The sequence below is a fragment of the Microbacterium sp. B35-04 genome, from assembly GCF_010634885.1.
In the GTDB taxonomy this organism is placed as follows: Bacteria; Actinomycetota; Actinomycetes; order Actinomycetales; family Microbacteriaceae; genus Microbacterium.
In genome coordinates this window covers 1-96,478 of sequence record NZ_MWLP01000039.1, presented here as the reverse complement: position 1 = coordinate 96,478, position 96,478 = coordinate 1, and the positions used below count along the sequence as shown (strand labels likewise).

Here is a 96,478-nt window from a genome sequence, read left to right as displayed (position 1 = left end):
GAACGACGGATGCCGCGGCCCCGAGGGGCGCGGCATCCGTCATCTCTGCCGTCGATCACACGCGCGACGCGCTCATCGACCCAGGCGGGGTCAGGAGAGACCGGGGTAGTTCCGCTCCTCGGCGCCGATGTACAGCTGCTGCGGGCGGCCGATCTTGGTCTGCGGGTCGCCCGCAGCCTCGCGCCACTGCGCCAGCCAGCCGGGCAGGCGGCCGATCGCGAAGAGCACGGTGAACATCCGCGTCGGGAAGCCCATCGCCTTGTAGATCACGCCGGTGTAGAAGTCGACGTTCGGGTACAGGCGCCGATCCTGGAAGTACGCGTCGTTGAGCGCGATCTCTTCGAGCTCCTTCGCGAGATCGAGCAGGGGGTCGCTGACGCCGAGCGCGGTCAGCACCTCGTCGGCCGATTCCTTCACCAGCTTGGCGCGCGGGTCGTAGTTCTTGTAGACGCGATGCCCGAAGCCCATGAGCTTCACGCCGTCTTCCTTGTTCTTCACGCGCTCGACGAAGCGCTGCACGCTCTCACCCGAGTCGCGGATGCGCGCCAGCATGTCGAGCACGGCTTCGTTCGCGCCGCCGTGGAGCGGTCCGTAGAGCGCGTTGATGCCGGCCGAGATGGACGAGAACTGGTTGGCGCCGGTGGATCCCACCAGTCGCACGGTCGAGGTGGAGGCGTTCTGCTCGTGATCCTCGTGCAGGATCAGCAGGCGCTCCAGCGCGCGTGACATCACCGGGTCGACCTGGTACACCTCGGACAGCACGCCGAAGTTCAGCTTGAGGAAGTTGTCGACGAAGCCGAGCGAGTTGTCGGGGTACAGGAACGCCTGGCCGATGCTCTTCTTGTGCGCGTAGGCCGCGATGACCGGCAGCTTCGCCAGCATGCGGATCGTGTTCAGTTCGACGTGCTCGGGATTGTTGGGGTCGGACTGGCGCTCGTAGTACGTCGACAGCGCCGAGACGGCCGAGGAGAGCACCGACATCGGGTGCGCGGTGTGCGGCAGCGCCGAGAAGAACCGCTTGAGGTCTTCGTGCAGGAGCGTGTGGCGACGGATCTTCTCGTCGAACTCCCCCAGCTGGTCGGCCGTGGGCAGCTCGCCGTAGATGAGCAGCCACGCGACCTCGAGATACGTGCTGTTCTTCGCCAGCTGCTCGATCGGATAGCCGCGGTAGCGCAGCACGCCCTGGTCACCGTCGATGTAGGTGATCGCGGACTTGGTCGCCGCGGTGTTCACGAAGCCGTAGTCGAGAGCCGTGTAGCCGGTCTGGCGGGTGAGGGTGGAGAGGTCCACGCTCGGCGAGCCGTCGGTGCCCCGCAACAGCGGGAACTCGGCGGACGTATCACCGATCGTGAGGGTGGCCTTCTCCTGGTGGGTGCCCGCGTCGCTCACGGCGCCTCCTCGCGATTTCTGGTCGTACCGGGGGTGTCGTCCGGTCCTGAGCGTCACCGTGGGGCGGTCTGCGTCAGAACGGAGGGGCGGGACGGGCATGCCGCGCCGCCGCGTTCTTACAGCCTAGTGCGCCGCCGCGCCTACTGTTGACACGGCCAAAGGGACCCGGCATCCGATGGAGGAATCCTCAGCGAGGGAGAACGGATGCCGCCCGCAGGCGCTCTGCGGCCGCCGCGATGCGGTCGTCGGTCGCGGTGAGCGACAGCCGGACGTGCTGCGGGAAGTGCACGCCGTAGAAGTGACCGGGGCCGGCGAGGATGCCGAGGTCGGCCAGCCGGCCGAGGCTCTCCCACGCGTCGCGGCCCTCCGTCGCCCACAGGTACAGCCCGGCCTCGCTCGCGTCGATGCGGAAGCCCGCCGCTTCGACCGCGGGCCGCAGCGCCTCGCGCCGGCGACGGTAGAGCTCCTTCTGCGCGGCGACATGCGCGTCGTCCTCGAGGGCGGCCACCATCGCCGCCTGCACCGGCAGCGGCAGCATCAGGCCGAGATGCTTGCGCGCCGTGAGCAGGCGGGCCACCACGGCCCGATCACCGGCGAGGAATGCGGCGCGGTAGCCGGCGAGATTCGACTGCTTGCTCAGCGAGTACACCGACAGGATGCCGCGCAGGTCGCCGTCCGTCACCCGGGGATCCAGCACCGAGGGCACCGGGTCCCGGTCCCAGGGTGCGTCCCACCCGAGTTCGGCGTAGCACTCGTCGGACGCGAGCACCGCGCCAAGCTCCCTGGCCCGGTCGACCACGGCACGCAGCGCGCCCACGTCGAGCACGCGTCCGTCGGGATTGCCGGGCGAGTTCACCCACGCCAGGCGGGTGCCCACCGGCCATTCCGCCGGGTCGTCGGACGCGACCGGCGTGGCGCCGACGAGTCGCGCACCGACCTCGTACGTGGGGTAGGCCGCGCGGGGATGGACGACGATGTCGCCCGGTCCGAGGCCCAGCAGCAGCGGGAGCAGGGCGACGAGCTCCTTCGAGCCGACGGTGGGGAGCACGTCGTCGGACGTCAGTCCTGGCACCCCGCGGCGCCGGTCGAACCAGGCTGCGATCGCACTGCGCAGCGACGGCGTGCCGACGGTCTGCGGATAGGCGTGGGCGTCGGTCGCCGCGCGCAGCGCGTCGGCGACGACCTCAGGCGTCGGGTCGACCGGGGAGCCGATGGACAGGTCCACGATGCCGTCGGGGTGCGAGCGGGCGCGCGCCGCGTAGGGTGCGACGGCGTCCCAGGGGTAGTCCGCGAGGTCGGCGACCCCCACGTCAGTGTTCCTGGGGCGGGAGCGCCTCGATGATCGGGTGGTCCTTGTGGATGACACCCACCTTGGCCGCGCCGCCCGGGGAGCCGATGTCGTCGAAGAACTCGACGTTGGCCTTGTAGTAGTCCTGCCACTCGTCGGGCAGGTCGTCTTCGTAGTAGATCGCCTCGACCGGGCAGACCGGTTCGCAGGCGCCGCAGTCGACGCATTCGTCGGGGTGGATGTACAGCGATCGGTCGCCCTCGTAGATGCAGTCCACGGGACACTCATCGATGCAGGCGCGGTCCTTGACGTCCACACAGGGAAGGGCGATCACGTACGTCACGCGATCAGTCTACCGGCGCACCGTCGTCGCTCGTCGCTCGTCGTCCGCTCAGTCGGCGGCGAGCGTCCGATCCGGCCAGGCGACGGCGAGTGCCACGAGAATCGGCACGGCGAAGGTCCAGAACACCGCCAGACCGGTCTGCGGTACGACCACCGAGCCGCCGGGGCCGCTCCCCGAGAACACCAGCGTCGAGATCATCATGCCGCCGCCGGTCGCGAGGGTCGCCCAGCGGTCTGAGGTGAGGAGACGGACCGCCAGCAGCAGCGCTCCCGATCCGATCACCGCGAGGACGAGGCCGAGCGGGAACCAGCCGAGCTCGTATGAGTGCGCGACGGTGCCGGCGACGCCGTACACCAGCCCGACGACCAGCGCGACGATCCAGCTGCCGATGCGGGCGGGGACGGAGGAACGCATGACTCGATGCTACCGACCAGGTCGGCGTGCCCGGACGGCATGCCCGGCGGCGCCCGGGCTCATGTGGCTTACGCGGCCCAGCCCCAGAGCCGCAGCAGCGCCGCCACGAGCGCCGCGGCCATCACCACGACCAGGAACGGCGCGCGCAGGAGCAGCAGGCCGGCCGCCACGAGCACCGCCGGGACGCGGGCGTCGACCACCACGGCCTGACCGGCGCCCAGGGTCTGCACCGCGACCAGAGCGGCGAGCAGCGCCACCGTCAGCAGATCGGCGATCCGCAGCGGCGTCGGCGCCTCGACCCAGCGGGCGGGGATGAGGTAGCCGACGGTCTTGAGAGCCACGCACACGATCGAGGCCACGAGCACAGCAGTCCACATGGTCACGGCAGACCCTCCCGCTCCGCCACGTCGTCGGGCTCGGCATCCACTCCGTCGTCCTTGCCGAGCCAGTTCGTCCAGCCGACGAGGATCGCGACGGCCGCCGCGACGATCACCGGGATCCCGGGCATCAGCACCGGCGTCAGCACCGTCGCCACCACGGCCGCCGCGATGCCCACCACAATGGGCTGGCGTGCCCGCAGCCGCGGCCACAGCAGGGCGAGGAACGCGGCCGCAGCGGCGGCGTCCAGCCCGTACGCCCGCGGGTCGCCCAGCACGTCGCCGAGCAGCGCGCCCGCGAGGGTCGACAGGTTCCAGCCGATGTAGATGCCGATGCCCGTGACCCAGAATCCGAGCGTGCGCGCGCGCGACGTGCGCTGCGCGAGCGAGACGGCGGTCGACTCGTCGATCGTGAACTGCGCGGCGGCGGTGCGGCGCCAGAAACCCGCGCCGATCACGGGCGACATGCGGATGCCGTACGCGACGTTGCGGATCCCGAGGAGCGCCGCCGAGGCGATCGCCGCCGGCGCCGCGGCCAGTCCCCCGGCGCCGACGATCCCGACGAACGCGAACTGCGAACCCCCGGTGAACATCACGAGGCTCAGAACGCACGTCTGCCAGACGTCGAGGCCGGACGCGACGGCGAGCGCCCCGAACGAGATGCCGTAAGCGCTGGTCGCGATGGCGACCCCGAGGCCCTCTCGCACCGCCCGTCTGGCTTCGCCGGCGCCGTGCGCGTCGTCGAAACGAGGATCGAGAGTCACGTCGCCATGCTAGCGACGAGTCCGGACGAGGATCGGATGTGCACAGGTCGAGGATTGCGCTTTCCGGGCCACGCGAGCATGCTGGGGACACACGCAGAAAACGCTTCCTCGCTTGTGGGTGCCACCACCCGTTCTCATCACGGATTCTGCCGCGGACGAAGGAGTCCCATGAGAACGACGCTGCCCACGCCCACCGACACGCCCGCGCGGCGCATCCGAACACCTCGGCGATCGCTGGCCGCCGGCATCGGCGTGGCGACCGCGCTGGCCCTGGCCGCAGCGCCCGTGGTGGCGCTGCCTGCAGCCGCATCGGCAGCCGACCCCGCGCCCGCCCCCGCCGTGGATCTCGGGCACGAGGTGATCGCGCCGGGCGACGGGTGGGCTTCGTGGTCGGGGCCGACCTATCCGGAGCGCGTCCAGCGCCTCGCCGAGCCCGTCACCGGCGGCACAGCCGCCGGTCCGGCCGAGGTGTACGTCGTCGACGACTGGCAGGAGCTGCGCGACGCCCTCGCGGGAGTACCCGGCGGCTCGCAGAACGATGCGCGCTACAACCAGGTGCCGAGGATCGTTTACGTGACGGGCACGCTCGATCCCTGGCTGCGCGCCGACGGCACTCGTGTCACCTGCGACGACATCGCCTCCCAGGTGACGGTCGCGGGCTCCGGCGCGCAATTCGACATGGACGACTACATCGCGGCGTTCGGCCCGGGCGTCGACCCGTCCGGCCCGCTCGAGCAGGCCCGTGTCGAGGCCGCCGCGCTGCAGGCCCGGCTCACGCTGCAGCACATCGGCTCGAACGTGACCCTCGTCGGCGTCGGCGACGACGCGCGCGTGGTCGGGGCATCCCTGCGCATCCGCGATGCCCGCAACGTGATCGTCCGCAACCTGACGCTGTCGGACGCCTACGACTGCTTCCCGCAATGGGATGCCGGCGACTCCGGCGGCAACTGGAACTCGGCGTACGACAACCTCTCGGTGTGGACGTCCACGAGCGTCTGGGTCGATCACAACACGTTCGACGACGGCGACCACCCCGCGTCGAGCCTCGACACGGTGTACGGCCGGCCGTTCGAGGTGCACGACGGTCTGCTCGACGTGACGCACGGGTCGGACCTCGTCACGATGTCGTGGAACTGGTTCCAGCATCACGACAAGACCGACATCATCGGCTCGTCCGACTCGCGCACGCAGGACCGCGGCCAGCACCGCGTCACGCAGCACCACAACCGCTGGACCGACATCGGTCAGCGCGCTCCGCGGGTGCGGTTCGGCGATGTGCACGTCTACAACAACCTCTACGAGCAGACGGATGTCACCACCGCCGCCTCGTCGCCGGATCACCCGTTCTTCCAGTACTTCTGGGGCGCGGGCAGAGAGAGCAGCATCGTCGCCGAGTCCAACGCGGTCGAGCTCGTCGATCCGTCGAGCGTCTCGCGCATCATCGCCGGATGGGGCGGAACGGAGCTCCGCGCGAGCGACACGCTCGTGAACGGCGAGCCGACCGACGTGCTGACGGCGTACAACGCGACGGCCGCGACCCCGCTCTCCCCCGACGTCCGGTGGGACCCCGCCGACGCCTACCCCTACGCACTGGACGCCGTCGCCGACGTGGCGGCGATCGTCCGCGCGGGCGCGGGTGCCGGCATCCTGTCGTCCGGATCGCCTGTCGCAACCGCCGCACCCGCGGCCTTCGCCGTCTCGGACGACAACGGCCGCGACACCGGGCTGCGCGACGGCGACTACCGGATACTGGCCGACCTCTGGTGGGGGCAGAACGCGACCGTCGTGAAGCTGTACGAGAACGGCGCACTCGTCGACGCGCAGTGGATCGACGGCGCCTCACCCGCCGCGCAGCACGCCGCGTTCGACATCGCGGGGCGCGTCGACGGCACCTACGAGTACACGGTCGTCGCACTCAATCCCCACGGCGAGGCCTCGTCACGGACGCATACCGTGACGGTGACGGATGCCGCTCCCGGCCGAGCGGTGCTCACCGCCTCGGGCGCACGCACGGGCGTCGTGTCGATCACAGCCGATCTGTGGTGGGGCACCAACGCGACCGAGTACGTGCTGTTCCAGGACGGCGTGGAGATCGACCGGCAGCCGCTCGTCGCGGCGACGCCGGGCGCCCAGCACGCGGTCACCACCGTCGGCGAGCTGCCCTCCGGCACGTACGAGTTCACCGCGGTCCTGTCCAACGCCGCCGGAGCCACCGCCGCGAAGCCGGTGACGGTGACCGTCCGGGCGCGCTGAGAATCGCGAAAGGGTACATCTCCGCCACACACGTGGGGAGATGTACCCTTTCGGCGTTCCTGGACGGACGCGGGGCGCGCGTCAGGCGTTGGCGTCCTGGCGCTTCAGGCGCGCCGTCGCACGGGCGCGCTCGGTCGCGTCGAGATTCACCTTGCGGATGCGCACCATCTCGGGCGTGACCTCGACGCATTCGTCGTCGCGCGCGAACTCGAGGCTCTCTTCGAGCGACAGCTGACGCGGCGGCGTCATCGACTCGAACGAGTCCGAGGTCGAGGAGCGCATGTTGGTGAGCTTCTTCTCCTTGGTGATGTTGACGTCCATGTCGTCGGCGCGCGAGTTCTCGCCGATGACCATGCCCTCGTAGACCTCCTGCGTGGGCTGGACGAAGAACGACATGCGCTCCTGCAGCGCGATGATCGCGAACGGGGTGACGACACCCGAGCGGTCGGCGACGATCGAGCCGTTCTGGCGCGTGACGATGTGGCCCGCCCACGGCTCGTAGCCGTGCGAGATCGCATTAGCGATGCCCGTGCCGCGCGTCGTGGTGAGGAACTCGGTGCGGAAGCCGATGAGACCGCGCGACGGCACGATGAACTCCATGCGAACCCAGCCGGTGCCGTGGTTCGTCATGTTGTCCATGCGGCCCTTGCGCGCGGCGAGCAGCTGCGTGATCGCGCCGAGGTACTCCTCGGGGGCATCGATCGTCAGGTGCTCGAACGGCTCGTACGTCTTGCCGTCGATCTTCTTCGTGACCACCTGCGGCTTGCCGACGGTCAGCTCGAAGCCCTCGCGGCGCATGTTCTCGACGAGGATCGCCAGCGCCAGCTCACCGCGGCCCTGCACCTCCCACGCGTCGGGGCGGCCGATGTCGAGCACCTTCAGCGACACATTGCCGATGAGCTCGCGGTAGAGGCGGTCCTTCACCATGCGAGCCGTCAGCTTGTGGCCCTTGACCTTGCCGACCAGCGGCGAGGTGTTGGTGCCGATCGTCATCGAGATGGCAGGGTCGTCGACCGTGATGGCCGGCAGCGGACGCACGTCGTCGGGGTCGGCGATCGTCTCGCCGATCGTGATGTCTTCGAATCCGGCGATGGCGACGATGTCACCGGGGCCGGCGCTCTCCGCCGGGTAGCGGTCGAGTGCGCGCGTCTTGAGCAGCTCGGTGATGCGGGCGTTGCTGGTGCTGCCGTCCGAGCGCACCCAGGCGACGGTCTGGCCCTTCTTGAGCGTGCCGTTGAAGACGCGCAGGAGCGCCAGGCGACCGAGGAACGGGCTCGAGTCGAGGTTTGTGACCCACGCCTGCAGGGGCGCGTCGTCGTCATAGGACGGGGCCGGGACGTGCTGGAGGATGGCCTCGAACAGCGGCTCGAGGTCGTCGTTGTCGGGCAGCGTGCCGTTGTCGGGGCGGTTGCGCGAGGCGGCGCCGGCGCGGCCCGAGGCGTAGACGACGGGAACGTCCAGCAGCGCGTCGACGTCGAGGTCGGGCACGTCGTCGACGAGGTCCGATGCCAGGCCGAGCAGCAGGTCGTGCGCCTCCTCTTCGACCTCGGGGATGCGCGCGTCGGGGCGGTCGGTCTTGTTGACCAGCAGGATGACGGGCAGCTTCGCCTCGAGCGCCTTGCGCAGCACGAAGCGGGTCTGCGGCAGCGGACCCTCGCTCGCGTCGACCAGCAGCACGACGCCGTCGACCATCGACAGTCCGCGCTCGACCTCGCCGCCGAAGTCGGCGTGACCCGGGGTGTCGATCACGTTGATCGTCACGGGCACTTCGGTGTGGACGCCCTTGTAGGTGATCGCGGTGTTCTTCGCGAGGATCGTGATGCCCTTTTCGCGCTCGAGGTCGTTCGAGTCCATCGCGCGCTCTTCCATGTGCTCGTGAGAGCCGAACGAGCCGGTCTGGCGCAGCATCGCGTCGACGAGGGTGGTCTTGCCGTGGTCGACGTGAGCGACGATAGCCACGTTGCGGAGGTCCGGACGGAGGGCGCGCGCCATGAGGGAATCCTTGAAAGAGAATGGGGATGCCGGAGTGCCGGCATCCCCATTCTATTGGGCGCTCCTGTGTGTCGCCTTTCGGCGCTCTCGTCAGCCCTCCAGGCCCGCGGCCAGGAGCGCCGCACGCGCTTCGCGGCGCACCCGCTGCTCTTCGGGATCCGGCACCGGAACCGCAGCGATGAGGCGCTGCGTGTACGGGTCCTTCGCGCCGCGGAGGATCTCGTCCCGGGTGCCGGCCTCCACCAGCTTCCCGTGGTGCATCACCGCGATGCGATGGGCCAGGATGTCGACCACGGCGAGGTCGTGGCTGATGAAGAGGCAGGCGAACTGCAGCTCCTGCTGCAGCTCCTGGAGCAGGTCGAGGAACCGCGCCTGCACTGACACGTCGAGCGCCGAGGTCGGCTCGTCGGCGACGAGCAGCTCGGGAGCGAGTGCCAGGGCACGGGCGATGCCGACGCGCTGCCGCTGACCGCCGGACAGCTCGTGCGGGAAGCGGTTGCGGTACGACCGAGGCAGCTCGACTTGCGCCAGCAGCTCCTCGACGCGCTTGTCGAGCGCCTTCCCCTTGGCGAGGCCGGCCAGCAGGATCGGCTCGCCGATCGACTGGCCGATGGGCATGCGCGGGTTGAGCGAGGACGCCGGGTCCTGGAAGACGATGCCGGTGCGGCGGCGGATCGCGAACAGATCCTTCTGCGAAGCGTCGGAGATGTCTGCGCCGACCGTGGTGAGCTTGCCCTCCGCGATCGGCAGCAGGCCGATCGCCGCGCGCCCGAGCGTGGTCTTGCCCGAACCCGACTCGCCGACGAGACCGACGATCTCCCCCGGGTAGATCGCCAGGTCGATGTGCTCGGCCGCGCGGAACGCGGGGATGCGGCCGCGCTTGGGATAGTCGATCGCGACGTCCTCGAACGCGAGCACCGGCGTGCGCGTCTCGATGATCTCCGCAGCCTCGCTGGCCCGCTCACGGATCAACGAGACGGACGTGAGGGCCTCCGCTGCGACCACGACCTCGGGGATGGCGGGCGACGTCTCGAGCACGCCGAGACCGAGGTGCGGGACCGATGCCAGCAGCTGCTGGGTGTATTCGTGCTTCGGCGCGTGGAAGATCTGATCCACCGTGCCGGACTCGACGACGACGCCCTCCTTCATCACCATGATGCGGTCCGCGAGGTCGGCCACCACGCCCATGTCGTGCGTGATGAGGATGATCGCCGAGTCCAGTCGCTTGTGGAGGTTGCGCAGCAGATCCAGGACCTCTGCCTGCACCGTCACGTCGAGCGCCGTGGTGGGCTCGTCGGCGATGAGCAGGAGCGGGTCGCCCGAGATGGACTGCGCGATCATCGCGCGCTGCCGCTGACCGCCGGACAGCTGGTGCGGGTACTTGTTGAAGGACTGCGCCGGGTTCGGCATCTCGACCATGGTCAGCAGCTCGATCGCTTGCGCCTTGGCCTCGGAGGGGGTCATCGAGCGATCGTGGGAGCGGAGCGCCTCCATGATCTGGAACCCGATCGTGTAGACCGGGTTCAGCGCCGTCATCGGCTCCTGGAAGATGACCGCGATCTCTCTTCCGCGCAGCGAGCGGAGCGTCGCGTCATCCACCCCGCGCAGTTCGCGGCCGAGCAGCTTGATCGATCCGGTGACGCGCGAGTTCTCGGGAAGGAGGCCGAGCAGCGACATCGAGCTCGTGCTCTTGCCGGAGCCCGACTCACCGACGATGGCGAGGACCTCGCCGCGGCGCACCTCGTAGTTCATGTCGATCGCGGCCGGGTAGAACTGGCCCTCGACCCAGAACTCGACGCCGAGGTTGTTGACCTCGAGGATCGTCTCCGGAACGGCGTCCCGCGACGCCGCGATACCGGCGTCCGTGCCCGTCGTGTCAGTCATTCGTGATGTCCCATCTGCAAAGCTTGAGGTCATGTCGTTCCAGGAGGTCGTCTACCGGCCCGTCTTCAGCCGTGTCCTCGCTGTCGTGACCATCGTCATGTGCGGCCTCGGAATCGCCGCGCTGTTCTGGTCGGATCCCGCCTCGGCGGTGCGGTACATGTGGCCGCTCGTCTTCGTGGCCGCCCTGGCGTGGGCGCTGTTCTGGCGCCCGGGTCTGCGGGTCGAGGAGCACGGGATCACGGTCGAGAACGTGCTGCGCACGCATTTCGTGCCGTGGCCCTCGATCGAGTCGATCGACACGCGCTTCTCGCTCACCCTCCACACCGCTGCGGGGCGGATCGGAGTGTGGGCGGCGCCGGCGCCTGGCCGTCACCGCACATTGGGCCTCGCGCCCGGCGATTTCGAAGGAATCGGCGAAACCGCCCGCGGCGGCGCCGGCGAGCTGCGGCCCGCCGATGCCGTCACGACGATGAGCGGCAACCTCGCCCAGCTGATCCGTGGCCGCTGGGAGCAGCTGCGCGGCGCGGGAGCCTTCGCCAGCGGCGTCGACCCCGAGGCGTCGACCACGACGTGGCACTGGGCGACCATCGTCCTGATCGCGGCGCTGGGCGTAGCCGCCGCGATCAGTCTGCTGGTCTGACAGCAGCACCGTCACCGCTCCGGGTCGAACGGCTTGTGCTGCACGTCGCCCGGCTCTTCGGGGCGGGGGTCGTGATAGTTCACGACGTCGCCGGTGTACACCGCTTCGCCGGCCACGGTCACCGACGGCGCGTCGGTGGAGGCGGTGGTGTCGACGAGGACCGGCACCGGGCCCTTGCCGCGAGCGGCACGGGCCATGGCACGCTCGCTCGGCTTCTTCTTCTGGCGCGGGTCGAACGCGTCGCGCAGGCCGTCGCCGATGAAGTTGACGCAGAGCGCGATCATGATGATGAAGACGCCAGGCCACCAGAACAGCCACGGGCGGGTGGAGAACGCCGCCTGGTTGTCCGACACGATCTTGCCGAGCGACGTGTCGGGCGACTGCACGCCGAACCCGAGGTAGCTCAGCGCCGACTCGAGGAGGATCGCCGCCGCCATCAGCAGCGTCGCGTTCACGACGATGACGCCGACGGCGTTCGGGAGGATGTGCCGGAAGATGATGCGGCGGTCACGCGCGCCTGAGACGCGCGCGGCGTCGACGAACTCCCGCTCGCGCAGCGTCAGGAACTCGCCACGCACGAGGCGGGCCATCGTCGTCCAGGCGAACATGCCGATCACCACACCGAGCACCGCGGCGCCCAGGCTTCCGAACGCGTTGCCGAGCACCGAGCCGATGACGATGAGCGGGATCGTGATGATGACATCGGTGAAGCGCATCAGCACGCTGTCACGCCACTTGCCGAAGTAACCCGCGGCCGCGCCGATGACCACACCGATGGTCGTCGCGAGCACGCCCGCGATCACCATCACCATGATCGACTGCTGCGCACCGCGCATGACGACCGCGAAGATGTCGCGGCCCACCTCGTCCTGACCGAACGGGTGCTCGCCGATCTGGAACGGCCACAGCGACAGCGTCGGAACACCGTTGTTGATCTTGGGGGCGATCTCGTCCCACGAGTACGGCCACCACCCGGGGATCCGAAGACCCCACAGGTTGACGCCCACCGACGTGAAGGCGAGCAGGATGATGAGGATCAGCACAGCACCCGAGACCATCGCACCGCGGTGCCGGAAGAACCGGCGGCGGACGATCTGACCCTGGCTGAGGCCCTCGGTCTCCTTCTGCTCGATGGAGATCTCGGCGACAGCCTGGGTTTCGGTCCCGGGCTGCTCGGTGATGGAGGTGTTCATGTCAGCCCACCTTGATTCTGGGGTCGAGCGCCGCGTAGACGAGGTCCGCGATGAGGTTGAAGAGGACGGCGATCGTGCCGGTCACGACGAAGAACGCCATGACGGGGTTCGGGTCGTGCGCACCGAGTCCGGCGACGAACAGGCGGCCCATGCCGGTCCAGCCGAAGACCGTCTCGGTGACCACCGCCCCGCCGATGATCGCGCCGACGTCGAAGGCGATAATCGTCGTGATCGGGATCAGCGCGTTGCGGAACGCGTGGCGAACCACGACCGTGCGCTGGGTGAGGCCCTTCGCGCGCGCCGTGCGGATGTAGTCCTGGTTCATGACCTCGAGCAGGCTGGCCCGCGAGTAGCGGGTGTAGCTGGCGAACGAGATGAGGATGATCGCGATCGTCGGGAGCAGCAGGTGGGTGAACAGGTCGATTCCCTGCACCCAGAAGTTTCCGCCGAGTCCCGGGGTCGACGCCCCGACGGTGGCGATCGGCCGCCCGCGGATCTTGCTGGAGTTCGAGTAGACCTCCCAGTACGACATGTACTTGTCGAGAGCGATCAACGCAGCGACGAGCAGGCCGACGATCGCCGTCGTGCGGACCACGGGTGCGCGATCAGGTGCACCCATGAACCAGCCGACGGCACCGCTGACGACGACCGCCAGCACGGCCAGCCCGAGGAAGACCGGGAGCGTCATGTTGTTGAGGATGTAGTTCTGCATCGGCATGTACAGCGCGATGCCGATGACGGCCACGATGAGCGAGGCGTACACCGCATTGCGGTTGCGCAGGCCCGTGGAGATGGCGGTGACGCCCAACGCGATGCCCACGGCGAGGAAGCCGAAGACGAAGATGCCGATGTTCGGGTCGGCGAACCACTGCGTCGCAGACAGCACCGCGAGTACCGCGCCCGTGGCGACGGCCGAGAGGCCGAAGACGATCAGGCGGCGACGCCATCTGCCGCCGATGAGCGACATCCAGATGAGACCCGCGCCGAGCGATATGCCGATGATCACGGGTATGGAGATCGTCGGCTCGCCGAGCCAGTCATTGAGCCGGATCGCGCCGTACTGCTTCAGCAGCACCGCGACCCAGAACACGGGGAGCGAGAAGAACAGGAAGGCGATGAGCGTCACGCCGTAGTCGAAGCCGGTGTACTGGCGCAGCGCCGAGAGGATGCCGACCGAGATACCGAGGATGATGGCGACGACCGTGGCGGTGGTGACAAGCGTCAGCGTCGACGCGAGCGCATTGCCCAGGAGCGCATTGACCTGCTGGTTCTGGATGCTGACCCCGAAGTCGCCGCGGAAGAGGGCGCCGAGCCACAGGAAGTAGCGCAGCGGCGGCGGGACGTCGAGGTTGAGGAGCTTGGTGCGAGCTTCGATGAGCTCGGCCTTGTTGGGAGCGCTGCTCTCCTTGATGTCCTGCAGCGGATCGCCCGAGAGCGCCGTGAGGATGTACATCAGGAAAGTGGCGGCGAAGAGCACCAGCACGGATGCGATCAATCGCCGGAAGATGAATGAAGCCATGGATTGGCCGCCTACCTATCGATGAATCAGCGCCGGATGCGCGGACCGGATTTTGTCCGTCACCGCGCACCGCGCTGGGAGGAGTTTACGCGGGTGAGGTGCAGGTCTCCTGAGGAGACCTGCACCCCACCTGAGGAATCAACCGGATCGCGACCCGGAGGAACCTCTACGTCGGATTACTCCTCCGAACCGGCGTCCGTCACTGCCCAGTCCCACGTGTTCCAGAAGATCGTGGGAGCGAGGATCGACGCGTCGATGCCCTCCACACGGTCGCTGATGCCCGTGACTGCCGGGAACTGGAAGATCGTGACCCCGTAGAAGTCGCTCCACAGGATCTTGTCGGCCTCCTGCTTGATCTCGATCTGCTTCTCCGCGTCGAACTCCGACGAGATCTCAGCCGACAGCGCGTCGATCTCAGGGTTCGAGTAGAAGTTCATGTTGTTGATGCCGCCGGTCTTGAACGTCGCCGACCAGTCGGTCACGGCGAGGCTCGTCGACTGCCACCCGAAGAACACGGCGTCGTACGCACCGGGCGTGCCGAGGAGGCCGCCCCACTTGTCCGAGCCGCAGTCCGTGACGTTGAAGCCGGCCTGGTTGGCCGAAGCCTGGATCAGGGCGAACTCGTTGACACGACGCGGGTTGTTCGACGCATACAGGATGCAGACCTCGGGGTTGGTGATGCCCGACTCTGCGAGGAGCGCCTTGGCACCCTCGATGTCGACCTCGGCGAACGCGTCGGAGCCGTTGTTCGCGACCGAGTCGTCGTAGCCCTCGGAGCCCGGCACGAAGTTCTGCGAGCTGCGCAGGAGCGCGTCCTCGCCGACGATCGGCTTGATGAGCTTGTCGACGATCTCCTGGCGGGGAACCGTCTTGAGGAACGCCTCGCGGACCTTCGGGTCCTTGAAGATGTTCTCCGGGTTCTTGCCGTTCTCGAACTGCAGGTCGAGGTGCTCGTACGTGCCCTCGACGCCGGTCTGCACCGTGATGCCGTCGATCGCGTCGAGCGCGGTCTTCAGGTCAGCGGTCGCCTGGGGCGAGATGACGTCGACCTCACCGTTCTCGAGCGCCTGAGCGGCCGCGAGCGGGTCGGGGATGAAGCGGACGGTGATGTCCTCGATGTTCGGGGTGTTCTCACCCTTGTACTCGGGGTTCGCCGTCAGAGTGATGTACTGGTCGGCGACGAAGTCCTTGATCATGTAAGGACCGCTCGCGAGGTACAGCTCCGGGTCATCCGGCAGCTCGGTGAAGTTGAAGCCCGAGTTCCAGAAGGCCGAGATCGGCGCGAGCGCCGCAGCGTCCTCGCTCTCGATGGCGTCGAGGACGGCCTGCTTGGCCTCTTCGTTGTCATCGAGGCCGAGGGCGTTCTTCGCCACCACGTGCGCAGGCAGGATCGTGCCGAGGGTTCCGAACGCGACCTCCCAGTCGACGTAGGGAGCCGAGTAGACCATCGTGATCGACTTGCCGTCTTCGCTGACCTCGGGCGTGTCGTGCACGAGACCGAACTGGGCGTCCGGGCTGGCACCGCTGTCGAAGTAGATGACGTCGGTCGGGAAGGCGTCGGTGAACTCGCCGGTCTCGGCGTCGGTGAAGTCCGACGGGTCGAAGTCAGGCGTGTCGAGCGAACGCGACAGAGCGGCCCAGTTGAGCATCAGGTCGGCGGCGTCGATCGGGGTGCCGTCGGACCAGGTGACGTCGTCGGCAAGCGTGTACTTGACCGTCAGCGGGTCTTCCTCGACGAGCTCGTACGTGCCGAACGAGGTGTTCTGCACCAGCTCGGGCGTGTTGTTGTAGTACGAGAACCCGTCATAGGTCAGGTAGTTGATGTTGTTGTTCGCCGTGGCGTTGCCGAACGAGGTGTTGCCGTTGGCCGAGTAGAACGCCTGGTTCCACGCCGCGGTGATCGACGAGCCTTCGACGAGACCGGAGTCGTCGCCTGTCTCTTCGCCGCCACCGGCGGCGCAGCCCGAGATCGCCAGTGCGCCGGCTGCGGTGAGCGCCACCGCGGCCGAGATGCGCTTAATTCTCACTGTTCCTCCTGTGCAGGGTAGGTGCGCACACGTAGGACGGGGGCCATACGGGGGCGCGGATGGGAAAACCTTATGCACGGGTGATGAGATGGTCAAAACGATGGACGAAAACGTTACAGAGCCTTAACTCAACTGAAGCCAAGTGTGACAATCTGACAAGATGACCGCGCCGAACCGCCCCTCGGACGTGAGAAACCCGACGATGTCGGACCGTGCCCCCGCCTTCGAGCGCCGGCGCCTCACGTGGGAGATCTGGATCGTCCTCGCCGTGACGGTGGGCCAATCGGCACTCTATTCGGTTCTGTCCCTCACTCGGGCCCTGCTCCGCCCCACACCGATCGGCAATCAGCAGACCCAGCTCAACCCCTCGCGGGATGCCGCGGCCTTCTGGGACGTGCTGTACCAGCTGCTGTCCGTCTTCTTCGCGCTCGCGCTGGTGGCGCTCGTCGTCTACCTGCTCTGGGAGCCCGGAGGCAACGCACTGCGGCGCATGGGCCTCGACTTCACCCGGTTCGGCGGCGACCTCGGCCGCGGCATCCTGCTCACCGCCGTCATCGGCCTGCCGGGTCTCGCGCTCTACGCGGCGGGCCGCGCGCTGGGCATCACGGTCGCCGTCGTCGCCTCGCCCCTGGACGCGGCCTGGTGGACGGTGCCCCTGCTGCTGCTGTCGGCGCTGCGGGCGGGGCTCACCGAAGAGGTCATCTTCATCGGGTACCTGTTCGACAGGCTCCGCCGGCTGGGCTGGAACGACTGGTCGATCATCCTGACGACGGCGGCCCTGCGCGGCGCCTACCACGCCTACCAGGGCTTCGGCGCGATCGTCGGCAACTTCGCGATGGGCGTGGTCTTCGGCTGGTGCTACCGCCGATGGGGGCGCATCATGCCCCTCGTCATCGCGCACACCCTCCTGGACATCGTCGCGTTCGTCGGCTACCCCCTCGCGGCCGCGCTGTGGCCCGAGGTCTTCGCCCCGATACCTCAGCCGACCCCGACGCCCGCACCGACGCCGGCACCGACTCCCGCGACGTGAAGGCGATGGGATGCCGGGGGCACCGGCATCCCATCGCTCACGGACAGCTGCAGGACGAGTTCTTCAGGCGAAGGCCTCGATGGGCGGGCAGGCGCAGACGAGGTTGCGGTCGCCGTATGCCTGGTCGATCCGGCGGACCGGGGGCCAGTACTTGGTGCGGATCTGCGCGTGAACGGGGTACACCGCGATCTCGCGAGAGTACGGATGCGTCCACTCGCCCACCACGACGGCCTCGGCCGTGTGCGGGGCGTTCGCGAGGGGGTTGTCGCCGGCGGGCCACTCCCCCGCCGCGACGGCGTCGGCTTCGGCCTTGATCGCGATCATGGCCTCGATGAAGCGCTCGATCTCGGCGAGGTCCTCGGACTCGGTCGGCTCGACCATGAGGGTGCCCGCAACAGGGAACGACATCGTCGGGGCGTGGAAGCCGTAGTCGATGAGTCGCTTGGCGACGTCGTCGACCGTGACCCCGGTGGCCTCGCGCAGCGGCCGCAGGTCGAGGATGCACTCGTGCGCGACGAGGCCGTCCTCGCCGGTGTAGAGCACTGGGTAGTGCTCCCGGAGGCGCACGGCGATGTAGTTGGCCGCGAGCACCGCGGCGGCGGTCGCGTCGCGCAGGCCCTCGGCGCCCATCATGCGCACATACGCCCACGAGATCGGCAGGATGCCGGCCGACCCGTGCGGTGCGGCCGAGATCGGTCCGCCGTCGAAGACGCCGCCGGCGTGGTCCCTGCGCTGCGAGAACGGGTGGCTCGGCAGGTACGGCGCGAGGTGCGCCTTCGCCGCGACCGGGCCCACGCCCGGGCCGCCGCCGCCGTGCGGGATCGCGAACGTCTTGTGCAGGTTGAGGTGCGAGACGTCGCCGCCCAGATCGCCGAAGCGGGCGTACCCGAGGAGCGCATTGAGGTTGGCGCCGTCGATGTACACCTGTCCGCCCGCGTCGTGCACGGCCTGGGTGATCTCGAGCACGTCGTGCTCGTAGACGCCGTGCGTCGACGGGTACGTGATCATGAGCGCCGCCAGCTCGTCGGCGTGCGCCGCGATCTTCGCGCGCAGGTCGTCGAGGTCGACGTTGCCGGCGTCGTCGCAGGCGACCACCACGACGCGCATGCCGGCGAGCACGGCGGACGCGGCGTTGGTGCCGTGCGCGGACGACGGGATGAGGCACACCGTGCGCGCCCGGTCGCCGTTGGCGCGGTGGTAGCCCCGGATCGCCATGAGTCCCGCGAGCTCGCCCTGCGAGCCCGCATTCGGCTGCAGCGACACCGCGTCGTAGCCGGTCACCTCGGCGAGCCACACCTCGAGCTGCTCGATCAGCGCGAGATAGCCGTGGACGTCGGCCTCCGGCGCGAACGGGTGCACGCGTGAGAACTCCGGCCACGACACGGCGGCCATCTCGGTCGCCGCGTTCAGCTTCATGGTGCACGAGCCCAGCGGGATCATGCCGCGATCGAGTGCGTAGTCCCGGTCGGAGAGCTGCTTGAGGTAGCGCATCATCGCCGTCTCGGAGCGGTGGGTGTTGAACACCGGGTGCGTGAGGAACTCCTCGACGCGGCGCAGCCCCGAAGGCACGCCGGCGAGGGGCTCGGCATCCGTGAACGGGACCGCGCGCTCGCCCTGCGCGCCCGACCCCAGGAACTCGTCCTCGGGAAGCCCGAAGGCCCAGGCGACCGCGGCGAGATCGTCGGCGGTCGTCGTCTCGTCGACCGAGACGCCGACCGTCGCGTCGTCCGCCCAGAACAGCTGGTAGCCGCGTTCGCGGGCGCGCTCGATCACGCGGCGCGAGGCGCCCGGCGTCGCCACGCGGATGGTGTCGAAGAACGCGTCCGAGCGCAGCGACAGTCCATACGACCGCAGCCGGGCGGCGAGCGCCTCCGCCTTCTTGGCGACATCCGTGGCGATCGCGCGGAGCCCTTCCGGCCCGTGGTACACCGCGTACATCGAGGCCATCACGGCCAGCAGCACCTGCGACGTGCAGATGTTCGACGTGGCCTTCTCGCGGCGGATGTGCTGCTCACGCGTCTGCAGGGCAAGCCGGTACGCGGGGTGGCCCGCGGCATCCTGCGAGACGCCCACGAGGCGTCCCGGCAGCTGCCGCTCGAGCCCCTGGCGCACCGCCATGTAACCCGCGTGCGGTCCGCCGAAGCCGAGGGGCACGCCGAAGCGCTGCGTCGTCCCCACCGCCACGTCGGCGCCGAACGACCCCGGCGAGCGCAGCAGGGTCAAGGCGAGGAGGTCGGCGGCCGCGACCACGAGCGCGCCCGCGACATGCGCCGCGTCGACGACGCCGGACGGGTCCCACACGTGCCCCGAGGCGCCCGGATACTGCACCAGCACGCCGAAGTGCTCGTCGGGAAGCATCGCACCGTGGGCGAGGTCGAGCTCGACGAGCTCGATGCCCACAGCGGCCGCCCGATGGGCCAGCAGCGCCTTCGTCTGCGGCAGCGCGTCGGCGTCGACGACGAACACGTCGGATGCCGACTTCGAGGCGCGCCGCGCCACGAGCATGCCTTCGACCACGGCGGTCGACTCGTCCAGCATCGAGGCGTTCGCCGTCGCGAGCCCGGTGAGGTCGGTCACCATGGTCTGGAAGTTGATGAGCGCCTCGAGGCGCCCCTGCGAGATCTCGGGCTGGTACGGCGTGTAGGCGGTGTACCAGGAGGGGTTCTCGAGCACGTTGCGCGAGATCACGGACGGCGTGAGCGTGTCGTAGTAGCCGAGGCCGATCATCGGGCGAGCCGTGCGGTTCTGCGAGGCCAGCTCGCGCAGCTCGGCGAGCGCCTCGGCCTCGGTCGCGGCAGGCGGGATGTCGCTCGTCGGGCGCGGCTTCGCATGGATGGATGCCGGCACCGCCGCCTGCACGAGGCCATCGACGCCGTCGTAGCCCAGGGCGTCGAGCATCGTGCGCTGGGCTGCGGCATCCGTTCCGATGTGACGATCGGCGAACAGGCCCGTCATTCGGCGCCGCCCGTGAGCGAGATGTAGGCGTCGCGGTCGAGCAGCTCGGCCACGGCGGCGGGGTCGACCGTGAGCTTGACGAGCCAGCCGGCGCCGAACGGGTCGGCGTTGACGAGCGACGGGTCGTCGACCACGGCGTCGTTGACCTCGACGACCTCGCCCGTCAGCGGCGCGTAGAGCTCGCCGACCGACTTGGTGGACTCGATCTCGCCCACGACGGTTGCGGCAGTGACCGTGCTGCCCACCGCGGGGAGCTCGACGAACACGACGTCGCCGAGCTTGTCGGCCGCGTACGAAGTGATGCCGACGGTCGCGGTGTCGCCGTCGAGGGCGACCCACTCGTGCTCGGCGGTGTACTTGAGGGCGGTGAGGTCGGTCATGAGTTCCTCCGGTAGAAAGGCAGGGCGGTCACGGTCGCGGGGATGCGGGTCCCCCGCACGTCGATGAAGAGCTGGGTGCCGGTCGCGGCGGCCGCCGGCGAGACGAACGCCATCGCGATGGGGTGCCCCAGTGTCGGGCTGAGCGCGCCGCTCGTGATCTCGCCGACCGGGGGCGCGGCGTCGGCGGCGTCGAACACGGCGTAGCCGGCGCGGCCCGCGCGACGGCCCTCGGAGGCGAGGCCGACGAGCACCGGGGCGTCGGGCGTCATGACCGCCGCGAGTCCGGACTTGCCGACGAAGTCGTCCTTGTCGACCGCGACCACGCGGCCGAGGCCGGCCTGTGCCGGGACGATGTCGCGCGAGAGCTCGTGGCCGTAGAGCGGCATCCCGGCCTCCAGGCGCAGCGTGTCGCGCGCGGCGAGGCCGGCGGGGACCAGTCCGAGCGGTGCGCCGGCGGCCAGCAGCTCGTCCCACAGGGCCGGCGCGGCCGCGTTCGGGATCAGCAGCTCGAAGCCGTCCTCGCCGGTGTACCCGGTGCGGGCCACGAACAGGGGGGCGTCGTCGAACGACCCGGACGACCACGCGTAGTAGCCGAGGTCGGCGAAGGACGGCGTGACATCGACAATGCCGGGGGTGGCCTCCACCACGGCACGGGCGATGGGGCCCTGCACGGCGATCAGCGACATGTCGTCGGTGTGGTCGTCGAGCTCTGCGTCGAACCCCTCGACGCGCGCGGCGAACGCGCGGCCGACGGCATCGCGGTTGCCCGCGTTCGCGATCACGAGGAAGCGATGCTCCGCGATGCGGTAGACGATGACGTCGTCGACGATGCCGCCCGAGTCGTCGAGCACCAGCGAGTACTTCGCCTTGCCCACGCGCATCGAGGAGATCGCGCCGGCCAGCGCGTAGTCGAGGAACGCCCCGGCGCCGGCCCCGTCGACGCCGAACTCGGCCATGTGCGAGATGTCGAAGAGTCCGGCCGCCGTGCGCACCGCGTGGTGCTCCGCGAGATCGGACGTGTAGCGCACGGGCATGAGCCAGCCGCCGAAGTCGGTGAACGAGGCGCCCAGCGCCTCGTGGCGGTCATGGAGCACGGTCGTCCGCGAGTCCGAAGGGCGGTGGTCTGTCATGAGTTCTCCCGGTCGCTGACGGGCAGGCGCCGCTCGACGCCTGTGAACTCCCCCTCTGTCATGGGCCTGAGAGTTTCGCCGGGTGCGAGGCATCCGACTTTCTCCTTCGGCGGACGCATCAGCGTCACTCTCCAGAGTCGGCCTGCCCGAACGGTACGCGTACCTGAGAGATTGGCGGGGAGGCTTGCTCCTTCGGTGCTCGACGATCGCGCTGCCGAGGCTCTCCCGCCCGGGTGATGGGCCGTATTGACTTGCGCAGCAAGCATAGCGGTCGACCGGGCTCAGCCGACGCAGGATCCCGTCGACACGGTGTTCGACAGCGACGGCGCACGCTCCGCCACCGGCGTGAGCTCGGCCATCGTCATCGCGTAGCCCAGGTTCTCGTCGTTCTCGGCACGGGCGAAGACGACACCCGCGACGGCGCCGCCGTCGGTGAGCAGCGGGCCGCCCGAGTTGCCGGGCCGCACCACGGCGTTCAGGGCGTAGATCTCGCGCGGGTTCCATGACTCGTCGTACACGTCGGGCACGCTGGCCGTTCCCACGGACTCCACTCCGGCCGCCACCATCGTGAACGGCCCCCCGTAGGGGAATCCCTGCACGGCCGCCGCGTCGCCGGCGGCCAGCGTCCCCGAGAACGGCAGGACCTCGGCGCCCAGGTCGTCGACGGCGATCACGGCGAGGTCGTCGATCGGGTCGAAGTACACGATGCGACCCTCGCGCGCCGACACGCCCGGCAGCTCCACGATGGGGGTGTCGACGCCGGCGACGACGTGGGCGTTCGTGACGACGCGGTCCTCCGCGATGACGAACCCGCTCCCCGCCGATCCCCGCCCGCAGGCGTACGCGGTGCCCGAGATCCGGGCGACGGATGCCGCAGCCCGCTGCAGCTCGGGATCGTCCAGAGCGACCGGGGGCGCCGGGTCGACGGTCCCGGGCCCGAGCAGCTGACCGAGGCCCGGGAGGCTGTCCTCGAGCACCGCCCCGCGCAGCTGTGCCAGCGCCGCGGCGACCGGGTCGGGGGTGGCCGCCTCGATGCCGCGCAGGATGCTCGACGAGGCGACGGCGGACGAGATGATGGGGATGCCGGCGACGGCGATCGCCGGAGCCACGAAGGCGAGCGCGAGGACGGCGGCGAGCACCGACGCGATGCCGCCGAGGAACCGCTCGACGCCGCGGAGCTTGAGCCGGTCCGCGCCGGAGCGCAGCGCCGCGCCGATCGCTGCGCCGATGGCCGCGCCGGCGAAGACGAGGCCGATCGCGGCGAGGATCACGGCCGGTCCTCGCCAGACGGGCGACGGCACCCAGGAGCTCACGAGCGGCGTGAGCCAGTACGCCGCGAAGGCGCCGGCGGCGATGCCCGCGAACGTGCCGATGCTGGCGAAGAAGCCGCGTTGCACTCCGGAGATGCAGGCCCCGATGAGGAGAAGGACGATCACCACGTCGACGACGACCATCCCACCCCTTCCGACCGTCAGGATCCGTCTCGACAGGCTACGCATCCAGCCTGGGAGACGACCCCCACGGGCACTCCGGGCGTGTCGCGTCGTGATCGCGCGCGAGCGGTGGCTCAGTGCTGCGGCGCGGCCAGCTCCCTGCGCACCTCGTCGCGCAGCCTCCCCTGATTCTCGGGATCGGGCGCGGCTCCCAGCAGCGTGCGCGTGTAGTCGTGCTGCGGGTCGAGTATGACGGTGTCGGCCGGGCCGCGCTCGACGATGTCGCCGCGGTACATCACCAGGATCTCGTCCGAGAAGTGGCGCGCGGTCGCGAGGTCGTGGGTGATGTAGAGGACTCCCAGGTGGTCCTCGCGCTGCAGCTGGGCGAGGAGGTTCAGCACGCCCAGGCGGATCGACACGTCGAGCATCGAGACGGGTTCGTCGGCGATGATGAACTGCGCCCCGGGCGCGAGCGCCCGCGCGATCGCGACGCGCTGGCGCTGACCGCCCGACAGCTCGTGCGGTCGGCGCTCCGCCATCTTGTCGGTCGGGGTGAGTCGCACGCGGTCGAGCAGCTCGAGCACGCGCCGGCGCACTTCGGCCTTACCCATGCCCGGGTTGTGGATGCGCAGCGGGCGCTCGAGGTGATGCTCGATCGAGTGGAACGGGTTCAGCGACGCGAACGGGTCCTGGAACACCATCTGCACGTCGCCGCGGTACGCCGCGACCTCCCGGCTGCGGTTGCCGGCCGGCTTGCCGTCGAGCAGGATCTGCCCCTTCGTCGGGGTCTCGAGCCGTGCCAGCATCTTCGCGATGGTGGACTTGCCCGAGCCGGACTCCCCCACCAGCGCGATCGTGCGGCCCGCCTCGAGCGTGAACGACACATCCTTCACGGCGTGGAGGGTGGAGAAGCTCAGCCCGCTGCGGAGCCGGAAGTCCTTGACCAGGTTGCGCGCTTCGAGCGTGCGCGGTCCGTCAGCGGTCGGTGGCTGGGCGGTCATGCGGCTCCTCCTTCGAGCGGGACGTTCGCGGCCGAGCCCAGCGTCGCCGAGACCGGCTGCGTGCCGGTGCGCACGAAGTCGCCGCGATCGCCGCGCAGGCTCGGGAAGCTCGACAGCAGCTTCTTGGTGTACTCGTGCTGCGGATCGCGGTAGATCTCGGTCGCGGTGCCGAGCTCGACGATCTCGCCCTGCAGCATGACCGCGATGCGGTCGCTGATCTCGATCAGCATGGGCAGGTCGTGCGTGATGAAGATCACGGCGAACCCCAGCCGCTCGCGCAGTCGCATGATCTCGCGGATGATGCCGCGCTGCACCACGACGTCGAGGGCGGTCGTCGGCTCGTCCATGATCATGACCTGCGGATCGAGCGCGAGCGCCATCGCGATCATGACGCGCTGCCGCATCCCGCCCGACAGCTCGTGCGGGAAGCTCGACAGCCGCTTCGGGTCGACGCCCACGAGCTCGAGAAGCTCTTCGCTGCGCCGCTGCTTGTCGCGTTTGGACATCTCGGGGCGGTGGGTGGTGAACACGTCGAACAGCTGCGCGCGGACGTTGATGACCGGGTTCAGCGAATTCATCGCCCCCTGGAACACCATCGACACCTTGTCCCAGCGGAAGCGGCGCAGCTCCTCGTCGGCGAGCCCGACGACGTCGATGTCCTCTCCGGAGCGGTCGTGGAACACGATCTCACCCGACGTCATCAGCGCCGGCGGCTTCAGCAGGCGGTTGACCCCGTACGCGAGGGTCGACTTGCCGCAGCCCGATTCCCCGGCCAGGCCGAGGATCTCTCCGCGGTGGAGCGTCAGCGACACATCGCGCACCGCCTTGACGGGCGGATCGACCTCATACTCGATCGAGACGTTGCGCGCCGTGAGGACGGCATCCCGGTTCATGCGGCGGCTCCGTTCGTGCTGCGGACGGCCTCGACACCACGGCCCGCGCGCTTCGCCTTGCGCACGCGGCGCGCGTTCTCGGGGGCGAGGCGCAGCTTCGGGTTGATGATCTCGTCGATCGAGAAGTTGATGAGCGACAGGCCGGCGCCGAGCAGCGCGATCATGAGGCCGGGCGGCACGAACCACCACCAGGCGCCTGTGCCGAGCGCCTGACCGGTCTGCGCGTCGTTGAGCATCGTGCCCCACGTGATCGATCCGGTCGGCCCGAGCCCGAGATACGACAGACCCGCTTCGCCGAGGATCGCGAAGATGATCGCGAAGAGGAACTGCGCCGCGAGCAGCGGGAGCAGGTTCGGCAGGATCTCGACGCGGATGATGCGCGTCGTCTTCTCGCCCGCCACCCGGCTGGCGGCGACATAGTCGCGCGACCGCAGCGAGCGCGCCTGCGCCCGGAGCACGACCGCGGAGCCCGCCCAGCCGGTGATGCCGAGCACCACGGCCACCAGCATCCAACTTCGCCCGGGGATGTAGGTGGCGATCACCATCACGAGCGGCAGCCCCGGGATGACGAGCATGATGTTCGTGAAGAGCGAGAGGATCTCGTCCCACCAGCCGCCCTTGTAGCCCGCGATGATGCCGAACACGATCGACAGCACCAGCGCGATGAGACCGGCGGTGATGCCGACCATGAGCGATCCGCGCGTGCCCCACGCGAGCTGGGCGAGGACGTCGTAGCCCAGCTTGGTCGTGCCGAGGAGATGCTCCGGGCTCGGCGGCGACAGCGCCGGGTTGTCGGAGTCCATCGGATCCTGGGCGAACAGCGGCCCGAGGATGCCGAACAGCACGATGCCGATGACGATGGTGAGACCGAGCGCCAGCTTGAGCGACATCCGCGGCAGCAGCTGCCGGATGCCGCGGCGGGCGGCGGATGCCTCGTCCCGTGCCGCGATGACCTCGGCGTCGACGGGCGGCGTCATGAGGGCGCCGGGCGCGACGATGACGGAGTCGATGGTGCGGTCGGAGAGCGTCTCGGGGACGCTCTCGACTCGGCCGGTCGACGGTTCGGTCACTTCGACCCTCTCAGACATTGTGACGCGCTCTCGGGTCGATGAATCCGTAGACGATGTCCATGATGAAGTTCGCCGCGAGCACCGCGACGGTGATCACGAGGAAGACGCCCTGCATGAGCGCGTAGTCGCTGTTCTGCACGGACTGGATCATGAGCTTGCCGATGCCGGGGTAGGTGAACACCTGCTCCATCACGATGGAGCCGGCCACGACGAAGCCGAGCGAGATGCTGAAGCCGGCGATCGACGGGATCGCGGCGTTGCGCGTCGCGTAGGTGCGGAGGATGCGCATCGGCTTCAGCCCCTTGGCCTCCGCCGTGACGATGTAGTCCTCGGACACCGTCGAGACCATCATGTTGCGCATCCCGAGCAGCCAGCCGCCGACCGAGCTCAGCACGATCGTCAGCGCCGGCAGGAAGCCGTGGTAGATCGCGCTGCCGATGAAGTCCCAGCTCCACTCCGGGCCGTTGGGGAACTCCCAGACGTCGTAGCCGCCGAAGATCGGGAAGATCCCGAGTGCGACGGAGAAGATCGCCACCAGCACGAGCGCCAGCCAGAAGTACGGGATCGACTGCAGCACCGTGGTGAACGGCACCAGGTGATCGACCCAGGTGCCCCGCCGCCACCCCACCCAGGCGCCGATGCCGACGCCGAGCACGAACGAGATGACGGTGGCGATCCCCACGAGGATGACCGTCCACGGCAGCGCCGCCGCGATCAGCTCGGTGACCGGCGTCGGGTACTTCGTGACCGAGACGCCCAGGTCGCCCTGGAGCATCCGGCCCCAGTACGCGACGTACTGCTCCCACATCGACGACGTGTCGCCGCCGAGGAGGGCCTTGATGTTTCGGACGGTCGTCTCATTGAGCTCGCCGCCCGCCCGCTGCATCTTCGCGAGGAGGATGTCGGCGGGGTCACCGGGCAGAAGCCTCGGCAGGAGGAAGTTGAGGGAGATCGTCGCCCACAGTGTCACCACGTAGAACGCGATCCGCCGCGCATAGAACTTCATTGCGGCCTGCTCCTCCGTGCCACGGCCTCTGCCCGGTTCTGCATTACTTCACCGGCTCCAGGTGCTGGAGGACGTAGCCGGACGCGACCGAACCCCAGGCGGGCGGGAACGCGTACAGGTCCTCCTCGGTCGGCCAGCCCGTGAAGTCCTTCGTGTTGAAGAACGTCTGGGTGGCGTTGATGACCAGCGGGATGTAGGGCAGGTCGCGCACGATCTCGGCCTGGAGGGCGGCGTACGCCTCCTGCTTCAGTGCCTCGTCGTCGGTGGCGGCCGCCGCGGCGACGGCCTCGTTGACGACGGGGTTGTCGTAGCGGCTGAAGTTCCAGCGACCCGACGGGACCTCCTGGCCGACCTGCGACGTCGACTCACCCGCGAACCAGTCCTTGTAGATCTGGAACGGGTCGGCGACCGAGGTGCCGATGACGCCGCCCATGATCAGCTGGTACTGACCGGTCTGGCGGGCGTCCGAGAACTCCTGCCACTGCACCGTCGAGGCGTTGACCTTGATGCCGGCCTCGGCGGCCTGCTCGCTGATGAGCTTCGCTGCGTCGTTGTAGTCGGTCCAGCCGTCGACCGAGAGGAGGCTGAGCTCGAGCGGGGCGCCGTCCTTCGCGTAGAAGCCGTCGCCGCCCTTCGCGTAACCGGCGGCCTCGAGGATCTCACCGGCGGCCGCGGCGTCGGGCGACTGAGGGCTGATCTCGTTGGCCGGGTCGCCGACCCACTTCTGGTCGCGAGGCAGCAGCGCGAAGGTCGGCGAGATGTCGCCGGTCAGGCCGACGAAGGCCTTCTCCTTGATGGTGCCGCGGTCGATCGCGACGTTGAGCGCCTGGCGCACGGCGACGTCGGTCTGCGGGCCGGCGCAGCCGAGGTCGGCGTTGGCACACGTGTAGAGGACGGTGGGGTCCTGCGGCGTGTTCAGCATGCTGATCACACCGTTGGAGGTGACCGAGTCCGGGTTGGGCACGAACATGCCGGTCCAGTCCAGCTCGCCCGCGGTCAGCAGATCCTGGGCCGACTGGTTGGCGTCGATGCCGATGTACTGCAGCTTCTTGATCGCGGGCACGCCCTCGTCGCGGAACTCCTCGTTGGCGACGACGGTGTAGGAGGCATCCGTCACGCTGTCGACCACGTACGGGCCGGTGCCGACCGGCTCCTCGTCGGTGAACGTCGTGTAGTCGTCGACCTCCGACCAGATGTGCTCGGGCAGCATCCAGGTGGTGCCGAGGATCTGGAACTCGTTGGTGAACTGCGGCGTCTCGTAGGTGAGCACGACGGTGCTCTCGTCCGTGGCCTCGGCCGAGATGAGGCCGTCGCGGTGGTTCGGCTCGTAGTTGAAGGTGAACGCGGCGTCGTCGGCGGTGAAGTCCTCACCGTCGTTCCACTTCACGCCCTCCTTGAGCTTCACCGTGATGACGGTGCCGTCCTCGTTGTACTCGAAGCTCTCGCCGAGCATGGGCGCGGGAGCGTCGTCGGCCGTCTTGTTGTAGAAGAACAGCGGCTCGTAGATCGGGCCGAGTGCGGCGTGCAGCACGCTCGGCGAGAACGGGTTGAAGTTGGCCTCGATCGGTGTCTGACTGCCGGCCCAGACCCGGAGGGTGCGCCCTTCGGACTCGCCGTTGTCGTCGCCGCCACCACCGGCGCAGCCCGACAGGCCGATGCCCAGGATCGCTGTCCCGGCCACGGCGATGAGCGCCGCTCGGCGCTTCGCGTTTCGAATCATCGTTGGTTCTTTCTCTCGTGCGGCATTGCAGGAAGGGAAGGTGCGCGGGCACCGGCATTCATTAAGTACTGAGCCCTAACAAATGTTTGGACGTAAACCTAACAAACATTCCCTCCCGTTCGCACCCCTCAGCAGCCGCACGTACGTCACGTCTTGGCAACGGTTCCTTCGCGCGCGCCGCAGCCGAGGTGCGTTACGGCCGCGGTTTGGCTTCTGGTCGCAGTGACACTATGATCGATTCCGACAGTTAGAGTCATCATGACCAGAACAGCTTCCGAAGTCCCCGCCCCCGGCTCAGCCACCGGCGCCGATGCGACGCGCGTCGCGGTGTCGACCGTGATCTTCACGCTCCGGCGCCTGCCCGGCAGCGACGCCGTCCGGGTGGTGCTTCCGCTCGTGCGGCGCACCCGGGATCCGCACGAGGGCCAGTGGGCGCTCCCCGGCGGCTGGCTCGATGCAGCCGAAGGCCTCGCCGCCGCGGCATCCCGCACCCTCGCTGAGACGACCGGCCTCGCGCCGAGCTATCTGGAGCAGCTGTACGCCTTCGGCGCCGTCGACCGCTCCCCCACGCGTGTCGTCTCGATCGTGTACTGGGCGCTCCTGCGGGCCGACGAGATCACCGACGCCTCGGTCGAGAATGTCGCCTGGTTCGATGCGGCGACGCTCCCCCGCCTCGCCTTCGACCACAACGAGATCGTCGAGTACGCACTGTGGCGCCTGCGGAACAAGGTCGGCTACAGCCGCATCGCCCACGGCCTCCTCGCCGATGAGTTCACCCTCGCCGAACTGCGCGAGGTGTACGAGGCGATCCTCGACAGACGACTCGACCCGGCGAACTTCCGCCGCCAGGTCGAGAACTCCGGCACCCTCATCCCCACCGAGGGATTCCGCACCGGCAGCCACCGCCCGGCGCGCCTGTACCGCTACAACAAGGACGTCGAGCTGGCCGACCGCGGCCCGCTCGACACCCGCGACTGACCCATCCGAACGGAGCGCCCGACATGCCTGCCGTCAACATCACCCTCCAGCCGCAGCCCGCCACCACGGAGCGGACACCGACCGATGCGTCGGTGGATCACGCGATCCAGGCGATCATCGCGGGAGCGTCGACCGACGAGACCTGCAACACCGACCTGGCCGCCGGCCCGTGGGACTTCGACACGCGCCCCGGCTACGGGCCGGGCTCGTCGATGGGCGACGTCATCCCCACCGGCTCCCCGCGCCAGGGAGAGCTGCCCCGCGAGTACCGCGAGGCGTCCGAGGCCGAGCTCGCCGACCGCGTCCGCGCCGCCAAGGCGACGCTCGGCGACCGGGTCGTGGTGCTCGGCCACTTCTACCAGCGCGAAGAGGTCGTCGTCCACGCCGACTACGTGGGCGACTCGTTCCAGCTCGCGAACGCGGCCCTCGAGCACCCCGATGCCGAAGCCATCGTGTTCTGCGGCGTGCACTTCATGGCCGAGACCGCCGATCTGCTGTCGCGCCCCGAGCAGGCCGTGATCCTGCCCAACCTCGCCGCCGGCTGCTCGATGGCCGACATGGCCGACATCGACCAGGTCGAGGACTGCTGGGAGCAGCTCGCCGAGGTCTACGGCGACATGGATGCCACGGATGCCGACGGCCTGGTGCCCGTCATCCCCGTCACGTACATGAACTCCTCGGCCGCGATCAAGGGCTTCGTCGGTCGCCACGGCGGCATCGTGTGCACGTCGTCGAACGCGCGGACCGTCCTCGAATGGGCATTCCAGCGCGGCCGCCGCGTGCTCTTCTTCCCCGACCAGCACCTCGGCCGCAACACGGCGAAGGCGATGGGCGTCCCCCTCGAGCAGATGCCCATGTGGAATCCGCGCAAGCACCTGGGCGGGGCATCCGTCGACGCGATCGAGAGCGCCCGCGTCATCCTCTGGCACGGGTTCTGCTCGGTGCACCGGCGCTTCTCGGTCGAGCAGATCGAGAAGGCGCGCGCCGAGCACCCCGGTGTGCGGGTCATCGTGCACCCCGAGTGCCCGATGGAGGTCGTGGACGCCGCCGACGAGGCCGGCTCGACCGACTACATCCGCAAGGCCATCGCCGGCGCGGCCGAGCCCACGACGTTCGCCATCGGCACCGAGGTGAACCTCGTGCAGCGCCTCGCCGCCCAGTACCCGCAGCACGAGATCTTCTGCCTCGACCCCGTCGTGTGCCCCTGCTCGACGATGTACCGCATCCACCCGGGATACCTCGCGTGGGTGCTCGAGGGGCTCGTGGCGGGCGAGGTGCGCAATCGCATCGAGGTGCCGCAGGACGTCGCCGATCCCGCCCGCCTGGCACTGGAGCGGATGCTGGCTGCCAAGCCGCCGGCAGCCCCCGCCGCCGCTTGGGAGAACGCGTCATGACCGTGCCTGCGGCACAGCCGCGCGCGATCGTCGTCGGCTCGGGGATCGCCGGACTGCTGACCGCGCTGCACGCCGTCGAACACGGCTGCCGAGTGACGCTCGTCACCAAGGACGTGCTCGAGCACGCCAACACCCGCTACGCGCAGGGCGGGATCGCCGGCGTCATGTTCGACGACGATCGGGCCCAGGACCACGTGCGCGACACGCTCGTCGCGGGCGCCGGGCACAGCGATCCCGACGCGGTGCGGGTGCTCGTCGACGAGGGCCCGGCCCGCATCCGCGAGCTCATCGCCCTCGGCGTCGCCTTCGACCGCGACGCCGCCGGCGGGCTCGTGAAGGGTCTCGAGGCCGCGCACTCGTATCCGCGGATCCTGCACGCGGGCGGCGACGCCACCGGCACGGCGATCGAGAAGGCGCTGGTCGCCGGGCTGCGCGCGAGCGACGTCACCGTGATCGAGCATGCCTTCCTGGTCGGCCTGGTGCTCGACGAGGTCGCCGCGCCCACCGCGGGCGCGCGACGGGTCACCGGGGTGGAGCTGCTGATCGGTGAGACGGGTGCCGGCCCCGGCCGCCGCGACACCCTCGAGGCCGACGCGGTCGTGCTTGCCACGGGCGGCGCCGGCGAGCTGTACGCCCACTCGACCAATCCCCAGGTGGCCACGGGCGACGGCATCGCCGCGGCGATCCGCGCCGGAGCCGACGTCGCCGACCTCGAGTTCTTCCAGTTCCACCCGACGGTACTGGAAGGCAAGGCCGACGCCGCCGGGCTGGAAGGCAAGGCTGACGCCGCCGGGCTGGAAGGCAAGGCTGACGCCGCCGGGCTGGCGGTGGGCGGTTCCTTCCTGGTGTCGGAGGCGGTGCGCGGCGAGGGCGCGACGCTGGTCGACGAGCACGGGCGACGGTTCGTCTTCGACGCCCACCCCGACGGCGAGCTGGCGCCCCGCGACGTCGTCGCCCGGGCGATCGCGGCGCAGATGGAGGCTCAGGGCGGACGCCCGGTGCTCCTCGACGCGACGCGCATCCACTCCTCAGACGCCGACGAGCGCGCGGCGTTCCTCGCGCGGCGCTTCCCGACGATCGACCGCGCCGTGCGCGAACGGGGTCTCGATTGGGCGCGCGAGCCGATCCCGGTGACGCCGGCCGCCCACTACCTGATGGGCGGTGTCGCCACCGACCTGTTCGGCCGCACCTCCCTGCCGGGCCTCTACGCCGTGGGTGAGGTCGCCCGCACCGGCGTGCACGGAGCGAACCGACTCGCGTCGAACTCGCTGCTCGAGGGCGCCGTGTTCGGCGCGCGTGCCGGCGATGCGATCGCCGCCGACGCGGCATCCGGTTCCTGGCCCGCCTTCGCGGGCCAGGGCGCGTCCATCTCCGCGGGCATCCGCTCCGCCGGCTCCGCGGCATTCGCGCACGACGCGCTCGCACCGACCACGCGCGCGTTCTCGCGGCGAGCGCTGCAGGAGCTCATGTGGGAGCACGCGGGACTCGTGCGCGACGAGGAGGGACTCGGGCACGCGGCATCCGTGATCGCCCAGTGGCGCGAGCAGCTGCGGACTCCGGTCACCGAGCACGGGTACGAGGATGAGAATCTGCTGCTCGTCGCGGCGGAGGTCGTCGCCGCGGCCCGCGCCCGCCGAGAGTCCGTCGGCGCGCACTTCCGGGCCGACGCACCGGTCGAGGATTCCGCTCTCGCCCCCGCCCGCAGAACTCCACGGATCGACGCGCCAGCCCGCCTCCGGGCCGCGGGCGCTGCCGATCGGGGCCAGGATCTGTGGAGTTCTGCAGATACACCGGCGCCCGCCGTCGAGGAGGCGGTCGCATGCTGACCCGGGCCGTGATCGACCGCGCGGTCGCCGCCGCCCTCGAAGAGGACGCACCCTGGGGCGACCTCACGAGCGAGACGCTGATCGCCGAGAACGCCGTCGCGCGCGCCGATCTGGTGGCCCGGGAGCGCGGCGTCTTCTCGGGCGGCGAGGTGTTCGCGGCCGCGTTCCGGCTCACCGATCCGGCGATCGACGTCGAGCTCCTCGTCGAGGACGGCGAGTGGTTCGAACCCGGCGCCGTGCTGGCCGTCGTGACCGGGTCGGCGCGAGGCGTGCTGACGGCCGAGCGCATCGGACTCAACTTCGTGCAGCGGATGTCGGGCATCGCGACGCTCACCGGCGCCTACGTCGCCGAGGTCGCCCACACCCGCGCTCGCATCGCCGACACGCGCAAGACGACGCCGGGGCTGCGCGCCTTCGAGCGCAAGGCGGTGCGCGACGGCGGAGGCCGCAACCACCGCCACTCGCTGTCGGACGCCGTCATGGCGAAGGACAACCACCTCGCGGTGCTCGCGCACAAGGGCGTCTCCCCCACGGCAGCGCTCCTCGCCGCGAAGGACCTCCTCCCCCACACCACGCACATCGAGGTCGAGGTCGACCGGCTGGAGCAGATCGAGCCCGTGCTGGCCGCCGGCATCGGCACGATCATGCTCGACAACTTCTCGCTCGACGAGCTGCGCGCGGGCGTCGACCAGATCGCCGGCAGGGCGACGGTCGAGGCATCCGGCGGCGTGTCCCTCGACACGGTGCGCGCGATCGCTGAGACCGGCGTGGACGTCATCTCGGTCGGCGCCCTCACCCACTCCGCACGCGCGCTCGATCTGGGGCTCGATGTGCGGATCGACGCCCCCTGAACCAAGGGAGCCGCAGCCGATGAGCATGCTCTACCTCGACAACGCCGCGACCACGCCGGTGCGCCCGGAGGTGCTCGAGGCGATGATGCCGTACCTGACCCGCTGGTACGGCAACCCGTCGAGCCATCACACGGTCGGCGAGGCGGCTGCCGACGCACTGGCCGATGCCCGCGCGCGCGTCGCCCGGGTGCTCGCGCTGCGCGCCGGCGACATCGTCTTCACCTCCGGCGGGACCGAGGCCGACAACCTCGCGATCAAGGGCATCGCCATCGCCACGGCCCTGCGCCGCGCGGAAGCCGACGGTCACCCGGGCAGGGTGCACGTCGTCACGACGCCGATCGAGCACGAGTCGGTGCTCGAGTCGGTCGCGTACCTCGAGCGGGTGCACGGGTTCGCGGCAACGCGGGTGCCGGTCGACGCGCACGCACGCGTGTCGACGGATGCCGTCGCCGGAAGCCTCCGCGATGACACCGCGCTGGTGAGCATCGGGTACGCCAACAACGAGGTGGGCACGGTCCAGGATGTCGCCGCCATCGCCGCCGCCGCACGTGAGCATGGCGTGCCGCTGCACCTCGACGCCGTGCAGGCCGCCGGCTGGCTGTCGCTGTCGGCGGTGGAGCTCGGCTACGACGCGATCTCGCTCGCCGGGCACAAGCTCGGGGCGCCCAAGGGCACCGGGGTGCTCGGCATCCGCGGCCGGATCCCGCTCGAGCCGCTGCTGCACGGCGGCGGGCAGGAGCGCGGCCGCCGCAGCGGGACCGAAGACGTGGCCGGCGCCGTCGGCTTCGCCACCGCCCTGGAGCTCGCCGAGGCGGAGCGGGTCGAGGCATCCGCTCGCATCAGCGCGATCCGCGACCGCTTCATCGCCCGCGTGCTCGAGCGCGTGCCGTCCGCACGGCTCACGGGCCACCCCGTGCACCGGCTCGCCGGCACCGCGAGCTTCACCTTCGCCGGCACCGGCGGCGAGGCCGTCCTGCTCGAGCTCGAGCGCCGCGGTGTCGTCTCGTCCAGCGGCTCGGCCTGCGCCGCGGGCAGCGACGAGCCGTCGCACGTGCTCGTCGCGATGGGCATCGCGCCCGAGCTGGCGCAGACGGCGGTGCGGTTCACATTCCCCCGCTGGCTGAACGCTCCGCTGGATGCCGTCGCCGACGCGGTCGAGGCATCCGTCGCCGCGGTTTCGGCACCCGATCGCTGACCGTCGCACTGCGCCGCAGCGCGGTTGCCGCCGACGGATCCCGATGCCCTCGGGCGACCGTAGGATCGGGACGTGACCTCCGCCGTGACCGTGATCGTGCCCGGCTACGACGTTGCGGCCTACGCCGGCGAGGCGCTGGACTCGCTCCGTGCCCAGACGCGGACCGACTGGACCGCAATCCTCGTCGACGACGCGTCGACCGATGAGACCGGCGCCCTGTTCGACGCCGCGGCCGCCGACGACGACCGCTTCCAGGTGGTCCACCACCCCGCGCAGCGGGGCCTCGGCGCAGCGCGCAACAGCGGGCTGGACCTGGTGCGCACGCCGTTCGTCGGCTTCCTCGACGCCGACGACCGCCTGACCCCCCATGCGCTCGAGCGGCTCGTCGGCACGCTCACGGCCAGCGGCAGCGACTTCGCGCTCGGCGCGTACGTGCGGCTGCGCCCCGACACCGCCGGCGGCTACACCGCGGGCATCGTGCAGCCGTGGGTCGCGGCCGCCACCGACCCGACGCGCCTCGGCACGACGCTCGACCAGCACCCCGAGGCATCCGGCAACATCGTCGCGTGGTCGAAGGTGAGCCGGACCGACCTCTGGCACCGCGCCGGCCTGCGGTTCCCCGTCGGCAAGGCCTACGAGGACCAGATCGTCGCCCAGCAGATGTACACGCGCGCCCAGGCGTTCGACGTCATCCCCGATGTGGTGGTCGAGTGGCGCGAACGGGCAGACGGCTCGTCGATCACCCAGCACAAGGGGGAACTGCCGGTGCTCCGCGACTACCTCGATGCGCTGAGGGGTGGCATCGCGGTGCTGGATGCCGCCGGCCAGGCGCGCGCAGCGGCATCCCGAGTGCGTCTCATCCTCGCCATGGACCTGCCGCCGCTCGTGGATCTCGCCCGCGACCACGCCGACGTGAACTACCGGCGGGAGCTCGGGGAGTTCGCACGAGCGCTCTGGTCGCGGTTCGACGGTCCGGAGCTTCCCGAGCCCGCCGCGACCGCCGTCGCCGCAGCCCGCGTGTGGTGACCTGGGCCTGACGACCGACCTCAGTCCTCGCGCCAGTCCGCCTCGACGGCGCCCCTGCCTGACGCCAGCACCTCGTCCACCGGAATCACCGGAACGTCCGGAGCGATGTCCGCCCGGCGGCCCGGGTGGTCGGCCGGCGGCTCGGCATCCTCGGCCTCGAGGATCTTCGTCGTAGCGAGCTGCTGGGCCGCGAGCTCGGTGTAGAGGCCACCCGCCGCCAGCAACGACGCGTGCGTGCCCGACTCGACGATGCGTCCCGCCTCGACCACGTGGATCACGTCGGCGGCGATCACCGTCGAGAGCCGGTGGGCGATCGACAGGGTGGTGCGGCCGCGGGCCGCGGCATCCAGCGCCTCCTGCACCACGCGCTCCGACACGGTGTCGAGCGCCGACGTGGCCTCGTCGAGCAGCAGCACCGGCGGGTCCTTCAGCAGCACGCGGGCGATGGCGATGCGCTGCTTCTCGCCGCCCGAGAGCCGGTAGCCGCGCTCGCCGACGACCGTGTCGTAGCCCTGCTCGAAGCGCTCGATGACGTGGTGGATGTTGGCCGCACGGCACGCGGCCTCGAGCTCGGCATCCGTCGCCGCCGGCTTCGCGTAGCGGAGGTTCTCGCGAATGGTGGCGTGGAAGAGGTAGGTCTCCTGCGAGACGATGCCGACGTGGTCGACGATCGACTCCTGGCTGAGGCGGCGCACGTCTTCACCGGCGAAGAGCACGGAACCGCCGGATGCCTCGTAGAGCCGCGGCGTCAGGTAGAGCACGGTGGTCTTGCCTGCGCCCGACGGCCCGACGAACGCGACGTGCTGCCCCGGCTCGGCCACGAACGAGACGCCGCGCAGGGTCGCCCGGCTGTCGCCGGCGGCGTCGGGGTAGCGGAACACGACATCACGGAACTCGATGCGCCCGATGGGACCGGGCGCGTCGGCCACATCGATCGCGGCGGGATCGTCGCGGATGGCCGGCACGAGGTCGAGGTACTCGAAGATGCGCGCGAACAGCGCCGACGACGTCTGCAGGTCGAGCGAGACGCGCATCAGACCCATGAGCGGCATGAGCAGCCGGGCCTGCACGGTCGTGAACGCCACGATGGTGCCCGCGGTGATGGCACCGCTGCCGCCCCCGATCAGGTAGCCCGAGACCAGGTAGATGATCGCGGGCACGCTCGCCATGATGACCTGCACGACGGCGAAGAAGCCCTGGCCGCTCATCGCCCGGCGCACTTGCAGGCGCACCTGGTTGAGGTTCTCGTCGGCATATCGGCTCGCCTCGGTGCGCTGCCGGTTGAAGGACTTCGAAAGGAGGATGCCCGAGACGCTCAGCGTCTCCTGGGTGATGGCCGTGAGCTCCGAGAGCGACTCCTGCGTCTCGCCGGCGATGCGGGCCCGCACCTGGCCCACACGTCGCTGGACCAGCACCAGGAAGGGCATGAGCACGACGGCGATGATCGTGAGCCGCCAGTCGATGAGGATCATCGCCACGAGCGAGGCCACGACGGTCACGGTGTTGCCGAGGATGCTCGTCACCGTGTTGGTGAGCACCCCCGAGACGCCGCCCACATCGTTCTGGAGGCGCGATTGGATGACGCCGGTCTTGGTGCGCGTGAAGAAGCCGAGCTCCATCGACTGCAGGTGGTCGAATAGCTTCACCCGCAGATCGCCCGTGACCCGGTTGCCGACGGTGGAGGTTAGCCAGGTCTGCACCACGCCGAGCGCCGCCGACAGCAGGAACAGCACGATCATGGCGACCACGAGCCGCCAGAGCAGCCCCAGGTCGGGCGGCGATCCGTCGAGCGGGAACAGCGCATCGTCGAAGACCCGCTGCACGAGGAGCGGCGGGATGACCGCGATGCCCGCTCCGACGACGACGAGCAGGCCCGTGATGAGGATGGACCACTTGTACGGACGGAAGAGTCCGACGACCCGCTTGCCCAGGCCCGGGATCTCGGGCGCCTCCGCGTTGGCGCGGCGCTGCGCCTCGGTGTCGACGGGCCGGAAGCCGGGGTGTCCGCCGCCTCCCCCGCCCCCACCGCCGCGCATGCTCACACGGCCAGCCTAATGAGCCCTGCCGACCCGGGGCTCCGACGCTAGGCTCGAGCCATGACCTCGACTCCCGACGCCCCCGAACACGACGGCAGCGACCTCGCCGAGCTGCGCGAGGAGATCGACGCACTCAAGGCGATCCCGCACGAGGAGATCGTCAACCCCCTCCCGAAGAACCTCGAGGACCGCGAGCCCGACGCCGAGCCGACCGATGCGATCGGATCGGAGAAGTGGGACGACACCGAACCCCGGCGCTCCGGCAGCTGACCCCGGCGGGTCGTCCGCCCGGCGGCTGACCTTCCCCGAATCGGGAATGGGATGTCGGAACCTGTGGTTATGGTGAGAGCTTGCCATCCTCGGGTGGCACTTCGCTGTCCATCCGAGCCTCGAGGAGACGACCTATGGCCGCCATCGATACGACCCCCGGAACCGGCAGCATCGCCGTCCCCCGCACCGCCGTCACCGCCACCGCCAAGCTCGGCCCGCGAGAGAGCCGCGTCATCTGGCTGCTCCTCGCCGCCGCGTTCGTCGCGATCCTCAACGAGACCACGATGGGCGTCGCGATCCCGCACCTCATCACCGACCTCGGCATCACCGCCCTGGCCGCACAGTGGCTGACCACCGCGTTCATGTTGACCATGGCCGTGGTCATCCCGATCACCGGCTTCCTGCTGCGCCGCTTCACCACGCGGACGATGTTCGTCGCCGCGATGTCGCTGTTCTCGGCGGGAACGCTCGTCGCGTTCCTCGCGCCCGGGTTCCCGATGCTCCTCGTCGCGCGCGTGGTGCAGGCCTCGGGCACCGCCATCATGATGCCGCTGCTCATGACGACGCTGATGACCGTCGTGCCCGCAGCCATCCGCGGCCGCATGATGGGCCGCGTCAGCATCGTGATCTCGCTCGCTCCCGCGATCGGCCCGACGCTCGCCGGTGCCATCCTCAACAACTTCGAGTGGCGCTGGATCTTCGGCATGGTGCTGCCCATCGCCATCGTGGCGCTCGTCGTCGGCGCCCGCTGGATCCACAACCTCGGTGAGACCACGCACGCTCCGATCGACGTGCTGTCGGTGATCCTGTCGGCCCTCGGCTTCGGCGGACTGGTCTTCGGGCTCAGCCAGCTGGGCGCCGGCGGCCATGGCGGTGGGGCGGATGCCGCGGCCGCGAGCGCCGCTTCGACCACCACGCTCGTCGTGTCGCTGGCCGTGGGCATCGTCGCACTCGGCCTGTTCGGCTGGCGCCAGGTGCTGCTGCAGCGCAAGGATGACGCGCTGCTCGACCTCCGCGTCTTCCGCAGCGCGAACTTCTCGCTCTCGATCGGGCAGATGGCCATCATGTCGATGGCGTTCTTCGGTGCCATCACCGTGGTGCCGCTGTACCTGCAGGACGTGATCGGCGTCGACCCGCTCACCGCGGGTCTCGTGGTGCTGCCCGGCGCGCTCGCGATGGGACTCGCCGGTCCCTTCATCGGTCGCATCTACGACCGCTGGGGCACGAGGGTGCTGCTGGTGCCCGGCGCCGTGATCACGAGCGCGATGCTGTGGTACTACACGACCTTCGGCACCGAGACGCCGGTGTGGCTCGTCGCGGTGGCGCAGACCGTGCTGTCGTTCGGCCTGGCGCTGTCGTTCACGCCGCTGTTCACGGCGTCGCTCGCGTCGCTGCAGCCGAAGTTCTACTCGTACGGCTCAGCGGTCGTCGGCACCGTGCAGCAGGTCGCGGGCGCAGCCGGCATCGCGGTGATGTTCGGGGTCATGGCCGCAGCCACCGCCGCGGCCACGTCGTCCGGCGCGGAGCAGGCCGCCGCGGGTGCCGCCGGCACACATGCGGCGTTCCTGACGGCTGCGGTCCTGTCGCTGCCGATGCTCGTCGGCGCCTTCCTGATCCGCAAGCCCGCCGATCAGCCGGTGGGCATGCCCTCGGCCCACTGAGCGCCCGGACGCGCCGGCCCCGGTATCAGGCGGATGCCCCACCCCTCGACAAGGGGTGGGGCATCCGCCATTCTGGTTGCGCCCGAACCCGACGGGAAGGCACGACAGTGATCGTCAGCACTCCGGATCTCGACGGCGCCACCGGGCACGTCGCCGACATGTACGACAGCGACCGGAAGGGCGACGGCTTCGTCTTCGCGTACACCCGGGCAATGGCGGTGAATCCCGAGGCGCACCAGGCCTTCGAGAGACTGGTGCGTGCGATCGTGCCGTCCATCGGCCTGCGCACCTACGAACTCGCCACTCTCGGTGCCGCGCGCGCGATGGGCTCGGAGCACTGTCTCCTCGCGCACGGCCGCCGGAGTCTGCGCGCAGGGCTCTTCGACGAAGACCAGCTGGCGAGCCTCGCGCGCGACGGCGTCGAGGCCGACCTCGACGAGCGCGACCGTGCCGTGGTCGCCTACGCCGAGAAGCTCTCGACGGATGCCGCGTCCATGACGGACGCCGACTCGGGCCGACTGCGCGAGGTCGGGTTCACCGACCGCGAGATCGTCGACATCACTCTGGCCGCCGCCGCGCGCAACTTCTTCAGCCGTGCGCTGCTTGCTCTCGCCGTTCCGGTCGACGACGTCCCGGGGCTGACGCCGGCGCTCGTCGCGGCGCTGCGCGCACCGGGCGACGCCGCGCGCGGCAGTCTTGGTTGATCGTCGGCGCTGATTGATCGTCAGCGCTGATTGATCGTCAGCGCTGGTTGATCGTCAGTGGTGGTTGATCGTCAGTGGTGGATGATCGCCTTCAACAGGATGAGCACTCCGCCGAAGGCAGCCGTGATCACGGCGCTGAGGATGCGGGGAATCCAGTGGGTGCTCCAGCGGGCCACAGCGATCCAGCCCAGCGCACCGAGCAGCACGGTGTTGACGATGAGTGCCACCCAGAGGGCGAGACTGTCTTCGATCACCCGGGTCGCCCCGAGGAGCAGGATGAGCAGTGGAGGAACCGCGGCGAGGAGCATGCCACCCGACTGATGGGCGGCGGCGCGAAGGCTCGCCCGCAGCCCTGCTCTTCCGTCGGTGGCCGCGAGACGACCGAGCGTGCCGGCGAAGACGTGCGCGGCGTAGAACACGATCACCGTCACGCCGACGGTGATCAGTGCATCGACGGCGGTGCCGGTCGAGGAGCCGCTGACCACGATCATCCCCGAGACGAGGATGAGTCCGTAGATCGCCTCCTCCGACATGAGGATGCGACCCACGCGCGGGGTGATGTGGAGCTGGTCGTCGGTCATCGACGGCGCGGGGCGAGGTCGGGGAGCGTCAGGTCAGTCGATGCTGCAGCTGCCGCCGCCGCAGCACGAGCCCGCGGAGTCGGCGACCGTGAGCAGGTTCTTGTCGTCGGGAACCGGCGAAAGGGTGAGGGGGGCCGGCTGCTGCGAAGTCGTCATGCCGTCCATGCTACCTACGCGGGCGTCCGCACGGGCGCTCTGCGGCCCGGGTCACAGCGGCACTCCCCCGTTCTGGCACGTCGGGCAGTACTGCGCGGACGTACCGGAGAACGTGAGATCGAGGATCGTGTCGCCGCAGACCGGGCACGCTTCGCCGCTGCGCCCGTGTACGCGCATCGCGGCGACCTTCTGCGCCTTCAGCTGGTCGATCGGCACGCCGCTCCGAGCCGCGATGGCCTCTCTGACCGTCGTGACCGTCGCCTCGAACAGCCGGTCGGTCGCCTCGGGCCCGAGCGCCGCCGCGTGGGTGACCGGCGACTGGCGGGCGAGGTGGAGGATCTCGTCGGAGTACGCGTTGCCGATGCCCGCCAGCGTCTCCTGCTCCTGGAGGATCGCCTTGATCTGCTTCCGGCGCCCGCCGAGTGCGGTATCGAACTGGGCGCGCGTGAAGGCGGGGTCAGCCGGGTCGGGGCCGAGCTTCGCGATGGCGGGGACCTCGTCTGCGCGGTCGACCACGAAGAGTCCGAGCGACACCCAGGATCCGGCATCCGTCACCTCGAGAGCGATGTCGCCCGACAGGTCGAGAGTGGCGAGGGCCGGTGGCGCCTCGGCCGGGAGGACGGCATCACCGCCCGCTGAGTCCGCACTGAGCCAGCGCATCCACCCGTGACGGCCGAGCGACACCACGAGGCTCTTCTCGTCGAGGAGGAGCTCGACATGCTTGCCATGACGCGCCGCACCGGTGATCGTGCGTCCGGCGATGCCGGCGGGCGGCGAGTTGCGCGTCTTGACCGTGCGGAACTCCAGCACATCGACGGCACGGATCTCACGACCGGATGCCTCGTCAGCGAGGAACCGCGCGAGAGCCTCGACCTCTGGCGACTCAGGCATGGCCCCATCCTGCCATCGCCCGCCGACACGGCGATGGTCTCACGCGTGCGCGGGCGGCCGGTGCGGGATCGGGTCGGGCTTGAGGGCGCCGAGACTGCGGCACTGCTCCAGCATCTGCACCGCCGCGAGGAAGAGCATCTCCAGCGAGGCGAAGCGCGCCGTGCCGCAGCCGACCGAGACCCACACGACCTCGTACATGCCGTCGTCACGCAGCTCGACGTAGGCGACGAGACGGGAGGGATCGCCCCGGTCGATCGCGTGATCTCGCAGCCGCCACGCGCGATCCGCCAGCGGGGTCAGCACGAGCTGATGGATGTCGTCGCGCATGTTCCCCTCCGCACTCTCACTCATGCCGGTCGGCAGGCATGGGTCCCCACCAGGGGTGCTCGTCGGAGGGGCGCCGACGGCGGCGCTCTGCGGCGTCATTGCGTGCCTGTCGCTCCCCCGGCCTCGTTCCGCGTGGCGATTCGGGCGCCGACGTGTTCGGCGCCGGGTTGTGCGCGACGTCCTCGTCGGCGATGGAATCGGTCATCGTCAACCTCCTGCGGTCCGAGGATGCAGCCCCGCGGCCGCGAGGACAAAGGGGTTGACAGCGAACGCGCGACCGGTCGGAGGAGCCGACCGCGGCACGGACGCACGTGGAGACCGCCATCAGGCTGCGGGCTGGGCCACCTCGGCTTGTGCCTGCTCCGGCCGCGGCGGGCCGTCGCCCGACGCCGCGAGCAGGCGCACGTCTGCGAGGTCGAGGACGAGTCCGCCGTTCGAGCTGGCCGCCGCCGCCAGATTCGCGAGCAGAGCGTGATCGATGGCCGGTTCTTCGATGTTCTCGAAGACGAACCGCAGCGGGATGGACGGCTCGAGCCACACCGAGGAACGGCCGCTGCCGTCGGGATGACGCCAGGTCAGCATGAAGCTCTCGTTGCGGCGCAGCTTGGTCGCGACGACGAGTTTGACGTGGGCGAGGAGATGTTCCGGCATGTGCACCGGATCGCCCTCGGCACCGTAGATGAGTTCAGCCATGGGTGCTGTTCCTTCCGAAGGCCAGGCCCCCATGATACTTCGTTATCGAACTATTCGGTGATGAGACTTTCACCATCGGGTGTTTCATTCATCTGAATTTCATGGTCCAATAGGACCCCGGCGCCAGCATCGCGGCGCCGGACGCAGAGAGGGGCGAAGTCGTGATGGTCCAGACCGAGGCTTCCGAACCAGCGGAGAGCGAACGACCTGATGTCGCCGGGATCCTCGAGCATCTTCGTCTCGCCGAGGCGAAACTCACTCGCCAGCGCGAGCAGCAGAGCGGGATGACCGAGACCGACCGTGCCGCGATGCGGTATCTGCTCGAGCGCGATGACTCCGAAGAGGTGACCCCCGGAAGGATCGCGCGCGCGCTGCACCTCTCGCCCGCGTCGGGCACGGCTCTCATCGATCGCCTGGTGGCACGGGGACTCGTCGTCGTGCACGGTCACCCTCATGACCGCCGCAAGAAGCTCGTGCGGCCGCTCGACGGCGACATCGACCTCGACCACCTCGACCCGCTCACGATGCGGCTGCGCTCCATCGCCGCCAAACTCACGTCGGGCGACGCACGCATCGTGGCGACATTCCTCGAGGACGTGCTCGCGAGCGTCACCCACGCGACCGCACCCTCGCACTGATCTCGGGGCCGCCGATGCCTGTCGCCCACGCGTGCCGTGCCAGGCGCTCGAGACTGCGCCGCAGGCGCTCGCCGACCGGCGTCGTAGGCTGAGGCCGATGCGCGAGATCGTCAGAGGAGTGGCCCTCCTGGGGCGCGGCTTCGCCTACTGGCGGCGCCGCCCCGGCCTGATGATGCTGGGCCTGCTGCCGGCCGCGCTCGTCGGCGCCCTTTTCCTGGCGGGACTGATCGCCCTGAGCGCCTCACTGCCCGGCCTCACGGACGCCATGACGCCGTTCGCCGACGGCTGGCCCAGCCTGTGGGCGACGGTCTTCCGCATCGCCGTCGGCACGGCGCTGCTCGGCGCGGCCCTCGTACTGGTGGTCGTCACGTTCACCGCCGTGACGCTGCTCGTCGGCGACCCCTTCTATGAGCGCATCTGGAGAGCCGTGGAGACGGATGCCGGAGCCGCCCCTCCCGATGCGCGGTATGGTTTCTGGCGCTCGGTCGCCGACGGGCTGTCTCTCATCGGGCGCGGACTGGGGGTCGCACTGCTCGCCGCGCTCGTCGGGCTGGTGCCGGTGGTGGGCGGCGCACTCAGCGCCGTGTTCGGCGTGACGCTCACCGGATGGCTGGTGGCGGATGAGCTCACGTCGCGGGCGTTCACCGCGCGAGGCATGGCGCGACTCGAGCGCCGGCGACTGATGCGCCGGCACCGCGGGCGCGTGCTGGGCTTCGGCGTGGCGACGCAGCTCACGTTCCTGGTGCCGCTCGGCGCCGTGGCCACGATGCCCGCCGCAGTGGCGGGTGCCGCGCTGCTGGCTCGGTCGATGCTCGACACGGCCCCCGCGCAGGCGGAGCCGCCGCGCGGGCGCGACCCGGAGCTCGGCATCCGGCCCGCCTGATCGGCGGCTCGCGGGTTCACGGCGATCGCGCATACACAGTCGGCACCCATATGCGCGGTGCTAGCTTGGCTGCGCACGACGAGCGGAGGACCACGTGGGCGACGACCCTGATCTCGGCCTGGTGCTCGGCGGCGGCGGCGCTTTCGGCGCCGCGCACGTGGGTGTCCTGCAGGTCCTGGCGGAGCGCGGCATCCAGCCGGGCATCGTCACGGGAACCAGCTCGGGCGCTCTCGTCGGCGCCGGCTACGCCGCCGGCGTCGAGCAGGAGGCTCTCGACCGGGCTGCGCGCGGATTCCGCTGGGGCGCGATCGCGCGCTGGTCGGTGGCTCCGCGATGGGGCCTGCTCGATACGACCGCCATCGTCGACGCCGTCTCGCGCACGCTGGGCGAGGACCCGCTCATCGAGGACCTGCCGCGACGATTCGCGGCGTTCGCCACCGATCTGCGCACGCGACGAGGCGTGATCATCGACACCGGTCCGCTCAGCTTCGCGCTGCGGGCGACGGTCGCCGTCCCCGGCCTGCTTCCGCCCGTGAGGCGGGGTCGCGAGCTGCTGGCCGACGGCGGGATGATCGACAACGTGCCGGTCGCGGCTGCCCGCGCGCTCGGCGCGTCCCGCGTCATCGTGGTGCGGCTGCACGCGAAGTGGGAGAACGTGCGCATGATGCGCACCGTCACCCGCACGGCGGACCTCGTGCAGGATCCGTCGGTCGTGCTCGTCCAGCCGGAGATGGAGGGGATGGCGCAGTGGACGATGTCCGACGTGCCCCGCCTCATCGCCGAGGGGCGCCGCGCCGCGATCTCCGCGCTGGACGGCGCGGACTGGGGCCGGCGGAGCGTCGCGGCGTCAGACGACGGGCGGCCGGCTGAGCCGGCCAGCTGAACGCGAGCCGGATCGGCGTCCGAGCCGCTCACATCCGCGCGTAGCGGGCACGCGCGAAGCAGAACAGGCCATAGATGATGAGGCCCGCGGCGACCACCCAGAGGATCACCGGCCCGAACGGCAGCTCGGCGAGCGTATGGAGGGCGCCATCGAGTCCTCCGGCCTTCTCAGCGTCGTGGGTGAGGGCCGCCACGACGAAGAGCACGCCGGTGACGGCGACCGCGACGCCCTTCGCGACGTAGCCGACCACCCCGAACGTCACGATGCCCTTGCGGACGGTGCCTGCCGGCAGATCCAAGTGCTTCTCGAACGCCCGGGTGAATCCGCGGACGATGAAGGCGATCCCGATGGCGAGCACGATGAGTCCGATGAGGACGAGCAGGATGAGGCCGCCGGTACTGGCCATCAGCTGCGCGCTGAGGCCCTGCGACGACTGGGAGGAGTCGGACTGGCCCCCCAGTGCGTACACGAGCGCGGTGAAGGCGATCGCGAGGTAGACGACCGCGGTGCCGACGAACTTCACCCGATGGCCCCACTTCTTCTTGGGGTCTGCGTCCCGAGCGAGAAAGGCCTCGGCGATCTGCCACGCGGCGAGCGCCACGAGTCCGATCACGATCGCCCAGAGCAGCACGACGCCGGCGGGAGAATCCCGGATCATCTCCATCGCGCCGCCCTGGTCGGCCTCGCCTCCACCGCCCGTCGCGACGGAGATCGCGATGACGCCGATGACGATGTGCAGCACGCCCAGCACGACGTAGCCGATGCGGGCCATCGTGCGGAAGGCGGGCGATTCCGTCGCGGTGCGCGCGGCGTTCTTGGCAGTGGTCATGGCCGAAGCGTATCGAGGTGCAGGCACCCGAACTTGGGGGTTGCAATCGGGCGCGATCCAGGCATCAGATGGCCCGCGACGAGGACGTCGCCCGCCGGATCCGGTAGGCCTGGACGGCACTCCACACCAGCGTGGCCACCGCCACACCCTCCAGCATTCCGGCGACGACGTCGCTCAGCCAGTGTGCTTGCAGATAAGTCCGGCTCCACATCATGTAGAGCACCCAGATCGCGCCGAGGAGCCAGACGTACCAGCGCCGCAGCAGCAGCCCGAGCGTGACCGCGATCGTCGTCGCGACCGCGGTATGACCGGACGGGAACGACGTGGCGACGTTCTCGGCGAGAGAGTCGGCGGGCCGCACACGCGCGATGATGGCGGCCATCGGTGCGCCGATCGCGACGACCACGATGATGGCGCCGGCGAGGGTCACGGCATCCCATCGCCTTCTCTGCCACACGAAGATCGCGACGAGCAGGATGCCGATCACGATCACGCCGAACATGCCGCCGACGATCGCGGGCACCCATGCCGCGATGATGCCGACCTCGCTGACGGTCGCCACCATGAAGTCATGCCACCACAGGTCGATCGGAAGCGGCTCGTGCCCGCCGAGTGCCACGACGAAGCGCAGCACGACGAAGGCGACCGTCGCGACCACCCCCACCACGAGGACGACGGCCCGGTGCGGTTCGGGGTGCGGGAGCTGCTCGAGGGGAGCGGCCGCGTACGGCGCTGTCCCCTGGCGTTCGTCGTCGGTCACCAGCCCATTGTGGGTGGGCGGGGCCGCTTCGCCGTTGCTCTTGCCCCCGGTCGCGCATCGGTGTAGCGCCCGGGCCGCCCATTGACGCCGATCATCGCCACTGCTCTGATGAGCGCATGGAGGGGATCGTCGACGTCGATTACCTGGTGGTCGGCGCGGGAGCGATGGGAATGGCGTTCGCCGACGCCCTCACCGCCCACGCCGACGTCTCGGTCGCGATCGTCGACCGTCGCCACGGCGCGGGCGGCCACTGGCTCGACGCCTACGGGTTCGTGCGGCTGCACCAGGCCTCGGCGTTCTACGGCGTCGCCTCGACACTGCTGGGCGGCGGGCGCGTGCAGTCCGACGGCCCCGAGCGGGGGCTGCACGAACGCGCGCGCGCCGCCGAGGTGACGGAGTACTACGCGGGAGTCCTGACCCGCCTCACGGCGAACGGGCGGGTGGTGTTCCACGGGCGCTCCGAGTACCTGGGCGACCGCCGGTTCGCGTCGCTTCTGAGCGGACGGCGGTACCGCGCGCCCCGTGCGCGGGTGGTGGATGCCGCCTACCTGTCGCCCGACATCCCCGCCCTCACTCCCCCGCCGTTCGCCGTCGACGACGGCGCCCGCGTCATTCCCGTGAACGACCTTGTCCGCATCTCGCACGCCCCCGAGCACTACGTCATCGTGGGGGCGGGCAAGACCGCGACCGACACCTGCGTGTGGCTGCTGCAGAACGGCGTCTCACCGAGCGCCATCACCTGGGTGCGCCCGCGCGACCCCTGGCTGCTCAACCGCGCCGTCGTACAGCCGGATCCCCGGGTCTTCCTCGGCATGGCCGCGGACACGATGGCCGCCGCGGCCCAAGCAACGAGCCCCGACGATGTCTTCCTGCGGATGGAGGATGCCGGGATCATGCTCCGCATCGACCCGACGGTGACGCCGACCATGGCCAAGACCCCCACCCTCGCGACGTGGGAGCTCGACCTCGTCCGCACCATCGACGATGTCATCCGCCGCGGCCACCTGCGCGCCGTCGCTCCCGGACGCCTGGTCTTCGCCGACGGGGACGTGCAGGTTCCTGCCGACACGCTCGTCGTGCACTGCGCGGCCGAGGGCCTCAAGTACCCGGGGCTCCGGCCGATCTGGACGCCGGAGGCGATCACCCCGCAGCCGGTCCGGGTGGGGTTCCCGTGCTTCGGGGCGGCGCTGGCGGGCTACGTGGAGGCCACGCGTGACGACGATGCCGATAGGAACCGCGTGTGCAAGCCGTCTCCTTACGCGAACACGCCCTCGGACTGGACCACCATGCAGGTGATCGGCGGGGACGCGTCGCTCGCGATGACGAGGGAGGCCGACCTGCGGGAATGGTCGAACACCACGCCGCTCAACCCTGCCCGCATCCCCGCCGAGCTCGCCGACGACCCGTCAGTCCTCGCTGCCCGCGATCGGCTGAAGCAGAGCATCGCCGCCGGACGGGCGCGTCTCACGACGCTGGCGAACCTCGGCTGACGCCGCCGCGGCGCCCCTCAGTCGAAGACCGGCGTCTGGAAGCGGCGCTCGTAGCGGCGGATGCACTGCGTGTCGCGCGCGAACTGGAAGGCCGCCACGCATTCCGGGTCGGTGCGGGAGGCGATGCGGTAGGCCTCGTAGTCCGCCATCGACGGGAAGGTGAACAAGGCGAAGGCTTCGTCGCTGTCGCCCTCGCTCGGCATGAAGTATCCGTGATGGGTGCCGCCGAGCCTGTTGACCAGCCGGATCCACTCCCGGCCGTACTGCGTGAACTCCTCGAGCTTGTCGGGGTCGATCTCGTAGCGCAGGTGGATGGTGATCATGGGTGTCCGTTCGTCGTCGGGCCGGCAGTCGCCGTGCGCCGTCTTCGATTGTCGCCGACCGCGGGTCGTCGGCTGTCGAAGGGGCGGCACATGGGCCGCGGCTGGCGGAATCGCGTGCACCCTTGGCAGAACGTCGCCGACTCTCCGCAGCGGTGCCGAGGGCGAACCGAACGCGGAGGGTCCTCCTTCCGCCGTATCCTGAAGACGCCGGCGACGGAAGGCCCTCTGTGAACATCACCCTGCTGCAACGGTTCGTCACCGTCGTCGCCGAAGACCTACACTTTCCGCGCGCCGCCCAGGTGCTCGGCATCCCGCTCGCCGCGCTGTATTCGTCGGTCGACAAGCTGGAAGCCGAGGTCGGACACCCGCTGATCGTCCGTGGCAAGCCCAGCTGGTCGCTGACGCCGGCGGGGGTCCTGCTGCTCGAGGAGGCGAAGCGGCGGATCGCCGAGGCGCCCGCCTCCGCCCCGAAGCCTGCCGTGCCGGCCGGCGGCAAGGCCAAAGCCTCGAAGGGCAAGGGTCGCGCCCCGGCGGTGAAGGGCCAGCCGAAGCCGTTCAAGAAGCGCCAGGGCCGCTAGGTCGGTCCCATCGGGCAGCCAGCTCCCGCGGCGGATGCGCGAGGGGTCAGCGAGGGCGCTGGGGGATCCTGCTCAGTCCCAGTCGAGGTAGTCCTCGATCGGCCACGCGGTCGCGCCGACGTGTGTCACGGGGAACAGGTGCCCGGCGCCCTCGACGCGCGCGACGCTCACGCGGTCCGGCGCGGATGCCCGGAGCTCCTCGCCGTTCGACGGCGGCGTCATCCGGTCCTCGGTGCCCTGCACGACCAGCACCGGCACGGCCGGCGCGAGAGAGGACCACTCGAGCTCGGGTGTCGCTGCCAGCGCACCCCGCTGCATCGATTCGACCTCGGCATCGCGCGCCTGCGCAGGGATCTCCGACACGTCGGACCCGAGCTCGTCCGTCGACACGGCGCCTTCGACGCCGAGCAGCAGCACGCCGTTGACATGTCCCGGGTGGTCGAGCGACACCGCCCGCGCGACCGAGCCGCCGAACGCGTGACCGCCGACCCAGGCGCTGGCGAGTCCGAGGTGCTCCATCACGTCGACGACGTCCTGGGCCAGGTCGTGCATCGAGACCACCTGGTCGGCGGCGGCACGCGGATGACGGGGGCCGATGCGGACGACGTGGAAATCCTCCTCGGCCAGCGCGTGCGTGAGGGGGCCCAGGTAGCTGATGTTCAGGCCGCGCCCGGGAAGCAGCACGATCGCGGGGCCGTCGGCCCGCTCGTCGACGTAGGGGATCGCGCGGCCGTCGGGCTCGAAGATCTGGGTTTCAGCCAAGGTTCTGGGGTCCTCTCGCGTGCACGTTCGTGGGGTTCACCGCGCCCTGCCGGACGCGGTGCGGGCTTCAGACGTTGAAGCGGAATTCGACGACGTCGCCGTCCTGCATGATGTAGTCCTTGCCCTCGAGGCGCGCCTTGCCCTTCGCGCGCGCCTCGACGACGGAGCCGGTTGCCACGAGGTCGTCGAACGAGATGACTTCTGCCTTGATGAAGCCCTTCTCGAAGTCGGTGTGGATGACGCCGGCGGCCTGCGGAGCCTTCCAGCCCTTGCCGATCGTCCAGGCGCGGGCCTCCTTCGGCCCTGCGGTCAGGTACGTCTGCAGGCCGAGCGTGTCGAACCCGATGCGCGCGAGCTGGTCGAGGCCGGATTCCTCCTGGCCGGTCGATGCCAGCAGCTCCGCCGCGTCCTCCGGGTCGAGGTCGATCAGCTCGGATTCGATCTTCGCGTCGAGGAACACCGCATGAGCCGGCGCGACCAGCGCCTCGAGCTCGGCCTTGCGGGCGGCATCCGTCAGCACCGCCTCGTCGACGTTGAAGACGAAGATGAACGGCTTCGCGGTCAAGAGACCCAGCTCCTTGATCGGGGCGAGGTCGATGCCCGAGGCCGACAGCAGCACGCCGCGCTCGAGTGCGTCCTTCGCCTCGACGGCCGTGGCGAGCACCGAGGCGTCGAGCTTGCGGCCCTTGACCTCCTTCTCGTACCGCGTGATCGCCTTCTCGAGCGTCTCGAGGTCGGCGAGCTGCAGCTCGGCGTTGATCGTCTCCATGTCGCTCTTCGGGTTCACCGCGCCCTCGACGTGCACGACGTCGTCGTCGGCGAAGCCCCGCACGACCTGGGCGATCGCGTCGGCCTCCCGGATGTTCGCGAGGAACTTGTTGCCGAGCCCCTCGCCTTCCGAGGCGCCGCGCACGATGCCGGCGATGTCGACGAACGACACCGCGGCGGGCAGGATGCGCTCGGAGTGGAAGATCGTCGCCAGCTTGTCGAGCCGCGGGTCGGGCAGGTTGACCACGCCGATGTTGGGCTCGATCGTGGCGAACGGGTAGTTCGCCGCGAGCACCTGGTTCTTGGTCAGCGCGTTGAAGAGGGTCGACTTGCCGACGTTCGGGAGTCCGACGATTCCGATGGTGAGAGCCACGGGCATCCAGTCTACGTGGGAGGGATGCCGCACCCTGCTCCGCCCGCTTCGGAAGAGTCAGTCGGGATCGACGCGCCAGCGCATGAGCACGTTGCCGCTCTCCTCCCACACCCGCGTCTCGAGCAGTTTGAGCGCGACCGGCGGTCGATCGTCGAACAGCGGAACGCCCGATCCGGCGATCAGCGGGAACGTCACCAGGTGCAGCTCATCGACGAGTCCCGCGCGCATGAGGTCGTTCCACAGCATCCGGCCGAGCAGGATGAGGATGCTGCGTCCCTCGCGCTCCTTGAGCGCGGCGACTTCTGCGCGCGCCTCGGCAACGGGCACGATGCGCACGTGCTCGTAGGGCGCGACGTCGGCGTCGGTGATCGTGTCCGAGACGACGATCTTCTCGACACCGAGGATGAGCTCGGCGAACTCGCGGCGGATGGCGGTTGCGTCCGGGTCCGCGCGCACGCTGGTCCAGTAGCCGAGGTTCCCGAGGGCCGAGCGGCGGCCGGCCAGCAGCAGCGTGTCGGAGTCCCGCAGGAGCGCCGTGGTGTAGTGGTCGAACGAGTCCGCACCGTGGTAGTCGGGGTGCCAGTGCTCGAAGAACGAGCCGATGTCGTGGTCGTCGTCCTCATAGCGGCCGTCGACGGTCACGAAATTGCAGACGGTGAGGGTTCGCACCGCGCCACCGTACCGCCGGTCGGCTCGCGGCGCGAGGAGCGCTATGCGCAGCGCCGGGCTCGCGGATCCGGAGCCGCGCACCGCCCCGTGGGCCCGTTGCCCGAGCACCGGTGCGCCGCGATACTGAACCCGTGGACGAGTGCTGTGCGCCGCACGCACCGGACGGATTCGATCGCGAGTTCAACGCCCGGTTCGCGCGCCGCCTCGCGCAGCGATACCGGCGCGAGGGGCTCACGCCGAGCGCGCAGCTCGTGCTCGAGTTCGCCGACTCGCTGGGTCTCGACGGCGCGTCGCTGCTCGAGATCGGTGGTGGGATCGGCGACATCCAGCTCGAGGCGCTCAAGCGGGGCGCGTCGCACACCACCAACGTCGAGCTCTCGTCCGCGTACGAGCCCGAAGCTGCGCGGCTCCTCGACGAGGCGGGGTTGCGCGCTCGCGTGACGAGGACCCTGGGGGTGGACCTCGCCGGCACCCCGGAGGCCGTCGAGCCGGCAGACATCGTCGTGCTGCATCGTGTCGTCTGCTGCTACCCCGACTACGAGCGGCTGCTCGGCGCTGCCGCCGGACGCGGAAAGCGCGCCGTGGTTTTCAGCCACCCGACGCACAGCCTCTTCGCCCGTATGGCGGCTCGCACGATCAACGCCGTGTACGCGCTCACGGGGAATCCGTACCGCGCCTTCGCCCACGCCCCGGATGCGATGGTGGACGTGCTGCGCCGACGCGGGTTCGAACCGCGGTACCGCGGCCGCAGCGGCCCGTGGCACGTCGTCGGCGCGGTGCGCACCTCGCGCGGCCCGCGCGTCGACTCTTCGAGCAAGCGCCGGTGCGATGCCTCAGCGACGGATGCCGCGGTACGCGTGGGTGACGTACGGGAGGTCTACGACCTCGGCCCCGCCGGCCTCGGTGATGCGTCGCTCATCGAACAGCCGGCCGACGGCGGCGAGGATGGCGCCGCGGGCGGCGTCCGACGCGGTGATGACGTAGCTGCGCGACGCCACCATGTCGAGAAGCGCGGCACGTGAGAGCGAGCGCGTCCAGTTCCACGTCTTCGCCTCCAGGCCGTCGAACGGCTCGGCGACCTGCGGCCCGTCGCCGGCGAGCATCTCTTCGGCGTGGCTGCCGTGCATCGCGGCGGTGAGCCGCGCGACCCAGGGGTCTGACTCGTCGCGGATGTTCCAGACCAGGCCCAGCACGCCGCCCGCGCGGAGCACGCGTCCGGCCTCCGCAGAGGCGGCTACCGGGTCGACCCAGTGCCACGCCTGCCCGAGCAGCACGGCGTCGACGGAGGCGTCGGGCAGCGGCATCCGCTCTCCCGAGCCCACGAACGTGGGGACTCCGTGCACGTTGCCACGCAGCGCGGCGAGCATGTCGGCGTCGGGATCGATCGCGACGACCTCGGCGCCGGCCTCGACGATCGTGCGGGTGAGCTTGCCGGTGCCGGCGCCCACGTCGGCGACGCGCAGCCCGCGGCCCTCGTCGCGCACGGGGGCGAGCATCCAGTCCACGGCTTCGCGCGGGTAGTCGGGCCTTCCCGACTCGTAGGCTCCGGCGGCGGACCCGAACGACAGCGACATCTCCTCGCGGCTGGCCATGCTCCGACCCTATGCCGACACCCTCGTGCGGCGCGCCTTCCGTCGGTGCGGCCGATGCCGGGTGAGTCTGGGGAGGTGCCACTGGACTTCACCGCGATCGACTTCGAGACGGCGAATTCCAGCAACGCCTCCGCCTGCGCCGTCGGTCTCGTGCGCGTACGCGACGGCAGGATCGTCGATAAGACGGGCTGGCTCATCCGCCCGCCGGCCGGTCACGACGTGTTCTTCGAGCTGAATGTGCGCATCCACGGCATCCAGCCCGAAGACGTCGCCGACGCCGCCCCCTGGAGCCGGCAGCTCGCCGACATCGTCGCGTTCGCCGGCGACGACATCCTGGTGGCGCACAACGCGGGCTTCGACATGGCCGTGCTCAAGCGCGCGTGCGACGCGACAGGCGACGACTGCCCCGCCTACCGCTACGCGTGCAGCCTGCAGGTCGCGCGCAAGGTCTACCGGCTCGAGTCGTACCGGCTGCCGTTCGTCGCGGCCGAGGCGGGCTTCGGGGACTTCCCGCACCACAATGCGACGGCCGATGCGCTCGCCTGCGCCCACGTCATGATCGACGCCGCGCGGCGCGTGGGCGCCGCGGACATCGCGGCGCTCACCGAGGCGGTCGGCGTGCGCGTATCGCAGATCGCGATCGCCCAGGCTCCCGCCGTCTCGTTCGCCGTCGCCTGAACGCCCAGCGCGGCGCGACCGTCATGTCGGAGGCCTCCGTCATTCTGAAGGCATGGACGCAGCAGTGATCGGAATGGTGGTGATCGCCTGCATCGTCGTGGGTGCCGTGGCGGGATGGGCGGCAGGGCTCGCGCGCGGTGCCGCCCGGGCCGCCCGCGAGCAGGCGGCCCTCACGGCGCAGCTTGCGGGGTCCGAAGCGGCGCGTCAGGGCGTGCAGGCCCAGCTCGAGCACCAGCAGCTGCTGTACCGCGAGCTGGCGAGCCAGGCACGCCATGACCAGGCGGCGCGCGAGGAGCGGGAGCGGCGCGAGCAGTCGGTGCTGCGCGCCCTCGCCCCCGTGCAAGAGACGCTCGCCGCGATGCACACCAAGGTCGACGACCTCGAGCGCGACCGGCACGTCCAGTTCGGCACGCTCGCCGAGCAGCTGCGCCGCGCGCACGAGTCCGACGAAGCCCTGCGGGCGACGACGGAGTCGCTGGCGAGCGCCCTGCGATCGGGCAGCACGCGCGGGGTCTGGGGCGAGACCCAGCTGCGCCGCGTCGTCGAGGCAGCCGGCCTCACCCGGCACGTCGACTTCGACCTGCAGACGTCGATCACGACGGATGCCGGAGCCGGCCGCCCCGACATGGTGATCCGCCTGCCCGGCGACAAGGCCATCGCCGTCGACGCCAAGGTGCCGCTCGACGCGTTCCTCGAGGCCAGTGCGATCCCCCTGACCGCACAGGGCGCGGAGGCGGCGCGACGTCGCTCGCTGCTCGACAAGCACGTCAAGGCGGTGCGCGCGCACGTCGACGCCCTCGCCCGCAAGACGTACTGGGCCGGCCTCTCGTCGAGCCCCGAGTTCGTGGTGTGCTTCCTCCCGAGCGAGTCGCTGCTCTCCGCCGCCCTCGAAGAGGATGCCTCGCTGCTCGACTACGCCTTCGGCAAGCGGGTCGCACTGGCGTCGCCCGTGAACCTCTGGGCGGTGCTCAAGACCGTCGCCTACACATGGACCCAGCAAGACGTGTCGCAGGAGGCCCGTGCCCTCTTCGACCTCGGCAACCAGCTGTACGAGCGACTCGGGTCGCTCGCCACGCACGCCGACGACCTGCGACGCGCGATCGAGCGGACCGTCGACAGTTACAACCGCTTCGCCGGATCGCTCGAGACCCGCGTGCTGGTGAGTGCACGCAAGTTCCCCGGCATCGATGCGACGAAGCTCGATGCGGTGAACGAACCCGCCACGATCGACAAGACCCCGCGCCGGCTCACCGCACCCGAACTGCTCGACGAGACCCTCGCCGGTATCGACGAGACACCGAAGACGCCCACGGCGACCGCGGAACTCGGCGACGTGCGCGTACGCATCGCCATGCCGAACGAGTAGCGCCCGACGGGTGACCGCCGAACGCCTCAGGCGCCGCCGGGCACGAAGCTCAGCAGCACGATCACTGCGGCGGATACGCCGACAAAAGCGCCGATCATCCACCAGGCGCTGATCTCGTGTCCCTCGTCACGCCGGACGCGCAGCAGCACGTCGGGGCGTCGGGCCGGATCGATCGCGTTGGCGACCACCGCGTGCGCACCCGTCTGGGGCGACGACGGTTCAGCGGACTGCGCAGACATCGTCAACTCCTCGCGTCGGAAACACCATCATGTGTCCATCGACACCACACATGATTCTGCCAGAGTCGCCCGCGAACGGCCGTCACGAATCAGTCACAAGGGCACATTCGCCACAGAGGCCACACCGGACACGCCAGCCGGCGGCGATACGGTCACAGCCACTTCGAGACGAGGTGCTCCGACGAGATGCGCCGCAGCGTCCCCGATGCTCCACGCAGCACGACACTCTCGGTGTAGACGTAGCCGCCCTCGCGGCGCACGCCGGCGACGAGCGCCCCGTCGGTCACTCCGGTCGCCACGAAGATGGTGTTGCTGCCCTTGACGAGTTCGTCGGCCTCGTACACGTATCCGTCGAGCCGCAGTCCGGCGTCGACGCCCCGCTGCTTCTCGTCGTCGTCGCGCGGCCAGAGCCTGCCCTGGATATGACCTCCGAGCGCCTTGATCGCGCACGCGGTCACGATGCCCTCCGGGCTGCCGCCGACGCCGACGCACATGTCCGTGCGGGCGTTGTGACGGGCGGCGTTGATCCCGCCCGCGACATCGCCGTCGCTCATCAGGCGCGTGCCCGCCCCCGCCTCGCGGATCTCCTCGATGAGGCGCTCATGCCGCGGGCGGTGCAGCACCGACACGACCAGCTCTTCGACGGGCTTTCCGAGCGCCTTGGCGAGCAGACGGATGTTCTCGCCGATCGGCAGGCGGATGTCGACGACGCCCACCCCGGCCGGGCCGGTGACGAGCTTGTCCATGTAGAAGACGCTGGAGGCGTCGAGCATCGTGCCGTGGTCCGAGACGGCGATCACCGACAGCGCATTGTTGCGCCCGGCCGCCGTCAGCGAGGTGCCGTCGATCGGGTCGACCGCCACGTCGGCCTGGGGCCCGCGGCCGCTGCCGACCCGCTCGCCGTTGAACAGCATCGGGGCTTCGTCCTTCTCGCCCTCGCCGATGACGATCGTGCCGTCGAAGTTGACGGTGGTGAAGAAGGCGCGCATCGCATCCACGGCGGCTCCGTCTGCTGCCTCCTTGGCGCCGCGGCCGATGAACGGCACGGCTCGGATCGCGGCGGCCTCCGTGGCCCTCACCAGCTCGAGTGCGAGATTGCGGTCGGGATGGAGGGGACTCATGTCCGCGGTCAGGCTCACCATGCGGTCAGCCTAGCCAGCTTGTTGCCCGATTCCTCGTAATTTCACGCTTTCGCAAGTGAAGGAATTGCGTTTCTTTCCGACGTCGCAGGGACGTGGGTTTCCCGCGGCGGCGGAGCGCACCGGCATCCGTGCACCATCCGGCGCTTCGGTAGAGTTTGCAGTACGCCCGCGGGATCGACAGCCTGGGGCCGACGCCTTCCGCCGACGCCCTTCCGCCGACAACCTTCGGCCGACACCCTTCAGCACCGTGAAGATCTAGGAGCACCCATGCCCGTCGCCACCCCGGAACAGTACGCCGACATGCTGGACCGCGCGAAGGCCGGTGGCTTCGCGTATCCCGCCATCAACGCCGCCAGCTCGCAGTCTGTCAACGCCGTCCTGCAGGGCCTCACCGAGGCGGGATCCGACGGGATCATCCAGGTCACCACCGGCGGCGCCGACTACTTCGCCGGCCACACCGTCAAGGCCCGCGCGACCGGCGCGCTCGCCTTCGCCGCCTATGTCCACGAGGTCGCCAAGAGCTACCCGATCACGGTCGCCCTCCACACCGACCACTGCCCCAAGCCGGCGCTCGAGGACTTCGTGCTGCCGCTCATCAAGGCCTCGGAGCAGGTCGTCGCCGACGGTGGCAACCCCATCTTCCAGTCGCACATGTGGGACGGCTCGGCCGTGCCGCTCGCCGAGAACATCGAGATCGCGAAGGAGCTCCTCCCCCGCCTCAAGGCGATCAACGCCATCCTCGAGGTCGAGATCGGCGTCGTCGGCGGCGAAGAGGACGGCGTCCAGCACGAGGGCTCGAACGAGGCGCTCTACACGACGACCGCCGACGTCTCGCAGGTCGTCGAAGCACTCGGCCTCGGCGACCAGGGCCGCTGGATCGCGGCGCTCACCTTCGGCAACGTGCACGGCGTCTACAAGCCCGGCAACGTGAAGCTGCGCCCCGAGCTGCTCGGCGAGATCCAGGAGGGCATCGCCGCGAAGTTCGGCACCGGTCCCAAGCCCCTCGACCTCGTCTTCCACGGCGGCAGCGGCTCGACCGACGAGGAGATCGCGCTCGCCGTGGCCAACGGCGTCGTGAAGATGAACATCGACACCGACACCCAGTACGCCTTCACCCGCTCCGTCGCCGGCTTCATGTTCCAGAACTACGACGGCGTGCTGAAGGTCGACGGCGAGGTGGGCAACAAGAAGGCCTACGACCCGCGCGCGTGGGGCAAGATCGCCGAGTCGGCGATGGCGGCCCGCGTCGTCGAGGCGACGCAGCAGCTCGGCTCGGCGGGCAAGAGCCTCGCCGCGTAACACCGGCCGCGCGGGCAGCGATGCCCGGTGAACATCGGATGCCCCGGCACCGGCCCTGCGAGGGGCCGGGCGCCGGGGCATCCATATCTCTGGGAGGCAGCGTCTATTCGGGGTCGCGGTAGATGTCGAGGAGCCCGGGAGCACCCTCGGGGCGATGGAGCACCACGATCTCATCGCCGGCCTGCACGCGCCCGCCCTGCACCACGCGCAGGTAGGGCCCGAGGCGGCGTTCGCTCGAGAAGCGCTTCACCCAGCCACGCGCCGCGTCGCCGCCCACCCAGCGGGCGAACGTCTGACAGGGCGTGCGCGGCATGGTCACCTCGAGCTCCACGCGGTCGCCGATCCGCCACCGCTCGCCGATGAGCGCCGCGTTGACATCGAGTCCTTCGACGCGGAGGTTCTCGCCGAACCATCCGGGCGGGAGTTCCCGCCCGAGCTCGGACTCCCAGTACGCGGCATCCTCCGCCGCGTACGCGTACAGCGCCTTGTCCAAGCCGCCGTGGTGCTTGCGGTCGGCCTGCACATCGGCGTACACGCCGTACGGCCCGACGCGCACCGGCCCGTCCACGGGCGCCTTGTCGATGGCGGTCACGCCGACCGGGCCGGCGTCGGGATGCAGTCGCCGGACGGCGCAGACGGCGACGAGGCGAGGCATCCGCTCATCCTAGCCACCGCGCCGTCCGCCGGACGCGAGACGACGACGGCTTCACTCTCCGGGCTCGCCACGCAGCAGGACCCGGCCATCCGAGACGGCGCGCACCTCGATCGAGGCGATGTCGGAGCGGTCCAGGGCGGTCCCGGCATCCAGATGCGCGGTCGATCCCGGCCCGGCGCGCCAGCTGGACAGTTCGCTGGTGGCACCGTCGGTCGACGTGACGACGAGCACGTACGGCCACTCCTCATCGGCGGCATAGGGATCGTCGGTGGGCGGGTAGTCGCAGACCATCGCGATCCGCGTGCCCCACGCGACGTCGGTCAGCTCCACCGTGGCGCTCAACGGCACGTCGGTGACCGGCTGGAGCGCGACGACATCTTCGGGCACCGCCACCGGATCGACCGAGGTCGTGACCGCGAAGCCTACGACCACTGCCAGCACCGCAGCCGCCGCGATGCCGGCGCCCCAGGCGATCACCCGCCGACGGCGTGCGTCGCGCCTGCCGCGTGCGACGACCCGCGTCCGCGTCCCGGGGTCGAGACCGCTGGCCTCACCGGGCGCGTCGAGGAGCGATTCGGCGCGGTCGACCCCCACGCGCGCCAGCAGGCCGATGGCCGGAGCGAGGTCGGCGATCGCGTCACGGCAGAGGCGGCATTCGTCGAGGTGCGCCTCGTAAAGCCTGCGGTCGTCTGAGCCGAGCGCGCGCACGACGTACGCGGCATCCCAGTCCGCGAAGCGGACGTGGTCGGTGCTCATCGCGTCAGCCCCTTCTCCTGCAGGGTGAGGCGGAGCGAGCGCAATCCGTAGTGGAGGCGGGACTTGACGGTGCCCGCGGGGATGTCGAGCTCGTCAGCCATCTCGGCGATCGACTGCCCGCGGTAGTAGGCGCGCACGACGACGGCGCGATGCTCCGTCGTCAATGCGGCCAGCGCCTCCTCGACGATGATCGCCTCGAAGAGCGCGTCGGTCCCATCCGGCGCGATGCGCTCGGGCACCTCGGCCACGCCGATCTCACGGCGGCGGCGCGCACTGCGGGCCTCGTCGATGACGAGGTGTCGGGCCACCGTGAACATCCACGAGCGCGTGGTGGAGGGATCCTGTTCGAGGATCCGGGGCGTTCGCCACGCCCGCAGCAGAGTTTCCTGCACGATGTCGTCGGCACCGGAACGATCGCCGGTGAGATGCACGACATAGCGCCAGACCGGGGCGGCGTGGGCATCGTAGAGAGCGGCCAGCCGTCCGGCGTCACGATCGGCGGCGCTGTCATGACCCTCCACGCTGTCGTGCGGCATCCATCACCTCCCGCAGGAGACACGAGACGTGGCATCCGCAGGTTCAGGTGAGCCGCAACGCCCGTGCCGTCATCCGAGTATGGACCTCGGGCACCCGATCGCGGCAGCCCCGACGACGCGTGCCGCCCTGATCCGACAGGCGCCGCGTCCACTCGACCGGCGCTGCGCGAACTCAGCCGCCGGCGCTGTCGATGAGCGCCTGCCACACCGTCGGGTCGCTCAGAAGCGGCACAGCCATCAGCGCGCCGGCCGCGAACGTGAACAGGATGCCGGCCACCAGCGGGATCCACCAGGTCAGCCGCCCGCGGCGCACGCTCCAGAACGAGACCGCGGCCGTCGCGCACCATCCGATCGTCAGCACGAGGACGGCCGCGATCCCCCACGCCCTTCCGTCGGCCGGGTCGCTGAGCTGCACGTCGACGCCCAGCAGCGCGAGCATCGTCTCGGCGTATGCGCCGTAGTCGAGGAACGCCGGTACTGCCGATACGACGTTCACCAAGCCGTACGCGAGCAGCGCGAACGTCACGATCCGATCCACGGGGCGCGGACGTCGCTGGGCGGGCTCAGCGGGCTGAGACGGCGACGGGATGCCGAGGGCCGGGGCCTCCTCGGTCACGATCGACGTCGCCGATTCCTGCTGCCAGGGCGCGGGCGCCTGGATGCGAGCGCGCTGTTCTTCGGGCGTGGCGTACTCGCCGTATTGCGGCCGGGGTCGCGCTGATTCGTCACTGTGCGGGCGGGGCCGCGGTGCGTCCGCGGGCGGCGCCGCCGATCCGGGCGGCGGATCGGGCTGCGCGGTCGCCGACGCGTCGCTCATGCGCGGCTCCGGCCACCGAGGGCACGGTCGTCACGCCGGCCCGCGGCATCCGTCCGCAGCTCCTTGGGGAGGGAGAACTGCAGATCCTCCTCGGCGGTGCGCACCTCTTCGACGTCGCGGTATCCGGCGGAGGCGAGGTCGTCGAGCACCTGCTGCACGAGCACCTCGGGCACCGACGCGCCACTGGTGACCCCGACCGTCTCGACCCCCTCGAGCCAGGCCTGCTCCACCTCGTCGGCGTAGTCCACGCGGTAGGCGGCCTTGGCGCCGTACTCGAGTGCGACCTCGACGAGCCGCACGCTGTTCGACGAGTTCGCTGAGCCCACGACGATCACGAGGTCGGCATCCTTCGCGACCTTCTTGATCGCGACCTGGCGGTTCTGCGTGGCGTAGCAGATGTCGTCCGACGGCGGGTCCTGCAGCTCGGGGAACCGCGCACGCAGACGCCGCACGGTCTCCATGGTCTCGTCGACCGACAGCGTCGTCTGCGACAGCCACACGACCTTCGACGGGTCGCGCACCTCGATGGTGTCCGCCTCGTCGGGAGAGTTCACGATGGTCACGTGGTCGGGCGCCTCGCCCGCCGTGCCCTCGACCTCTTCGTGGCCGACATGGCCGATGAGGAGGATCTCGAAGTCGTCACGCGCGAAGCGCACGGCTTCGCGGTGCACCTTGGTGACGAGCGGGCACGTCGCGTCGATGGCGCGCAGGCCCCGATCGGATGCCGCATTCACGACCGCCGGCGACACGCCGTGCGCGCTGAAGACGACGTGGGCGCCCTCGGGGACCTCGTCGACCTCCTCTACGAAGATCGCACCGGCGGCCTCGAGCTCGGTGACGACGTGGATGTTGTGCACGATCTGCTTGCGCACGTACACCGGCGCACCGAAGCGCTCGAGGGCCTTCTCGACGGCGATCACGGCACGGTCCACGCCCGCGCAGTATCCACGCGGGGATGCCAGGAGCACCCGCTTCTGTCCGGTGCCGGCGATATCCTGGAGCGGTTCGCGCCGCCGCGGGATGCGCGGGATGGGCATGCTCACAGGGGCCTGACTCGCTCGGGTCTGCCCCGCGGTGCTGATGCTCACCCCACGATTCTACGGGCGGGCTCCTGAGCGGGGCCTCCGCGAGACCACCCGCGGCGCCAAGCGGTGCCCCGGGCGACAGCCGCCCGCCCTCCGGGGCACGAAAGGACCGCATGACGACCTTCCAGCCCGTCGCCGTCCCCGGCGAACCCCCGCCCGCAGACTCCGTGCGACCGCGGGACTCCACCGCGCAGGCCCCGACCTCTGTCGCCCGCCTCAACGACACGATCCGCGGCTTCGTGCAGACGTGGGGGTCGGTGTGGGTCGAGGGCGAGATCACGGCGTTCAACCTGCGCGGCGGCAACGTCTTCGGGCGCCTCAAGGACCTCGCCGGCGACGCCACGATCTCGTTCCGCATATGGTCGTCCACCCGCGACCGGCTGCCCGGCGACCTCAAGGTCGGCGACCACGTGATCGCCTGCGTGAAGGCGGACTACTTCGTCAAGAACGGCGACTTCGGCTTCGGCGTCTCGGCCATGCGCCATGTCGGGCTCGGCGACCAGCTCGAGCGCCTCGAGCGGCTGCGCGTGCAGCTGCGGTCCGAGGGGCTGTTCGACCCGTCGCGCAAGATGGCCCTGCCGTTCCTTCCGCGCCTGATCGGCCTCATCACCGGCGAGAACTCGGATGCCGAGAAGGACGTGCACCGCAACGCCGAGCTGCGCTGGCCCCAGGTGCGGTTCCAGACCAAGTACGCCGCCGTCCAGGGCGACCGCTGTGTGCCCGAGACGATCGCGGCGCTGAAGGCGCTGGATGCCGCACCCGACGTCGACGTCATCATCATCGCCCGCGGCGGCGGCGACCCGCAGACCCTGCTCGGCTTCAGCGACGAGCGCCTGCTGCGGGCGGTGGCCGCGGCATCCACCCCCGTCGTCAGCGCCATCGGCCACGAGAACGACCATCCGCTGCTCGACGACGTCGCCGACCTCCGGGCCTCGACGCCGACGGATGCCGCCAAACGCGTCGTGCCGGATGTCGCGGAGCAGCGCGCGATCGTCGGCCAGCTGCGCGCCCGGATGAACATGCGCCTGACCCAGCGGATCTCGCACGACATCGCGCAGCTCGAGCAGCTCAGGTCGCGACCGGTGCTGCGCGCACCCGAGACGCTGCTCACCAGTCGAGCGCACGAGGTGGAGCTGCTCGCGGCGCGGGGGCGGGACCGGGTGGACCGCTCGCTCCAGCTGCACGAGCGCCGCACCGCCGAGCTGCGCGCGACACTGCGCGCCCTCTCGCCGGCGTCGACCCTCGCCCGGGGCTACGCCATCGCGCACCTGACCGACGGCGTCATCGTGCGCGACGCGGCGCAGGCTCCGGCATCCACTCCGGTCGTCGTCACCGTGGGCCGCGGATCGTTCGCCGCGCACTCCGACGGCGAGCTCGCCGAGCAGCCGTCCGCGGCCGCCGAGTCTGCGGTGGAAGATGGCGCGCGGCCCGACCCGGCAGGGCGCGGGGCCCCCTCGGCCGCGAACTAAGATGGAGGCCATGACTGAGACGAGCGGCGCCCTCGAGGACGTCGCGACCCTCTCGTTCGAGCAGGCGCGTGATGAGCTCGTACGGGTCGTCGCCGAGCTCGAGCAGGGTGCGCCGACCCTCGAGCACTCCCTGGCCCTGTGGGAGCGCGGAGAAGCCCTCGCCGCACGCTGCGAGGAGTGGCTGCTGGGCGCCAAGCGCCGGCTCGAGGCCGCGCGGGCGACGGTCGAACGTGGCGACGGCGAGGCAGCCCGATGACACGCGGACCCCGCATCGTCGCCGAGCTCGGCCGGCCCGAGACACCCGAAGAGACCGCCGACCGCAAGGCGGAGTCGTCGCGGGTCTACCGCTCGAGCCAGAATGTGCGCAACCTCGTCGCGGCGCTGCTGGCCACCCTCGCTGTCGTCGTGGTCGTCATCTTCGCGGTCCCGCGCGGCACCCCTCCCGCGCGCGAGCCGATCGACGTCGCCGCCGTCGCCGAGAGCATCGCGGCCTCCGAGGAGCGCACCGTCATCACGCCCGAGATGTCGGACGGGTGGGTGGTGAACAACGCCGGCATCGAAGGCAACGGCTCGGTGCGCGCCTTCACCGTCGTCTACGCCCCGGCCGCGGAAGACGAGCGGGGCTTCCTGCGCGTGGCACAGGGCTTCGACGCCGACGAGGCGTGGGCCGCGCGTGTGCTCTCGGGCTCCGCCCCTCAGGACACCGTGACCATCGACGGCGTCACGTGGGATCGCTACGACCTCGATCCCGATCGCACCGGCAACATCACGGTCGCGCTGGCCACCGACGCCGGCACCGATACTGTGCTGATCTACGGCGCCGCCGGCGAGATGGCGCTGGAAGAGACGGCACGCTCCGTCACCGATCAGATCACCGCGCTGCGCGAGGAGGCCGAGTGACCGACCAGTCCGCACCTGCCAAGGCCTGGCAGGAGATGCAGCGTGGAAACGCCCGCTTCGTCGCCGGCAGCCCGCGACACCCCCGCCAGGACGTCGACACCCGTCATGAGCTCGCCGAGGGGCAGCGCCCCCGCGCGGCCCTGTTCGGCTGTTCCGACTCGCGACTGGCGGCCGAGATCATCTTCGACAAGGGCCTCGGCGACCTGTTCGTCGTGCGCAACGCCGGTCAGGTCATCTCGGACTCGGTCGTCGGCAGTCTCGAGTACGCCGTGGCGGTGCTGGGAGTGCCGCTCATCGTGGTGCTCGGCCACGACGCGTGCGGTGCGGTGCGTGCGGCGATCGACATCACCGACCCGGAGGCCGACCCGCTGCCGCCGCACATCTGGCGTCTGATCTCCCCGATCGTGCCCGCGGTGCGCCGCGTCCAGCGCGGGTCCGCCGTGGACGGCGTGTATCCGGCTGCGATCGACGCCGACGAAGTCGGCCGCGAGCACCTCCGCGACACGGTGGGCGAGCTGCTGAACGCGTCCGAGCTCATCAGCACCGCCGTCGCCGAGGGCCGCCTCGCGATCGTCGGCGCCAACTACCGCCTCGCCGAGGGCACCGCGGTCCCCGACGTGATGGTCGGCGTCCCCGACCTGGCCTGATCCCGACTTCCCCCCAACCCCGTACCGACACGTGAGGAACAACGACGTGACCGACATCGAGTACCGCATCGAGCACGACACCATGGGCGAGGTGCGTGTGCCCAAGGACGCGCTCTACGCCGCCCAGACGCAGCGCGCCGTCGAGAACTTCCCGATCTCGGGCGACCGGCTCGAGCCCGCCCAGATCGTGGCGCTCGCACGCATCAAGAAGGCCGCGGCGCTCGCGAACAAGGAGCTCGGCACGCTCGACGGCGCGATCGCCGATGCCATCGCCGGCGCGGCCGACCGCATCATCTCGGGCGAGTTCGCCGACCAGTTCCCCATCGACGTCTACCAGACCGGCAGCGGCACATCGTCGAACATGAACATGAACGAGGTGCTGGCGACTCTCGCGACGCAGGCGCTCGGCTCCACCGTGCACCCGAACGACCACGTCAACGCGTCGCAGTCGTCCAACGACGTCTTCCCCACGTCGGTGCACATCGCGGTGACGCAGGAGATCATCGATGATCTGATCCCCGCGCTCGACCACCTCGCGGTCGCCCTCGAGGCGAAGGCCGACCTGTGGAAGACCGTCGTCAAGTCGGGCCGCACCCACCTCATGGATGCGACGCCCGTCACCCTCGGCCAGGAGTTCGGCGGCTACGCCCGTCAGATCCGCCTCGGCATCGAGCGCGTGCAGTCGGTCCTCCCCCGCGTCGCGGAGGTGCCGCTCGGCGGCACGGCGGTGGGAACCGGCATCAACACGCCGCTCGGCTTCCCGCAGCGGGTGATCGAACTGATCGTGACCGACACCGAACTGCCGATCACCGAAGCCAAGGACCACTTCGAGGCCCAGGCCAACCGCGACGCCCTGGTCGAGGCATCCGGCGCCCTGCGCACCGTCGCCGTCTCGCTCACGAAGATCAACAACGATCTCCGCTGGATGGGCTCGGGCCCGAACACCGGCCTCGGCGAGCTGCACATCCCCGACCTGCAGCCGGGTTCGTCGATCATGCCCGGCAAGGTCAACCCCGTGATCCCCGAAGCGACGCTGATGGTGTGCGCCCGGGTCATCGGCAACGACGCGACCGTCGCGTGGGCGGGAGCATCCGGTGCCTTCGAGCTCAACGTCGCGATCCCCATCATGGGCAGCGCGGTACTCGAGTCCATCGAGCTCCTCGCCAACACCTCGCGCGTGCTCGCCGACAAGACCATCGACGGTCTCGAGGCGAACGTCGAGCGTGCGGCGGCCTACGCGGGGATGTCGCCGTCGATCGTCACGCCCCTCAACAAGCTCATCGGCTACGAGGCGGCGGCCAAGATCGCCAAGCATTCGGTGGCGAAGGGCATCACGGTGCGCGAAGCCGTGATCGACCTCGGCTACGTGGAGCGCGGCGAGCTCACCCTCCAGCAGCTGGACGACAAACTCGACCTGCTCTCGATGACGCACGCGGGCTGATTCGCCCGCCCCATGCCGCTGCCCCTGCGTCGGCGGGATAATCAGGACATGGCCCGAACGCCCCGCCCGGTCCCCGCACGCGTCAGGATCCTTGCCGCGATCCTCGCCGTCGCGTGCGTCGGTCTGGCGATCGTGGGCAGCGTGACGTTCCTGGTGCAGCGCGAGCAGGCACTGTCGGGCATCAATGAACGGCTCGAAGCCCAGGTCGACTCGCTGCAGGCGGTCTCCGCTGATGCCGCCGAGGGCGCCCAGGGCGCTCCTGCAGCGACCGAGGAGAAACTCGACAAGGACGACTTCAGTTCCATCGACGGGTACCTCAATGCGGTCGTCGCGCGACTGGTCCCTGCCCGCAACGAGGCCTCGCTGGCGCTGGTCGACGGCGTGCCGCGCTGGGTTCCGGCCACGCTGTCCGGCTTCGACATCTCGAAGAACCAGCAGCTCATCGACCGCGTCGTCGACGAGACCGCGGACGGCGGCACCAAGAGAGGAACCGCCGTGACCGACCAGGGTTCGCTGCGCTACATCGCGATCCCGGTGAGCATGGAGGGCGACCCAGGGCAGGGACTCTATGTGCGCGCCGTCGACCTCGGCGCAGAGCTGCAGCCGGTGACGTTCGCGATGACGACGTACGTGATCGCCGCGGTGGCGGTTCTGTTCGCGATCGGCATCGTCGGCTGGTTCGTCACGGGGCGGCTGCTGTCGCCGATCCGCCATCTCCGTGAGACGGCCGACGCGATCTCCATCAGCGACCTCTCGCGGCGCTTGGAGCCGCACGGCAACGACGACATCTCAGACCTCTCGCGCACGGTGAACTCGATGCTCGACCGGCTGGAGGACTCCGTCGACGGTCAGCGACAGCTGCTCGACGACGTGCGCCACGAGCTGAAGACCCCCATCACCATCGTGCGTGGCCACCTCGAACTGATGAACCCGCAGGACGCCGCCGATGTGGCCTCTGCGCGCGACATCGGCATCGCCGAGCTCGACCGGCTTACCCGGCTCGTCGAGGACATCGATCTGCTCGCGACCGCCGAAGCGGATTCCAGCACCGTCGCAGCGGTCGACCTCGCGTCTCTGACCGCGCGTGTCGGCGAGCTCGTCGCTGTGATCCCGGGTCACACCTGGACGATCGAGGCGATGGCCGACGGTGACACCAGCGGTGACCAGGACCGACTGCTGCAGGCCTGGCTCCAGCTCGCCGACAACGCCGCCAAGTACACGCCCGCCGGCAGCCCGATCGAGATCGGCAGCGCGCACGACTTCGAGGGCGCCCGCCTGTGGGTGCGCGATCATGGGCCGGGCATCCCGCCCGAGGAGCGCACCCGGATCTTCCGCCGCTTCGACCGTGCTCACGTCAAGCGCTCTGTGGGAGGCTCGGGACTGGGCCTCGCCATCGTCGAAGCGATCGCCAAGGGCCACGGCGGTCATTGCACGGTCACCGACACCCCCGGCGGCGGGGCCACTTTCACCATCCATCTGCCTCCGACGGAGGCCGAGCTGCCGGTGCCGGTGCGCGCCGGAGACGTCGTATTGCAACGGGAGGCCGCCGGATGACCAGGATCCTGATCGTCGAGGACGAGCCGCGAATCGCCGCCTTCGTCAGCCGGGGGCTCGAAGCCGCGGGGTACGAGACCCTGGTGGTCGAGGACGGTCCAGAAGGACTCGAGGCGGCACTGCGCGGCGACGCCGACCTGGTGCTGCTGGATGTGGGCCTGCCGACGATGGACGGATTCGAGCTGCTGCGCGAGCTGCGCGCCCGCGGTTCCGCGATCCCCGTCATCATGCTCACGGCGCGTTCCAGCACCCGCGACACCGTCACCGGATTGGATGCCGGGGCCAACGACTACGTGCCGAAGCCCTTCACGTTCGAAGAGCTTCTGGCACGCGTACGCTCGCGGCTGCGTGAGAGCGTGCCGCAGCCCGGAGTGTCGATCTCTCACGGCGACGTCGTGCTCGACATCCTGGCGCGCCGGGCCACCGTCACCGGGCGGGAGATCGATCTGTCGGCCCGTGAGTTCTCGCTGGCCGAGCAGTTCCTGCGCAACCCCGGGCGGGTCCTGAGCCGAGAGCAGCTGCTGAGCCGCGTCTGGGGGCTGGACTTCGATCCCGGGTCCAACGTGGTCGACGTGTACGTGCGCTACCTGCGCGGCAAGCTCGGCTCGGACCACATCGTCACGGTCCGCGGCGCCGGCTACCGCTGGGAGTGAGGAAGGCCCCGCGACGGCGCTCGCCCGACCCGGCGACCGGCGCGAAGAAGCCCCCGGTGCTGGGGGACACCGGGGGCTGTGAAAGGCCGGACTGGGGAATCCGACCGTTGTCAGTCGCGCTTGTCTGGGGAATTGCGCGACTGGTCTTTCTTCGCGTCGTGATCGGCGCCGTTGCCGTTCCCGACGTTCGAGCCCGCATGCGCGGGACGTTCTTTGCCGACCGATACCGGGTCGGGAGCGGTCTGGCTGTCGTACTCCGCTTCGGCCTGGACCTGACGACGCTGGGTCTCGGGCTCGCTAGGGGCGGGAGCCTCTGCGGGTTCAGCGTTCTGCGACAGATCGGACGACTTCTCGGCCCGCTCCCGCTCGAGTCGTGACACCAGTGCATCGATCCGCCCGGTGGTCCAGCCATGTGCCTGGGTCCAGGCGCGGAGCTCGTCCCACGAGCCCGACGCCTGCGCTGCCGCGATCACGGACTTGATGTCGGCTGCCGTGACGGGCCCGGACACCTCCGGCGCGGTCGCGGGGACGGGCGGCGTCGCCGGCGCCCGCGTCCTCGGCGCGTCGGATGCGAACGGCGGATCCACTACGAGCGGAGCGGGGGCTTCGACGACTTCTGCGTCCGCCGGAGGGACCACTTCGAGTGTGGCTGTGGGCGTCGCCAGAGGAGACGCGGACGGGGATGTTGTGGAGGGCACGACCACGCTCTCGGACGCGAGGCTCGTGCCAGGCGAGTCCGTCAAAGCCATGGTGTTCGCCAGGGCGACCGCGGTGACGACGGCGATGCTCGCTGCGACGGCGGTCGCGCCGCCGATCACGAGCCCCGTGCGTGCTTCCACGTCTCGTCTGCCTCCCCTGTGCGCGGAACGATTTCCTCCATCCATGGTGGCAGACCGATCCCGTCGCGAAGGCCACGGGCGATGAGACTCTTCTCATGCTGAGCCGGCGCGGCGGGCGGGGATGCGGCATCCCGACCCACCGCGCCGTCAGCGCATCCGCCGGTCTCTCAGGCGAGTTCTCCGGCTTCGAGGAGGTCGGTCACGAGTGCGGCGATGGCGGAGCGCTCCGAACGCACGAGCGTGACGTGCCCGAACAGCGAGTGCCCCTTCAAGGTCTCGATCACCGACGCGACACCGTCGTGGCGGCCGACGCGCAGGTTGTCGCGCTGGCCGACATCATGGGTGAGCACGACGCGCGAGCCCTGGCCGATCCGGCTCAGCACCGTCAGCAGCACGTTGCGCTCGAGCGACTGCGCCTCGTCCACGATCACGAACGCGTCGTGCAGCGAGCGGCCGCGGATGTGCGTCAGCGGGAGCACTTCCAGAAGGCCCCGTTCGATCACCTCGTCGAGCACGTTGCTCGACACGACCGAGCCGAGCGTGTCGAACACGGCCTGTCCCCAGGGGTTCATCTTCTCCTGCTGGTCCCCGGGCAGGTATCCGAGCTCCTGCCCGCCGACCGCGAACAGCGGCCGGAACACGATGATCTTGCGCTGCTGCTGCCGTTCCAGCACCGCCTCCAGCGCCGCGCACAGCGCCAGCGCGGACTTGCCGGTGCCGGCGCGTCCGCCCAGCGAGATGATGCCCACCTCCGGGTCGAGGAGCAGGTCGATGGCGATGCGCTGTTCGGCAGAGCGTCCGTGCAGCCCGAACACGTCCCGGTCGCCGCGGACGAGACGGAACTCGCCGTCGCCGATCACGCGCCCGAGAGCCGATCCCCGCTCGGAGTGGACGATCAGCCCCGTGTTCACGGGCAGCCCACGGACGTCCTCGCTGACGGCGACCTCACTCTCGTAGAGATCGCTGATGTCGTCGCCCGACACGTCGATCTCGGAGATGCCGGTCCAGCCGGAATCGACGGCCTGCTCCGCGAGGTACTCCTCCGCGCTGATGCCGAGGGACGCTGCCTTGACACGCATGGGCAGGTCCTTCGAGACGACGATGACCTCCTGCCCGTCCTTGGCGATGTTCATCGCGATGGCGAGGATGCGGCTGTCGTTGTCGCCGAGTCGCATGCCCGACGGCAGCACCGTGGGGTCGGTGTTGTTGAGCTCGACGCGCAGCGTCCCGCCCTCGCCGACCGGCACCGGGAAGTCGAGCCGGCCGTGCTCGACGCGAAGCTCGTCGAGGTGGCGCAGGGCCTGCCGGGCGAAGTAGCCGATCTCGGGATCGTGCCGCTTGCCTTCGAGTTCCGTGATCACCACGACGGGGATCACGACGCTGTGCTCGGCGAAACGGAAGAACGCCCGTGGATCGCTGAGCAGCACCGATGTGTCGAGGACATAGGTGCGCAGATCCTGATCGGAGTCCGCGACCTCCTCGAGATGCTGACTGCGCTGCTCGTGTGGTGCTCGTGTGGTCACAACCCACTCCCGCCCCGGGTGTTCACCCGGCAGTCACGAGTCGACCAGGGTAGCGAGTCGAAGATCGTGAAGTCGCGATCCGTGAGGCCGACTCGACCGGGCTCTTTGCCCGATGCGCTCACGCTACGTCCGCGCGCCGACATTGGGCGCGCCCGACACGCAGGAAACATGTGTCGATTCGATGAACGGATGCTGAGACTCATCGCCTCGCCGACGGCCCGCGCGCGGCGAGGCGACGTCAGCCGGCGAGAGTCACCAGACCCGTGCGGAAGAGAACGCCGCGAGCGCGTCTCCGAACAGCCGCAGGGTGTCGGCGCCCGTGCCGACATGCGGCGCGACGCGGATGCGCCCCGCCCGTGTGGACACGGTGAGGCCGTGGTTCGCGAGCGACGCGGCGAGGGGCGCGGCGTCCTGCGGGGCGGGCTCGAGCGTGACGATCCCCGCACGGCGCTCGGGCTCGCGAGGCGTCACCACCGGCACCTCGTAGCGGTCGGCGAAGAACATGACGTCGGTCGCGCGCGCCGAGAGCACGGACTCGATCTGCGCGACGCCGACATCGGCGACCTCGCGCAAGGCCGTCGCCAGGCGCGCGGCCGCGAGCGTGTCGGGCCCGGAGACCGAGAATGCCTGGGCCGACGGGGACGGCGCCGGCACGGCGTCGACCGGCAGGTCGCCGTCGACACCGCGGAATCCCGAGAGCACGGGCGCGATGCGCTCGAGCGCGCGCTCGCCGAACCACGAGAAGCCGGTCCCGCGTCCGGCGCGGAGCCATTTGTACCCGTGGCCGCAGACGACGTCGGCCGCCAGATAGTCCGCCTCGACCATGCCGAAGCCCTGGATGGCGTCGACGATGAGCAGGCGATCGCCGATGACCTCGCGCAGTGCCGACAGATCGGTGCGGTAGCCCGTGCGGAAGTCGACGAGGCTCACCGCCACGGCCCGGGTGTCGTCCGAGAGAGCCGATCGCACCGCGTCCGGCGTCATGAATCCGTCGGCCGGCTCCACCCACTGCAGCTGGAGCGATCCGAACGCCTCCGAGGCGCGGGTCGCCGCCACGGTGAGGCTGGGAAACTCGCCACGGCCGAGCATGAGGCCGCCCGCGAGTCCGTAGACGGCGTGCATCAGTCCGTACGTGGTGGACGGCTGCAGCGCCACCTGCTCGGCATCCGTGCCGATCAGCTCGGCGACCAGCTCGCGGGCCTCGCGCACGTGGGCGGCCACCAGCTCGATGCTCGTGCGGCGCCCCGAGCCGAGCAGCTCGGTGTCTCCCTGCGCCTCGCTGCGGACGGCAGGGGAGAGCGGGCCGAACGCCGCCCAGTCCAGATACCCCGGTTCCCCATCGAACGACGCCAGATACGAATCCAGATCGGTCACGGGCATCAGTCTGTCAGAGCGGCGAGCGCCGGTGCGACAGCGGTCTCAGCCGCCGAAGCGGCGCTCTCGCGAGGTGAAGTCGCGGATCGCGCGCAGGAAGTCCACCTCTCGAAGATCCGGACCCAGCGCCTCGACGAAATAGAACTCGGAGTGAGCCGACTGCCACAGCAGGAAGTCGCTCAGGCGCTGCTCGCCCGAGGTGCGGATCACGAGGTCGGGGTCGGGCTGCCCGCCGGTGTAGAGGTGCTCACCGATCTGCTCGGGGGTGAGGCTCGCCGCGAGCTCCTCGAGCGATCCGCCCTGCTCGTCGTGCTGCGCGATGATGCTGCGCACGGCGTCGACGATCTCACCGCGTCCGCCGTAGCCGACGGCGAGGTTGACGTGCATCCCGGCGTTGCCCTTGGTGCGGACCTCGACCTCGGCGAGCACGCGCGCGAGGTCGCCGGGCAGCGCGTCGGCGCGGCCCACGTGCTTCACACGCCAGTCCCGCTCGTGCGACAGCTCGTCGGCGAGCTCGGCGATGATCTCGATCAGATCCGACAGCTCGCGTGAGTCGCGCTTGCGCAGGTTGTCGTTCGACAGGAGGTACAGCGACACGACGCGGATGCCCACGTCGTCGCACCAGCGCAGGAACTCCTTCATCTTGGCGGCACCGGCGCGGTGGCCGTGCGCGGCGGAGTCGTACCCGAGCTGCTTGGCCCAGCGGCGATTGCCGTCGATCATCATCGCCAGATGCCGCGGCACCGCAGCGGGATCGAGCCGCCGGCGCAGGCGGTTGATGTAGAGGCGGTAGAGGGGTCCCCTGCCCTCGTTCGTCTCGCCGCGCGCCACACGCCTACGCTACCCCGGGTGCGCCGGGGACCGTAGCGCGAGCGCGGGCTCCGGCTGGGCCCACGCGCCCGGGGAGCGTGGGGACCGTGCGACAGCGCATGTTCCGCCGCCGGCATGCGCCGCCGTCTACGCTGAGACGATGAGCCGCCGTCGCAGTGTTTCCCGGGCCCCCGAGGTCCCCGTGCTGCCGTTGATGGACGCTGCGGCCGTCGATGCCGCGACACCCGAGATCAAGCCCTCGTGGCGCGGCTGGATCCATGCCGCCACGTTCCCGGTGGCCATCGCCGCCGGCATCGTGCTGATCGTGGTCGCGGAGGGCGCACCGGCGAAGTGGGCGTGCGCCGTGTTCATGGCGACGTCGCTGCTGCTGTTCGGAAACTCCGCGCTGTACCACCGGTTCGACTGGAACCCGCGGACCAAGACGATCCTCAAGCGCATCGACCACGCGAACATCCTGCTGTTGATCGCCGGCACGTACACCCCGATCGCGACGCTCGCGCTCCCGCCGCAGCAAGGCGCGCTCCTGCTGGTGCTGGTGTGGAGCGGAGCGCTGGTCGGCATCCTGTTCCGCGTCTTCTGGCTCCATGCGCCGCGCTGGCTGTACGTCGCCCTCTATCTGGCGCTGGGCTGGGCCGCGGTCATGTACCTCGTCGACCTCTTCCGGGCCAATGCCGCGATGATGATCCTCGTCGCCGTCGGCGGGCTGCTCTACACCGGCGGCGCCGTCGTCTATGCGCTCAAGCGGCCCAACCCGTGGCCCGGGCACTTCGGCTTCCACGAGATCTTCCACGTCTGCACGGTGCTGGCTTTCCTGTGCCACTGGACGGCGTGCCTGCTGATCGCGCTCAACCCGCTGTCACCGTCGCTGGGGCTGCCCGGCTGAGGACGGATACGGATGCCGCGGTCCGCGGCACCCCGTGCCGCCAGCGGTCGGGGGTCAGGCTCTCGGGTCGCCGCCGCGGCGCGGGTCGTCGTCATCCGTGCCCTGCTCATCGGCGCTTCCCGCATCGATGCTCTGGTCGTCCGCCTCGGTCGCCTCGGTGGCCCGTGCCGCCTGCTCCTCGGCATCCAGCTCCTCCTGGATGTCCGCGCGCACGCGACCGCGGCGGATGCGCCGCATCATGTCCCACACCAGCAGGATCACGGCGATCGCGACGAACGCGGTGACGAGGAAGCCCACCACGCCGGGGGTCACGATGTCGGGGTCGACCTCGGACGGCGTCGGCGTGGGCGTCGACGTCGTCGCGGCGCTGAGGATCACGGCGATCGCGTGCTGCATGGGGTCCTCGCTCTGCCCGGGGAGGGCGGTGTCGTCGGGGGTGCGCGCGAGCGCATAGCCTGGAGGTCCAGCCTAATCTTCCGATCCGGGGTCCACTTCCGATCCGGGTCCCCGAGACGTCAGGGAGCGGCGTGACCACGCAGGACATGCTCGACGAGCGCTACGGCCGTCGTCGTTCGCCTGCCCGTCGCTGGGCCATCGGCGGCGCGATCCTGGTCGCCGTGGGCGTCGTCGCCCTGTTCGGCTGGTTCACCGTGCAGAACGCGCTGGACGCCGTCGACGCCGACACCACCTCGTTCGAGGTGGCCGACGAGCATTCGGTGTCACTCGGATTCCAGATCACCTCTCCCCCGGGTTCGGCCGTGGCCTGCGCGATCGAGGCCCAGGACGAGGAGCACGGCGTGGTCGGCTGGCGGGTCGTCGAGCTTCCGGCATCCGACCTGCACGCCCGGGCGTTCCGCGAGGTGATCCCCACGACCGCACTCGCGACGACGGGATTCGTCAACTCGTGCTGGGTTTTGTCTCCGTCCGCGCAGTGACGTAGTCTGTCGGGACATCAGTCGAATCGCGCCCTGGCCGTGAGCCGGGGCGTTCGGTTTATGCCCGTGCCGCACGCTTGCCGGGCCCAACGAAGGAGTCAGCCGTGTCCACCGACGCCCCCGTGACCTTCCTCACCCAGGACGCGTACGACCGCCTGGCCGCCGAGCTCGAGCACCTGTCGACGACCGGCCGCGAGGAGATCGCCAAGCGCATCGAGGCCGCACGCGAAGAAGGCGACCTCAAGGAGAACGGCGGCTACCACGCCGCCAAGGACGAGCAGGGCAAGCAGGAGGCCCGCATCCGGACGCTCCAGCATCTGCTGAAGACCGCCACGGTGAGCGAGGCTCCGCAGAGCACCGGTGTGGTCGAGCCCGGCACCGTCATCACGGCGGTCATCGCCGGCGGCGAAGAGGTCTTCCTCCTCGGCAACCGCGAGATCGCCGTCGGCTCCGAGCTCGACGTCTACAGCGAGGCCTCGCCGCTGGGCACCGCGATCCTCGGCCGCAAGGAGGGCGAGAAGACCTCGTACACCGCTCCGAACGGGCGCGAGATCTCCGTCGAGATCGTCAAGGTCGAGACCTACAACGGCCAGTGACCTCGCATCCCGACGGGCGCGCGCGGCGCGTCAGTCGGGAACGACGGTCGGCGCGTAGCCGGCGCCTTCGAGCACCGAGATGACGTGCGCGCGGTGCTCCTCACCGCGCGTCTCGACGCTCAGCTGCAGGATCACCTCGCTGATCTGCAGCCCTTGGCCGTGGCGGGTGTGCAGCACCTCGATGACGTTCGCCCCGGCGATCGCCAGCAGCTCCGACACCTGCGCCAGCTGACCGGGGCGATCCGGCAGCGGGATGCGCAGGGTCATGTACCGACCGGATGCCGACAGCCCGTGCGCGACGACGCGCTGCAGCAGCAGCGGGTCGATGTTGCCGCCGGACAGCACGGTCACGGTCGGGCCGTCGGCGACGACCTTGCCGGCGAGGATCGCGGCCACTCCGACGGCGCCCGCCGGCTCGACGACCTGCTTGGCGCGCTCGAGAAGCACGAGGAGGGCGCGGGCGATGTCGTCCTCGGTGACGGTCACCACCTCGTCCACCAGATCCCGGATGATCTCGAAGGGCAGGTCGCCCGGCCGTGCCACGGCGATGCCGTCGGCGATCGTGGGCAGGGTGGGCACCTCGAGCGGGTGCCCCGCCTCGAGCGACGGCGGATATGCGGCGGAGTTCGCCGCCTGCACGCCGATCACCCGCACCGTGCGGCCCTCGGCGTCCGCGCGGGCCTTCACGGCCGCCGCCACGCCCGCGATGAGCCCTCCCCCGCCGATGCCCAGCACGATCGTGTCGAGATCGGGCAGCTCGTCCATGAGCTCCAGGCCCAGCGTGCCCTGGCCGGCGATGACGTCGTGGTGGTCGAACGGATGGATGAAGACGGCACCGGTGCGCTCGGCGAACTCGGCCGCCATCCGCAGCGGCGTCTCGACGGTCGCCCCCTCGAGCACGACATCGGCGCCGTAGCCGCGAGTGGCGAGCAGTTTGGGCACCGGCACGCCCAGCGGCATGAAGATCGTGGCGCGGATGCCGAGAGCCTTGGCCGCGAGCGCCACGCCCTGCGCGTGGTTGCCGGCAGAGGCGGCGACGACTCCGCGCGCGCGCTCCTCGGCCGTCAGCCGGGAGAGACGGTACGTCGCGCCGCGGATCTTGAACGACCCGGTGCGCTGCAGGTTCTCGAGCTTGAGATGCACCGGCACGCCGAGGACGTCGGACAGGTGCTGGGACTCGTCGAGCGGCGTGTGGGCGATGACACCCTCGAGGGTTGCCCTGGCGTCCTCGAAATCGGCGAGGGTGGGCACCGACGACGCGGAGGAGACCGCGTCGTCGGCGGCCGCAGCGGAGCCGGCGGGTCCTGCGGAAAACATGGCGGTGGTCACGGGCGGACTCTCCTCTGCCGCGGAACGGTGCTCCAGATGAGGTCGCCGGAGGGTTTGGCTCCAGTCTCCCACGCGCGTTCTGCGAGATAGACGGCGACGACGTTGACGAACGCCGCGAGCGGGACGGCGAACAGCGCGCCGGGGATGCCGGCGATCATCGCACCGCCTGCCACGACGAGCACGACCGCGAGTGGGTGCACCTTGACGGCCGAGCCCATGAGCAGCGGCTGGAGGACATGGCCCTCGAGCTGCTGCACGCCCAGCACGACGACGAGCATCCACAGGGCGATCCAGGGCCCGTTGTAGACGAGCGCGAGGAACACCGCCACGGTGCCGGTCACCACGGCGCCGACGATCGGCACGAACGCGCCGAGGAAGACCAGGACGGCGACGGGGATGGCCAGCGGGACGCCGAGGAGAGCCGCACCGAGGCCGATGCCGATGGCGTCGATCGTCGCGACGAGCAGCTGCGTCCGCGCGTAGTTGACGACGGTGACCCAGCCGGCGCGTCCGGAGCCGTCTGCGGCGGGCCGGGCCTTCTTCGGGAAGAGCCGCAGCGTCCACCGCCAGATGCCGGCACCGTCGGCGAGCAGGCACAGCAGGATGAAGAACGCCAGCACGGCGCCGGTGACGACGTGGCCGATGGTGGAGCCGATCGCCAGCGCGCCCGACCACAGCAGCTCAGCCTGCTCCTGGATGAAGATCCAGCCCTGATCGAGGAGGTCGTCGATCTGCTCGGAGCTCAGATCCAGCGGCCCGTCGATGAGGTACTGCCGGAACTGGCCGATGGCGGCGACGGTGCTGGCCCGCACGGAGTCCCACTGCCGCATGATCTGCCAGACCACGAGCCAGAGGAGCCCGGTCACGATGGCCAGGGTGCCGACGACGGAGATGACGATGGCGAGCCAGCGGGGAACGCGCCGGCGCAGCATCCACGCGAAGGTCGGCCACAGGAGCGCGGTGATCAGGATCGCGATGAGCAGCGGGATCACGAGCAGCTTCAGCTGGATCACGAGCCAGACGACGATGCCGATCGCCGCGGCGACGACGATCACCCGCCAGGAGTACGCGGTCGCGACGCGCAGGCCGCGCGGCACGGCGGCGGAGGTCTCGGTCGAGACCACCCGGCTGCGGTCGCGCACCGCATCGAACAGGGAGCTGCGGGGCTTGTCGTCGGAGCCGCTCGTACGCCCAGTGCTCATTCGCCCAGTCTAGGCGCGTCGCATTCCGCACCGGTCATGAAGGCGCCCGGTGGGATGTCGGAGCCGCTGGCTAGGCTGGCGCGCGTGAAGTCCTCCCTCAGCGCCGCGGAAGCGCGCCGCGTCGCGCTCGCCGCCCAGGGGTTCGCGCGCCCACGGCCGGCCACCGCGGGGACGCGGCAGCTCAACGGCGCGCTCACGCGCATGGCGACGCTGCAGATCGACTCCGTGAATGTCTTCGCCCGCTCGCACTACATGCCGCTGTTCTCGCGCGTCGGCGCCTACGACACCGCCGCGCTCGACCGCCTGCTGTTCGCGCGGCGATCGCCGTACGTCGAGTACTGGGCGCACGTCGCCGCGTTCATCCCCGCTGACGACTGGGGACTCTTCGACTTCCGCATGCAGGCGATGCGCGCCAAGTACGGCTCGCAGCCCGGTGGCTGGTTCGACACCCATAGCGAGATCGTCGACTGGGTGCGTGCCGAGCTCGCCGAGCGAGGCCCGCTCCGCCCGGCTCAGATCGAGCATGACGCGAAGAAGGGCGCCCGCGGACCCTGGTGGGACTGGGATGTCGTCAAGCACGCACTCGAGTACATGTGGCTGTTCGGCGAGGTGGCGATCGCCGGCCGTCGCGGATTCGAGCGACGCTACGCCCTCGCCGAGCAGGTGATCCCGCGCGAGGTGCTCGACGCCCCGGTGCCCCGCGACGACGCGCTGCGCGAATTGGTGCGGCGCGCCACCCGCGCATACGGGGTCGCGACGGCGGCCGACATCGCCGACTACTGGCGCATCGCCGACCGCAAGGCGGTGACGGCGGCCTTGGACGACCTCACGGACGCGGGCGAGCTGCACCCGGTGGCCGTGGAGGGATGGACCAGCGCGGGCCGCCCCGCCAAGGCCTGGCTGCACGCCGACGCCGTGGTGCCGCGTCGCATCCGCGCCGCGGCGATCCTCACGCCGTTCGACCCGGTGGTGTGGTTCCGCGATCGCGCCGAGCGCCTCTTCGACTTCGAGTACCGCATCGAGATCTACACGCCGGCAGCTCAGCGCCGGTTCGGCTATTACTCGCTGCCCGTCCTCATCGACGACGACGTCGTCGGCCGCGTCGATCTCAAGGCCGACCGCGCGGCGTCGACGCTCCGGGTCCAGTCGGCCTGGTGGGAGCACGGACGACCCGCGGATGCCGCACCCCGCCTCGCCGACGAACTGCGGCTCGCGGCGCACTGGCAGGGGCTGGAGTCGATCTCGATCTCACGGTGGGGCGATGCGGTCGAAGACCTCGCCCGCGTGATGCGCGAGGCCTCGCGCCATGATGCCGGACCCGCAGAGCCTGTGGCGCTCGCCACCGATGAACCCGGCACCGAGGAACCCGGCACCGATGAGCCGGATGCCGGAGCGCGGTCTCGCAGCGCCGATCGCCGCGTCGAGCAACTGGCGAACTGACGGCCGGCTCGTCAGGCGGCGGGCGACCCGACGACGTCGAGCCCGAGCCAGCGGGCGAGATCCTGGATCTCGGCATCCACCGCCCGGCGGATCTCATCCGTGAACGGCTCGTCTTCGTGGACCGCGTGCACCCGGAGCACCCCGGCCTTGCGGTCGCTCTTGGCGTCGAGCTTGCCGATGAAGCGATCGCCGTGCAGGATCGGCAGCGCGAAATAACCCCATCGGCGCTTCGCGGCGGGCTTGTACATCTCGAGCAGATACTCGTACCCGAAGATGTCCTCCAGTCGGCGACGGTCGAACACGAGGCGGTCGAAGGGTGACAGCAGCGCGGTGCGCGGCGTGAAGCCGTCGAGCGCGCTGAGTGCGTCGGCATCCACCCGCCAGGTGCCCTCCGTCCCGTCGACGACGGCCTCCTCGCCGAGCACGCCGACGTCGATCGGCTCCAGCGACTGGGCGACGCCCTTCGCGCGGGCGATGCCGAGCGATGCGAGCCGGCGCTCCGCCCGCTCGCGGGCCGCCTCCTCGTCGCCGAGGATCGGCACGTCGGCGGGATACACGCGGTCGGCGACGTCGAACAGACGCCCCGCAGAGTCCCTCGACGAGATGGCCACGTCTCCGCACAGCACGAGCATCTCGAGCAGCTGCAGCGAATTGCGGTTGTTCGTCCACCCCGACGAACGCCACGACACCTGAGCGGCATCGGGGATGTCACTCGCACGCAAGGGCCCCTCGGCACGGAGGCGCGCCATCACCTCACGCCGGAACACGTCATTCGCCGCAAGCCAGTCCCGTGCCTGCGCCGACTCAGGCCGGCGCCGCATCTCGGGCAGCAGGAGCGGAAGATCGGTCATGGCGCGATAGAAGCCGCCCCACTCGAACACGGCGCGGTCCTCTTCCACCAGCCGCACGAGGTCGGCAGGCTCGTAGGGCCAGCCGAGCCGGCTCCACAGGATCAGATCGGCACTGGGCGCCACCGCCGCGGTCGGCTCGATGTTCACGATCGTGAGCGCGTCGATGGTCTCGACGATGCCCCCGGGACGCTCGGCCGTCAGCAGCTGGCCGCGCAACGCGATGCGGCGCGCCTCGTCACGCGTCAGCCGGACTGTCACGCCTCGACGCTACCGGCGGGATGCGACATCCACGTCGATAGAGGTTGCGGCGGGTGTTTCGACTCGCTTCGCTCGCTCACCCTTGACCCGACTCGCGTCAACACTCGCCGGCGCTCGCATTGATCCGAGTCGCGTCAAAACTGCACGCGCGGCGGCTCCGAGATCGCGGCACCGTCGATGACCTCGAAGAACTCGCGCTCGAAGAAGCCGAGGTTCCGCGCGAACAGGTTGTTCGGGAAGACCTTGATCTTGGTGTTCAACTCGCGCACACCGCCGTTGTAGAAGCGGCGGGAAGCCTGGATCTTGTCTTCGGTGTCGACGATCGACTGCTGCAGCTGGAGGAAGTTCTGGCTCGCCTGCAGCTGCGGGTATGCCTCGGCGACGGCGAACAGGGACTTCAGCGCCTGCTGCATGCGCCCCTCGGCGGCCCCCGCCTCAGCCGGGCCGGTGGCAGACAGCGTGTCGGCGCGCGCCTGCGTCACGCGTTCGAAGACCGCCTTCTCGTGCGTGGCGTAGCCCTTTACCACCTCGATGAGATTCGGCAGCAGGTCCGCTCGACGCTTGAGCTGGACGGTGATGTCGCTCCACGCCTCGTCGACGCGCACGTTCAGCTGGACGAGCGAGTTGTACGTCGCCCAGAGATAGATGCCCACGATGACGGCGAGCGCCACCACGATAAGGACTGGGATCAGCCATTCCATGTGCCGAGGCTCCGTTCGGTAGTGACCTCATCCTACCGACGCACGCCCACCGCACATGATGGCGATCCCGGGACTCTCAGCCGTTACCCACCGAGGACGCGGTCGAGATACGGGTTGCGGAACAGCCGCTCCGGGTCGAGGCGGTCGCGCAGCGCGACGAAGTCGTCGAAGCGCGGATGCCGCTCACGCAGAGCCGCCGCGTCGAGGGTGTGCATCTTGCCCCAGTGCGGACGCCCCCCGAACGCGAGCATGAGCTGCTCGACCTCCTCGAAGTACTCCGTGGGATCCTCACGCCAGTACCGGTGAACCGCGATGTAGCCCGACGCACGCCCGTGGGCGGTCGACAGCCAGCGGTCGTCGGCCGCCGCGAATCGCACCTCGACCGGGAACCCGATGCGCCATCCGCGATCGTCGATCAGAGCGCGGAGCGCCTCGAAGGCAGGGCGGACGTTGGCCGCCGGCAGGGCGTACTCCATCTCACGGAACCGCACGGACCGACTGGTCGCGAACACGCGGGCGGAGGCATCCGTGAACTCCCGGTCACCCCAGATCCTCGCCGACACGCGGTTGATGGTGGGCACGAGCGCGGGGATCGCGCGACCGGTCGAGCAGGCGATCTGGTGCAGGCCGCTGCCGACGAGGGTGTCGTCTATCCACTTGCCGACCGGAGCGAGCGGATGCCGAGGGGCGCTCTCGGGCAGCCGGGTGTTGGTCTTCGTCATCGCGCGGTCGGTGTGGGGGAACCAGTAGAACTCGAAGTGGTCAGCGGCCGCGACGCGCTCGTCGAGCGCCGTCAGCACCTCGTCGAGAGACTCGGGCTGCTCCATCGCGTGCAGCACGTACGCCGGCACGCACTGCAGCGTGACGTCCACCAGGATCCCGAGCGCGCCGAGTCCGAGTGCCACGGCGGGCACCAGTTCGGGGTTCTCATCCTCGTTCACGGTGAGGAGATCGCCGGATGCCGTCACCAGCGTCGCACCCACCACCTGGGCCGCGAGGCCGCCGAAGCGGGCGCCGGTGCCGTGTGTGCCGGTCGAGATCGCCCCGGCGATCGACTGGCGGTCGATGTCGCCCAGGTTCTCCATCGCGAGACCGAAAGGCGCCAGGAGCGCGGGCACGCGGTGCAGGCGCGTGCCGGCGAGGAGCGTCACGCGGCCACGGTCGACGTCGACCGAGACGAGGCCGCTGAGGTCTCGCAGCTCGAGCAGCGCGCCGGGTGCGACGGCGATGCCGGTGAAGCTGTGACCGGCGCCCACCGCCTTGATGGGGATGTGCTGAGCCGCAGCGGCGACCACGGCGCGCTGCACCGCCGCAACCGTCGGCGGGAACTCCACACGCTGAGGCCGTACCGACTCCGTCCTCGCCCAGTTGCGCCATATGCCGCCCGGGCGCGTCACAGGAACGCCTTCCCCTCGCCGCGGTACGTCGGCAGCTCCCCCACGCGGGCGTCCCCGTCGACCAGGTGGTAGCTGAGGACGCGCTCGGCGAGCTCGCCGCTCTTGGAATGGCGGAACCACACGCGGTCGCCCACGCGAAGGGCGCGCGCCGCGTCGCCACGCAGCGGAGTCTGCACTTCGCCGGCACCTTCACGCGGTGCCATGCGCAGCCCCGCGGGCGACACGGCGCGCGGCTGACGCGACTCGAGTGCGGGACCGGACGCGATCCACCCGCCGCCGAGCACGGTGGCGACGTCGGGCGCCGGCTTGCGCACGACCTCGAGGGCGAACGCCGCGGCCGGCGCGGGATCGAACGCGCGGTAGCCGTCGAACAGGTGGCCGGCCAGCAGACCGCTGCCGGCGGTCACCTCGGTGACGGACTGATCGGATGCCGTCAGCTCGAGCGATCCGGTCCCACCCCCGTTGACGAACTCCAGGGGCGCGATGTCGTGCAGGGCGGCGACGATCGCGGCGCGGCGGTCGAGAAGCTCGGACGCCGAGCGACGCTGCATCCACCGGATGACGGCATCACCAGATCCCGTCGCATCGCCCTGACCGGCGATCTGGGCTTCGTACATCATCAGGCCGACCAGCCGGAACCCGGGGCGCGCGGCGATCGCGCGCGCCAGGGCGGCGACCTCCCCCGCCTCATGCACGGGCGAGCGCAGCACCCCGATGTGGCCGAGGCCAGGAGCCCGCCAGGAGGCGTCGGCGTCGATCGCGACACGGATCTCGGAACGCGTGCCCGGGGCCGCGATGGCGTCGACGAGGTCGAGCTGTGCGAGGTCGTCGACCATCAGGGTGACCCGCGCTGCGGCGGCCTCGTCGGCCGCGAGGGCCGCGATCGCCGCGCGATCGGTCGTCGGGTAGCCCAGCACGATGTCGTCCGTGGTCTCGGCGAGCCACAGCGCCTCGGGAAGCGTGAAGGCGAGGATGCCGCCGTAGCCCGGCAGAGCGAGAACCGCGTCGAGGACTTCGCGCACGCGCACGGACTTGCTCGCGACGCGGATCGGGACACCGCCGGCGCGCACGACGAGGTCGAGGGCGTTGTAGCGGAGGGCCTCGGCGTTGATGGCGGCGACGGGGCCGCTGACCTCGGCGAGGGCAGCGGTCATCGCGTCCCAGTAGGAGGCGGGGTGGGCCCAGGGCTTCGTCGTCCTGGGTGTGGACAGCAGATCGAGACTCATACGGCTCGCTTCGGGTGCGTGCGCATCGCACCAGCCTAGAGTGCGGAGGACGCCTCCCACGACCGTCTCCGATGCCGCTGGTCGGCGCGCGACAGGCGACGGGCGTGCCTCAGTCCTTCGGCTTCGAGGCGCGCTCCTGTTCGACCTCTTCCTCGGCGCCCCAGACAGCGATCGGCGGCGCGCCCATGAACAGGGCGGTGAGCTTCCACCACCATCCGCTCCTGGGTGCTTCGCGCCCGCTCGCGCCTCGGTCCTCCGTGCTGTTGCCGCTCATGTCGGGGCTCCTTCGGCACTTTTGCCCAGGTTAGCGCGTCTTCTCGACGATCGGGAGGGGTCAGCCGGTGCCCCCGCTGGGATTCGAACCCAGACTGAAGCGATTTTAAGTCGCCTGCCTCTGCCATTGGGCTACGGGGGCGGATCGCGGTCCGCCGGGAACACGAACGCCGCAGGCTCATCTTCTCAGACGAGCCTGCGGCGGGCCGGGGCGCTCCGAGAGAGCGCGAGACCGTGCGACGTCAGTTGGCGGCGACCTTTCCGGCGTCGGCCGCAGCGGCCTTCGCCGGCGCCTTGCGCGCGGGAGCCTTCTTGGCCGGGGCAGCCGGGGCCGCCTGCTCCGCCGGGGCCTCGACGGGCTGCGGCGGACGCGGACGCGCCGCGAACTCTTCGAAGACGTAACGCGGGCTCTGCACCGTCGACAGGTTCACCATGTCGCGGCCGAGCCAGAAGTTGTTCCACCAGCCCCACAGCACGCGCCACTTGCGCTCCCACGACGGCATCGCCAGACCGTGGTAGCCACGGTGGGCGAGCCAGGCGATGGGGCCCTTGAGCGCGAGTTTGCCGGACTGGAACACGCCGACCCAGAGTCCGAGGCCCGCGACGGCGCCGAGGTTCTTGTGGTAGTACTCGCGCGGCAGCTCGCCGCGCAGCACGCCCACGAGGTTCTTCGCGAGCAGCTTCGCCTGGCGCACCGCGTGCTGAGCGTTGGGGACGCAGTAGCCGCCCACCCCGCCGCCGGTGAGGTCGGGCACGGCGGACACGTCGCCGGCCGCCCAGGCGCCCTCGACGATCTCGTCCTCGCTGCCCACCCGCAGGTCGGCGCGGGTGCGGATGCGACCACGCTCCTCGACGGGAAGGTCGCCGCCGCGCACCACCGTGGGGTTCGCCATGACGCCGGCGGTCCAGATGATGAGGTCGCTCGGGATCGTCTCGCCCGTGGAGAGCTCGATGTTGCCGCCCACGGCACCGGTCACCTGCGTGTCGAGGTGCACCGAGGCGCCGCGCTGGGCGAGGTTCTTGAGCACCCACTCGCTCGTCTTCAGCGACACCTCGGGCATGATGCGGCTCATGGCCTCGATGAGGTGGAAGTGCGTGTCGTCGAATGTGATCTGGGGGTAGCTCTTGACCAGCGACGAGGCGAGCGAGCGCAGCTCGGCGAACACCTCGATGCCGGCGAACCCGCCGCCGACCACCACGACGGTCAGCAGCCGGTCGCGGTCCGGACCCGGGGGAAGCGTCGACGCCTTGTCGAAGTTCGACATCAGCTTGTCGCGGATCGCGACGGCCTCTTCGATCGTCTTCAGGCCGATCGCGTTGTCGGCGATCCCCGGGATCGGGAACGTGCGCGACACGGCGCCCGCGGTGACCACGATCTGGTCGTACTCGAACTCGTACGGCTCGCCCGCGATCGGGGTGATCGTGGCGACCTTGCCGGCGTGGTTGATGCCGGTCACCTTGGCGGCGACGACGTTGGTGCGCTTGAGGTGGCGGCGCAGAGCCACGACGGAGTGGCGCGCCTCGATCGAGCCGGCCGCGACCTCAGGGAGGAACGGCTGGTAGGTCATGTAGGGAAGCGGATCGACGATCGTCACGTCCGCCTCGCCCCTGCGCAGATGCTTCTCGAGCTTCCAGGCCGTGTAGAAGCCTGCGTATCCGCCACCGACGATGAGGATCTTGGGCACGGTGTTGGTCACGGTTTGGAGTACTCCTCCTGTGTCAGCGGCTCGGCGCGCGGGACGCCAATCGGATGCGTCGGACAGCAGCGGTGACGCCGAGCGCCACCAGTATAGCCGTCGCTGTGGCCAAGAGGAGCGGCAGGGTGCCGTAGAGCACGGTGTCCCGATCGGGCAGCATCGGCGAGGTGACCCGCGTGGGCGCATCGGCTTCGGGCAGTGGCGGCACCTCCGCGGCGGGCGCCGGCGCCTCGGGCGTCGGCGCGACGGGCGCCCGGCGATACAGCCGCACCCAGTCCTCGAGGCTGCCCATCGGGTTGGCCGTCACGCTGGGTACGCTCGCCGAGACGGCGGCTGCGGCATCCACCAGTCCGAAGCCGTACAGCAGCCGGGTCTGGGGGTCCTCGCCGACGGGTCGGGCGGTCTTGACGATGCGGTTGATGACGTTCGCCGCGTCGAGTTCGGGGTGCGCCGCCCGCACGAGCGCCGCGATCCCGGCGACGATCGGCGCGGCGCCGCTCGTGCCGTCCCACGAGACGAGGGTGGAATCGGCCGAGACGCCGATGAGCTCTTCGCTCGGCGCCGACACGCCGATCGTGATGCCCTGTGTGGACGCGTCGACGCTCGCTTTTCCGGAGCGGTCGACACCGCCGACGGTCAGCACGCCCGGGATGGTCGCCGGCGCGCCGACGCGGGTGGTGCCACTTCCCCGGTTGCCGGCGGCCACCACGATGACGACGTCGTGATCGAACGCATAGAGGAACGCATCGTCCCAGCTCTCGGGCCAGTCCGGCACGTTCGTGGTGAGCGACATGTTGATGACGTCGGCGCCGTTGTCGACCGACCAGCGGATCGCGTCCGCGATCTGGTCGGAGAACGGCCGCTTCGCCGACGATCCGAAGGCGACCGACACCGACAGCAGCTGCGCCTCGGGGGCGACGCCGATCATGCCCGTGTCCGGCCCCGTGCCCCGCCCCGCCGCGAGGGAGGCGACCCAGCTGCCGTGATCGCTGTCGACCGTGCCCAGGGGCGTTCGTCCGTCGGACGAGCCGGCACCGGAGACATCCGTGCCGCCGGCGACAGCGCCGTCCAGTTCCACGGGCCCACGGCCGATGCCGGTGTCGATGACGGCGACCTTGACGCCGGCGCCGCGCGTGGTCTCCCACGCCTTCTCGATGCCGTAGCCGGCGAGCCAGTACTCGGCGGCGCGCACCGGGTCTTCCCCGGCGGGCGCCGGTGCCGCCACGGCTGTCGCCGGGGCCGCGACGACGAGAGCCGCAGCGACGGTCGCCGAGGCGACGACCGCGACCAGCCGGCGGATCATCCGCTGGACCCCGGCTCGGCGCAGACGCAGCGCTCGGGCGACCAGGACGACAGCGCGAGCGCGCGGTCGCCGATCGGATTGACTCCCGGACCGGCGGCGAGCGCGTGCCCGGCGAGCGCGTGCAGGCACTTGACGCGTGTCGGCATGCCGCCCGCCGAGATGCCGGCGATCTCCTCCACCTCGCCGAAGGCCGAGCGGTCGCCGAGGTACGCCTCGTGGGCGAGCCGGTAGGCGGCGGCGACCTCTTCGTCGGACAGCAGATCCGAGAGCGCGCGCATCACGTGGTCGGCTTCGAGGACCGACATCGCGGCGGTCGCGGCGGGGTGGGTGAGGTAGTAGAACGTGGGGAACGGCGTGCCGTCGGGAAGCCGGGGAGAGGTGGCCACCACGGTGGGGTTGCCGCACACGCAGCGCGCGGCGATCCCGACGACTCCGCGCGCCGGGCGACCGAGCTGTTCGCGAAGCACGGCGAGGTCGGCATCGCTGACAGGGGGGTACGGCGGGGTCGTCACAGAGCAGCTCCTTGGTCGGGCCCAGGGTACCGGCGGCACCTGGGACGGTGCTGGACCGGGTGGCGGCCGAGCGGGCCGTGCCGGTCGCCGTCATTCACGGCGTCGGCGTGGGCGAGGGTTCGGGATCGGGCACGCCCACCGTCACCGGCGCCACCGTCTGCGCGAGCCCGGCCTCGGTCACGGAGCACATCAGCTTCGCCATCCAGTCCGCGTCGGCGGCCTGGAGCTCGTCGCTCACCGGCTCCTGCTCCTGGGGCTCGAGTTCGGGCGGCAGATCGTCGTCGACGAGGTAGACGACCTCGCCGGGCTGGACGTAGTACAGCCGCTCGCGCGCCTGCGTCGTGATGTAGGCGGGGTCCTGCCACCGCTCGCGCTGCGACTCGAGGTCGGCGACCTCGTCGCGGCTGAGCTGCACCGCCGCCTCGAGGGCGGCCACCTGCTGACGCTGGTCGACGTAGGTGCCGATCGTCGGCACGAGAACGAAGGCGGCGAGCACGACCAGGCCCATCATGATGACCATGAAGCCCGAGAGACGGATGCCGCCGAGCCATCCCCGCACATCGACGGGGCGCCGTCCGCTGACGGGCCGTCGGCGCGCCGCGGCGGCGGAAGAGGTCGCTCTCGGAGTACGAGAAGGGGGAGCCGTCGTCTTGGCCACGGCTCCCCCTTCCCTACGCGCTCGCCCTGCGGCGCGACTTCTCACGCTGTCAGCGCATCAGCCCTTGAACCGGGGGAAGGCTCCACGGCCCGCGAACACCGCGGCCTCGCCGAGCTCCTCTTCGATGCGCAGAAGCTGATTGTATTTCGCGACGCGCTCGCTGCGAGCGGGCGCGCCGGTCTTGATCTGACCCGCGTTGACGGCGACTGCCAGGTCGGCGATCGTGGTGTCCTCGGTCTCGCCCGAGCGGTGCGACAGCATCGAGCGGTAGCCGTTCTGGGTGGCCAGGGCGATGGCGTCGAGCGTCTCGGACAGCGTGCCGATCTGGTTGACCTTCACCAGCAGCGCGTTGCCGACCCCGAGGTCGATGCCCTTCTGCAGGCGGGTGGGGTTGGTGACGAAGAGGTCGTCGCCGACCAGCTGCACCTGCGAGCCGATCTTGTCGGTGAGAACCTTCCACGCGTCCCAGTCATCCTCGTCGAGGGCGTCCTCGATCGTGACGACGGGGTAGTTCGCGACGAGGTCGGCGAAGTAATCGGTCAGCTTCTCGGCCGACCACGGGTTGCCCTCGACGGTGTAGACGCCGTCCTCGAAGAACTCGCTCGCGGCGACGTCGAGTCCGACGCCGATGTCCGTGCCCGGGGTGAAGCCTGCCTTCTCGATCGCCTGGATCAGGAAGTCGAGGCCCTCGCGGTTGTTCGGGAGGTCGGGCGCGAAGCCGCCCTCGTCGCCGAGCCCGGTGGCGAAGCCGGCGGCCTTCAGCTCGCCCTTGAGGACGTGGTAGACCTCGGTGCCCCAGCGGAGCGCCTCGGTGTACGTCTCCGCGCCGATGGGGGCGAGGAAGAACTCCTGGAAGTCGATCCCGTTGTCGGCGTGCTGCCCACCGTTGATCACGTTGAACAGTGGGACGGGCAGGACGTGCGCGTTCGGGCCGCCCAGGTAGCGGAAGAGGGGCAGGTCGGCCGAGTCCGCGGCCGCCTTGGCCACCGCGAGCGAGACGCCGAGGATGGCGTTCGCGCCGCAACGCGACTTGTTCTCGGTGCCGTCGGTGGCGATGAGGATCTCGTCGATGACGCGCTGCTCGCTCGCCTCGACACCCTCGATGGCCGGACCGAGCTCGTCGATGACGGCCGCGACGGCCTTCAGGACGCCCTTGCCGCTGTAGCGGCTCTTGTCGCCGTCGCGCAGCTCATACGCCTCGAAAGCGCCGGTCGACGCGCCGGACGGCACGGCCGCACGCTGGACGATGCCATCGTCCAGCAGCACCTCCACCTCGACAGTCGGGTTTCCACGCGAGTCGAGGATCTCGCGGGCGCCTACAGCCTCGATCTGTGCCACAGGGGTTCTCCTTGCTTAGGGTGATTCGCTGGAGCGTCGTCGGTCCGCCCCTCAGCCTAGTGACCCGCCACCGCGTTGTGACGACGACCTTCGTCCGTCAGACGACCAGCGCGATGGCGATGCCGTCATAGCCCTTGGCGTCGAGCGTCTGGATGGCCGTCGCATCGAAGCGGGGGTCACGGCCGAGCATCTCGAGACCGCGCTGCACACCGATGATCTGCGGATTCTCGGTCGCGGGATTGGCGACCTCGCCGCCGCGCACGGTGTTGTCGACCATCACGACCGTGCCCGGCCGTCCCAGCCGCGCCGCCCAGTCGAGGTAGATCGTGTTGGATTCCTTGTCGGCGTCGATGAAGACCAGGTCGAACGGCTCGTCGCCGGCGAGGGTGGGCAGCACGTCGGCGCCGCGGCCGAGCCGGATCTCGACCTTGTCGCCGACGCCCGCACGCTCGAGGTTGGCTCGGGCGAGCTCGGCGTTGCGCGGCTCCGCCTCGATCGTCACGACACGGCCGTCGCGCGGGATGCCGCGGGCCAGCCAGATCGTCGAGTATGCGGCCAGCGTCCCCACCTCGAGCACCCGGCGGGCGCCCGATATGCGTGCCATGAGATGCAGCAGCTTGCCGTTGACGGGCGCGACCTCGATCGCCGGGAGCCCGGCGCGCTCCTGATCGGCGACCGCCCGCTCGAGATCCGGATCGTGACCGACCAGCAGCTCGGTCAGGTACGCGTCCACGCGCGACCACTTCTCGGGAGTCGGCCAGGTGTCGGGTGCGGGTTCAGCCATCTCCTCAGCCAATCCGCCCGCCGACCGGGCGTCAAGGCCTCGAGGCCGCCCGGCTGACCAGGGTCTCGAGCAGTGCGGCGCCGGTGTCGGCGTCGTCGACGGTCACGACGAAACGCTTGCCGCTGCGGCGGAGCACCTCGATCGCCTCGCCGGAGCGCAGCACGACTCCGAAGCGCCGGCCGGTCGACAGCCGCAGCCCCCAGCCGCCGAACTCGCCCATCGGGTTCACGTCGACGCGCGCGGCCGACTCGATGTCGGCGAGCGGCACGTGGAATCGCGGGATGCCGAGCACCGAGTCGACGTGCAGCCCGCTGTCGTCGACGCGGACGTGGAACGCCAGCGTCGTGGCAGCGAAGGCCAGGAGCAGCAGCGCGAGGCCGGTGAGCAGCCATGCGAGGCCGATCTGCGCACCCGTCGTCCACGCCACGACAGCCGCGACGGCGACGGCGAGCACCGCGGCTAAGATCCCCACGGCAGCGCCCGTGCTCATGGCTGTGGCGCGCACCCACACAGCGCGTTCACTGGTGCCAAGCGCCAGCGGGACAGCGGGCCGGACTGCGGCATCCATCGCATCCTGCGGCGGCTGCGCGTACCAAGCGGCCACACCGACGGCGACAGCTGCCACGAGCGAGCCAGCGAGGGGCAGCCATATGGAGGGCGGATTCGCCGCGTTGAGGGACGCCGCCTGTGCTGCGAAGGTCCACGTGAACGCCACCGTCGTCAGTGCCGAGGTCGCCGCGGCGGTTGCGCCCATCAGCCGGTATGTCACGCCCCGTTCTCCGCGACGGAGCCCCGGCAGCGTCGTCAGCGCGATGAGCGCCGGGATGCCGAGGCCGAATGCCGCGGTCGCCAGCGGCTGCGTCCAGGCGGGTGCGAAGCCGTCCGCTTCGCCGGCGCCGTTCCAGTGGGTCGCGATCGTCGCCGGCACCTGCGGCAGCAGCACCAGCTGCACGGCGACGCCGATCGCGACGAGCACGATGGGCATCCCCACCGCGACCAGGAGGAAGCGACGAACAACGGGGTCGGGGCGGTCAGCCGGGTGTGCGGTTGTCATGGGTCGCGATCTCCTTCACGAGGGCGGCGAGTGCGTCGGGCGGCAGCCCCGCCGCGTGCGCCCGCGCGACGAGGTCCTGGATGTCGTGGTGAAGCGTCTCGAGGGTCGCGGCCTGCCCGGTGACGACCGCGCCGCGGCCGCGCCGCAGTTCGACGAGACCTTCATCGCGCAGGTCCTGGTAGGCGTGCAGCACGGTGTGCACGTTCACCCCCAGGGCGGCGGCGATATCACGGGCTGCCGGCAACCGGTCTCCCGGGCGCACCCGGCCGGCCGCGGCATCCGCTCGGACGGATGCGGCGATCTGCGCGAACAAGGGCGCTTCGCTCTCGGGATCAATGCGAACCAGCATGACGCTAACTCTACTAGCACTAGAACAAGTACCGGAACCATTTGTGGAGATCGCCCAATCGAATTCCCGGCTCACGCGTCCTCGGCCATGCTGAAAACCATGCGTGTGACTCCCCGACGCCTCGCTCTCGGCATGAGCCTGTGGATCCCCAACCTGTGCAGCGGCATCCGCGTGAAGAGGTTCGCCGACGACTGGACGAGCGCCACCGTCGAACTGCACGTCAACGTCGTCACCCGCAACTACGTCAAGACGGCGTTCGGCGGATCGATGTCGGCGATGACCGACCCGTACTTCTTCATGCTCGTCATGCACCAGCTCGGGCGCGACTACGTCGTCTGGGACACGCGCGGCGAGATCGAGTTCCTGAAGCCCGGACGCGGGGTGCTCACGGCGCGCTTCGAGGTGCCGCGCAAGAAGGCCGAGGAGCTGCGCGAACGCGCTCGAGGCGGCGCGAAGGTGCTCGAATGGTTCGAGACCGACATCACGGATGCCGCGGGCGACGTCGTCGCGAGGGTGCGGCGCGAGGTGTACGTGCGCGAGAAGAAGCGCGTCACCGCGGCTACGACGAGCGTCTCGTCGCCGGTTCCCGCGCCGTTGTCCGAGTCGGGCGCCGAGTCGGGCGAGCGTCAGTCGGCGCGGCAGCCGTAGGTCACTCCACCAGCGCGCGCGCCGCGGTCAGCTCCTTGAGTATCGCGGGCAGCAGCGCCTCGGCGGTCCGCCGGTACCCCAGCGCGCTCGGATGGAACCGGTCGAGACTGAACATCTCGTCCGGCTGGGTCACGAAGAACGGGCCCACCGCTCGACGCAGCGACACCGGGCGCGCTCCGCACCGCGATGCAGCCTCGGCCTGTGCTTCGGCGAGTTGGCGCGACAGCCGCGAGCCGAGCGCCCGCAGGGGCTGCGGCACCGGGCGCAGGGCGCCCAGATCGGGGCACGTTCCCACGACCACGACAGCGCCCCGCGCGCGCAGCCGCAGGATCGCCTTCTCGAGGTGGGCGACCGAGGTCGTCACGGGCACACGGTGGGTGATGTCGTTGCCGCCCACCACGATCACCGCCGCGTCCGGCACGTAGTCGGCGGGCAGGGCGTCGACCTGGTCGTCGAGCACCGACGACTCCGCTCCGACTATCGCCGCCGTCCGCAGCCGCACCGGCCGCTGCGTCCTGCGCGCGAGCCCCTTCGCGAGCCGGGCGCCCAGGGTGTCCTTGCGGCGCTCGGCACCCAGCCCCGCGGCGATCGAGTCTCCGAGCACGACGAGCTCGATCGGCTCGCCTCCGAAGCGACGGGCCCACACGCGGTCGGCGTCCAGCGCCTCCTCCCCCAGCGGCTTGCCGATCCGGCGACGCGCCAGCGCTGCCTGCCGCGCCAGCACTGCCCGGCCGCCGAACACGATGAGCCCGGCACCGAGCACGGCGCCGGCCGAGGCCGCGGCGACGGCAGCGGGCGAGAGGTCACGCACGCGGGACATGCCGACATGCCACAACACGCGGGTGAACGGATGCCGTCACCCCGGTGACGCGCGGGGTTCGGGCGGTCAGGCGCCCGCGAGCGCTCCCAGCACGGCCGCGATGCGGCGCTCGCGGGTCTCGGGGCGCTGGGCTTCCGACACGGAGCGCGCGAGCTCCTTGCGCCGGCTGAGCGACAGCGCGTCGAATGCGGGGCGCACACCGCTGGCGTCCAGGGCTGTGGCGAGGTCCGCCGGAACCTCGACGTCGCGCTCCTCCGTGTCGAGTGCGACGGTCGCGTCCACTTCGTCGCCGATCTCGACGCGCAGGTCGGCGCGCACCGCCTTCGAGAGCCCGATGACGTTCCGGCCGTCCATCACGGCGAGGCGCACCCGTGCAGAGCGCCCGCCGATGCCGACCACGACCGCGGCCCGCTTGCCGCCGCGGAGTTCCGCCACCTGCGCGTCGGTCAGCTCGATCGCGGTTGCCGGCCCGAACGGCACCAGCACGGTGTGGATCTGCAGCGTCATGGCATCATCCTGGCGGTCGGCAGGCGTCTCGTGAACCCCGGATCCGCCGTTCGTCCGCGCGCGCTAAAGTTCGCCCGTGACATCCCCCTCACTCCAGCGCCGCCTCGGTCTCGGCGACGCCGTGTTCATCGGCCTCGGCTCGATGATCGGCGCCGGCGTGTTCGCGGTGTGGGCGCCGGCGGCGGATGCCGCGGGCACCGGGCTGCTGATCGGCCTGGCGATCGCGGCGGTCGTCGCCTTCGGCAACGCGACCTCGTCCGCGCAGCTCGCCGCCGCGCACCCGACGTCCGGCGGCACCTATGCCTACGGTCGGGCGGAGCTGGGTCCCTGGTGGGGGTACATCGCGGGCTGGGGCTTCGTGGTCGGCAAGATCGCCAGCTGCGCCGCCATGGCGCTGACCTTCGCCGCCTACGCCGCTCCGAGCGGGTGGGAGCGACCGGTCGCGGTCGCGGCGGTGGTCGTGCTCACGGCCGTGAACGGATTCGGCGTGACGCGCACGGCGGGCGCCGCCCGGGTGATCGTCGTGGTCTCGCTCGGCGCGCTCGCCGCAGGGATCACGGCGGCGCTCTCGGCGGGCGCGATGCCGGAGTGGCTGACCGCCGAGACCCTGTGGGCGGGCGGCGGCTACGGCATCCTGCAGTCCGCCGGCCTGCTGTTCTTCGCGTTCGCCGGCTACGCCCGCATCGCGACCATGGGCGAAGAGGTCCGCGATCCCCGCCGGGTGATTCCGCGGGCCATCGTGATCGCGTTCCTCATCGCGCTCGCGGTGTACGCCGTGGTCGCCGTCGCGGTGCTGAGCGCGCTGGGTCCCGCCGGCGTCGCCGCGTCGACAGAGCCGGTGGCGGAGGCGGCGGTGCGATCGGGATGGACATGGATCGGCACGGTCGTCCGGGTGGGCGCCGCGGCCGCGTCGCTCGGGGCCCTGCTCGCGCTCATCGCCGGTGTGAGCCGCACCACGTTCGCCATGTCGCGTGAAGCCGATCTGCCCCGGTTCCTCGATCGAGTGCATCCCCGCACGCACGTGCCGCTGCGGGCCGAGATCGCCGTGGGCGCGGTCGTGGTGGTGCTCGTGGCACTGATCGACCTGCGCGGAGCGATCGGGTTCTCGTCGTTCGGCGTGCTGCTGTACTACTTCGTGGCGAACGTCGCGGCGCGGCGTCAGCGCGGCGAGGCGCGGCGCTACCCGGCGGCGCTGCAGCTCGTCGGGGCGATCGGATGCCTCGTCCTCGCCGTGACGCTGCCCTGGCAGTCCGTCGTGGGCGGCGTGGTCGTCGTCGCCGCCGGCATCGCCTACCGCGCGGTCAGGCTCCGGCGGCGAGCCTGACGCGGCGCCCTACGCCGGCGGAACCCGTCAGGTGAGCGGCTTCACCTCGAGCGCCGCGGCGGTCGTGCCCGCCGCGACCGTCGCGAAGGCGGTGTAGCCGTCGGATGCCGCGCGCTCGAGCAGCGCCTTGAGGTTCTTCGTGCGCTGCTCCAGGCGCACCCGCGAACCCTGTCGCACCAGCGCGGCCTTCAGGGCGAGCAGCTCGGCCTCGGGCACGTCGCGATCGTGGACCAGCACGACGGCCGGGGCTGCGGCATCCGTCTGCTCGGCCACCAGGTCGACGATGCGCTCGAAGCCGATCGAGAAGCCGACCGCGGGCACATCCTGCCCGAGGAAGCGGCCGATCATGCCGTCGTAGCGACCACCGCCGCCGAGCGAGTAGTCGACGGAGGGGTGGGCGAGCTCCAGGATCGTGCCGGTGTAGTAGCCCATGCCCCGCACCAGGAACGGGTCGAACACCAGCGGGATGTCGCCGGCGCCGCTCTCGGTGGCGACAGCGGCACGTGCCGCAGCCACCGCCTCGCCGATGCCGACGAGGTGCGCGACGATGTCGTCGGGCGCGTCCGCCGGCAGCGCCTTGCGGATCTGGCGCTCACCGTACGGGTGGTAATCGAGGGTCACCGGGCGGCGCAGGAACGCCTCCAACGCATCGATCGCCGCCGAGTCCGATCCCTCAGCCGAGTCCGACCCCGCAGCCGAGTCCGACCCCGCAGCCGAGTCCGATCCCTGAGCCGAGTCCGATCCCTGAGCC

Annotated in this window: 97 protein-coding genes, 1 tRNA gene and 2 riboswitches; of the genes, 33 read left to right on the top strand and 65 right to left on the bottom strand. The window is 70.4% G+C overall.

Features of this window, described 5'->3' with window-relative positions; all coding sequences use genetic code 11:
- Positions 1-90: 90 nt before the first annotated feature.
- The 6 genes from B1729_RS11105 to B1729_RS11080 all read right to left on the bottom strand — a co-directional run bounded on the left by B1729_RS11105 (position 91) and on the right by B1729_RS11080 (position 4,575).
- On the bottom strand, positions 91-1,389 hold the full coding sequence (locus B1729_RS11105) for a citrate synthase (protein WP_163632712.1): 1,299 nt from the start codon (positions 1,387-1,389) through the stop codon (positions 91-93).
- A 187-nt stretch (positions 1,390-1,576) separates the two neighbouring features.
- Positions 1,577-2,698, bottom strand: a complete 1,122-nt coding sequence (dapC, locus tag B1729_RS11100) for a succinyldiaminopimelate transaminase (protein WP_163632710.1) — start codon at positions 2,696-2,698, stop codon at positions 1,577-1,579.
- A gap of 1 nt (position 2,699) precedes the next feature.
- Positions 2,700-3,020, bottom strand: coding sequence for a ferredoxin (gene fdxA / locus B1729_RS11095; protein WP_018170155.1), 321 nt, complete (start codon positions 3,018-3,020; stop codon positions 2,700-2,702).
- A 48-nt stretch (positions 3,021-3,068) separates the two neighbouring features.
- Positions 3,069-3,434: a DUF6113 family protein gene (locus B1729_RS11090; RefSeq protein ID WP_163632708.1), complete on the bottom strand. Its 366-nt coding sequence runs from the start codon at positions 3,432-3,434 to the stop codon at positions 3,069-3,071.
- 68 nt (positions 3,435-3,502) lie between these two features.
- The gene (locus B1729_RS11085; RefSeq protein WP_163632705.1) at positions 3,503-3,817 is read right to left on the bottom strand and encodes an AzlD domain-containing protein; all 315 of its coding nucleotides are present in this window, start codon (positions 3,815-3,817) and stop codon (positions 3,503-3,505) included.
- Positions 3,814-4,575 (bottom strand): AzlC family ABC transporter permease, encoded by a 762-nt coding sequence (locus B1729_RS11080; RefSeq protein ID WP_163632703.1) that lies wholly within the window; start codon positions 4,573-4,575, stop codon positions 3,814-3,816. The genes B1729_RS11085 and B1729_RS11080 overlap by 4 nt, the downstream gene beginning before the upstream one ends.
- A 168-nt stretch (positions 4,576-4,743) precedes the next feature.
- On the opposite strand from B1729_RS11080, the gene B1729_RS11075 reads away from it, so the two are divergent.
- Positions 4,744-6,828, top strand: a complete 2,085-nt coding sequence (locus B1729_RS11075) for a hypothetical protein (RefSeq protein ID WP_163632701.1) — start codon at positions 4,744-4,746, stop codon at positions 6,826-6,828.
- Positions 6,829-6,909: 81 nt separating this feature from the next.
- On the opposite strand, the gene typA is transcribed toward B1729_RS11075, so the two are convergent.
- Positions 6,910-8,820 (bottom strand): translational GTPase TypA, encoded by a 1,911-nt coding sequence (gene typA / locus B1729_RS11070; RefSeq protein ID WP_163620139.1) that lies wholly within the window; start codon positions 8,818-8,820, stop codon positions 6,910-6,912.
- Positions 8,821-8,910: 90 nt separating this feature from the next.
- Entirely contained in the window at positions 8,911-10,704 is a 1,794-nt protein-coding gene (locus tag B1729_RS11065) for an ABC transporter ATP-binding protein (protein WP_163632699.1), read from the bottom strand.
- Positions 10,705-10,735: 31 nt separating this feature from the next.
- Between B1729_RS11065 and B1729_RS11060 the strand changes: the two genes are divergently transcribed.
- Complete coding sequence (locus tag B1729_RS11060; protein WP_163620143.1) at positions 10,736-11,344, top strand: PH domain-containing protein; 609 nt, start codon at positions 10,736-10,738, stop codon at positions 11,342-11,344.
- An 11-nt stretch (positions 11,345-11,355) separates the two neighbouring features.
- On the opposite strand, the gene B1729_RS11055 is transcribed toward B1729_RS11060, so the two are convergent.
- The 3 genes from B1729_RS11055 to B1729_RS11045 all read right to left on the bottom strand — a co-directional run bounded on the left by B1729_RS11055 (position 11,356) and on the right by B1729_RS11045 (position 16,083).
- Positions 11,356-12,537 carry an ABC transporter permease gene (locus B1729_RS11055; protein ID WP_163620145.1) on the bottom strand — a complete coding sequence of 394 codons (1,182 nt, stop codon included), beginning with the start codon at positions 12,535-12,537 and terminating at the stop codon, positions 11,356-11,358.
- Between the two features lies 1 nt (position 12,538).
- Positions 12,539-14,056, bottom strand: a complete 1,518-nt coding sequence (locus B1729_RS11050) for an ABC transporter permease (protein ID WP_163620147.1) — start codon at positions 14,054-14,056, stop codon at positions 12,539-12,541.
- Between the two features lie 176 nt (positions 14,057-14,232).
- Positions 14,233-16,083, bottom strand: a complete 1,851-nt coding sequence (locus B1729_RS11045; protein ID WP_239526206.1) for an ABC transporter family substrate-binding protein — start codon at positions 16,081-16,083, stop codon at positions 14,233-14,235.
- 202 nt (positions 16,084-16,285) lie between these two features.
- Between B1729_RS11045 and B1729_RS11040 the strand changes: the two genes are divergently transcribed.
- Positions 16,286-17,113: a CPBP family intramembrane glutamic endopeptidase gene (locus B1729_RS11040; protein WP_163620149.1), complete on the top strand. Its 828-nt coding sequence runs from the start codon at positions 16,286-16,288 to the stop codon at positions 17,111-17,113.
- A gap of 63 nt (positions 17,114-17,176) precedes the next feature.
- Here the strand turns inward: B1729_RS11040 and gcvP are convergent, their stop codons facing one another.
- The 9 genes from gcvP to B1729_RS10995 form a co-directional block, all read right to left on the bottom strand.
- Positions 17,177-20,068 (bottom strand): aminomethyl-transferring glycine dehydrogenase, encoded by a 2,892-nt coding sequence (gcvP, locus tag B1729_RS11035; protein WP_163632697.1) that lies wholly within the window; start codon positions 20,066-20,068, stop codon positions 17,177-17,179.
- Entirely contained in the window at positions 20,065-20,448 is a 384-nt protein-coding gene (gene gcvH, locus B1729_RS11030; RefSeq protein WP_163620153.1) for a glycine cleavage system protein GcvH, read from the bottom strand. Before gcvH ends, gcvP begins: the two co-directional genes overlap by 4 nt.
- On the bottom strand, positions 20,445-21,578 hold the full coding sequence (gene gcvT, locus B1729_RS11025) for a glycine cleavage system aminomethyltransferase GcvT (RefSeq protein WP_163632695.1): 1,134 nt from the start codon (positions 21,576-21,578) through the stop codon (positions 20,445-20,447). Before gcvT ends, gcvH begins: the two co-directional genes overlap by 4 nt.
- Positions 21,579-21,623: 45 nt before the next feature.
- A riboswitch (glycine riboswitch) is annotated at positions 21,624-21,719 on the bottom strand.
- Positions 21,720-21,816: riboswitch (glycine riboswitch) on the bottom strand.
- Positions 21,817-21,859: 43 nt separating this feature from the next.
- Complete coding sequence (locus tag B1729_RS11020; RefSeq protein ID WP_163632693.1) at positions 21,860-23,032, bottom strand: MarP family serine protease; 1,173 nt, start codon at positions 23,030-23,032, stop codon at positions 21,860-21,862.
- Positions 23,033-23,145: 113 nt separating this feature from the next.
- Positions 23,146-24,012, bottom strand: coding sequence for an ATP-binding cassette domain-containing protein (locus B1729_RS11015; RefSeq protein ID WP_163620159.1), 867 nt, complete (start codon positions 24,010-24,012; stop codon positions 23,146-23,148).
- The gene (locus B1729_RS11010; protein ID WP_163620161.1) at positions 24,009-24,905 is read right to left on the bottom strand and encodes an ABC transporter ATP-binding protein; all 897 of its coding nucleotides are present in this window, start codon (positions 24,903-24,905) and stop codon (positions 24,009-24,011) included. Before B1729_RS11010 ends, B1729_RS11015 begins: the two co-directional genes overlap by 4 nt.
- Positions 24,902-25,882 (bottom strand): ABC transporter permease, encoded by a 981-nt coding sequence (locus B1729_RS11005; RefSeq protein WP_163632716.1) that lies wholly within the window; start codon positions 25,880-25,882, stop codon positions 24,902-24,904. Before B1729_RS11005 ends, B1729_RS11010 begins: the two co-directional genes overlap by 4 nt.
- 103 nt (positions 25,883-25,985) lie before the next feature.
- Positions 25,986-26,981, bottom strand: a complete 996-nt coding sequence (locus B1729_RS11000) for an ABC transporter permease (protein ID WP_163620163.1) — start codon at positions 26,979-26,981, stop codon at positions 25,986-25,988.
- A gap of 43 nt (positions 26,982-27,024) precedes the next feature.
- Positions 27,025-28,701 carry an ABC transporter substrate-binding protein gene (locus B1729_RS10995; RefSeq protein WP_163620165.1) on the bottom strand — a complete coding sequence of 559 codons (1,677 nt, stop codon included), beginning with the start codon at positions 28,699-28,701 and terminating at the stop codon, positions 27,025-27,027.
- Positions 28,702-28,959: 258 nt separating this feature from the next.
- On the opposite strand from B1729_RS10995, the gene B1729_RS10990 reads away from it, so the two are divergent.
- The 6 genes from B1729_RS10990 to B1729_RS10965 all read left to right on the top strand — a co-directional run bounded on the left by B1729_RS10990 (position 28,960) and on the right by B1729_RS10965 (position 35,971).
- Positions 28,960-29,679 carry an NUDIX domain-containing protein gene (locus B1729_RS10990; RefSeq protein WP_204260175.1) on the top strand — a complete coding sequence of 240 codons (720 nt, stop codon included), beginning with the start codon at positions 28,960-28,962 and terminating at the stop codon, positions 29,677-29,679.
- A 23-nt stretch (positions 29,680-29,702) separates the two neighbouring features.
- A complete protein-coding gene (gene nadA, locus B1729_RS10985; protein ID WP_163632691.1) occupies positions 29,703-31,073 on the top strand; it encodes a quinolinate synthase NadA in 1,371 nt (456 codons plus the stop codon).
- Positions 31,070-32,899 carry an FAD-dependent oxidoreductase gene (locus B1729_RS10980; protein WP_163632689.1) on the top strand — a complete coding sequence of 610 codons (1,830 nt, stop codon included), beginning with the start codon at positions 31,070-31,072 and terminating at the stop codon, positions 32,897-32,899. The genes nadA and B1729_RS10980 overlap by 4 nt, the downstream gene beginning before the upstream one ends.
- Positions 32,893-33,750 carry a carboxylating nicotinate-nucleotide diphosphorylase gene (gene nadC / locus B1729_RS10975; RefSeq protein WP_163620170.1) on the top strand — a complete coding sequence of 286 codons (858 nt, stop codon included), beginning with the start codon at positions 32,893-32,895 and terminating at the stop codon, positions 33,748-33,750. The genes B1729_RS10980 and nadC overlap by 7 nt, the downstream gene beginning before the upstream one ends.
- Before the next feature lie 25 nt (positions 33,751-33,775).
- On the top strand, positions 33,776-34,945 hold the full coding sequence (locus tag B1729_RS10970; protein WP_163620193.1) for a cysteine desulfurase family protein: 1,170 nt from the start codon (positions 33,776-33,778) through the stop codon (positions 34,943-34,945).
- 72 nt (positions 34,946-35,017) lie between these two features.
- The gene (locus tag B1729_RS10965; RefSeq protein WP_163620172.1) at positions 35,018-35,971 is read left to right on the top strand and encodes a glycosyltransferase family 2 protein; all 954 of its coding nucleotides are present in this window, start codon (positions 35,018-35,020) and stop codon (positions 35,969-35,971) included.
- Between the two features lie 20 nt (positions 35,972-35,991).
- On the opposite strand, the gene B1729_RS10960 is transcribed toward B1729_RS10965, so the two are convergent.
- Entirely contained in the window at positions 35,992-38,007 is a 2,016-nt protein-coding gene (locus tag B1729_RS10960) for an ABC transporter ATP-binding protein (protein ID WP_163620195.1), read from the bottom strand.
- A 60-nt stretch (positions 38,008-38,067) separates the two neighbouring features.
- Here B1729_RS10960 and B1729_RS10955 point away from each other — a divergent pair, with 60 nt between their 5' ends.
- The 3 genes from B1729_RS10955 (at position 38,068) to B1729_RS10945 (ending at position 40,642) form a co-directional block, all read left to right on the top strand.
- Positions 38,068-38,277, top strand: coding sequence for a hypothetical protein (locus B1729_RS10955; RefSeq protein ID WP_163620174.1), 210 nt, complete (start codon positions 38,068-38,070; stop codon positions 38,275-38,277).
- A 134-nt stretch (positions 38,278-38,411) separates the two neighbouring features.
- The gene (locus B1729_RS10950) at positions 38,412-39,938 is read left to right on the top strand and encodes a DHA2 family efflux MFS transporter permease subunit (protein WP_163620176.1); all 1,527 of its coding nucleotides are present in this window, start codon (positions 38,412-38,414) and stop codon (positions 39,936-39,938) included.
- 107 nt (positions 39,939-40,045) lie between these two features.
- Positions 40,046-40,642 (top strand): carboxymuconolactone decarboxylase family protein, encoded by a 597-nt coding sequence (locus B1729_RS10945; protein ID WP_239526207.1) that lies wholly within the window; start codon positions 40,046-40,048, stop codon positions 40,640-40,642.
- A 71-nt stretch (positions 40,643-40,713) separates the two neighbouring features.
- Here B1729_RS10945 and B1729_RS10940 read toward each other — a convergent pair whose 3' ends face one another.
- The 6 genes from B1729_RS10940 to B1729_RS10920 form a co-directional block, all read right to left on the bottom strand.
- Positions 40,714-41,223, bottom strand: a complete 510-nt coding sequence (locus B1729_RS10940) for a hypothetical protein (protein WP_163620178.1) — start codon at positions 41,221-41,223, stop codon at positions 40,714-40,716.
- Positions 41,224-41,256: 33 nt separating this feature from the next.
- On the bottom strand, positions 41,257-41,379 hold the full coding sequence (locus B1729_RS20885; protein WP_275575845.1) for a hypothetical protein: 123 nt from the start codon (positions 41,377-41,379) through the stop codon (positions 41,257-41,259).
- A gap of 51 nt (positions 41,380-41,430) precedes the next feature.
- Positions 41,431-42,270 carry a DNA-formamidopyrimidine glycosylase family protein gene (locus tag B1729_RS10935; RefSeq protein WP_163620180.1) on the bottom strand — a complete coding sequence of 280 codons (840 nt, stop codon included), beginning with the start codon at positions 42,268-42,270 and terminating at the stop codon, positions 41,431-41,433.
- Between the two features lie 39 nt (positions 42,271-42,309).
- Positions 42,310-42,597 carry a hypothetical protein gene (locus B1729_RS10930; RefSeq protein ID WP_163620181.1) on the bottom strand — a complete coding sequence of 96 codons (288 nt, stop codon included), beginning with the start codon at positions 42,595-42,597 and terminating at the stop codon, positions 42,310-42,312.
- Positions 42,598-42,613: 16 nt separating this feature from the next.
- Positions 42,614-42,802 (bottom strand): hypothetical protein, encoded by a 189-nt coding sequence (locus tag B1729_RS10925; RefSeq protein WP_163620183.1) that lies wholly within the window; start codon positions 42,800-42,802, stop codon positions 42,614-42,616.
- Between the two features lie 119 nt (positions 42,803-42,921).
- Positions 42,922-43,290: a hypothetical protein gene (locus B1729_RS10920; RefSeq protein ID WP_239526208.1), complete on the bottom strand. Its 369-nt coding sequence runs from the start codon at positions 43,288-43,290 to the stop codon at positions 42,922-42,924.
- Between the two features lie 164 nt (positions 43,291-43,454).
- On the opposite strand from B1729_RS10920, the gene B1729_RS10915 reads away from it, so the two are divergent.
- The 3 genes from B1729_RS10915 (at position 43,455) to B1729_RS10905 (ending at position 45,694) form a co-directional block, all read left to right on the top strand.
- Complete coding sequence (locus B1729_RS10915) at positions 43,455-43,928, top strand: helix-turn-helix domain-containing protein (protein ID WP_239539597.1); 474 nt, start codon at positions 43,455-43,457, stop codon at positions 43,926-43,928.
- Between the two features lie 97 nt (positions 43,929-44,025).
- Positions 44,026-44,811: an EI24 domain-containing protein gene (locus tag B1729_RS10910; protein WP_163620459.1), complete on the top strand. Its 786-nt coding sequence runs from the start codon at positions 44,026-44,028 to the stop codon at positions 44,809-44,811.
- Between the two features lie 94 nt (positions 44,812-44,905).
- Positions 44,906-45,694, top strand: a complete 789-nt coding sequence (locus B1729_RS10905) for a patatin-like phospholipase family protein (RefSeq protein WP_163620461.1) — start codon at positions 44,906-44,908, stop codon at positions 45,692-45,694.
- 28 nt (positions 45,695-45,722) lie between these two features.
- Here B1729_RS10905 and B1729_RS10900 read toward each other — a convergent pair whose 3' ends face one another.
- Positions 45,723-46,523, bottom strand: a complete 801-nt coding sequence (locus tag B1729_RS10900; protein ID WP_163620463.1) for a DUF1206 domain-containing protein — start codon at positions 46,521-46,523, stop codon at positions 45,723-45,725.
- A gap of 64 nt (positions 46,524-46,587) precedes the next feature.
- Positions 46,588-47,283, bottom strand: coding sequence for a phosphatase PAP2 family protein (locus B1729_RS10895; RefSeq protein ID WP_163620465.1), 696 nt, complete (start codon positions 47,281-47,283; stop codon positions 46,588-46,590).
- A gap of 116 nt (positions 47,284-47,399) precedes the next feature.
- On the opposite strand from B1729_RS10895, the gene B1729_RS10890 reads away from it, so the two are divergent.
- A complete protein-coding gene (locus B1729_RS10890) occupies positions 47,400-48,773 on the top strand; it encodes an NAD(P)-binding protein (protein WP_163620467.1) in 1,374 nt (457 codons plus the stop codon).
- A gap of 17 nt (positions 48,774-48,790) precedes the next feature.
- On the opposite strand, the gene B1729_RS10885 is transcribed toward B1729_RS10890, so the two are convergent.
- Positions 48,791-49,096 (bottom strand): NIPSNAP family protein, encoded by a 306-nt coding sequence (locus B1729_RS10885; RefSeq protein ID WP_163620469.1) that lies wholly within the window; start codon positions 49,094-49,096, stop codon positions 48,791-48,793.
- A gap of 227 nt (positions 49,097-49,323) precedes the next feature.
- On the opposite strand from B1729_RS10885, the gene B1729_RS10880 reads away from it, so the two are divergent.
- Positions 49,324-49,674: a LysR family transcriptional regulator gene (locus tag B1729_RS10880; RefSeq protein WP_163620471.1), complete on the top strand. Its 351-nt coding sequence runs from the start codon at positions 49,324-49,326 to the stop codon at positions 49,672-49,674.
- Positions 49,675-49,746: 72 nt separating this feature from the next.
- On the opposite strand, the gene B1729_RS10875 is transcribed toward B1729_RS10880, so the two are convergent.
- The 4 genes from B1729_RS10875 to B1729_RS10855 form a co-directional block, all read right to left on the bottom strand.
- Positions 49,747-50,436 (bottom strand): alpha/beta hydrolase, encoded by a 690-nt coding sequence (locus B1729_RS10875; protein ID WP_163620473.1) that lies wholly within the window; start codon positions 50,434-50,436, stop codon positions 49,747-49,749.
- 67 nt (positions 50,437-50,503) lie between these two features.
- On the bottom strand, positions 50,504-51,577 hold the full coding sequence (ychF, locus tag B1729_RS10870; protein ID WP_163620475.1) for a redox-regulated ATPase YchF: 1,074 nt from the start codon (positions 51,575-51,577) through the stop codon (positions 50,504-50,506).
- A 57-nt stretch (positions 51,578-51,634) separates the two neighbouring features.
- A complete protein-coding gene (locus B1729_RS10865) occupies positions 51,635-52,246 on the bottom strand; it encodes a dihydrofolate reductase family protein (protein WP_163620477.1) in 612 nt (203 codons plus the stop codon).
- Positions 52,247-53,079: 833 nt separating this feature from the next.
- Positions 53,080-53,838 (bottom strand): class I SAM-dependent methyltransferase, encoded by a 759-nt coding sequence (locus B1729_RS10855; RefSeq protein ID WP_163620479.1) that lies wholly within the window; start codon positions 53,836-53,838, stop codon positions 53,080-53,082.
- Between the two features lie 75 nt (positions 53,839-53,913).
- Between B1729_RS10855 and B1729_RS10850 the strand changes: the two genes are divergently transcribed.
- Positions 53,914-54,516, top strand: a complete 603-nt coding sequence (locus B1729_RS10850; RefSeq protein WP_163620481.1) for a 3'-5' exonuclease — start codon at positions 53,914-53,916, stop codon at positions 54,514-54,516.
- Between the two features lie 52 nt (positions 54,517-54,568).
- The gene (locus B1729_RS10845) at positions 54,569-55,882 is read left to right on the top strand and encodes a DNA recombination protein RmuC (protein ID WP_163632685.1); all 1,314 of its coding nucleotides are present in this window, start codon (positions 54,569-54,571) and stop codon (positions 55,880-55,882) included.
- 26 nt (positions 55,883-55,908) lie between these two features.
- Here B1729_RS10845 and B1729_RS10840 read toward each other — a convergent pair whose 3' ends face one another.
- Positions 55,909-56,121, bottom strand: coding sequence for a UDP-N-acetylmuramyl pentapeptide phosphotransferase (locus B1729_RS10840; RefSeq protein WP_163618687.1), 213 nt, complete (start codon positions 56,119-56,121; stop codon positions 55,909-55,911).
- Positions 56,122-56,273: 152 nt separating this feature from the next.
- Positions 56,274-57,263: a class II fructose-bisphosphatase gene (glpX, locus tag B1729_RS10835; protein ID WP_163618686.1), complete on the bottom strand. Its 990-nt coding sequence runs from the start codon at positions 57,261-57,263 to the stop codon at positions 56,274-56,276.
- A gap of 267 nt (positions 57,264-57,530) precedes the next feature.
- Here glpX and fbaA point away from each other — a divergent pair, with 267 nt between their 5' ends.
- Positions 57,531-58,562 carry a class II fructose-bisphosphate aldolase gene (fbaA, locus tag B1729_RS10830; protein ID WP_163618685.1) on the top strand — a complete coding sequence of 344 codons (1,032 nt, stop codon included), beginning with the start codon at positions 57,531-57,533 and terminating at the stop codon, positions 58,560-58,562.
- Between the two features lie 103 nt (positions 58,563-58,665).
- Here the strand turns inward: fbaA and B1729_RS10825 are convergent, their stop codons facing one another.
- The 5 genes from B1729_RS10825 to B1729_RS10805 form a co-directional block, all read right to left on the bottom strand.
- Positions 58,666-59,217, bottom strand: coding sequence for an MOSC domain-containing protein (locus tag B1729_RS10825; RefSeq protein WP_163618684.1), 552 nt, complete (start codon positions 59,215-59,217; stop codon positions 58,666-58,668).
- Between the two features lie 51 nt (positions 59,218-59,268).
- The gene (locus B1729_RS10820; protein WP_163618683.1) at positions 59,269-59,973 is read right to left on the bottom strand and encodes a hypothetical protein; all 705 of its coding nucleotides are present in this window, start codon (positions 59,971-59,973) and stop codon (positions 59,269-59,271) included.
- Positions 59,970-60,509: a sigma-70 family RNA polymerase sigma factor gene (locus B1729_RS10815; RefSeq protein ID WP_163618682.1), complete on the bottom strand. Its 540-nt coding sequence runs from the start codon at positions 60,507-60,509 to the stop codon at positions 59,970-59,972. The genes B1729_RS10820 and B1729_RS10815 overlap by 4 nt, the downstream gene beginning before the upstream one ends.
- 172 nt (positions 60,510-60,681) lie before the next feature.
- Positions 60,682-61,326: a DUF6264 family protein gene (locus B1729_RS10810; protein WP_163618681.1), complete on the bottom strand. Its 645-nt coding sequence runs from the start codon at positions 61,324-61,326 to the stop codon at positions 60,682-60,684.
- The gene (locus tag B1729_RS10805) at positions 61,323-62,363 is read right to left on the bottom strand and encodes a 4-hydroxy-3-methylbut-2-enyl diphosphate reductase (RefSeq protein WP_204260118.1); all 1,041 of its coding nucleotides are present in this window, start codon (positions 62,361-62,363) and stop codon (positions 61,323-61,325) included. The genes B1729_RS10810 and B1729_RS10805 overlap by 4 nt, the downstream gene beginning before the upstream one ends.
- Positions 62,364-62,524: 161 nt before the next feature.
- Between B1729_RS10805 and xseA the strand changes: the two genes are divergently transcribed.
- Genes xseA through B1729_RS10770 form a run of 7 tightly spaced genes read left to right on the top strand, consistent with a single transcriptional unit; the run spans position 62,525 to position 69,075 of the window.
- Positions 62,525-63,880 carry an exodeoxyribonuclease VII large subunit gene (gene xseA / locus B1729_RS10800; protein WP_163618680.1) on the top strand — a complete coding sequence of 452 codons (1,356 nt, stop codon included), beginning with the start codon at positions 62,525-62,527 and terminating at the stop codon, positions 63,878-63,880.
- A gap of 10 nt (positions 63,881-63,890) precedes the next feature.
- On the top strand, positions 63,891-64,136 hold the full coding sequence (locus B1729_RS10795; RefSeq protein ID WP_204260114.1) for an exodeoxyribonuclease VII small subunit: 246 nt from the start codon (positions 63,891-63,893) through the stop codon (positions 64,134-64,136).
- Complete coding sequence (locus B1729_RS10790; protein WP_163618678.1) at positions 64,133-64,780, top strand: DUF4245 family protein; 648 nt, start codon at positions 64,133-64,135, stop codon at positions 64,778-64,780. The genes B1729_RS10795 and B1729_RS10790 overlap by 4 nt, the downstream gene beginning before the upstream one ends.
- A 35-nt stretch (positions 64,781-64,815) precedes the next feature.
- The gene (locus tag B1729_RS10785) at positions 64,816-65,427 is read left to right on the top strand and encodes a carbonic anhydrase (protein ID WP_163618706.1); all 612 of its coding nucleotides are present in this window, start codon (positions 64,816-64,818) and stop codon (positions 65,425-65,427) included.
- Between the two features lie 46 nt (positions 65,428-65,473).
- Positions 65,474-66,868, top strand: coding sequence for a class II fumarate hydratase (locus B1729_RS10780; protein ID WP_163618677.1), 1,395 nt, complete (start codon positions 65,474-65,476; stop codon positions 66,866-66,868).
- A gap of 48 nt (positions 66,869-66,916) precedes the next feature.
- Positions 66,917-68,422 carry a HAMP domain-containing sensor histidine kinase gene (locus B1729_RS10775; protein WP_163618676.1) on the top strand — a complete coding sequence of 502 codons (1,506 nt, stop codon included), beginning with the start codon at positions 66,917-66,919 and terminating at the stop codon, positions 68,420-68,422.
- Positions 68,419-69,075: a response regulator transcription factor gene (locus B1729_RS10770; RefSeq protein WP_163618675.1), complete on the top strand. Its 657-nt coding sequence runs from the start codon at positions 68,419-68,421 to the stop codon at positions 69,073-69,075. The genes B1729_RS10775 and B1729_RS10770 overlap by 4 nt, the downstream gene beginning before the upstream one ends.
- Before the next feature lie 110 nt (positions 69,076-69,185).
- On the opposite strand, the gene B1729_RS10765 is transcribed toward B1729_RS10770, so the two are convergent.
- The 4 genes from B1729_RS10765 to B1729_RS10750 all read right to left on the bottom strand — a co-directional run bounded on the left by B1729_RS10765 (position 69,186) and on the right by B1729_RS10750 (position 73,642).
- Positions 69,186-69,914 carry a hypothetical protein gene (locus B1729_RS10765; RefSeq protein ID WP_163618674.1) on the bottom strand — a complete coding sequence of 243 codons (729 nt, stop codon included), beginning with the start codon at positions 69,912-69,914 and terminating at the stop codon, positions 69,186-69,188.
- Positions 69,915-70,081: 167 nt separating this feature from the next.
- Positions 70,082-71,437 (bottom strand): PhoH family protein, encoded by a 1,356-nt coding sequence (locus B1729_RS10760; RefSeq protein WP_163618673.1) that lies wholly within the window; start codon positions 71,435-71,437, stop codon positions 70,082-70,084.
- Between the two features lie 252 nt (positions 71,438-71,689).
- Positions 71,690-72,817, bottom strand: coding sequence for an aminotransferase class V-fold PLP-dependent enzyme (locus tag B1729_RS10755; RefSeq protein ID WP_239526020.1), 1,128 nt, complete (start codon positions 72,815-72,817; stop codon positions 71,690-71,692).
- A gap of 39 nt (positions 72,818-72,856) precedes the next feature.
- Positions 72,857-73,642 carry an isoprenyl transferase gene (locus B1729_RS10750; RefSeq protein ID WP_163618672.1) on the bottom strand — a complete coding sequence of 262 codons (786 nt, stop codon included), beginning with the start codon at positions 73,640-73,642 and terminating at the stop codon, positions 72,857-72,859.
- Positions 73,643-73,781: 139 nt separating this feature from the next.
- On the opposite strand from B1729_RS10750, the gene B1729_RS10745 reads away from it, so the two are divergent.
- On the top strand, positions 73,782-74,525 hold the full coding sequence (locus tag B1729_RS10745; RefSeq protein WP_204260112.1) for a hemolysin III family protein: 744 nt from the start codon (positions 73,782-73,784) through the stop codon (positions 74,523-74,525).
- 54 nt (positions 74,526-74,579) lie between these two features.
- Here the strand turns inward: B1729_RS10745 and B1729_RS10740 are convergent, their stop codons facing one another.
- Positions 74,580-74,921 carry a hypothetical protein gene (locus tag B1729_RS10740; protein WP_163618671.1) on the bottom strand — a complete coding sequence of 114 codons (342 nt, stop codon included), beginning with the start codon at positions 74,919-74,921 and terminating at the stop codon, positions 74,580-74,582.
- Between the two features lie 131 nt (positions 74,922-75,052).
- Here B1729_RS10740 and B1729_RS10735 point away from each other — a divergent pair, with 131 nt between their 5' ends.
- Both B1729_RS10735 and greA read left to right on the top strand, forming a co-directional pair.
- Complete coding sequence (locus tag B1729_RS10735; RefSeq protein WP_204260111.1) at positions 75,053-75,460, top strand: DUF4307 domain-containing protein; 408 nt, start codon at positions 75,053-75,055, stop codon at positions 75,458-75,460.
- Between the two features lie 104 nt (positions 75,461-75,564).
- Positions 75,565-76,056: a transcription elongation factor GreA gene (gene greA / locus B1729_RS10730; RefSeq protein ID WP_163618670.1), complete on the top strand. Its 492-nt coding sequence runs from the start codon at positions 75,565-75,567 to the stop codon at positions 76,054-76,056.
- Positions 76,057-76,086: 30 nt separating this feature from the next.
- Here the strand turns inward: greA and ilvA are convergent, their stop codons facing one another.
- Both ilvA and B1729_RS10720 read right to left on the bottom strand, forming a co-directional pair.
- Complete coding sequence (gene ilvA / locus B1729_RS10725; protein ID WP_239526024.1) at positions 76,087-77,373, bottom strand: threonine ammonia-lyase; 1,287 nt, start codon at positions 77,371-77,373, stop codon at positions 76,087-76,089.
- Positions 77,374-77,381: 8 nt separating this feature from the next.
- On the bottom strand, positions 77,382-78,587 hold the full coding sequence (locus tag B1729_RS10720) for an AI-2E family transporter (RefSeq protein ID WP_163618669.1): 1,206 nt from the start codon (positions 78,585-78,587) through the stop codon (positions 77,382-77,384).
- An 84-nt stretch (positions 78,588-78,671) separates the two neighbouring features.
- Here B1729_RS10720 and B1729_RS10715 point away from each other — a divergent pair, with 84 nt between their 5' ends.
- The gene (locus B1729_RS10715) at positions 78,672-80,027 is read left to right on the top strand and encodes a crosslink repair DNA glycosylase YcaQ family protein (protein WP_163618668.1); all 1,356 of its coding nucleotides are present in this window, start codon (positions 78,672-78,674) and stop codon (positions 80,025-80,027) included.
- Between the two features lie 11 nt (positions 80,028-80,038).
- Here the strand turns inward: B1729_RS10715 and B1729_RS10710 are convergent, their stop codons facing one another.
- The 14 genes from B1729_RS10710 to B1729_RS10645 form a co-directional block, all read right to left on the bottom strand.
- Positions 80,039-81,136, bottom strand: coding sequence for a crosslink repair DNA glycosylase YcaQ family protein (locus B1729_RS10710; RefSeq protein WP_163632683.1), 1,098 nt, complete (start codon positions 81,134-81,136; stop codon positions 80,039-80,041).
- Positions 81,137-81,270: 134 nt separating this feature from the next.
- Complete coding sequence (locus B1729_RS10705; RefSeq protein WP_163618666.1) at positions 81,271-81,837, bottom strand: LemA family protein; 567 nt, start codon at positions 81,835-81,837, stop codon at positions 81,271-81,273.
- Between the two features lie 83 nt (positions 81,838-81,920).
- Positions 81,921-83,234, bottom strand: coding sequence for a D-arabinono-1,4-lactone oxidase (locus B1729_RS10700; RefSeq protein ID WP_163618665.1), 1,314 nt, complete (start codon positions 83,232-83,234; stop codon positions 81,921-81,923).
- The gene (locus B1729_RS10695) at positions 83,231-84,460 is read right to left on the bottom strand and encodes an alanine racemase (RefSeq protein WP_163618664.1); all 1,230 of its coding nucleotides are present in this window, start codon (positions 84,458-84,460) and stop codon (positions 83,231-83,233) included. The genes B1729_RS10700 and B1729_RS10695 overlap by 4 nt, the downstream gene beginning before the upstream one ends.
- A gap of 109 nt (positions 84,461-84,569) precedes the next feature.
- On the bottom strand, positions 84,570-84,734 hold the full coding sequence (locus tag B1729_RS10690; protein WP_163618663.1) for a hypothetical protein: 165 nt from the start codon (positions 84,732-84,734) through the stop codon (positions 84,570-84,572).
- A 68-nt stretch (positions 84,735-84,802) separates the two neighbouring features.
- Positions 84,803-84,875 (bottom strand) — tRNA-Leu (locus B1729_RS10685).
- Positions 84,876-84,975: 100 nt separating this feature from the next.
- The gene (locus B1729_RS10680) at positions 84,976-86,418 is read right to left on the bottom strand and encodes an FAD-dependent oxidoreductase (RefSeq protein ID WP_163618701.1); all 1,443 of its coding nucleotides are present in this window, start codon (positions 86,416-86,418) and stop codon (positions 84,976-84,978) included.
- A gap of 34 nt (positions 86,419-86,452) precedes the next feature.
- A complete protein-coding gene (locus B1729_RS10675) occupies positions 86,453-87,733 on the bottom strand; it encodes a S8 family serine peptidase (RefSeq protein WP_163618662.1) in 1,281 nt (426 codons plus the stop codon).
- Positions 87,730-88,245: a DUF501 domain-containing protein gene (locus B1729_RS10670; RefSeq protein ID WP_163632681.1), complete on the bottom strand. Its 516-nt coding sequence runs from the start codon at positions 88,243-88,245 to the stop codon at positions 87,730-87,732. Before B1729_RS10670 ends, B1729_RS10675 begins: the two co-directional genes overlap by 4 nt.
- 94 nt (positions 88,246-88,339) lie before the next feature.
- The gene (locus B1729_RS10665) at positions 88,340-88,903 is read right to left on the bottom strand and encodes a septum formation initiator family protein (RefSeq protein ID WP_239539596.1); all 564 of its coding nucleotides are present in this window, start codon (positions 88,901-88,903) and stop codon (positions 88,340-88,342) included.
- A 57-nt stretch (positions 88,904-88,960) separates the two neighbouring features.
- Positions 88,961-90,241, bottom strand: coding sequence for a phosphopyruvate hydratase (gene eno / locus B1729_RS10660; RefSeq protein ID WP_163618660.1), 1,281 nt, complete (start codon positions 90,239-90,241; stop codon positions 88,961-88,963).
- Between the two features lie 97 nt (positions 90,242-90,338).
- Positions 90,339-91,025 carry an O-methyltransferase gene (locus B1729_RS10655; RefSeq protein WP_163618659.1) on the bottom strand — a complete coding sequence of 229 codons (687 nt, stop codon included), beginning with the start codon at positions 91,023-91,025 and terminating at the stop codon, positions 90,339-90,341.
- A 31-nt stretch (positions 91,026-91,056) separates the two neighbouring features.
- On the bottom strand, positions 91,057-92,079 hold the full coding sequence (locus B1729_RS10650; protein ID WP_163632679.1) for a DUF1648 domain-containing protein: 1,023 nt from the start codon (positions 92,077-92,079) through the stop codon (positions 91,057-91,059).
- Positions 92,057-92,428 (bottom strand): GntR family transcriptional regulator, encoded by a 372-nt coding sequence (locus B1729_RS10645; RefSeq protein WP_163618657.1) that lies wholly within the window; start codon positions 92,426-92,428, stop codon positions 92,057-92,059. The genes B1729_RS10650 and B1729_RS10645 overlap by 23 nt, the downstream gene beginning before the upstream one ends.
- Before the next feature lie 99 nt (positions 92,429-92,527).
- Here B1729_RS10645 and B1729_RS10640 point away from each other — a divergent pair, with 99 nt between their 5' ends.
- Complete coding sequence (locus B1729_RS10640; RefSeq protein WP_239526008.1) at positions 92,528-93,076, top strand: DUF4442 domain-containing protein; 549 nt, start codon at positions 92,528-92,530, stop codon at positions 93,074-93,076.
- A 1-nt stretch (position 93,077) separates the two neighbouring features.
- Here B1729_RS10640 and B1729_RS10635 read toward each other — a convergent pair whose 3' ends face one another.
- Positions 93,078-93,896 (bottom strand): SGNH/GDSL hydrolase family protein, encoded by an 819-nt coding sequence (locus tag B1729_RS10635; RefSeq protein ID WP_163618656.1) that lies wholly within the window; start codon positions 93,894-93,896, stop codon positions 93,078-93,080.
- A 66-nt stretch (positions 93,897-93,962) separates the two neighbouring features.
- The gene (locus tag B1729_RS10630) at positions 93,963-94,403 is read right to left on the bottom strand and encodes a YdeI/OmpD-associated family protein (protein WP_163632677.1); all 441 of its coding nucleotides are present in this window, start codon (positions 94,401-94,403) and stop codon (positions 93,963-93,965) included.
- Between the two features lie 76 nt (positions 94,404-94,479).
- Between B1729_RS10630 and B1729_RS10625 the strand changes: the two genes are divergently transcribed.
- The gene (locus tag B1729_RS10625; protein ID WP_163618654.1) at positions 94,480-95,727 is read left to right on the top strand and encodes an amino acid permease; all 1,248 of its coding nucleotides are present in this window, start codon (positions 94,480-94,482) and stop codon (positions 95,725-95,727) included.
- Between the two features lie 27 nt (positions 95,728-95,754).
- Here the strand turns inward: B1729_RS10625 and B1729_RS10620 are convergent.
- Positions 95,755-96,478: ATP phosphoribosyltransferase regulatory subunit (locus B1729_RS10620; protein WP_204318906.1), on the bottom strand; the 724-nt coding region annotated here is incomplete at its 5' end.

Bases quoted from the DNA above. Each gene is read 5' to 3' on its own strand.
- B1729_RS10655 (WP_163618659.1), bottom strand. From the start codon at position 91,025: ATGGCTGAACCCGCACCCGACACCTGGCCGACTCCCGAGAAGTGGTCG.
- B1729_RS11020 (WP_163632693.1), bottom strand. From the start codon at position 23,032: ATGGTCGTCGTCGACGTGGTGATCGTCCTTCTCCTCATCGGGGCCTGC.
- B1729_RS10805 (WP_204260118.1), bottom strand. From the start codon at position 62,363: ATGCCCATCCCGCGCATCCCGCGGCGGCGCGAACCGCTCCAGGATATC.
- B1729_RS10925 (WP_163620183.1), bottom strand. From the start codon at position 42,802: ATGACCGATTCCATCGCCGACGAGGACGTCGCGCACAACCCGGCGCCG.
- B1729_RS10720 (WP_163618669.1), bottom strand. From the start codon at position 78,587: ATGAGCACTGGGCGTACGAGCGGCTCCGACGACAAGCCCCGCAGCTCC.
- B1729_RS10690 (WP_163618663.1), bottom strand. From the start codon at position 84,734: ATGAGCGGCAACAGCACGGAGGACCGAGGCGCGAGCGGGCGCGAAGCA.
- B1729_RS10930 (WP_163620181.1), bottom strand. From the start codon at position 42,597: ATGCGCGACGACATCCATCAGCTCGTGCTGACCCCGCTGGCGGATCGC.
- B1729_RS10890 (WP_163620467.1), top strand. From the start codon at position 47,400: ATGGAGGGGATCGTCGACGTCGATTACCTGGTGGTCGGCGCGGGAGCG.
- B1729_RS11015 (WP_163620159.1), bottom strand. From the start codon at position 24,012: ATGACCGCCCAGCCACCGACCGCTGACGGACCGCGCACGCTCGAAGCG.
- B1729_RS10790 (WP_163618678.1), top strand. From the start codon at position 64,133: ATGACACGCGGACCCCGCATCGTCGCCGAGCTCGGCCGGCCCGAGACA.
- B1729_RS11010 (WP_163620161.1), bottom strand. From the start codon at position 24,905: ATGAACCGGGATGCCGTCCTCACGGCGCGCAACGTCTCGATCGAGTAT.
- B1729_RS10915 (WP_239539597.1), top strand. From the start codon at position 43,455: ATGGTCCAGACCGAGGCTTCCGAACCAGCGGAGAGCGAACGACCTGAT.
- B1729_RS10920 (WP_239526208.1), bottom strand. From the start codon at position 43,290: ATGGCTGAACTCATCTACGGTGCCGAGGGCGATCCGGTGCACATGCCG.
- B1729_RS10635 (WP_163618656.1), bottom strand. From the start codon at position 93,896: ATGTCCCGCGTGCGTGACCTCTCGCCCGCTGCCGTCGCCGCGGCCTCG.
- B1729_RS11075 (WP_163632701.1), top strand. From the start codon at position 4,744: ATGAGAACGACGCTGCCCACGCCCACCGACACGCCCGCGCGGCGCATC.
- B1729_RS10650 (WP_163632679.1), bottom strand. From the start codon at position 92,079: ATGACAACCGCACACCCGGCTGACCGCCCCGACCCCGTTGTTCGTCGC.
- glpX (WP_163618686.1), bottom strand. From the start codon at position 57,263: ATGGTGAGCCTGACCGCGGACATGAGTCCCCTCCATCCCGACCGCAAT.
- B1729_RS10640 (WP_239526008.1), top strand. From the start codon at position 92,528: ATGCGTGTGACTCCCCGACGCCTCGCTCTCGGCATGAGCCTGTGGATC.
- B1729_RS11050 (WP_163620147.1), bottom strand. From the start codon at position 14,056: ATGGCTTCATTCATCTTCCGGCGATTGATCGCATCCGTGCTGGTGCTC.
- B1729_RS10900 (WP_163620463.1), bottom strand. From the start codon at position 46,523: ATGACCACTGCCAAGAACGCCGCGCGCACCGCGACGGAATCGCCCGCC.
- B1729_RS20885 (WP_275575845.1), bottom strand. From the start codon at position 41,379: ATGACGACTTCGCAGCAGCCGGCCCCCCTCACCCTTTCGCCGGTTCCC.
- B1729_RS11055 (WP_163620145.1), bottom strand. From the start codon at position 12,537: ATGAACACCTCCATCACCGAGCAGCCCGGGACCGAAACCCAGGCTGTC.
- B1729_RS10885 (WP_163620469.1), bottom strand. From the start codon at position 49,096: ATGATCACCATCCACCTGCGCTACGAGATCGACCCCGACAAGCTCGAG.
- B1729_RS11065 (WP_163632699.1), bottom strand. From the start codon at position 10,704: ATGACTGACACGACGGGCACGGACGCCGGTATCGCGGCGTCGCGGGAC.
- ilvA (WP_239526024.1), bottom strand. From the start codon at position 77,373: ATGTTTTCCGCAGGACCCGCCGGCTCCGCTGCGGCCGCCGACGACGCG.
- B1729_RS10990 (WP_204260175.1), top strand. From the start codon at position 28,960: ATGACCAGAACAGCTTCCGAAGTCCCCGCCCCCGGCTCAGCCACCGGC.
- B1729_RS10960 (WP_163620195.1), bottom strand. From the start codon at position 38,007: ATGCGCGGCGGTGGGGGCGGGGGAGGCGGCGGACACCCCGGCTTCCGG.
- B1729_RS10995 (WP_163620165.1), bottom strand. From the start codon at position 28,701: ATGATTCGAAACGCGAAGCGCCGAGCGGCGCTCATCGCCGTGGCCGGG.
- B1729_RS10970 (WP_163620193.1), top strand. From the start codon at position 33,776: ATGCTCTACCTCGACAACGCCGCGACCACGCCGGTGCGCCCGGAGGTG.
- B1729_RS10820 (WP_163618683.1), bottom strand. From the start codon at position 59,973: ATGAGCACCGACCACGTCCGCTTCGCGGACTGGGATGCCGCGTACGTC.
- B1729_RS10845 (WP_163632685.1), top strand. From the start codon at position 54,569: ATGGACGCAGCAGTGATCGGAATGGTGGTGATCGCCTGCATCGTCGTG.
- B1729_RS11060 (WP_163620143.1), top strand. From the start codon at position 10,736: ATGTCGTTCCAGGAGGTCGTCTACCGGCCCGTCTTCAGCCGTGTCCTC.
- B1729_RS10935 (WP_163620180.1), bottom strand. From the start codon at position 42,270: ATGCCTGAGTCGCCAGAGGTCGAGGCTCTCGCGCGGTTCCTCGCTGAC.
- B1729_RS10755 (WP_239526020.1), bottom strand. From the start codon at position 72,817: ATGCCCGTGACCGATCTGGATTCGTATCTGGCGTCGTTCGATGGGGAA.
- B1729_RS10840 (WP_163618687.1), bottom strand. From the start codon at position 56,121: ATGTCTGCGCAGTCCGCTGAACCGTCGTCGCCCCAGACGGGTGCGCAC.
- B1729_RS11090 (WP_163632708.1), bottom strand. From the start codon at position 3,434: ATGCGTTCCTCCGTCCCCGCCCGCATCGGCAGCTGGATCGTCGCGCTG.
- B1729_RS10675 (WP_163618662.1), bottom strand. From the start codon at position 87,733: ATGATCCGCCGGCTGGTCGCGGTCGTCGCCTCGGCGACCGTCGCTGCG.
- B1729_RS11005 (WP_163632716.1), bottom strand. From the start codon at position 25,882: ATGACGCCGCCCGTCGACGCCGAGGTCATCGCGGCACGGGACGAGGCA.
- B1729_RS10815 (WP_163618682.1), bottom strand. From the start codon at position 60,509: ATGCCGCACGACAGCGTGGAGGGTCATGACAGCGCCGCCGATCGTGAC.
- gcvT (WP_163632695.1), bottom strand. From the start codon at position 21,578: ATGACAGACCACCGCCCTTCGGACTCGCGGACGACCGTGCTCCATGAC.
- B1729_RS10630 (WP_163632677.1), bottom strand. From the start codon at position 94,403: ATGACGCTGCAGATCCACACCGTGCTGGTGCCGTTCGGGCCGGCAACC.
- B1729_RS10825 (WP_163618684.1), bottom strand. From the start codon at position 59,217: ATGCCTCGCCTCGTCGCCGTCTGCGCCGTCCGGCGACTGCATCCCGAC.
- B1729_RS10785 (WP_163618706.1), top strand. From the start codon at position 64,816: ATGCAGCGTGGAAACGCCCGCTTCGTCGCCGGCAGCCCGCGACACCCC.
- B1729_RS10810 (WP_163618681.1), bottom strand. From the start codon at position 61,326: ATGAGCGACGCGTCGGCGACCGCGCAGCCCGATCCGCCGCCCGGATCG.
- B1729_RS11000 (WP_163620163.1), bottom strand. From the start codon at position 26,981: ATGAAGTTCTATGCGCGGCGGATCGCGTTCTACGTGGTGACACTGTGG.
- B1729_RS10705 (WP_163618666.1), bottom strand. From the start codon at position 81,837: ATGGAATGGCTGATCCCAGTCCTTATCGTGGTGGCGCTCGCCGTCATC.
- B1729_RS10775 (WP_163618676.1), top strand. From the start codon at position 66,917: ATGGCCCGAACGCCCCGCCCGGTCCCCGCACGCGTCAGGATCCTTGCC.
- B1729_RS10695 (WP_163618664.1), bottom strand. From the start codon at position 84,460: ATGAGTCTCGATCTGCTGTCCACACCCAGGACGACGAAGCCCTGGGCC.
- B1729_RS10950 (WP_163620176.1), top strand. From the start codon at position 38,412: ATGGCCGCCATCGATACGACCCCCGGAACCGGCAGCATCGCCGTCCCC.
- B1729_RS10795 (WP_204260114.1), top strand. From the start codon at position 63,891: ATGACTGAGACGAGCGGCGCCCTCGAGGACGTCGCGACCCTCTCGTTC.
- nadC (WP_163620170.1), top strand. From the start codon at position 32,893: ATGCTGACCCGGGCCGTGATCGACCGCGCGGTCGCCGCCGCCCTCGAA.
- B1729_RS10770 (WP_163618675.1), top strand. From the start codon at position 68,419: ATGACCAGGATCCTGATCGTCGAGGACGAGCCGCGAATCGCCGCCTTC.
- B1729_RS11040 (WP_163620149.1), top strand. From the start codon at position 16,286: ATGTCGGACCGTGCCCCCGCCTTCGAGCGCCGGCGCCTCACGTGGGAG.
- fbaA (WP_163618685.1), top strand. From the start codon at position 57,531: ATGCCCGTCGCCACCCCGGAACAGTACGCCGACATGCTGGACCGCGCG.
- B1729_RS10855 (WP_163620479.1), bottom strand. From the start codon at position 53,838: ATGGCCAGCCGCGAGGAGATGTCGCTGTCGTTCGGGTCCGCCGCCGGA.
- gcvH (WP_163620153.1), bottom strand. From the start codon at position 20,448: ATGACCGACCTCACCGCCCTCAAGTACACCGCCGAGCACGAGTGGGTC.
- B1729_RS10980 (WP_163632689.1), top strand. From the start codon at position 31,070: ATGACCGTGCCTGCGGCACAGCCGCGCGCGATCGTCGTCGGCTCGGGG.
- typA (WP_163620139.1), bottom strand. From the start codon at position 8,820: ATGGCGCGCGCCCTCCGTCCGGACCTCCGCAACGTGGCTATCGTCGCT.
- B1729_RS10645 (WP_163618657.1), bottom strand. From the start codon at position 92,428: ATGCTGGTTCGCATTGATCCCGAGAGCGAAGCGCCCTTGTTCGCGCAG.
- gcvP (WP_163632697.1), bottom strand. From the start codon at position 20,068: ATGACGGGCCTGTTCGCCGATCGTCACATCGGAACGGATGCCGCAGCC.
- B1729_RS10740 (WP_163618671.1), bottom strand. From the start codon at position 74,921: ATGCAGCACGCGATCGCCGTGATCCTCAGCGCCGCGACGACGTCGACG.
- B1729_RS10745 (WP_204260112.1), top strand. From the start codon at position 73,782: ATGAGCCGCCGTCGCAGTGTTTCCCGGGCCCCCGAGGTCCCCGTGCTG.
- xseA (WP_163618680.1), top strand. From the start codon at position 62,525: ATGACGACCTTCCAGCCCGTCGCCGTCCCCGGCGAACCCCCGCCCGCA.
- B1729_RS10910 (WP_163620459.1), top strand. From the start codon at position 44,026: ATGCGCGAGATCGTCAGAGGAGTGGCCCTCCTGGGGCGCGGCTTCGCC.
- B1729_RS10940 (WP_163620178.1), bottom strand. From the start codon at position 41,223: ATGACCGACGACCAGCTCCACATCACCCCGCGCGTGGGTCGCATCCTC.
- nadA (WP_163632691.1), top strand. From the start codon at position 29,703: ATGCCTGCCGTCAACATCACCCTCCAGCCGCAGCCCGCCACCACGGAG.
- B1729_RS10955 (WP_163620174.1), top strand. From the start codon at position 38,068: ATGACCTCGACTCCCGACGCCCCCGAACACGACGGCAGCGACCTCGCC.